This is a genomic window from Rhodoplanes tepidamans (assembly GCF_030813915.1).
Lineage (GTDB): Bacteria > Pseudomonadota > Alphaproteobacteria > Rhizobiales > Xanthobacteraceae > Rhodoplanes > Rhodoplanes tepidamans.
This window is the reverse complement of sequence record NZ_JAUSUJ010000022.1, coordinates 1-113,113: the sequence shown is the minus strand read 5'-3', so window position 1 is coordinate 113,113 and position 113,113 is coordinate 1. Positions and strand designations below refer to the sequence as shown.

The following is a 113,113-nucleotide window of genomic DNA, read 5'->3' as shown; positions in this document are numbered from 1 at the left end:
CGCTGTTCGCCCGGACTGGTCCGGCGGCCCGGTAGCGTCGTCCGGCGGCCCGGCCAGCAGCCCGGCGGGCGCCGCAGGGCGGCGGAACCGGCCGCGCGGCGGCGGCGTTCGCCCGGTGGAGCCGCGCCGGGGCGCGCCGACCGGAGACCGTGATGAGCCAGCAGCAGCCCGCCCAGAAGCAGGACCGCCAGCCCGGCCGCGAGGCCGAGATGACGCCGCGGCCCGACTACGCGCCGCTGTTCCCGGGCGTCGGCCGGCTCGAAGGCCGGGTGGCGCTGATCTCCGGCGGCGACAGCGGCATCGGCCGCGCCGTGGCGGTCGCCATGGCCAACGAGGGGGCCGACGTCGCCATCGCCTATCTGGACGAGCACGAGGACGCCGCCGAGACGGCGCGCGCCGTCGAGGCCGAGGGGCGGCGCTGCCTCACGATCGCGGGCGACATCGGCGATCCGGGCTTCTGCCGCCATGCGGTGGAAAAGACCGTGCAGGAGCTCGGCCGGCTCGACATCCTGGTCAACAACGCGGCCGAGCAGCACGAGATCGAGGACTTCGCCGCGATCGATCCGGTCCAGATCGAGCGCACCTTCCGCACCAACATCTTCGGCATGTTCTTCCTCACCAAGGAGGCGCTGAAGCATCTCGGCGAGGGCGCCGCGATCGTCAACACCACCTCGGTGACGGCCTACAAGGGCCACAAGACGCTGATCGACTACGCCGCGACCAAGGGCGCCATCGTGTCCTTCACGCGTTCGATGGCGCAGGCGCTCGCCGAGAAGCAGATCCGCGTCAACGCGGTGGCGCCGGGGCCGATCTGGACGCCACTGATCCCGGCGTCGTTCGAGCCCGAGAAGGTGGCGAAGCACGGCGGCTCGGTGCCGCTCGGCCGTGTCGGCCAGCCCAACGAGGTGGCGAGCTGCTACGTGTTCCTGGCGAGCCGGGACGCCGGCTACATCACCGGCCAGGTGATCCACCCCAACGGCGGCACGCCGGTCGAGTCGTGAGGGTCGTCCGCGGCCCGTCTCCGTCGCCTGACCGGGGCCGGTTAAGGCGCCGTTGAGCACGATCGGGATTAGGCGTGACGTCGTAGCTCCGTGCGGCCGCGTGTGGAAACGCCCGGACACGAAGGCGAAACAATCTCCGGCACCGCCCGGCCGGAGCGCCGGCCCGCCGTCGCGGCGTCTCCGGGGCTGCGGTCATTAACCGTGCCTTCAGACGTGCACGATGTACTGGCGACGGGTGGACGTCGCGGGTTTGCGTAAACGGGCATGGTAAGCGTTCCGTCACTGATCGACGAGCTGGAGCGGACGCTGAGCAGCGGCTCGAGCGTGCAGCGTGCCGACATCCTGCGTCGCGTCAGCGACCTGTTCCTGATGAACGTCGAGTCCTACACCGAGGACCATGTCGCGGTGTTCGACGACGTGATGTGCCACCTGATCGACACGATCGAGCGCAGCGCGCTGATCCGGCTGTCGAAGCAGCTCGCGCCGTCGCCCAGCGCGCCGATCCGGACCGTCCATCGGCTCGCCGAGGACGACGACATCGAGATCGCCCGGCCGCTGCTCGAGCGCTCGAAGATCCTCTCCGACGAGTTCCTGATCGAGCTCGCCCGCACCAAGAGCCAGGCGCATCTCGCCGCCATCGCGGGCCGCGAGAGCCTGACCGAGCGGGTCACCGACGTGCTGGTCGAGCACGGCGACGATGAGGTCACGCTCAAGGTCACGGGCAATCACGGCGCCCGCTTCTCGCGGCCGGGCTTCATGAAGGTCGCCGAGAAGGCGCAGTCCGACGGGCGCCTCGCCGAGCTGTTCGTCGCCCGCGCCGACATTCCGCCCGACGTCTTCCAGCACCTGCTGCGCAAGGCGACCGAGGTGGTGAAGAACCGGCTCCTCAAGAACGCCGATTCCGAGATGCGGGTGCGCATCACCCGCACCCTCGCCGACATCGCCACCGAGGTGGCGCGCGAGCGCGCCCAGCTCGACAAGGACACGAGCTACTCGCCCGGCACCGTGCTGCATCTCGACGCCGAGAAGCTGAAGTCCAAGATCGGCGATCTCGCCCGCGCCGGCAAGCGCACCGAGACCATCGAGGCGCTGGCGGCGCTCAGCAAGCTGCCGGTGCCGACCGTCAAGAACGTGATGCGCCAGGGCGCCACCGACGGGCTGCTGATCCTGTGCAAGTCGGTCGCGCTCGGCTGGCCGGACGTGAAGCGCGTGCTGGCGACGGTCGGCAACATCGAGAGCGAGGCCGAGACCCGCAAGGCGTTCGAGCGCTACGTCGCCCTCACCGCCGAGACGGCCAACCGGGTGCTGCGCTTCGTCAAGTCGTGCAAGGCGATCTCCAAGGCCGACTTCCAGCGCATGCTGTGACGCCGCATGCGGCGGCCGAGCAGGCCTGTGGTAGAAGGAGCGGCCCGGCGGCCGCCTCCGGCCGGCCAGACGTGTCGACCCTTCCGCTGCCATGACGCTCTATTTCGCCTACGGATCCAACATGAGCCGCGCGCTGATGCGGCGGCGCTGCCCCACCGCGCAGGAGATCGGGCGGGCCGTCCTGCCCGGCGTCCGCCTGCTGATCAACGACGACGGCTACGCCACCCTGGTGCCGGCCGCCGGCGGCCGCATCGAGGGCGTCCTGTGGCGCCTCGCGCCGCGCGACCGCGCCGCCCTGAACGCCTACGAGCGCACCGATGTCGGCCTCTACCGCGCCGTCGCCATGACGGTGCGGGCGGCGGGCGGCCGTCACTGCCGCGCGCTCGTCTACGTCGCGCGCTCGCGCCGCGCCGGACGGCCACGGCCCGGCTACATGGCGCTGGTGGTGGGGGCGGCCCGCGAGGTCGGCCTGCCGGAGCCCTATGTGGCGGCGCTCGCCCGCATCGCCCCGACGGGCTTCACCGGCGCGCGGCCGCGCGAGATCGGGGAGATCGCGTGAGCGGCGCGGCGACCGTCGTCCGGCTCCTGCTGGTGCGCGGCCGCGTCCAGGGCGTCGGCTATCGCGGCTGGGCCGAGGGCGAGGCGACCCGCCGCGGCCTGGAGGGCTGGGTGCGCAACCGGGTCGGCGGCGCGGTCGAGATCCTGGTCGCCGGGCCGCCGGGGCTGGTCGACGACTTCGTCGCCGCCTGCCGGCGCGGTCCGTTCCGGGCCCGCGTCGACGACATCGCCGTCGATGCGGCGAGCCCCCGCTGGCTCGAGCAGCGCCGCCCGGGCGAGCTGTTCTCGGTGCTGTCGACGATGTGAGATCGGCCGTCAGTCGCCGAAATCGCGCGCCGGCGCGGACATCTCGGGCGGCGCGCCGGGCAGGGGGCGGACCGGGCCGAACACCGTCTCGAATTCGGCCTTCAGCAGCGTGTCGACCTCCGGCATCTCGACCAGATGGCCGAGGTCCCACAGGCTGGTGACGCCGTAGCGCGGATCGGCGATGCCGCACGGCACGATGCCGCCGAAATGCGATAGGTCGGGGTCGACGTTGAGGCTGATGCCGTGCAGGCTCACCCAGCGCTTCAGCCGCACCCCGATGGCGGCGATCTTGTCCTCGCGGCCGTCGCCGCGCTCCGGCCGCGCCACCCAGACGCCGACCCGGCCGTCGCGGGTCTCGCCGCGGATGTTGAGGCGGGCGAGGGTGCCGACGATCCACGCCTCCAGCGACGCCACGAACCAGCGCACGTCGGGCTTCCGCCGGCGCAGATCGAGCATCACATAGGCCACCCGCTGCCCCGGCCCGTGATAGGTGAACTGGCCGCCGCGCCCGGCCGGATACACCGGGAAGCGGCTGTCCAGCAGGTCGGCGGCCCGCGCGCTGGTGCCGGCCGTGTAGAGCGGCGGATGCTCCAGTAGCCAGACCAGCTCGGGCGCCGTGCCGGCCGCGATGGCGGCGACCCGCGCCTCCATGGCGGCGAGCGCGGCGGGATAGTCGACCGGCGCATCGGAGATGCGCCATTCGACCGGCGCGAGCGCCGCGGCGGCGACGGCAGGCGCGTCGGCGGGGGGATCGGTGACGGGGGCCGCGGGGAGGGCGATGTTAATCACCTGCTAACCATACCTGTGGTGTTGTCTGCGCCGGGGAAGGCGCAGGGGGATTTTTCGCGGTGGCCACGCTCGACACGGTCTCGCTCGATATCGCGGTGGTTCTGGGGTCGACCGTGATGCCGGTCCACCAGGTGCTGCGGCTCGGCCGCGGCGCCATCATCGAGCTGGACAGCAAGGAGAACGACTCCGTCAAGATCCTGGTCAACAACCACCCCGTCGCCGAGGGCGCCGTGGTGGTCTCGGGCAGCCGGATCGGGGTCGAGGTCCGCCGCATGCTGCCGCGCGCGCCCGAGTACAGATAGGCCGCCCAGTCCGTCCCCGCGACGGATCGCCCGCGACCTCGGTCGCGGCGCATCTCGCCCCTTCAGGACAGCCACGCCCGATCCAACGCTCGCCTCCGCGCGCGACGTCCCCGCGCGCGACGTCGGAGGCATGCGTCCGACGACCGGCGCGATGTCGGTCGGGCCCTGCGGGGCAAGCTCTGATCTCTTCGATTGTTCAGAAGCTTCTCTCGCCCTGTTGAAGCCGGCCATGAAGCCGGCGGCGAGGAATGGTGCGGTCGAGAGGACTCGAACCTCCACGGGTCGCCCCACTAGCACCTCAAGCTAGCGCGTCTACCAGTTCCGCCACGACCGCATCAGGAAGTATCAATGCCGGCCGGTGACGGCGCGGGCATCGAGGCGACGGCGAGGGTGTAACAAATCGATGATGCCGGGACAAGACCGGCGAACCCCCGAAAAACGGGAATTCACGGCTGCGATGCGGGCCGGCGGCGGGCCGGATCCGGGGCCGGCGGAGAATCGCCCGGCCGCGCCGGCCGGGCGATTCGATGGAGGTCCGGCGCGGGCGTCCGGTCCGGCTTCGGTCGGGCGGGCCTCAGCCGCGGCGGCCGCCGCTGCGGCCGGCCCAGCGGGCGCGGCCGCTGGCCTTGTGGGCATGGCGGGAGCGTCCGCCGCCATGGGCGAAGCGCAGGCCGTGCTCGCTGCCGCCCCAGCTGATGTGGACGTGGCCAGCGCGGCCGTAGTCGGTGGTGTAGCCGCCGGCCCAGCCCTGCAGCATCCGGTAGATGCAGCCCGGATTGCCGCGCATGTCGATGGCGCGGCCCGAGGCGTGCAGCGACATCCGTCCGGTGCCGGCGACCCGGGTGTGGCGCACGCCGCTGATCACCCGCGCCCCGCAGGCCGCCGAGATCTCAGCCGCCTTCTGGGCGAGCGGGGCGACGATGCCGCCCAGGCGCGGCGTCCGCGCCCCGTCGGCGCGGTGGACCGCCGGGGCCGGCATCCCCTCGAAGCCGGGTGCCGTCTGGATCTCGGGTCCGGTCGAGCCGTTCGGCGCGACCGCCGGCGCATAGGCGTAGGCCTGCATCGCCCGGGCGCGGGCGAAGGCGCGCCGCTCGGCCCGCGTCGCCGCCTGGTGCGTCCGCGCGCGGACGTGGCGGTGTGCCCTGTGGCGGGTCGCCTTGGCGGCATGGCGGCCGGCCGCAGGGTGGCGGGCGTCGTGGGCATGGGAGGAATGGGCGTGGACCGAATGGCTGCGCGCCTTATGGGGACGGGCCATGGCGGCGGCCGGCAGCGCGACGACGACGGCGGCGACGAGCGCGGTACTCCAGAACTTCGTCATTCAGGGCCTCGATGATGGGCGTAGCGGCGGCTCCGCGCCGGCCGCCGACGGCCCGCGCAGGCGCGGCGTCGCAGCGGCGATGGTCTCGGCGGAGAGCTGGGCCGGTCGGCACCAAGTCGAACGTTGTTGTTGATGCCGACCATGGGATTCGTCGGTCAGCATTGGCGAGACGAGCGAACGGTCATCGGCTCGGCGACGACGTGGCTCGGCGCAGAGTTCTGACTCCGGGCACGTTCGTTTCTTGACCAGAATCCGACGATTCTGCGTTCTGCGGTCACGTCCTGTTAAAAATTGTTTCCATGTAGAAGAAGGAGTTTCACGTAACGGTCGAATAACTCGAAAAGTCGAGCGAAGCGCGCGAGCGCCGCGCGCCCGCACCGGCCCGCGGCGGGATCCGTCGGCCGGACATGGAAATGGCCGGGATCCGGCCCGGCCATTCGAGGGTGTCGTCGCAACCGGCGCCCGGCGCCGCGTGGCTCACGGAATCCCGGAGCGCGGCAGGCTCGAGGTGGAGAACGGCCAGCGGCCGAGCAGGCCGCGCACCGTGCCGGTCGGCTCCGCCGCGGCCGGGACCGGGGTCGGAGCCGTGGGGGCGAGCGAGACCGGGGCGGCGGCCGGCGCGGTCGCCGGGGCCCGCGGGGTCGGCTGCGGCTTCAGCGCGGCGACGCGCGGGCCGGCCGGCGGACGCGCCTCGCCGGGGCCGAACACCGGCACGGGCGGCAGCAGCGCGGCATGGCCGGCGGTGCCGAGCACCGGGCTCGCCGGCGCGAAGTCCTGGTCGTGGCCGAAGCTGCCCATGCTCGGGACCGGCAGGACGGACGGCTCGGTCGCGGCGCGGCCGGCCGCCCCGTCGTCGGTCCCGCGCGGCCACACCGGCACGGGCGGCAGCGGCACGGCGCCGCCACGCGTCCGGAAGCTGCGCACGCGCGAGCGGGCCAGGACGGGCGACGGGCCGAGCGCGTCGATCACGCCGATGCTCTGCGGGTCGTAGGTCGGCAGGATCGGGTCGGCGAGCAGCATCTCGATGGTGAAGCGCGGCGACGGCCAGGAGCCGCCGTTGCGGCCGGCGCTCGCCGTGCGGCGTCCCATCCACTGCTCGGGCGTGGTCGCGGTCTTGGGCAGGTCGGGGCTCGCCGGCACCACGTGGACGATCCTGTAGCCGCGCGCCTTCAGCTCCTTGAGCAGGCCGGGCAGGGCCAGCACGGTCGCCGGCTGGATGTCGTGCAGCAGGAGCACGCCGCGGCCGCGCGCCTCGATGCGCTCGAGCGCCCGCTTCATCACCTCGTTCGCCGGGATGCGCTTCCAGTCGTCGGCCGGGAAGTCGGCGCTCCAGGTCATCAGGCCGCGCGAGATGAGCGCCTGCTCGACCTCGTCGCGCCGCAGCAGGCCGGGGATGCGGAAGAACGGCGCCACCGCGGCGCGATCGCCCAGCGCGCCGCCGGCATTGGCGATACCGCCCTCGATCTCCGCCTCGGCCTGGCCGATCGGCATCTTGTGGAAGGTGAGGGGATGGCTGTTGCTGTGCGTGCCGATCGTGTGCCCCTCGGCCTGCATGCGGCGCACGATGCTCGGATAGGCATGCGCCATCTTGCCGACGAGGAAGTACGTCACCTTCACGCATTCCGACGCCAGGATGTCGAGGACCCGGTTCGAGTAAGGCGGGATCGGCCCGTCGTCGAACGTGATCACCACCTCCTTCGGCTCGAGCGGCAGCGACTCGCGATACTGCATCACGCCGATGCGGGGATGCTCCATCGGATCGACCACGAGGGTGCGGCTGGTGCCGAGCGCGTCCGGATTGCCCGGGCACCGGGCTGCCGGTGCAGCCGCGGGGCCGGCGGCGTGTGCCGGCACGATGCCGGCCGCCGCCAGGAGCGACAGCACAACCGAGGATGCGATCAATGACGGACCACCAGCGCGCAACCGGCGCATGACCTGCCCCTTCCCCCGATCACTCGGACTACAAACGTTTTTTTCCCACAGCCACGTGGGATTGGGTACCGGCGAAACGGTAAGATATCGTGTACGGATGATGAAATCGTGGCCGTGTGCCTTTGCTGCATCAGGGCGGCGCGCTGGCCGTCCGGAGCCGCGGCGGGACCACGTGGACGACCCGGAACCCGCGTGATTTCAACGCTCTGAGGAAGGCCGGCAGCATCTGGACGGTCTGCAGCCGCGGATCGTGGAAGAGCAGAATTCCCCCCCGCGAGGAGTCCAGCCGCGCCATCACCAGGTCGAGCTGCTGGCCCGGAGTCATGTCGTTCCAGTCGCTCGCCCACAGGTCGGCGCCGAACACGACGATGCCGCGCTGCTGCAGCCGGTCGAGCAGGGCGGGCGTCGTGGCGAAGCCGGGGAAGCGGAAGAACGGCGTCGTCGGCCGCTCGCCGGCGCGGCCGTGGAGAACGCTCTCCACGGCGGCGAAGCCGTGGTCGATCTCGCGCTCGGCGGCCGCCGGCGTCATGCGGTCGAGCAGCGGATGCCCGAACGTGTGGTGGGCCACCGTGTGGCCCTCGGCGGCGATGCGGCGGGTGAGGGCGGGGTGCGCCAGCGCGTGCTTGCCGAGCACGAAGAAGCTCGCCCGCACGCATTCGCGTCGGAGCGCGTCGAGCACCGCGTCGGTGCGCCCGGGACGCGGCCCGTCGTCGAAGGTGAGCACCACCTCCATGTCGGCGAGCGGCAACGTCGTGGGGAAATGCTTGCGGCCGACCCGCGGCGTCTCGGCCGGATCGACGGTCAGGACGCGGGCGGTGCCGAGCGCATCGGCGCGGCCCGGGCAGGCGGCCCCGGCCGGCGCGGCGGGCTCCGCTCGCGACGGAGTGGCCGCGACCGCCAGAAGCAGGGCCGCGAGGAGCATCGAGGTGTGGCGAATCAAGCGTTTCTCCCGGCTCCCGGCTCCCGGCGCACCCGGCGGCGACGGCGCCAGGGCGGAGCGACCCGCGGCGCGGCAGCGGATCGCCGCACCGTCATACTGGCGTCGCGGGGGATTTGCCACCTCTCGACCCCGCGCGTAAAAGCCGAACGGGTCGCCCCTCCGACGAGCGTGCGGCTCAATCGCGAGAATCGTGATGCTGGACCAGCCCGAGACGACCACCGAGGCGGGGGCCGCCGCGCTGCGCGACGAGGACGGCGCGCTGCGCGCCGACTTCGTCGCGCGGGTGAGCGATGCCGTCGAGGCGGCGGAGGCCGACACGCTGCGCCGGCTGGTCGGCGATCTGCACGAGGCGGACGTCGGCGACCTCCTGGAGGCGCTCGATCCGGAGCTGCGGCCGCGGCTGATCGCCCTGATGGGCGCTGATTTCGATTTCACCGCGCTGGTCGAGGTCGACGACACGGTCCGCGAGGAGATTCTCGACGAGCTGCCGCCGCAGGCCGTCGCCGAGGGCGTCCGGGATCTCGATTCCGACGACGCCGTCTACATCCTCGAGGACCTGCCGAAGGACGAGCAGGACGAGATCCTCGAGCAGCTTCCCTCGCTCGACCGCCGCGCCCTGGAGCGCAGCCTGCAGTTCCCGGAAAATTCCGCCGGGCGCAGGATGCAGTCCGAATACGTCGCGGTGCCGCCGTCCTGGACGGTCGGACACACGATCGACTATCTGCGCGACGACGAGGAGCTGCCCGAGCGCTTCTTCGAGATCCACGTGGTCGACGGCGACTACAAGCTGCTCGGCACGGTCGCGCTCGACATGCTCCTGCGCACCCGCCGGCCGAACCGCATCTCCGAGCTGATGGACGCCGGCCGCCGCCGCGTCCGCGCCACCGACGACCTGGAGGAGGTGGCGCGCCTGTTCGAGCGCTACAACCTGATCGCGGCGCCGGTCGTCGACGACGAGGACCGGCTGGTCGGCGTGGTCACGGTCGACGACGTCGTCGACGTGATCGAGGAGGAGGCCGAGAAGGACATCAAGGCGCTCGGCGGCGTCGGCGGCGACGAGGAGCTGTCCGACTCGGTGTGGACGATCGCGCGCGGCCGCTTCAACTGGCTGCTCGTCAATCTCGCCACCGCCTTCCTGGCCTCGTCCGTGCTCGGCCTGTTCGAGGGCGAGCTGCAGAAGATGGTGGCGCTCGCCGTGCTCGCCCCGATCGTCGCCAGCCAGGGCGGCAACGCCGCGACCCAGACCATGACGGTGGCGGTGCGGGCGCTGGCGACCCGCGAGCTGCACGACGGCAACGCCATGCGGATCGTGCTGCGCGAACTCCTGGTCGGCGTGGTCAACGGCCTCGCCTTCGCGGTGATCACCGGGGTCGCGGCGGCGGCGTGGTTCAGGACCGCCGATCTCGGCATCGTGATCGGGCTGGCGATGATCTGCAACCTGGTGGCGGCGGCGCTCGGCGGCATACTCGTTCCGCTCGTCGTCGACCGCTTCAGGCTCGATCCGGCGGTGTCGTCCGGCGTCTTCGTCACCACCATCACGGACGTGGTCGGTTTTTTCGCGTTTCTCGGCATCGCGAGCCTGTGGTTCGGGCTGCACTGAAGGAGGATCCGGCCGGTCCTTTTCAGATAACGCCGCACGAACACCACCGAAGCGGGCTATGCTGACCAAGTTTTAACTCGCCGTCTGCTAGCAAGACGAGTCGTAAAGACCGCCGAAGGTGGCTTCATGGGTCCCGCTGACAACAGCGGACGGAATGGATCGACGGGTTCGGATCAGCGCTCCGCGGATGCGCCGCGCGCAACGGCGCCGCGTGCCTGGTCGCGGGCCGCCCGGCCGGTGTCGAGTTCGCTTCTGGCGCTGTCGGCGGCGCTCGCCTGCGGCCTCGTCTCGGTGGCGGCCGTGCTCTATCTCGTCGTGCGGCCGGACGAGACCGTGGCGATCGAGCGGACGCGGGCGAGCGTCACCCGGGCCTTCGCCGAGTTCCGCACCGTGTTCGGCGACGCGGCGCTGCGCCGTGCCCACGCGATCGCCGCCGCCGGCGCCTCTGACGTCATCCCGGTCGACGTCGAGCAGCACCTGGCACCGACCGGTCTGCCGCGATTCCGCCACCGCTGGGCCTATCTGATCCGCCGCGACGGCACCCTCGCGGCGGCGTTCCCGCCCGACACGCGGCAGGTTCCGGCGCCTCTCGTTTCGATCATCGAAACATTCCGCACCGACCCGGCGGCGGGCCGCACGCGCTCGCGCGCCGAGGCCGCTCTCGTCGACCGCGCCGTCCCGGTCCACACCGAGATCGTGCTGATCGAGCAGCAGCCCGCCGTCGCGGCGCTGGCGCCGGTCGGCGGGGCTTCGGTGGGCAGCGCGGCCCTGACCCTGGTGCTGGCGACGGCGCTAGACCAGACGATCGTCGCCGAGGTCGGCGAGACCGCGGGGGTGCCGAACCTGCGCTTCGAGACCGATCCCGGCCAGACGCGGGGGCCCACCCATTCGCAGACGGATTCGCGCGGCCGCATCGTCGGCTGGTTCGGCTGGGACCCGCCCGCGGAGGCGCACGGTCCGAGCTGGCTGTGGCTGCTGCCGGTGCTCGGCGGGCTGGCGTTCCTGGGCTTCGCCGGCCTGTCGCTGCATCAGATCCGCCGCGCCGCCGGCGGGCTCGAGCAGATCGAGGTCGAGCTGCGCCGGATCGCCCAGGAGGACCCGCTCACCGGGATGCCGAACCGGCGCAAGATCATCGCCGCCCTCGGCGCCGCCCTGAAGGCGCGCAAGCCCGACGAGAGCGTCGCCTTCGTCTGCCTCGACCTCGACGCCTTCAAGGAGGTCAACGAGGTGCTCGGCCACGACATCGGCGACCGGCTGATCGCCGAGGCCTCCGAGCGGCTGCGCGCCGCCCTGCCGGAGGCGGCCGAGATCGGCCGCATCGACGGCGACGAGTTCGCCGTGGTGATGACGGTGCGCAACGGCGCCGCCGCGGTCGAGGCCGCCGACACCTGCGCCCGCCGGCTCGCCGTGCCGTTCGACATCCGCGACCAGACCATCCACGTGACGGCGAGCGTCGGGCTCACGCTGGCGCCGCGCGACGGCGAGAGCGCCCACGAGCTGATCCGCCGCGCCGACCTCGCGGCGCGCTCCGCCAAGAAGGCCGGCCGCGGCCGCATCCTCGCCTTCCACCACGGGCTCGAGGACGAGATCAACGAGCGCCGCTTCATCGAGCAGGAGCTCCGCCATGCCCTCGCCGACGGCGTCCTGTCGGTGTTCTACCAGCCGATCGTCGCCGGCGACGGCCTGCGCATGGTGGGGGCCGAGGCGCTGGTGCGCTGGAAGCATCCGGTGCGCGGCAACATCCCGCCGAGCGTCTTCGTCGCCGTCGCCGAGCAGGCCGGTCTGATGATCGAGCTCGGCGAGTTCGTGCTGCGGCGGGCGCTCGCCGACGCGCGCGACTGGCCGGAGCTGTTCATCGCCATCAACCTGTCGCCCATCCAGGTGCGCGACCGCGGCCTGGTGCGCACCGTCGCCGGGGCGCTCGGCGATTCCGGCATCGAGCCGTCCCGGGTGGTGCTGGAGATCACCGAGGGCGTCCTCATCGACAATCCCGAGGAGGCCAAGCAGCGCCTCAAGGAGCTGCGCGGGCTCGGCGTCAAGATCGCCCTCGACGACTTCGGCTCCGGCTATTCCAGCCTCAGCTATCTGCGCCGGCTGCCCATCGACAAGCTCAAGATCGACAAGGAGTTCGTCTCGCCGCTCGGGCGCTCCGCCAATGGCGGCGTGATCCTGCAGGCGATCGTGGCGCTCGGCCGCGCCCTCGGCCTCTCGGTGCTGGCCGAAGGCGTCGAGACCGAGGAGCAGCGTCTGCTCCTGCGCCTCGCCGGCTGCGACGAGATGCAGGGCTATCTGTTCGCCCGCCCGATGCCGGCCTCGGCCTTCCTGGACGTGACCCGCCGCGGCATCGTGCTGGCCGGACCGCCCGCGGCGGACGACGGCGAGGACTTCGTCAACGGCGTCGATCCGTGAGGTGAGCCGGCCGGACGGTCGGGCTTTCCCGGAAGGCGCTTGCGTCGCGGCGGCGATCCGCTCACCCTCGCGCGCCGGCCGTCCAGACCGGCACCGTCCTCCGGGCGCTGCACGAGGTCGTGCAGGCCGCACGACCAGGAGGCGGGACAAATTTTTCGGGGAGAGACGCATGCAGGTGGTGGAGGCGAACGGCGCCCGGATTCCGGCCATCGGGCTCGGGACCATGACGCTCAAGGGCGACACGTGCGTCGAGATCGTGTCGGCCGCGCTCGGGCTCGGCTACCGCCATCTCGACACGGCGCAGATGTACGGCAACGAGGCCGAGGTGGGGCAGGGCCTGAAGGCCTCCGGCATTCCGCGCGCGGACGTCTTCCTCACCACCAAGGTCTGGCACAGCAATCTGGCGCCTGCGGACGTCGAGCGCACCTTCGACGAGAGCCTGCGGAAGCTCGACCTGCCGTTCGTCGATCTGCTGTTGATCCACTGGCCGAACGCCGCCGTGCCGCTCGCCGACACGGTCGGCGCGCTGTGCCGGGTGGCGGCCGACGGGCGCGCCCGCCACGTCGGCGTCGCCAACTTCACCGCTGCCATGGTCGAGGAGGCGGTTCGGCTCGCGACCGTGCCGCTGGTGACGAACCAGATCGAGGTGCACCCCTATATCGACCAGCGGCGGCTGATCGAGACCTGCCGGCGGCACGGGCTGTCGGTGACGGCCTATTGCCCGCTCGCCCGCGGCGGCGTGCCGTCCGACCCGGTGCTGCAGCGCATCGGCGCCGCCCACCGCAAGACCGCCTCCCAGGTGGCGCTGCGCTGGCTGGTGCAGCAGGGGCTGGTCGCCATCCCGCGCACCGGCAACGTCGCCCGGCTGCCGGAGAACCTCGCGGTGTTCGACTTCACCTTGACGGACGAGGAGATGGGCGAGATCGCCGCGCTGCGCCGTCCGGACGGCCGCCTCGTCAGCCCGCCGCACGCGCCGCGCTGGGACACCTGATCCGAACCGGTAACCATTGGCGGTTACACTCGTGTCGGACCGGTGTGTCCCGAGGGGGCGCGCGAAGAGAGAACGGCATGGACTACGTCACCGCCAACGGCGCCACCATTCCGGCGATCGGCCTCGGCACCTGGGGTCTCAAGGGGCGCAGCTGCGCCCGCACGGTCGAGCAGGCCCTGCGGGCCGGCTACAAGCTGGTCGACACCGCCGAGGTCTACGAGAACGAGCGCGAGGTCGGCGACGGCATCCGCGGGTCCGGCCTGCGCCGGTCCGAGGTGTTCGTCACCACCAAGATCTGGCCTGATCATCTCGCCCCGCACGAGCTCGAGCGGGCCACCAAGGCGAGCCTGGCGCGGCTGCGCCTGTCCGAGGTCGACCTCCTGCTGATCCACTGGCCGAATCCGCGCATCCCGCTCTCCGAGACGATCGGGGCGCTGTGCAAGATGAAGAAGGTCGGCTTCGCCCGGCATGTCGGCGTGTCCAACTTCACGGTGGCGCTGCTCGACGAGGCCGTGAAGCACGCCACCGAGCCGCTGGTCGTCAATCAGATCGAATGGCACCCGCATCTCGACCAGACCAAGGTCGTCGAGGCCTGCCGGCGCCACGGCATGGCGGTGACGGCGTTCAGCCCGATGGCGCGCGGCGCGGTGTTCTCCGAGCAGGTGATGCGCGCGGTCGCGGCGGCCCACGGCAAGAGCCCGGCCCAGGTGAGCCTGCGCTTCATCGTCCAGGAGGGCGGCGTCCCGATCCCCCGGGCGGCGCGGCTCGATCTGCTCACCGAGAACCTCGAGATCTTCGATTTCGTCCTGAGCGACGCCGAGATGGCGGCGATCCGCGGCCTCGCCCGGCCGGGCGGCCGCATCGTCGACTGGAGCGGGGCACCCAAGTGGGACTGACCGGTTGACAAGGCGGGCCGCCGGGTCGATCGAAGAGGCCGGATCAGACGGGTGACCGCGTGAGACCGAAACACGGAACCGGGCCGGCGCGCCGGCCGGGCCGGAGCCGCCGGACGACGGCGGCCCGGGACGAATGGCGGATGCGACTGGCGGTCGGCGACCGCCGGACCGTGGGGGCCGCCGATGCTGTGGCCGACGAGCTCGCGGCGGAGCCGGTCCGCTCCGGCGAGCTGGTGATTCTCCTGTTCGATCTCGACCGCGGCGTGCGCATGCGGGCCGCCGACGCGCTGGAGAAGGCCTCGGCGCTCGCGCCCGAGCTGCTGCGCGATCACGAGCAGCGGCTGATCGTCTGTGCCGAGGACGCCGCCGATCCCGAGCTGAAATGGCATCTCGCCCGCATGCTGCCGCGGCTGGCGCTGGAGCCGCACGACCGCGCTGCCGCCCTCGACATCGTCCATGGCTGGCTCGCCGACGACAGCGTCGTCGTCCGGGTCGAGGCACTCGATGCCTTCGCGGCGCTGGCGGCCGGCGACCCGGCGCTCGCCGCGGAGGTGCAGCGCCGCCTCGACGAGGCGCTCGCCTCCGGCCGGCCGGCCGAGAAGGCGCGGGCCCGCCAGATTCTGCGCACCCGGACCGCGCCTGCGCCGGCCGGACACGGGCAGGGCGGACACGGGCAGGGCGGGCGGGACCGCACCGGACGGACCCGTGCCGGGCGCGTCCCCGCCGAGCCGGCGGCGGCCCGATGACCCGGCGCGACGAGACCGCCCTGGTCCTGTTCTCCGGCGGCCAGGACTCGACCGTCTGCCTCGCCTGGGCGCTGTCGCGCTTCTCCCGTGTCGAGACGGTGGGCTTCGCCTACGGCCAGCGCCACGCCGTCGAGCTGCAGGTGCGGCCGCGGGTGCGGCTGAAGATGGCCGCCCTCGACGCCGGCTGGGGCGAACGGCTCGGGCCCGACCATCTGGTCCCGCTCGACGGGCTCGGCGCCGTCTCGGAAACCGCGCTCACCCGCAACGTGGCGATCGAGGTCGCCGAGGACGGGCTGCCGACCACCTTCGTGCCGGGCCGTAACCTCGTCTTCCTCACCTTCGCGGGCGCACTGGCCTACCGACGCGGCGCCCGCCACCTCGTCGCCGGCATGTGCGAGACCGATTACTCGGGCTATCCGGACTGCCGCGACGACACCATCAAGGCGATGCAGCTCGCCCTCAATCTCGGCATGCAGCGCCGCTTCGTGGTCCACACGCCGCTGATGTGGATCGACAAGGCCGAGACCTTCGCGCTCGCCGACGAGCTCGGCGGGGCGGCGTTCGTGGAGCTGCTTCTCGAAGAGACCCACACCTGCTATGTGGGCGACCGCTCGGTCCGCCACCCCTGGGGCTATGGCTGCGGCGCGTGCCCGGCCTGCCGGCTGCGGGCCGAGGGGTTCTCGACATGGAAGTCTCGCCGCTGATGTTTACCCCCGATCTTCGCCGCCGCACGGAAGGCCTCGTTTTCCTTGCGCTTTTCACTCTGACGATTCCGCTCGCCAACTGGCTGATCCAGCATGCCGGCACGACCTGCGTGCCGAACGGCCCGTGCCTCGTCCCGGTGCTGCCGGGCCTCGCGGCGCCGTCGGGCGTGCTGATGGTCGGCGTCGCCCTGGTGCTGCGCGACCTCGTCCAGCGCCGGCTCGGCGTGCTGGCCTCGGCCGTCGCCGTGCTGATCGGCGCGCTGCTGTCCGCCGTCCTGGCGCCGCCCGCCCTGGTGATCGCCTCGGCCGCCGCCTTCCTGGTCTCCGAGATGGCGGATCTCGCCGTCTACACGCCGCTGGCGCGCCGCCGCATGGTGACGGCCGTGATCGCCTCCGGGACCGTCGGCCTGGTGGTCGACTCGCTGCTGTTCCTGTGGCTCGCCTTCGGCTCGCTCGACTTCCTGGCCGGCCAGGTGGTCGGCAAGGCCTGGATGGTGCTGCTGTCGATCCCGTTCGTGGTGTGGCTGCGCCGGCGCGACGAGCGCCTGGGGCTCGTGGCGGCCTAGGTCCCTCGGCCGTCATTCCGGGGCGCGCCGCAGGCGCGAACCCGGAATCCAGCGGCGGGCTCGATGTTCGTGTCTGGATTCCGGGTTCGCCGCTGCGCGGCGCCCCGGAATGACCCCCAACGAGGTGGAAAACCCCATGTCCGCGGCGCTCTACGATCTCCTCGAGAAGGTGACCACCGCCACCGTCACCACGATGCTGCTCAAGAAGGGAATCCGGCGCTGCTGGATGGCCGGGCCGAAGCCGCTGGTGGCGGGCGGCGCGCGCCTCGTCGGCCCCGCCTTCACGCTGCGCTTCGTGCCGGCGCGCGAGGATCTGGCGACCCCGGAGAGCTGGTCGAAGCCGATCTCGACCCGCGGCGCCATCGAGGCGATGCCGGAGAACTGCATCGTCGTCGCCGACGCCATGGGCATCACCTCGGCCGGCATCTTCGGCGACATCCTGTGTGCCCGGATGAAGAAGCGGAACGTCACGGCGCTGGTGACGGACGGCGTGATGCGGGACCGCGCCGGCGTGCTGGCGAGCGGCCTGCCGGTGTGGTGCGCCGGCGTCGCCGCGCCGGCCTCGGTCAACGGCCTCACCTTCGTCAACTGGCAGGAGCCGATCGGCTGCGGCGGCGTCGCGATCTTCCCGGACGACGTGATCGTCGCCGACGAGGACGGCGCCGTGGTGATCCCCAAGGACCTCGTCGAGTTCGTCGCCCACGAGGGCGCCGAGCACGAGCTCTACGAGAGCTGGGTCTTCACCGAAGTGGAGCGCGGCGTGCCGCTGCCCGGCCTCTATCCGCCCGACGACGAGGCCAAGGCCCGCTACGCCGCCTGGCGGCAGAGCCGGGGCTGAGCCGGGGCGGCGTCGAAGGCCCGGAGCGGATCGGGCCACGCACGGGGCAGGGGAGCCGCGCCATGTTCTTTCCGCTGTCCAAGCTGCTCGGCTTCTTCGCGCTGCCGTCCAATGTCGTGGTGGTGCTCGGCCTCCTCGGCGTCGCGCTGCTGGCGACCCGCTGGCGGTGCGCCGGGGCGCGGCTCGCCGCGGCGAGCCTGGTGCTGGTCGCGCTGCTCGGCTGGTCGCCGCTCGGCAACGCGCTGCTGATCCCGCTGGAGGAGCGCTTCCCGGCGGTCGAGCCGGACGGCGCGATCGCCGGGATCGTCGTGCTCGGCGGCAGCATCACGCCCGAGGTGTCGGGGGCCCGCAGCTCCGTCATGCTCAACGAGGCCGCCGAGCGGCTCACCGCCGCGGCCGTGCTGGCGCGGCAGTATCCGGACGCGAAGATCGTCCATTCGGGCGGCGACGCCGCCTTCCTGCTGCCGGAGGGCAACGAGTCGGTCGTCGCGCTGCGCCTGCTCGCCGATCTCGGCGTGGCGCGCGAGCGGCTGATCGCCGAGGACCGCTCCCGCAACACGGTCGAGAACGCGGTGTTCTCCAAGGCGATCGCGCGGCCGCAGCCGGGCGAGCGCTGGCTGCTCGTCACCTCGGCCTATCACATGCCGCGCGCCGTCGGCGTCTTCCGCGCGGCGGGCTTTCCGGTGGTGCCGTATCCGGTCGACTTCCGCACCCGCGGGCCACAGGACGCGCTGCGGCCGTTCCCGTCGATCGGCGACGGCCTTCGCCGCACCGACACGGCCGTGCGCGAATGGGTCGGCCTCTTGGTCTACCGGCTGACCGGTCGCACCGATGCGCTGTTCCCGGCGCCGGCCGGCCGCTGAGCGGGGTCAGTCCGGCTCGTCGCGCAGCGCGCGCAGGGAATCCGAGGCGTACTGGCGATGCCAGACGACCAGGACCACGGCGACCGTCGCGGCGATCAGCACCCAGGGGCCGACGAACCAGCCCAGATAGGCGAGGGCGAAGAACAGGGCGCGCTGGCCGCGGTTGAAATGCAGGCCGGCGGAGCGGAACAGCCGCGTGGTGCGGCGGATGTGGCGCTCGGCCTCCTCGCTGCCCTGCTCGGCGGCCGGCGGCGTCGCCCCCAGCATGATCGCCACGTAGTTGAACAGCCGGTACGACCACGCGAACTTGTAGAAGGTGTAGACGAAGATCACCACCAGCCCGACCGCCTTCGCCTCCCACAGCTCGCGTGCCGTCGGCAGCGACAGCGGCAGGGTCGAGAGCACCGAGACCACCTGGTCGGTCGAGCGCACCAGCGTCAGCGCGGCGCCGATGGCGAGCAGCGAGGTCGATGCGAAGAAGGCGGCGCCGTTCTGCAGCGCCGCCATGATCTGGGCGTCGACGATGCGCGACTCGCGCCGCAGCATCCGGCGCATCCAGATCGCCCGGATCTCGTCCATCTGGGAGTTGAGGGCGCCGCGGCCGAACCGGGTCCATTCCATCGTGATGGCGTAGCTCGCCCAGGCGACGACGAAGATGCCGATCGCGACGAGGTCGAGCGGATCGAACGACAGCATTGCCAAACCCCTTGCGCCGGCCAGAATGCCGCCCCGAGTCGGTCCGGACACCGTCGCCCCGTCGGCGGCGGTGCGGTGCCGGCCGAAGGAGAACGACATGTCGCAGACCATCACGAAGCACGTTGCCGATCTGGTAGCCGAGGCCGAGCGGGAGATCGAGACCCTGCCGGTCGATGGGGCGATCGGCCTGCACGGCGACCCCGGCGTGATCTTCGTCGATCTGCGCGATATCCGCGAGCTCGACCGCGAGGGCCGGGTGCCGGGCGCCTTCCACTGCCCGCGCGGCATGCTGGAGTTCTGGATCGACCCGGCGAGCCCGTACCACAAGCCGGTCTTCGCCCAGGACAAGAAGTACGTGTTCTTCTGCGCCGCCGGTGCCCGCTCGGCGCTCGCCACCCTGACCGCCAAGCGCATGGGCCTCGCCCCGGTCGCCCATGTGGGCGGCGGCTTCGGCGCCTGGAAGAAGGCCGGCGGCCCGATCGAGATCAAGGTGTAGGTCCGTCATTCCGTCATTCCGGGTGGGGGGCGGGCCCCCCGTTCCCCCGTCTCCGCAGGACCGCCATCCCGGAACGGGCGTGCCGCGCGGCCGCGCCGCGGCGTAGAACCGCGCCGTGACCGGCGGCGATGGGCCCCGGACGGGAGCTGGACGACATGAAGGTTCGCGACATGGCGCTGGCGGCGCTCGCGAACGTGATCTGGGGTTTCACCTACGTCGCGTATCCGATCGCCCTGGAGAGCTTCACGGCCTCGCAGATGGCGGTGCTGCGCTTCCTGCTCGCCTGCCTGCCGGTGGTGTTCGTGTCGCGGCCGGCGCCGTGGCGGACCATCCTGGCGGTCGGCGCGACGCTGCTCACCGGCCAGTTCCTGCTCCTGTTCTTCGCGCTCGCCGCTGGGCTGCCGCCCGGCCTCGCCTCGGTGACGACCCAGATGCACGCCTTCTTCGCCGTGCTGATCGCCGCCGTGGTGCTGCGCGAGTATCCGACCCGCCGGCAGGGGATCGGCCTCGTCGTCGCCTTCACGGGCCTGGTGCTGATCGGCCTGACCGTCGGGGCCGACCTGCCGCCGGTGGCGCTCGCCCTGGCGATGCTCGCCGCGATGAGCTGGGCGACCGGCTCGATCCTGCTGCGCAAGACGCCGCGCGGCGTCGCCATGGGCCCGCTGATGGTGTGGTGCAGCCTGGTGCCGCCGATCCCGGCCTATGCGGCCTCGCTGCTGCTCGACCACGACGCCTCGCTGGTCGCCGCCGTGACGCATGCCTCGATCGGCAGCCTCGTCGCCGTGGTGTTTCTCGGCACGCTGGCGACGACGCTCGCCTTCGGCATCTGGGGGCACCTGATGCAGCGCTATCCCAGCGCCGCGGTCGCGCCCTTCGCGCTGCTGTCGCCGTGCACCGGCGTGGTCGCGGTGGCGCTGATCTTCGGCGAGAGGTTCGGGCCGCTGCGCGCCGCCGGCATGGCCTGCATCCTGGCCGGGCTCGTCATCGTCGTGCTGCCGTGGCCGCAGCTGGTCGCCCGCGTGCTGGCGGCCGTGCGGCGAGAGCCCGCTTGCCGGCCGCCGCCGTCCTGATCATCCTGGCCCGGCACGCCGGCGCGTCTGCGGGCGTGACAGGAGAGTCGAATGACCCTGCATCTCGTGATCGGCAACAAGAACTACTCGTCGTGGTCGTTCCGTCCGTGGATCGCCATGACGGTCGCCGGCATCCCGTTCGAGGAGACCGTGGTGCCGCTCGACGATCCCGACTTCAAGGCGACGGTCGGGGCCCATTCCGGCACCGGCAAGGTGCCGGTGCTGATCGACGGCGACGTGCGGGTGTGGGAATCGCTCGCCATCATCGAGTACGTGGCCGACAAGTGCCCGGAGGCGAAGCTGTGGCCGGCCGACCGGGTGGCCCGGGCCCAGGCCCGCGCCGTGGCGACCGAGATGCATGCCGGCTTCGCGGCGCTGCGCAAGGCGCTGCCGATGAACATGTCGCGCCCGCCGCAGCCGACGGCGCTCGGCGACGAGGTGAAGCACGACGTCGCCCGCATCGAGGCGATCTGGCGCGACTGCCGCAAGCGCTTCGGCGCGGGCGGGCCGTTCCTGTTCGGCGCCTTCGGGGCGGCGGACGCCATGTACGCGCCGGTGGTCTCGCGCTTCTTCACCTACGCGGTTCCTGTCGGACCGGAGGCGCGGGCCTACATGGATGCGGTGGCGGCGCTGCCCGCCTGGATCGCCTGGCGCGACGCGGCGCTGCGCGAGCCGTGGGTGCATCCGAGTGCCGAGCTCGACTGGCCGGCGGTGCCGCGCCTCTCGGCGCCGCGCCTGTCAGCCTGACGCGCCGACGGGCGGGCGACGCGAGTCCCGGCCCGGCGCGTCTCCCGGCGCGGGGCGCGGGAAGAGCGGGCGGACCAGGAGACTCGCGAGCATAAAAAAAATGGAGAGCCCGGCACGGTGCCGGACCCTCCATCAGGGCGCCGTCTGTGCAACGGCGGCCCGCTGCGCAGGCACGGACGGGGCCGCGCTCACTTGTCTCCGCGCAGCGTATCCTTCGCCCCGCCCACGGCGTTCTGCACCTTGCCGGACGCCTTGTCGGCCTTGCCTTCCGCCTCGAGCTTCTTGTCGCCGGTCAGCTTTCCGGCGCCTTCCTTCACGGAGCCCTTGGCCTGATCCACCGAGCCTTCGATACGGTCCTTGTCCATCGTAGTCCTCCTGTTTCCGGGGACAACGATGGACCGTGCGACGGGTTCCGACGAACCCGTCTCCCGGGTCGCGGTACCGCCGAGGTCAGCCGACGGCGCCGTCGCGCTTCAGAACCTCCGCCTCGGCCTGGTCGAGATCCATGTCGTCCCAGCCGGTGATCATGGTGCGGAGCTGCTCCCCCACGGTGTGGCCGGTCGTGATCACGTAGACGTGCACGATCAGGAACGCGATCATCACGAAGGCTGCGGCGGTGTGGAGCGTGGCGATCGCCTCCAGCCCGGCGGTGGACCACGGCTTCTGATGCCAGAGATCGTAGGTGAGCAGCAGCAGGCCGCTCACCCAGATGATCGGGAACAGCACCAGCTTCAGCATCAGATAGGTCAGGGCCTGCAGGGGATTGTGCTTGCGGCGCCGGGTCTTGCGGAACGGGTGCGGCTCGCCCCGGAAGATCCCGAGGGCGTAGAACCGCAGGATCGGGCCGAGCCCCTGCAGGGTGGGCAGGTAGTGCCGCCACTGGCCGGTGGTGAGATGCCAGAAGACGGCGAACAGCCACAGCAGCACCAGAGCGAGCGCGGCGGCGACATGGATCGTCAGCATGTCGCCGTATCGGACCAGGCGGTGCACGCCGTGCAGGCCGAGGCCGGACCCGATCAGCACCACGATCAGGGCCGCCTGGCTCCAGTGCCAGAAGCGCTCGAAGCGCGTGAAGACCTTCACCCGCATGACGGTCATGTCGGCGTCTCCCTGCGGCGGAACCGGTACACGAGGCGCATCAGCGCGTGGCCGACCACGCCGGCGGCGACCAGCCCGATCAGCCCGATCCCGAGGACGTCCACCCAGCGGGCGCTGTCGCGCCCCGGCATGTAGAAGCCGGCGAGCCTGGCGAGGCGGCCGTCGGTGCGATGGCACTCGCCGCACTTCACCGCCTTCGCGCTCGGCGCCACCATGTGGGTCTGGGGCCAGTACATCACGGTCTCGACGAAGTCGAACTTGCCCGACCACGGCAGGCCCATCGCCGCCATGCCGGCCGAGATCGACTTGTCCCAGTTGAAGCCGCGCCAGTAGGCGGCGTCGGTCGGACCGAACACGTGCAGATAGACGAAGTGTTTCTGCACGCTGTCGTAGGGCTGCTTGCCGGTCATCACCTTGAACGGCCAGATCCGCGACTTCGGGTCGCCGGGCGTCCCCGAGATCGGGTTGATCGGCACCGGCTGCCTGGCCGGATCGAACACGCGCTCGGCGTTCTGGTAGATGATCTCGCCGTCGAACCAGAAGTATTGCGGCGTCACGTTCTCGGCCAGCACGTAGTCGCCCTTGATCGACTCGTAGACCGGCCGGCCCTTCTCGTCGCGGATCTGGAACGGCTTGCCGTCGCGCAGGCGGCCGGAGGTCGACCAGTCCCACCGCATCTTGGTCGGCACGCCGCCGCGCGCGAAGGCGGGCACGTGGCAGGTCTGGCAGGCGAGCTTCTCGACATGGGTGTTGAGCGTCACGTCGGTCAGGTTCCACCCCTTGTGGGGGCGCAGGCCGTGGCAGGACTCGCAGGTGGCGACGTCGCGCCGCTGCCCCGGCCGGGGCAGGCCCTTCGAATCGATGGCGTGGACGTCGTAGCGGCTCCCGGCCCACACGTGCTTCTGGGTGACGTGACAGGCCGTGCAGGCGAAGTTCGGTCCCTTGGCGTCCATGTGGACGTCGAGCTCGCGGTCCGGCGCGAGCAGGGAGGAGTCGAGCGAGCCGTGCTTGACGCCGTCGCCTCCGCCGCCGTGGAAGTGACACGCACCGCAGTTCTCGCGCCCCGGCAGGCCGACGCTGCGGGCCGCCTGCGAGAGGTTCGGCACCGCGCCGATCTGCCGGTCGCCCTGCATGACCGGCGTGTAGGGCGGATGTCCGGCACCGGTCGGGTTCTTCCAGTAGGTCGCCGACCGGTCGTGGCAGATCAGGCAGTCGACGTTCTCCGCCTTGGCGAAGTCGAAGGTCGCGTCCTTCCAGCCGTAGCCGGCGTGGCAGCTCGTGCAGCGCGGCTCGTTGGACGTGACGCTGGCGCAGAAGTCGTTGATGACGTTCTTCTTGCCGAGGCGCTGCCCGGTGCGGGAGTTGGTGTAGTCCCAGCTCCAGTGCAGGGTCCCCATCACCTGCCTGGCCGCCTCGGTGTGGCAGCCGAGACAGGCCTTGGTGACCTCCGGCCCGGACTTGAAGTCCTGCTTCAGGACCTCGAACTTGCCGTGGTCGGCGGTGCCGCCGGCGGGCTTCGAGGCCACCTGGCCGTGGACGTACGGGCCCTTGGGCGGAACCTGCGCGCGGGCCGGGTGATCACTCGAGAAGGCGAGGGTGGCGGCGGTCAGGACCGAGATGAGAACGGGTCCGAGCCGCGTCGGGATGGCAGCCGTCACGTCGGTCTCCTCTCGACGAGGATGGAGACCGTGAGCGTGCCTCAGTTGCACATATCAGAAATGATGCAAATCAACCGGCCGTCGCTTTGCGTCGCGCTGTGCGCAACGCGCGTGCCGCGGCCCGTCGCAGACGAAACGACGGGGCCGGCGGAAGCCGGCCCCGTCCCCGTGCCGACGCGGTTGGTCCCGGTCGTCCCGGGCGGCCGGGGTCAGGCCGGCAGCACCGCGACGATGTGCATGGTGTTCGGATCGACGATGACGATCTGGTCGCCCACCATGAAGTACTCGTAGGCGCGCCAGGCCGGATAGATCTCGACCACGGTCGACGGCACGCGGGCGAGCCGCACCGAGCGCGGCACCGCGGTGCCGATCGAGAGCGAGAAGTTCACGTTGTTGACGCGCGGCGCATTGCCCTCCTTGACGATGGTCTGGCGGATGCGGGTGCGCTGCTCGGTGGTCAGGTCGGCCGACTTGGCGGAGCCGCGCTGATCGGAGCCCCGCTGGTCCTGGCCGGTGCGGGTGCGGTCCTGGTCGGACCGGCCGCGCTCGGTCTCGGAGGTCCGGCCGCGTTCGTCGCCGGTGCCGGACCGCTCGGACGCGCCGCGCTGGTCGGAGCCGCCGGAGCGGCGATCCGGCGAGGTCGTCGGCGCGCCGGCCCCTTCGCGCGCGCTCGGGCTCTGCGCGCCGGAGCCGCCGGACTGCGACGCACCCGTGCCCTGGCCGGTGGTCTCGCGACCGCTGCCGCCGTGCATGGCGCCGCCCGGCGCGCCGCCGGAGGGGCCGCCCATGGTCGATCCGGGGCCGGCGGAGCCGCCGGAGCCGCTCATGCCGGCGCCGCCGGAGGCGCCACCGCCGCCCTGCGCGACCGCGAGGCTGGTGCCCGCGACGAGGGCGGAAATGCCGGTTGCAATCAACAGTCGATTCGTCTTCATCGAGCCTTCCTCCAGATGGTGCTTGTGACCCCATGCCGTCGGGTGCACCCGACGAACGGCGAACGCCGCGCCGGTGAGGGGGTTCCTGGGCGCCGGAGTCGGGGCGAAGCCCATCGTCCACAGGAAAGCCGCATTGGCCCGGCCTTTGACGGCTCGGGGGAATGCGACGGGGGTCGAGCCCGGCGCGCGAATCCGGTCTGATAATCAGGATGCTATGAAAAACCGCGGATGTGATTCGCGGTGGCCGATGTCTCGGCGCACAGGAGGTCCAATGCTTCGTCTGCTTGCCGTTCTCGTCATCGCTCCCGCCGTCCTGGCGTCGTCCGCCGCGCTGGCGCAGAAGCCGTCGTTTCCGCTGCCGGTTCCGACCCGCGGGACGGACGAGGACCAGAAGGCCTGCCAACGCGACGCCACCACGCTGTGCAAGCCCTATCTGGGCGACGACATGGCGGTGCTCAGCTGCTTCCAGGCGCAGCGCCAGAAGCTGAGCGTGCCGTGCCGCAAGGTGCTCGAGAAGTACGGTCAGTGATCCGACGACGCTGACGACGCGCGGCGGCTGCGCCGCGCTCTCTCTCCCGCCGAAGCCCGCCGTCCGCTCAGCCGATCGACAGCACCACGTTGCCGGCGACCCGGCCGCTCTCGACGGCCTCGTGCGCGGCCGCCACCTCGGCGAGCGGCATCACGGCCGCGATGTTGTGGACGAGCCGCCCCGCCGCGAGCGCCCCGGCGATCGTCGCCAGCGCCGTGGCGCGTTCCTCCGCGGTCAGCTCGTAGACGAAGACGAACTTCAGCGCGATCTGGCCGGTGAGGAAGAAATAGAGCGGGACCGGCCCCTCCGCGCCGCCGGTCCCGTAGACCACCACGAGCCCCCGCGGCCGCAGCACCTGCGGCAGCAGCGCCGTGTTGGCGGCGATGTCGAGCTCGATCACGGCGTCGACGCCGGCGCCGTCGGTGAGCTCCTTCACGCGCGCCCCGACGTCCTCGCGCCGATAGTCGATCACGTGGTCGGCCCCGGCCGCACGGGCGAGCGCCGCCTTCTCGGGCGAGCTGACCGTGGTGATCACCACGGCGCCGCGCATCCTGGCGAGCTGGATGGCGTAGTGCGAGACCGCACCGGCGCCGCCGCTGATCAGCAGCGTCGATCCGGCCCACGCCTGCGCGGTCTCGATCACGTGGGCCGCCGTCATGAGCGGGATGCCGAGGCAGGCGCCGATCTCGAAGCTCGCCGAATCGGGCAGGGGCACGGCCATCTCGCCGGGCAGCGTCACGGCCTCCGCGCAGGTGCCGAAGGCGCGCTTCCACTGGGCGTTCCAGGTCCACACCCGCTCGCCGAGGCGCGATGCCGGCACGCCGGGTCCGACCGCGTCGATCGTGCCGGCGCCGTCGCTGTGCGGGATCACGCGCGGAAACGCGATCTTGCGGGTGCGGCCGGCGCGGGCCTTCACGTCGGACGGATTGACGCCGGAGGTGGCGAGCCGCACCCGCACCTCGCCGGGGCCGGGCTCCGGGTCCGGCATCTCGCCGACGGTCAGCACCTCGCGGGCGGGACCGTTTCGTTCGTACCAGGCGGCGCGCATCGTGATCTCTCCTTCGGGCGGCCGTCCTGCGCCGGAACCGGCGCTGCGGCAGCCGATTTGTCTCCGCGCATCATCCAGGAGGGCTCCATGCCGCACAACGACATCCAGGCGCACATGGATGTGGTCGGGGCCGACGACCTGCCGGTCGGCACGGTCGACCGCGTCGACGGCGACCATATCAAGCTCGCCCGCACCGGCCCGGAGGCGGGCGGCTGCCACCACCTGATTCCGCTCGCCTGGGTCGAGGAGGTGGACGGCAAGGTCCACCTCAGCCTCGTCTCCGACGACGCCATGGCACAGTGGGAGCCCGCCGACCTCTGACGCGAGGCGGCCGGACGGAACAGGCCGAGGCATGCCGGCCGGGCGGGAGCGCGGCCGGCGCGTCGGCGCCGCGCGTGGTCGGCGCGTGCGGTGCGCCTGTCGGCCAGGGCCTGCGGCTCACCGGCCGGTCAGGCGATCCCACTGCTCGCGGACCTTGACCATGGTGGAGTCCGTCGATTCCTTGACGACCTCCCAGTTCACGAAGGGTCGGTCGCTGGGCGCGATCGTGCTGTCGCGCAGGAAGGCGCCACCGACCGCGACCGCGAAACCCAACACGAACGCAAACACGACACGCATGCCACCATCTCCCCTGGGCGTTCCGGCAGCCCTGGGTAGAGCCGCATTGGTACGGATCGAAGGCAGAATTTTCTGCGCGCCGGGGAGTTCCGCTGCGCAAGCAGTGCCATTATAGCTGCTCTGCACGGCCGGCGATTGTCGCAAGCTCTACCCCGAGGGTATAAGCCGCGGCACGCTAGGGCCGGTGTAGGGGAGTCAACATGGCCGTCGAGCGCACCTTTTCCATCATCAAGCCGGATGCCACCGCCCGCAATCTGACGGGCGCGATCAATGCGATGATCGAGCAGTCCGGCCTCCGTATCGTCGCCCAGAAGCGGGTCCGCATTACCCGCGAGCAGGCGCAGACGTTTTACGCCGTCCACCGCGAACGTCCGTTTTTCGGCGAGCTGGTGGATTTCATGATCTCCGGCCCGGTGGTCGTCCAGGTGCTCGAAGGCGACAACGCCATCGCGCGCTATCGCGAGCTGATGGGCGCCACCGACCCGTCCAAGGCGGCCGAGGGGACCATCCGCAAGGCGCACGCGAAGTCGATCGGCGAGAATTCGGTGCACGGCTCGGACGCCCCCGAGACCGCGGCGATCGAGATCGCCCAGTTCTTCTCCGGCAACGAGATCGTCGGCTGACGCTCGGAGCCGGCCGGCGGGGCTGAATGTCGCGCTATGGTTGTGGCTTAAGGAAGATATGGTGAACAGGTGCGGACCGGCGGAGCCCGCCGGCCGCCAGCGAGGCTGACCATGATCGCGGCTGACTATCTCAATCCGGCCTGGTGGAGCGCCATGATGCAGAGCGGGGCGGCCGAGATGGCCCATCCCGCCTTCTGGGTGGCGGTCGGGAAGATCATCTGGATCAACATCCTGCTCTCGGGCGACAACGCCGTGGTGATCGCCATGGCGTGCCGCAGCCTGCCGCCGAAGCAGCGCTTCTGGGGCATGATCCTGGGCGCCGGCGTCGCGGTCGGGCTGCGCATCGTGTTCACGGTCATCATCGCCTCGCTGATGACGATGCCGTACCTGAAGATCGCCGGCGGGCTGGCGCTGTTCTACATCGCCTGCAAGCTGCTGGTGCCCGACGAATCGCATGGCGAGGTGGAGGCGGCCGACCATCTGTGGCGCGCCGTCCGCATGGTCGCCATCGCCGACATCGTGATGAGCCTCGACAACGTCATCGCGATCGCGGCCGCCGCCGGCGGCAGCCTGCTCCTGCTGATCTTCGGCCTCGCCGTGTCGGTGCCGCTGATCATCGCCGGCGCCGCTCTGATCATGGGCCTGCTCGACCGCTTCCCGATCCTCATCTGGGCCGGTGCGGCGCTGCTCGGCTGGATCACCGGCGAGGTGCTGGCGACCGATCCGGCCGTCGAGCCGCTGCTGGTCGGCCGGTTCGGTCCGGAGGGCGCCCACCAGGTCGAGCTCGCCGCCGCGGCGGTCTGCGCCGTGCTGGTGCTGGTGGTGGGCGGCCTGTGGCGACGGTCCAAGCTGGCCCGGGCCGCCGACGTGGCCAAGCACGAGGCTTGAGTCTCGCTCCCTTGGTCCCGGCACATGGCCGCCGGGACCCGCATCGAAACCAAGGCGGCCCCGGATTCCGGGGCCGCCTTTTCTTGGTCGGTCGCGTCCTCTCCCCGCGCGGGTCGCGCGATCGCGCGACGAGAGGGTGGATCGCCGCGTCGCGGCGAGACGGGTGAGGGGGGCCGCCGCAGCAGGCTCCGCGTCCGCGGCCGCCGCCTCTCCCGCCCTCGCTGTGCGAGGGCCCCCTCTCCCGCGAGGGGAGAGGGGGCGGCCGTGGCGGCTCGCCGGAGACTCACGCCTCCTCCACCCCGCGCAGCCGCAGCACCAGCTTGACGATCTCCATCACGACGAGGAGCGTCGCCCCGACCGCGGTCGCCACCAGCCAGTCGCCGAGGCCGAGCGACACGGTCTGGAAGGCCGCCTGCATGAACGGCGCGTAGATCACCAGGATCTGGGCGAGGAGCGACAGCGCGACCGCGCCGATGAGCCAGAGGTTGTCGAACAGCCCGACGAACGCGCTGCGGTGCCCGGAGCGGCTGTTGAAGACGTTGAACAGCTGGAACATCATCAGCGTCGTGAACGCCATGGTGCGGGCATAGGCCTCGTCGGCCGGGTTCGGCGCCGCCTCGCGGGCGAACAGCGTGATCATGCCGCCCGGGTAGTAGGCGTCCAGCACGGCGAGCGTGCCGACCATCATGACGGCGCCGACGCCGGCGATGCGCACCCAGTCCGCCGTGCCGATCACGCCGGCACCGCGCCGGCGCGGCTTGCGGCTCATCACGTCGGCGTCCTTGGGATCGACGCCGAGCGCCAGCGCGGGTGGCCCGTCTGTGATCAGGTTGATCCACAGGAGCTGGGCGGCGAGCAGCGGCAGGAACAGGCCGTGGCTGGTCGAGGCGAGCCCGAGGAGACCGGCGAACATCACCCCGGCGAACATGGTGAGGAGCTCGCCCGCGTTCGAGGACAGCAGGTAGATCAGGTACTTGCGGATGTTGTCGAAGATTCCGCGGCCTTCCTCGATGGCCTTGACGATGCTCGCGAAGTTGTCGTCGGTGAGGACCATGTCGGCCGCCTCCTTGGAGACGTCCGTGCCGGTGATGCCCATCGCCACGCCGATATTGGCGGTCTTCAGGGCGGGGGCGTCGTTGATGCCGTCGCCCGTCATCGCGACGATGTGGCCGCGCCGCTGCAGCGCCTCGACGATGCGCAGCTTGTGGTCGGGGTCGACGCGGGCGAACACCCGCACGGCCTCGACGATGCGGTCGAGTTCGGCGTCGCTCGTCCGCCGCAGTTCGGCGCCGGTGACGACCCGGGTGCCGGGCTCGACGATGGCGAGTTCGCGGGCGATCGCCTCGGCGGTCGCCGGGTGGTCGCCCGTGATCATCACGGTGCGGATGTGGGCCCGCCTGGCGGTCGCCACCGCGTCCTTGGCCTCGGCGCGCGGCGGGTCGATCATGCCGACGAGGCCGACGAGAACGAGATCGTCCTCGATGTCCTCGGGCAACTCGACGTCGCCCGTCGTCCCGGCCGCGATGGCGGCCGGGTCCAGCCCGAGCGTCTCGGCCCGGATGGTGCGGGTGGCGACGGCGAGCGTGCGCAGCGCCTGCGCGGCGAGCGCGTCGTTGCGCTCGGCCACGGCGGCGCGGCCGGCGTCGTCCAGCGCCACGCTGCGGCGGCCGTCGAAGATCTCGCGGCAGCGCGGCAGCAGCACCTCGGGGGCGCCCTTGACGCACAGGGTCAGCTCGCCGGGCCGGGCGCGGTCGGCGTGCAGGGTGGCGTGGCGCTTGCGCTCCGAGGTGAAGGGGATCTCGGCGATGCGCGGCATCGCCGCGAGCGCCGCCTCGGTCAGTCCCGCCTTGCGGGCCGCGACCACCAGGGCGCCCTCGGTCGGGTCGCCCTGCACCAGCCAGCGTCCCTCGCGCGACGCGAGCGTCGCGTCGTTGACCAGCGCGGCGGCCTGCAGGGTTCGCACCACCGCCTCCTGGACGTCCGGCCGGCTCGCCAGCGGCTCGCCGGCCACCGTGAACTCGCCCTCCGGCACGTAGCCGCTGCCGGAGACGTCGACCACGGCGTCGCCGGCCAGCACGGTGCGCACCGTCATCTCGTTGCGGGTCAGCGTGCCGGTCTTGTCGCTGCAGATCACCGTGGCGGCGCCGAGGGTCTCGACCGCCGGGAGCTTGCGGACGATCGCGTTGCTCTGCGCCATCCGGCGCACGCCGAGGCTGAGCCCGACCGTGACGATCGCCGGCAGCGCCTCGGGAATCGCCGCGACCGCGAGGGCGACGGCGAACAGGAACAGGCCCAGGATGGCGTCGAGATCGGTGACCGGGTTCTTCAGCAGGCCGGTCGCGAAGACCACGCCGCAGATCACCAGCATGATGATGGAGAGCCGCTTGCCGGTGCGGTCGAGCTCCTTCTGCAGCGGCGTCGCCTGCTTCTCGGCGCCTTCGATCAGCTCGGCGATCTTGCCGACCTCGGTGCCCATGCCGGTCGCCACCACGATGGCGCGGCCGCGCCCGTAGGTGGCCGTGGTGCCGGCATAGAGCATGTTCCGGCGGTCGCCGAGCCCGACATCGTGGTCGATCGCGGCGGCGTCCTTGACCACCGGCACGCTCTCGCCGGTGAGGGCCGCCTCGTCGGTGCGCAGGTTGGCGTCCTCGATCACCCGCGCGTCGGCCGGGATGCGGTCGCCGGCCTCCACCAGCAGCACGTCGCCCGGGACGATGTCGTGCGCCGGGATGCGCTGGCGCTCGCCGTCGCGCACCACGGTCGATTCGGGCGCCGCGAGCGCCATCAGGGCGCGCACCGACTTCTCGGCGCGCGCCTCCTGGACGAAGCCCAGCAGCGCGTTGAGCAGCACGATCGCCATGATGACGATCGCCTCGTAGGGCAGGGCCGACTCGCGGGGCTCCTGCAGCAGCCATTCGAGGCCGGAGATCACCGTGGCGACCAGCAGGATGATCACCAGGAAGTCCTGGAACTGCTCGGCGAGGCGCCGCCACCACGGCGTCTCGGGCGCCGACTTCAGGCGGTTCTCGCCGTATTCGGCGATGCGGCGCTCGGCCTCGGCGCGCGTCAGCCCGCGGGCAGCGTCGGACCCGAGGCCGGCGACGACGGCGGCGACGGGCAGCCGGTGCGGCGGCGCGACGGCGGCGCCGGCGGCGGGCGCGGAACCGGGCAGGGGTGATCCGCCCCGGTCGGACGCGGATGCGGGCGCGGCGGGAGCGGGATAGGGCTTGTTCATTGCAGCAGCTTTCGAATGCCCGGGCACGGCGTCCGGCAGGGGCCGGGCGCCGGAGCGAACGGGCGACAATGGAGCGTCTCTGGTCACGGCGGCACTCGCTGGCCGTGCGGAGGGGCAGCCGGCGACCGCCGGGGCGGTCGCCCCGGATCAGAGCCCGAGCCAGCGGGCCGTGTCGTCGATGTCGGCCAGCACCGAGGCCGTCGCGGCGGCCAGCGCGAAGGCGCCGGCGATGTCGCGAAGGGTCGGCTGGTCGGCCTGTCGCTGCGGTCCGGCGATGCGGTCGGCGACCGCCAGCGCCGCGGCGAACACGACGGAGAGCAGGGCGAAGCAGGACATCACGACGGTGGGGGGCATCAGCCACGCGAACAGCGCGAGCGGCACCGTGACGGCCGCCGACAGGACGGCGAGCAGCAGCGCCAGACGCGGCATTCGAAGGGCCGGCTTGTGCCAGCCCGGTGCCGTCTTCACAGGAGCCATCGGAGTCTCCGGGACCCGGCCATGCTCCCGCTCTTTCCGAGGTCGATCGCGCATCCGACGGCCGGAGAAAGCAAAACACGGCCCCGGGGAAACGCGAAGACTATGGCTCGAGTTCTGTTCATTTTGCGAGGATTGGAACTCGGGGGCACAACACCATACCGCGCCCCTGCGACATCCTGTAGCCGTGCACCTGGGGGGGTATTTCTACGGTGGCGGGCCGCCCCCGCGGTACTGCTGTAAAGTCCCCTTTACGCCCGCCATTCGCGGCCGAGGCGAACTCGCGGCCGGACTTTGATGCGCTGCAGCAAGATCATCTCACGCGTAAAGATCGGACTACACATGCGTTTTTGAAGTACATCCGCCTCGGGCTATGTCTATTTCAACTTGCGTCTGTCGCCGATCTGTCGTTATCTGGTTGAGGCAATCGGTTTTTGGCCGTTCCGGCCGCGCAGCGTTGAACGACGCCAACGTTTCGGATCTCCCCAAAATCCAGGTTGTTACGCGGGGTGCAAGCGATTGCATCGTGGCCACCACGCGTCCATCGCGACGTCAGACTTTGATCAGGAGACCGACGATGCAAAAAGGCACCGTCAAATGGTTCAACCCCACGAAGGGCTATGGGTTCATCCGGCCGTCGACCGGCGAGAAGGACGTCTTCGTCCACATCTCGGCAGTCGAGCGGGCCGGTCTCAGCACCCTGAATGAAGGTCAGGTGATCGAGTACGAGCTCGTCACCAACCGCGGCAAGACCTCCGCGGAGAACCTCAAGGTCGCGTAAGCGGCCCGGCCGGCTTCGCCCGGCTTGCGGGTGCGTCCCGTAGCCCCCGGTTCACCCCGGGGGTTTTTTCTTGCCTGCGAGTCGTCGTCCGCACGTCCTGCCCGCGCGCGTCCCCGGGCCGCTCACGCCGGCCGCGGCCCCACCAGCTCCGGGTAGTCGGGGAACCAGCGCGCCGCCATCCGCCCGACATAGCCGCGCAGATTGTCGTGGCGCTCCGCCGCGGTGCGCAGCGGCGTGATGAACTGCGGGCACAGCGCTCCCGCCATGAAGGCGAACACGGTGGCGTCGACCGCGGTCGGCTCGTCCCCCATGAAGAACGGCTTGGTGCCGAGATAGTCGGCGACCGCGTCGATCGAGCGGGTGCCGAGCCGCAGCAACTCGTCGGCCGAATGGCGCGACAGGCCCTGGGCATGCAGGTCGCGCCGGACGCTGCGGCGGACGAAGGCGATCACCAGCGGTCGCATCGGGGCCGGCACGGCGGCGAAGAACTGGCGGGGCCCGCGGTCGAAATTGGCGTCGTCGACCCAGCGGGCGTGGACGAAGGCCCAGTACAGGTGCTCCTCGATCATCTTCTCGAACGCCCAGGCGACGGCGCGCTCGGGGTCGGAGAGGGACCGGTCGAGGGCGAGCCCGTACTTGGTCTCGAGGTGCCAGCGGATGAAGGTCGAATCGGCGATCACGGCGCCGTCGTCGTCGATGTAGGGCAACTTGCCCTTCGGTGCCTTGCGCAGATTGCCGGGCGCGGTGCGGTAGGGCACCGCCGCCATCTTCAGCAGCGTCTCCGCCTTGGTGACGAACGGGCTCGGGTCGGGCAGCCCGAAGGCGGGGCCGAAGCCGTACAGCGTGATCATGGAATTCCTCGGGGGATCGACGACACGGTGCCATCTTGCCGGTCGTCGTGGCGGCCCTGTGACGGCCGGCGCCGGCCGTCACACCGTCGGAGCAACGATCGCGCCGTCGGGAGCCGCGGCGCCGGCGATGCGGCAGCGGCCGGCCTCGACCGTGATCCGGCCCTCGGCGAGCCAGCGCAGCGCCAGCGGGTAGATGCGGTGCTCGACCGCCAGCACCCGGGCCGCCAGGGTCGCCTCGGTGTCGTCGTCGCCGATCGGCACGGCGCCCTGCACGATGATCGGTCCCGAGTCCATCTCCGGCACCACCAGATGGACGGTGGCGCCGTGCAGCCGCACCCCGGCGGCGAGCGCCCGGGCGTGGGTGTCGAGCCCCTTGAACGACGGCAGCAGGGCCGGGTGGACATTGATCATCCGCCCCTCCCAGCGCCCGACGAACCACGGCGTCAGCAGCCGCATGAAGCCGGCGAGGCACAGAATGGCGATGCTGTGCTCCTGGAGCACCGTGTCCAGAGCCCGCTCGAAGGCCTCGCGATCCTTGCCGAAATCCTTGTGGTCGACGACCTTGGTCGGGATCCCCGCGGCGGCCGCGCGCACGAGCCCGGCGGCGTCCGGCCGGTTGGAGACGACGAGGGCGATCTCGGCCGGGAAGGCGGGGTCGGCGGCCGCCTCGATCAGCGCCGCCATGTTGGAGCCGCGCCCCGAGATCAGGATCGCCACCTTGGCGCGTGCGCTGGCCATGGCTCGCAGCGTCCCGGCTCAGGCGTCGAGCGCGAGGCGGCCCGTATAGGTCACCCGTGGCGCCCCGGGGCTCGCCTCCACCACGGCGCCGATGCGGGCGACCCGCTCGCCGGCCCGGGTCAGCGCCGCGGCGACCGCGTCCGCCTCGTCGGGGGCCGCCACCGCGATCATGCCGATGCCGCAGTTGAAGGTCCGCAGCATCTCCAGCGGCGCGACGCCGCCGGCCGCGGCGAGCCAGCCGAACACCGGCGGCACCGGCACGGCGTCGAGGTCGATGCGGGCGCCGAACGCCTTGCCGAGCACGCGCGGGATGTTGTCCGGGAAGCCGCCGCCGGTGATGTGGGCGAAGGCCTTGACGGCGCGGGTCTCGCGCATCGCCGACAGGCAGCCGGCGACGTAGATGCGGGTCGGCGCGAGCAGCGCCTCGGCGAGCGACCGGGCCGGATCGAACGGGGCGGGGGCGTCCCAGCCGAGTCCCGAGCCGGCGACGATCCGGCGCACCAGCGAGTAGCCGTTCGAATGCACGCCCGAGGAGGCGAGGCCGAGCAGCACGTCGCCGGCCGCCACCGGCCGCGGCAGCAGGCCGCCGCGCTCGGCGGCGCCGACCGCGAAGCCGGCGAGGTCGTAGTCGTCGCCCTGGTAGACGCCCGGCATCTCGGCGGTCTCGCCGCCGATCAGGGCGCAGCCGGCCTGGCGGCAGCCCTCGGCGATGCCGCCGACGATGACCGCGGCGCGCTCCGGGTCGAGCCGGCCGCAGGCGAAATAATCGAGGAAGAAGAGGGGCTCGGCCCCCTGCACCACGAGGTCGTTGACCGACATGGCGACGAGGTCGATGCCGATCGTGGCGTGGCGGCCGCTCTCGATGGCGATCTTCACCTTGGTGCCGACCCCGTCGGTGGCCGCCACCAGGACCGGGTCCTTGAAGCCGGCCGGCTTGAGGTCGAACACCGCCCCGAAGCCGCCGATCTCGGCGTCGGCGCCGGCCCGGCGGGTCGCGCGGACGAGCGGCTTGATGAGGTCGACCAGACGGTTGCCCGCGTCGATGTCGACGCCGGCGTCGGCATAGGTCAGGCCCGGTCGGCTGGTTTCGCTCATGAGGTCGGCCCTCGAAGGTCCGGTGCGTCGAAGATGCGGGGTCCTACGTGGGAATCGGGCCTAGCGCAACGATGCCGATCACAATAAGAAGCCTTGGTCCGCCAAAAGAATAATTCGTGGCGTTTCAGCGTTCCGGACCGGTTGCCGGGTCCGCGTGAGCCGGGGTCGATCGTGAATCTTCCCAATCTGGTCACCAATCTTCCCAACATCGTAACCATTGTACGAATCTTGCTCGTGCCGGTGCTGGTGTGGGCGATCGCGGCCGGCGAGATGCAGCTCGCCTTTCTCCTGTTCGTCGCCGCCGGGGTGTCGGATGCGGTCGACGGGTTCCTGGCCAAGCGGTTCGGCCTGACCACCGACTTCGGCGCCCATCTCGATCCGCTCGCCGACAAGATGCTGATCGTCGCGATCTTCGTCGGGCTCGGCTGGTTCGGACGAATCCCGCTCTGGCTGGTGATCCTCGTCGTGTCGCGCGACATCATGATCGTCGGGGCCGTCACCCTCACCATGCTGCTCGGCAAGCCGATCCGCGTGCGGCCGCTGTGGATTTCGAAGCTCAACACCGTGGTCCAGATCGTCTTCGCCTCGCTGGTGCTCGCCGCGCTCGGCTTCGACTTCGACGCCGAGCCGGTGCAGTCGATCACCATGTATCTGGTGGCGGCGACGACGCTCCTGTCGATCGGCGCCTACACGCGCGAATGGGTCCGCCACCTCGCCGCCGAAAGCGAGCCCGGCTGATGGCGGGCCGCCCCACCGATCCGGGGCAGCTGGCGCTGAGCCTCGAGCATCCGGCGCGATTCTCCCGCGACGACTTCCTGGCGAGCCCGTCCAACGCCGCGGCGCTGGAGATGGTCGACCGCTGGCCCGACTGGCCGGCCCGGGCCCTGGTGCTGGCCGGGCCGGAAGGGGCCGGCAAGAGCCATCTCGCCGCCGTCTGGGCGGAGCGCGCCGGCGCCCGCATCCTGCCGGCCGCCGCCCTCGGCGAGGCCGGAGGTCCGGACGCGCTCGCGGCCGGCGCCCTGGTGCTGGAGGACGTGCGGTCGGGCGTCGACGAGGTGGCGCTCTTCCATCTCCTCAACCTGGCGCGCGATCAGGGCACCTGGCTGCTCCTCACGGTCGCGGCGCCGCCGGCCGGCTGGACGCTGCGGCTGCCCGACCTCCACTCGCGGCTGCGCGCCATGCCGGTCGTCCAGGTGGCGCCGCCCGACGCGGCGCTGCTGCGCGCCGTGCTGGTCAAGCTGTTCGCCGACCGCCAGCTCGCCGTCGACGAAGGGCTGCTGACCTGGCTGGAGCGGCGGATCGAGCGCTCCTTCGCGGCCGCCCGCGCCGCCGTGGCGACGCTCGACCGCGAGGGTCTGCGGCGGCAGCGGCCGGTCACCCGGGCGCTCGCCGTGGCGGTCCTCGGCCGCGCCGGCGAGGACGACCCGGAGGAGGGCGATCCGGCGGGCGACGACCCGGAGGACGACCCCGGCGCGCCGCCCGGCCCGGCCCGCGCCGGCCCGCCCGCGGCCTGACCCGGCCAGCGGCGAAATCACGCGGTCGCCGCCGGGCCGCCCGGGTCTGGCGTTACGCTCTGCGGACCCGCATAGTCGTCGACCCGGCCCGCAGCACGATACCGTCCGGTGGCCGCCGGGATTTCGAGCCGAGCACCATGGTCGACCAGCAAGACATCGATCCGACGACGGAAACCCACGTTCCGGGGATCGCCCCGGTGGCGCCGAAGCCCGTCAAGCCGAAGAAGCCGCACGACCCGACCCGCTACATCAACCGCGAGCTGTCCTGGCTGCAGTTCAACCGGCGGGTCCTGGAGGAGTCGGCCAATCCGAACCACCCGCTGCTGGAGAAGGTGCGGTTCCTGTCGATCTCGGCCAACAACCTGGACGAGTTCTTCATGGTCCGGGTCGCCGGCCTCAAGGGGCAGGTGCGCGAGGGCATCGCCACCAAGAGCCCGGACGGCCTGACGCCGAGCGAGCAGCTGACCCGCATCAACGAGTCCGTGAAGGAGCTCGGCGAGGAGCAGCAGCGGCTGTGGCGCGAGCTCAAGACCGAGCTGGCGACCCAGAAGATCGTCTTCGTCGAGGGCAACGAGCTGAAGAAGGCCGAGCGGGCCTGGCTCGAGGACCACTTCCTCAAGCACATCTTCCCGGTGCTCACGCCGCTCGCCATCGACCCGGCGCATCCGTTCCCGTTCATCCCCAATTTCGGCTTCTCGCTCGCCCTCCAGCTGTCGCGCAGCCGCGACGGCCGCGCCATGAACGCGCTGATCCGGGTGCCGCCCAAGATCGAGCGGTTCATCCGGCTTTCGGGCGGCGAGGAGGGCGGCGGCGTCCGGCTGATCACGGTCGAGCACGCCATCACGCTGTTCATCCCGCGGCTGTTCCCCGGCTACGCGCTCAAGGGGCAGGCCGGCTTCCGGGTGCTGCGCGACTCCGAGGTGGAGATCGAGGAGGAGGCCGAGGACCTCGTCCTGCTCTACGAGACCGCGCTGAAGCGGCGGCGGCGCGGGTCGGTGATCCGGCTCGAGCTCGACGCGGCGGCGCCGCCCGAGCTGCAGCGCTTCGTCCAGCGCGCGCTGGCGGTCGCCGACGACGAGGTGTTCCTCGTCGACGGCGTGCTCGCGCTGTCGGAGCTCTCCCAGCTCACCGCGCTCGACCGGCCCGACCTCGAATTCGTCCCCTACAATCCGCGCTTTCCCGAGCGCATCCGCGATCATGCGGGCGACTGCTTCGCGGCGATCCGGCAGAAGGACCTGGTCGTCCACCACCCCTACGAATCGTTCGACGTCGTCGTCCAGTTCCTGGAGCAGGCGGCGCGCGACCCCGACGTCGTCGCCATCAAGCAGACGCTCTACCGCACCTCCAAGAACTCGCCGATCGTCAAGGCGCTGGCCGAGGCGGCCGAGCTCGGCAAGTCGGTGACGGCGGTGGTCGAGCTCAAGGCGCGCTTCGACGAGGAGGCCAACATCCGCTGGGCCCGCGACCTGGAGCGCGCCGGCGCCCAGGTGGTCTACGGCTTCATCGAGCTGAAGACCCACGCCAAGCTGTCGCTGGTCATCCGGCGCGAGAACGGCTCGCCGGTCTCCTATGTCCACACCGGCACCGGCAACTACCACCCGGTGACGGCGCGCATCTACACCGACCTGTCCTACTTCACGGCCGACCCGGCGGTCGCCCGCGACGTCGCCCGGGTGTTCAACTTCATCACGGGCTACGCCGAGCCGGCCGGGCTGGAGCGGCTCGCGGTGTCGCCGATCGACCTGCGCGAGCGGATGATCCAGCACATCCGCGAGGAGACCGACAACGCCCGCGCCGGCAAGCCGGCGGCGATCTGGATGAAGATGAACTCGCTGGTCGATCCCGGCATCATCGACGCGCTCTACGACGCCTCGCAGGCCGGCGTGCCGGTCGACCTCGTGGTGCGCGGCATCTGCTGCCTGCGGCCCGGCGTGCCGGGGCTCTCGGACACCATCCGGGTCAAGTCGATCATCGGCCGGTTCCTGGAGCACGGCCGCATCTACTGCTTCGGCAACGGCCAGGCGCTGCCGAACCCGAAGGCGCACGTCTACATCTCCTCGGCCGACATGATGCCGCGCAATCTCGACCGCCGCGTCGAGGTGCTGTGCCCGATCCTCAATCCGACCGTGCACGAGCAGGTGCTCGACCAGATCATGATCGCCAACCTCAAGGACAACGAGCAGAGCTGGACGCTCTTGCCGGACGGCAGCTCGACGCGTATCAAGGCCGCCACCGGCGAAGAGCCCTTCAACGCGCACAAGTACTTCATGACGAATCCCAGTCTCTCCGGCCGCGGAAAGTCCGTGAAGGAGTCGTCCCCGCGCAGTTTCACCCGGCGGGGAGACCGTGCTTAAGCGCAGCCCGACGGCCGCCGCGGCCGCCCCCGGCCGGCTCGACGTCGGGCCGCCCGTGGCGGTCGTCGACATCGGCTCCAATTCGATCCGCCTCGTCGTCTACGAAGGGCTCAGCCGCAGCCCGACGCCGGTGTTCAACGAGAAGGTCCTGGCCGGGCTCGGCCGCGAGGTCCTCTCCACCGGCCTGCTCGCCGCCGACGCGGTGGCGCGCGCCATCGAGGCGCTGAGGCGGTTTCGGGTCCTGTGCGACGTCATGGGCGTCGAACGGCTGTGGGTGATCGCCACGGCCGCGTGCCGGGAGGCCAGGAACGGGCCGGACTTCATCCGCGAGGCGCAGGCGATCTGCGGCACCCGCATCGACGTCCTCTCCGGCAAGCGCGAGGCGACGCTGTCGGCGCTCGGCGTCGTGTCCGGCGTCTACAAGCCGGACGGCATCGTCGGCGACCTCGGCGGCGGCTCGCTCGAGCTCGTCGACGTCAAGGGCACGCGCCTCAAGGGCGGCGCCTCGCTGCCGCTCGGCGGCCTCGCCCTGCAGGACCTCTCGGCCCGCTCGCTCAAGAAGGCCGACAAGATCGTCGACCAGGCGCTGCGCGACGTGAAGTTCCTCAAGGCCGGCAGCGGCCGCGCCTTCTACGCGGTCGGCGGCACCTGGCGCGCGCTCACCCGCCTGCACATGCGCCAGACCGGGTATCCGCTGCACGTGATGCAGAACTACGTGATCCCGGCCCGCGAGGCGCTGGAGTTCGTCCGGCTGGTCCGCCGCGTCAACGCCGACACGCTGTCGCAGATCGAGTCGGTCAACGAGTTCCGCCGGCCGCTGCTCGCCTATGCGGCCGTGGTGCTGGAGCACATCATCCGCACCGCCCGGCCGCGCGAGATCGTCGTGTCGGCCGCGGGCGTGCGCGAAGGGCTCCTCTACTCGGCGCTCGGCGAGCGCGAGCGCCGCAAGGACCCGCTGCTCGCCGCCGCCATGGAGCTCAACGTGCTGCGCTCGCGCTCGCCGGCGCACGCGCTGGAGCTGGTCGACTGGACCGACCGCTTCATGGCGTCGACCGGCATCGACGAGACCGCCGACGAGAAGCGGCTGCGCCACGCCGCCTGCCTGCTCGGCGACATCGGCTGGCGCGCCCATCCGGACTATCGCGGCGAGCAGTCGCTCAACGTGATCTCGCACGCCAACTTCCTCGGCGTCGACCATCCCGGCCGCACCTTCGTGGCGCTCGCCGTCTACTTCCGCCATGCCGGGCTGTTCGAGGGCGAGCTGTCGCCCGGCGTGCGCGAGCTGGTCACGGCCCGGATGATCGACCGGGCCCGGGTGCTCGGCGGTGCCATGCGGGTCGCCTACCTGATCTCGGCCGCCATGCCGGGCATCCTGCCGTCGGTTCCGATGGTGGTGCGGCGCGGCCAGCTCCAGCTCGTGCTGCGCGAGGCGCATGCGGCGCTCGGCGGCGAGCGCATCGCCAACCGCCTGCGCCAGCTCGCCCGCCTGATCGGCCGCGAGCCCCTGATGGTGACGGGCTGAGCGATTTCCGGTCGCGATGACTCGGCCGCGAGCCGCTTGTCCCCGCGACGGCGGGGACCAGGCCGTGCGGCGTGTGGCTCCAGGGTCCCGCTTGCGCGGAACCGCGCGGAGCATGCGGTTTCAGGTGAAACCGATCCGGCGGCGGTGAAGCCGCAGCTTGGAATCGCTCGAAATCATCGCGTTTGAAACGCGATGACCCATAAGCTAAGCCGATCGGGCCGGGTCATGACGACGACCGGCCCGCCGGCCGACGCGGTGTGCCGCGGGCCGACCGAGGTGACGTGAGACAGGCGATGCCGCCCCCGACCGCCGATCTCGCCCTGGTCTTTGCCTCCGAGCGCGGCCGCCTCGAACGGCTGATCCGGCGCATCATCGGCGACCCGCACCTCGCCGAGGATCTGGTCCAGGAGGCCTTCCTCAAGGTGTCGCGGGCGGCCGCCGGCACCGCGGTCGAGGACCATCGCGGCTACCTGGTCCGGACGGCCCGCAATCTCGCGCTCGACCACCGTCGCCGCCTCGAGGTGATGCGACCGGCCGAGGACAGCGATGCCGCGTTCCGGGCATTGCCCGACGCAGCGCCGAACCCCGAGGCCGTGTTGGCCGACCGGCAGGCGCTCGCCGCCGCCATGGCGGCGCTCGCGCGGCTGCCGCCGCGCACCCGTCGGGCCTTCGAGATGCACCGGCTCGACGGTCGCACCATGGCCGAGATCGGCCGTGAGCTCGGGATCTCGGTGTCGCTCGTCTGCCGGCTCGTCCATGAGGCCTACACGGCCGTGCGCGACGAGCTGCGCCGCGCCGACCTGCTGCCGGGCGCTCCTGAAAATTCGGCGGACTGAAACGTCCGTGGTGGTGTAATCCGGATGCGCCGTGGGGGCGGCGCGCGCGGGCGGGACACGCCCGGCGCAGAGGGGATGCGCGGGGGAATGAGCGGCACGGATCGCGACGACCTGTGGAGCGAGGCCCTCTCGCTCCGGATGCGCCTGCACGAGCGTCCGGACGACGCTGCGCTGCGGGCCGAGGTTTCGCGTTGGTGCGCGCGGAGCCCCGCCCACCGGGCCGCCTTCGCCGAAGCCGAGACGGTCTGGCGCGTCACCGGCGGCGTGCCGCGCGTGTCGGCCGAAGCGCCGGCCGCGCCGACGCTTCGGACCGCCGGGTCGGCCCGGGTGCCGGTGCTGACGCGGCGACGGCTCGTCGCCGGCCTCGGGCTCGCCGCGGCCGCCGGGATCGCCGCGGTCGCGGCGCCGGACCTGATCCTGCGGGCCCGGGCCGACATCCTCACCGGCACCGGCGAGGTGCGCCGCACGACCCTGCCGGACGGCAGCGTCGCGACGCTCGGACCCGACACTGCCGTCGCGCTCGCCTTCGCGCCCGGCACCCGGCAGATCGATCTGCTGGCCGGCATGGCCTATGTCGAGGTGGCGCCCGACCGGCCGGTGCCGCTCCGGGCCCTCTGCGGGCCGATGGCCGTGACGGCGGTCGGCACCGCCTTCGAGATCGCGAACGATGCCGGCTGGCTGACCGCCGCGGCCGACTCCGGCCGGATCGCGGTCCGTTTCGAGGGCGGCGCGGCGCCCGTCGAGGCGACGCTCGAGGCCGGCGACTGGCTCGCCTTCGGCGACGGCGACGGCGTCGCGCGGAACGCGACCGAGAGCGGCGTGCGCGAGCCCGGGCTGCGGGCGGCCTGGCGCGACCGCGTCGTCGTCGCCGAGCGCGAGCCGGTCGCCGCCGTCGTCGCCCGCATCGCCCGCTGGCACCCCGGCCGGGTGATCGTCGCGCCCGGCTTCGGCGACCGCCGGGTCAGTGGCCTGTTCGACCTGCGCGACCCCCGCCGGGCCCTGGAGGGCGTCGTCGCGCCCTTCGACGGCCATGTCCGCGATCTGTCACCCTGGCTGACCGTCGTCTCCAAAATTTGAATCCCTCCAATCGAAGCCGCAGCCGTGAAAACCGACCGGCCTCGCTCGTCCTGTCGAGATGGGGCGCGGCGTGGGGACGCCGCGAGGACAGCGATCGGGGCAGGGGAATGCGCAGGGGAACGCGTCGGCGTCGGACCGTGATGTTGAAGGCCGTCCTCGCCGCCGGGCTGGCGGCCGCGCCGCTCGCCGGCGCGGGGGCGGTCCGGGCCCAGGCCGTGGAGGAAGCGACCTCGTTCGCGGTGCCGGCCGGGCCGCTGTCGTCGGCGCTGGTCGCCTTCGGGCGGCAGAGCGGGCTGCAGGTCAGCTACGCCCCGGAGATCGCCACCGGCAAGGCGAGCCGCGGCGTCGCCGGCCCGCTGTCGCCGGATGGCGCACTGGAGCGCTTGCTGGCCGGCACCGGGCTGCTGTGGCGCTGGGCGAACGACACCACCATCACGGTCTACGACCCGACCTCGGCCGCCATGACGGCGAATGCGCAAGGCACGGTTCCGCTCGACGAGATCCAGGTCACCGGGACCGGCACCAAGTCGGGCGAGACCGCCTGGGGGCCGGTGGAGGGCTACGTCGCGACCCGCAGCGCCGCCGGCTCGAAGTCCGACACGCCGATCGTCGAGGTGCCGCAGTCGGTGTCGGTCGTCACCCGCGACCAGATGCGCGACCGCGCCGTGCAGACCGTCACCGAGGCGCTGCAGTACACGCCGGGCGTCCTCACGATGGCGGGCGGCAAGGACCCGCGCTTCGACGTGATCTACCTGCGCGGCTTCAACACGCAGGGCTCCGGCGGCTATCGCGACGGCATGCGCGAGTTCGCCGATGCCAACTACTTCAGCTCCTGGCGGACCGAGCCGTATGGGCTCGAGCGCATCGACGTGATGCGCGGCCCCGGCTCGGTGCTCTACGGCCAGACCGGCCCGGGCGGCGTGATCGACAAGATCAGCAAGCGCCCCACCGTCGAGCGCTTCGCCGAGATCGTCGGGACGTTCGGGAACTTCGATCTCTTCCAGGGCGCCTTCGACGTCGGCGGCGCCGCCGATCCGGAAGGCAAGTACCAGTTTCGCCTGACCGGCCTCGCCCGCGACAGCGACGCCCAGATCGCTCACTTCTCGCAGTTCGTGCCGGACGACCGTCTCTACGTCGCGCCCGCCTTCACCTGGCAGCCGACCGCCGACACCAAGTGGACGCTCCTCACCGAATATCAGCACGACAAGATCGGCAACGCGTTCCCGGTGTCTCGCCTGCGCACTTCGGGGACGACCGTCACGGCCGTCACCGCGTTGCCGCTCTATCTCGGCGATCCGAACTGGAACAAGTTCGACCAGGAGCAGTATCGCGTCGCCTCTCTGTTCGAGCACCGCTTCAACGACGTGCTCACCGTGAAGCAGAACATGGCGTTCACGTCGATCACGCTCGACTATCGTTACCTCACCGGGGCGGTCTACAACAACGGGACCACGGCGGCGCGGGTCGCCCGCCAGTCGGAAGACAAGGCCGACACCTATACGCTCGACAATCAGGCGCACGTGAAGTTCGCCACCGGGCCGGTGTCGCACGCCGTGCTGGTCGGGTTCGATTACCAGATGCTCGGTCTCGACACGGTCTTCAAAGGCGGCGGCAGCTACCCGCTGAATGTCGCCGACCCGGTCTACGGCATCGCGGTGCAGCCGGTGACCACCGTCCTGACCAGCACCGATCAGAATCTGCGCCAGGCCGGCCTCTACGCCCAGGACCAGATCAGGCTGGACAAATGGCTGCTCACCCTCGGCGTACGGCACGACAGTGCCGAGCTCGAGAGCGCCAACCGCGTCACCAACGCCACCACCACGGCGAGCGACACCGCGACCACCAAGCGGGTCGGGCTCACCTATCTGTTCGACAACGGCGTCGCGCCCTATGCGAGCTGGGCGACCTCGTTCCTGCCCACCACCGGCACCGACTACTCCGGCGATCCGTTCAAGCCGACCACCGGCCGGCAGTACGAGATCGGCGTCAAGTGGCAGCCGCCCGGCAGCCGGACGCTGGTGACGTTCGCGGCCTTCGACATCGTCCAGCAGAACGTGCTGACGGCCGATCCGGTGCACACGAACTACAATGTCCAGACCGGCGAGGTGTCGTCGCGCGGCCTGGAATTCCAGGCGACGACCACGCCGCTCGCCGGGTTCGACGTCGTCCTCTCGGCCTCAATTCAGGACGTCGAGGTGACCGGGAGCAACAAGGCCGGCGAGCTCGGCAACGTCCCGGTGCTGATCCCGGAGCAGCAGGCGGCCGCCTGGGCCAAGTACACGATCCAGTCGGGCGTGCTGGCCGGCCTCGGCGTCGGCGCCGGCGTCCGCTACGTCGGCCCGACCTGGGCCGACTACACCAACACGATCCGGAACGACGCCCAGACGGTCGTCGACGCGGCCCTCTCCTACGACTGGAAGGGGGCGCGGTTCGCCCTCAACGTGACCAACCTGTTCGACCGCGAGCAGGCGATCTGCACCACCTCGGGCGGTTGCCAGTGGATCAGCCCGCGCACCGTCGTCGGCTCGGTCCGCTACCGGTGGTGACGGCCGCCGTCCGGCGAGGCACGCGGCTGCGGCCGTGGCTGGTACGGCTGCATCGCTGGGTGGGGCTCGCCGTCGCGCCGGTCCTGGTGGTGGCGGCACTCACCGGCAGCGCCATCGCGTTCCGCGAGGAGCTGGACGCATGGCTGAACCCGGAGCTGTTCGCGGCCTCGGCCGGCGGCGCGCCGCTGGCGCCGTCCGAGATCGTCGCCAAGGTCGAGGCGGCCGATCCGCGGGTGCGGGTGTTCCGCGTGCCGCTGCCGCACGAGCCGGGCGAGGCGATCGTGGTCGGCGTGCAGCCGCGGATCGACCCGGCGACCCGGCGGCCCTACGCGATCGACCATAATCAGGTCTTCGTCGATCCGGTCACGGGCGCCGTGCTGGGCCGGCGGCTGTTCGGCGCCTTCCGGCTCGACCGGGCGCATCTGATGCCGTTCCTGTATCAGCTCCACTTCAGCCTGATGGTGCCGGGCCGCTGGGGCATCTGGGTCCTGGGTGGCGTAGCGATCCTGTGGTTCCTCGACGCCTTCGTGGCGATCCTGCTGACGCTGCCGCGGACCGGCCCGCTGCTCGCGCAGTGGACCACGGCGTGGCGGATCAAGCGGCCCGCCGGGCCGTACCGGCGCAACCTCGACCTCCACCGCGCCGGCGGCCTGTGGCTGTGGGGCGTCCTGCTGATCGTCGCCTTCTCGGGGGCGGCCCTGAACCTGACGGCCGAGGTCGCCCGCCCGCTCGTCTCGGCCTTCTCCACCCTGACGCCGAGCGCCCGCGAAGCCGGTGCGTCGCGCCTGCGGCGGCCGCCGGCCGAGCCGAAGCTCTCCTTCGAGGACGCATTTGCGGCGGCGCTGCGCGTGATCGCCGAGCGGGGCTGGGCCATGGCGCCGCTCGACGCCACCTACATTCGGCCCTACGGCGTGTATTTCGTCAGCGTCGCCGTCCCCGGGCCCGGTCACGACGACGGGATCGGCCATCCGCACCTGTTCTTCGACGACCAGGACGGCACGCTCCTGCGCGCCGAGGTGCCGGGCGAGGGCTCCGCCGGCGACGTGTTTCTCGCTCTCCAGAATCCGTTGCACACCGGCCGCATCGCCGGCCTCGCCGGCCGCTTCGTCGTGTGCCTCGCCGGGATCGTGACGGCGATGCTCGCCGTCACGGGCGTGGTGATCTGGGCGATGAAGCGGCGCGCCCGACGCCTGCGCCGGGTCACCGCGGTGGTGGCGGCAGAGTAGAGGCGTCCGGCTCCGTCGCGAGCTGCGGGGCGGGCGGGCCCGCCGTCCAGCGCAGCGCCGAGGCGCCCGCAACCGCGACGCCCTCCGTGACGGCGAAGCGCAGCAGCCGCTGCGCGCCCGGAACGCGCGCGATTTCCTCGGACTCCCACACCACCTCGGCGCGGCCGGTCAGCATCAGCGTGTCGCCGGTCGCGTCGTCGACGAACAGGAGCCCGGCGGCCGGATCGCGCAGGATGTTGCCGACGGTGTTGAAGAACGCGTTGCCGACGTAGTCCGGGATCACCAGCACGCTGTGGCCGTCCTCCTGCCGCAGGGCGACGAAGCCCGGCCGGCCGCCGCGGTGGCTGACGTCGACGCCCTCGCGCGGATCGTCGCCGCCGGCCCCAGGCGAGGCGCTGGCGACGAAGAACGTGTCGGCCGAGCGCACCAGCGCCTCGGCCGCAGGCGACAGGATCGCGCCCTCGGGCCGCAGGCGCGGCGTCGCCCCCGGCGGCCGTCCGACATGGGTGACGGTGCGGGTCCGGATGTATTTCGGGCAGTTGCCGAAGCTCTGGTCGACGGCGATCGCGATCCGGTCGCCGTCGGCCGCCGCGATGCGTCCGTTCACCCGGTTGCGCCGGCGGGTCTCCGGCTGCAGGCCGAGGACGCCGACCGGCGCGCCGGGCACCAGCATCCCGTCCAGCGGATGTCCGGGCGGCAGCGCCGCCGCGGCCGTCAGGCACAGCGGATCGGGCGAACGGACGAAGCCGGGCGGCCCTTCCAGGATCGCGGCCCACGGGCGGCCTTGCCGGTCACGGGCGCCGACGATCAGGAACGGCAGGGTGGCGAAGAAGGCGCGGTGCTGGTCCGGCATCGCGTCGCGGATGCCGATGCGTCCGGCCCGCTCGGCGTGGTGCCGGACGCCGGCGCGCTCCTGCGCGGCGATCTCGCCGGCGTGCCATGGTGAGGTCGTGCGGGTCCAGCCGGGCGGCATGGGGGCCATGGTCAGGCCGCCCGCTCGGCCGGCGAGGCCGGCATCGGCACGAAGCCGGGCAGCGCCTCGACGCGCGACAGCCACGCCTCGATGCCGGGATAGGGGGCCAGTGCGACGCCGCCCTCCGGCGCGTGCGCCGTGTAGCTGTACAGTGCGAGGTCGGCGATGGTCGCGGCCCGGCCGACGAGGAAGCGCCGGGTGGCGAGATGCCGGTCGAGCACCCCGAACAGCCCGTGTGCGGTCGCGCGGGCGGCGTCGAGGTCGCCCTCCGCGCCGAAGCGGACGATGAGCCGCGCCCGGTTCGGTCCGGCGGCGAGGGGGCCGGCCGCGACCGACAGCCAGCGCTGGATCTCGGCGGCGGTCTCCGCATCGGCCGGGTACCAGGTGCCGGCGGCATCGTAGCGGCGCGCCAGATAGACCAGGATGGCGTTGCTGTCGGCGATGACGATGTCGCCGTCCTGCAGCACCGGAATCTGGCCGAACGGGTTCTTGGCGACGAACTCCGGGCGCCTGTGGGCGCCGGCGGCGAGGTCGACGTCGATCCGCTCCGCCGCGAGGCCGAGCAGCGACAGCAACAGCTCGACCCGGTGGGCGTGGCCGGAGAGCGGGTGGCGGTGGAGGACGAGACGCGGGGCGGGGGCGGTCATCGCGGGGGCTCCGGGCGGGAGGATCGGGTGACCCGAAGCTAGTTGTTGCCCTTCTCGAGGAGAATATACTCGATCGGAAACGGATCGTTGCAATCTTCGGAATGATCGATGGACCGGCTCGGCACCATGCGGGCGTTCGTGGCGGTCGCGGACGCCGCGGGATTCGCGGCGGCGGCGCGGCGGCTCGGGATGTCGGCGCCGGCCGTGACGCGGGCGATCGCGGACCTGGAGCAGGCGGTCGGCACGCGCCTGCTGCGCCGGACCACCCGGGTGGTCCGGCTCACCGAGGCGGGACATCGGTTCCTCGCCGACTGCCGGCGAATCCTGGCCGAGACGGACGAGGCCATGGCGCTCGCCGCCGGCAGCCAGGCGGAGCCGCGCGGCCGGGTGGTGGTGACGGCGCCGGCGATGTTCGGCCGCCGCCATGTCGCCCCGGTGATGCTGGCCGTGGCGGAGCGCTATCCGCGGCTCGCGCTGCAGACCGTGTTCGTCGACCGGGTGGTCGATCTCGTCGACGAGGGCGTCGACGTGGCGGTGCGCATCGCCCATCTCGGCGACTCGGCGCTCACCGCCGCCAGGGTGGGGGCGGTCCGTCGGGTGGTCTGCGCCGCGCCCGCCTATCTGGACCGGCACGGAGTGCCGGCGGCGCCACGCGATCTCGCGGCGCACGAGGCGATCGCCTTCTCGCACGCGGCGGCCGACGCCCTGTGGGCCTTCCCGGCGGGAGGGCGGACCATGACGGTGCGGCCGCGCACCCGGATGGTGGTCAACTCCGCCGAGATGGCGGTCGCGGCGGCGGCGGCCGGTCTCGGCCTCGCTCGCGTGCTCTCCTATCAGGCCGTCCACGAGGTGCGGGCCGGGCGGCTGCGCATCGTGCTCGCCGCGCACGAGCCCCCGCCCGTGCCGGTGCACGTCGTCCACGCCGACGGACGGCGCGCGGCCGCCAGGGTCAGGGCCGTGGTCGACCTCGCGGTCGAGCGGCTCCGGGCGGATGCGCCGAGCTGGATCGAGGTGTGAGGATCGGGGCGAGCGGCCGGCCCGGCGGCTCACATGGCGCGGACGCGCACCAGGAAATCGTCGACCCGCTGGGCGAGCTCGCCGGCCCGCTCCTGCAGCGCCTGCGAGCCGCCGAGGACGTGGGTCGAGGAGCGTCCCGTCTCCTCGGCCGCCTGCTTGACGCCGGAGATGTTGGCCGAGACCTCGCGGGTGGCGGCCGACTGCTCCTCGACGGCGCCCGAGATCGAGGTGTTCACCTCGCTGATGCGCGAGATGACGCGGGCGAACTCCTGGATGGTGGCGGCCGTGGTCTTGGTCGAATCCTGGATACCGCGGATCTGCTGCTCGATCTCCTCGGTCGCCTTGCCGGTCTGGCTGGCGAGCGTCTTGACCTCGGAGGCGACGACGCTGAAGCCCTTGCCGGCCTCGCCGGCGCGGGCCGCCTCGATGGTGGCGTTGAGGGCCAGCAGATTGGTCTGCGCGGCGATCTGGGCGATCATCTTGGTCACCTCGCCGACCTTGTCGGCGGCCTGCACCAGCTCGGTGACCAGCTTGTCGGACTTGTTCGCCTCCGCCACGGCGAAGTCGATCATCCGGGTCGCCTCGGTGAGCTGCCGGGCGATCTCGCCCGCCGAGGCGGAGAGCTCCTCGGAGGCGACCGCCATGGTGGTCGACTGGTTGGAGGTCTGCTCGGCCGCGGTGGCGAGCGACTGCGCCTCGTGCTTCATCTCGCCGGCCGACGCCGCGACGGTTCCGACCAGGGACTTGACGGTCTGCTCGAAGGAGGCGGCGAGTGCGGCGTTCTCGGCCTTGCGCTTCGACAGGTCGGTGGCGAACTTCACCACCTTGTAGACGCGGCCGTTCATGTCGAAGATCGGGTTGTAGGAGGCCTCGATCCACACCTCCCTGCCGCCCTTGCCGATGCGCCGGTACTGCCGCGCCTGGAACTCGCCGCGGTTGAGCGCCTCCCAGAACCGCCTGTACTCGGCCCCGGCGCGCTCCGCCGGATCGACGAACATGCCGTGGTGCTTGCCCTGAACCTCGGCGAGCGTGTAGCCGAGCACGGCCAGGAAGTTCTCGTTGGCCGTGATGATGGTGCCGTCGAGCTCGAACTCGATGACGGCCTGCGAGCGGCCGATGGCGTTCACCTTGCCGAGCAGGTCGGCGTATTCGAGCTTCGTCGCGGTGATGTCGGTGGCATACTTCACCACCTTGAACGGCTTGCCGCGCGCGTTCAGCACGGGATTGTAGGAGGCCTCGATCCACACCTCCCTGCCGCCCTTGCCGATCCGCTTGAACTGCGCCCGCTCGAACTCGCCGCGGTTCAGCTTCGTCCAGAACTCGCGGTAGGCCGCGCTCTCGGCGTATTGCGGCTCGACGAACATGCGGTGGTGCTTGCCGCGCACCTCGTCGAGCGTGTAGCCCATCGCGTCGAGGAAGTTCTTGTTCGCTGTCAGGATCGTGCCATCCATCGCGAATTCGATCACGGCCTGCGAGCGGTCGAGCGCGGCCAGGGTCGCGGCAGGCGAGTTCGAGGACAGGAAGCGGCGCATGTCAGGGTCTCGCGGCTGAGATGAGAAGCGAGCCCAAGGAGCTCGTCGCCGTAAGATGCGGGTACAAAATTACTAAACTTTGAAATTGATCTGCCAGAGCTCGAGACATGCCGAGTAATGTCGGCGCTCCGCCATCGTGTTCAACGAAGCCTTGCCTCGATCTTCGACTGTCCCTAGTTCGTTCGAGCTAGATCGTTTCTGATAACGTGACGCCGATCGGCGGTCGTGTCTGGTCGCAGCGCAGACGGATGCGCAGCGTTCGGCATTGCCCAGGGTCGGTCGGAGCCCGGCGGGGCTCACTCGCGGTCGAGCGCCACCACCCGGCCGCGCTCGACGGCGAGCGACAGCCGGCCGTGCTTGAGGGCCAGCGCCTTCTCGCCGAACAGCTCGCGGCGCCAGCCCTTGAGGGCCCGCACGTCGGCCTCGTCATCGGCCGCGATGTGCTCGAGGTCGTCGACCGTGGCGATCACCTTGGCGGCGACGCCGTGGCGCTCCGCCGTCATGCGCAGCAGGACCTTGAGCAGCTCGACGGTGGCGCTGCCGTTGGCCAGCGGCCGGCTGCGCTCGATCGGCGGCAGCGTCTTGGGGTCGCGGGCGAGCCCCGCCTTGATCGCGTCGAGGATGTCCTGGCCCCAACGCGAGCGCTCGAAGCCCTTGGGCAGCGAGCGCAGCGAGGCGAGGCGCTCTGGCGTGGTCGGCGCCTGCACGGCGATCTCGCCGATCACGTCGTCCTTGAGGACGCGGCCCCGCGGCACGTCGCGCGACTGCGCCTCGCGCTCCCGCCAAGCGGCGACCTCGATCAGGATGGCGAGCTCCTTGGGCTTGCGCACCCGGCTCTTCAGCCGCTCCCAGGCGGTCTCCGGATCGGCCCGGTAGGTCGACGGCGAGGTGAGGATCTCCATCTCCTCGTCGACCCAGTTGGTGCGGCCGCGCCGGGCGAGGTCCTCCGAGAGGGCCAGATAGGCGTCGCGCAGATGGGTGACGTCGGACATCGCGTAGCAGATCTGGGCCGGCGTCAGCGGCCGCCGCGACCAGTCGGTGAAGCGGTGCGACTTGTCGAGCGTGTCGCCAGTGATTCGCTGCACCAGCTGGTCGTAGGAGATGGCGTCGCCGAAGCCCAGCACCATGGCGGCGACCTGGGTGTCGAAGATCGGCTGCGGGATCAGCGAGGCCTGGTGCCAGACGATCTCGATGTCCTGGCGGGCGGCGTGGAAGACCTTGAGAACGGCCTGGTTCGCCATCAGGGCGTAGAACGGGGCGAGGTCGATGCCCTCGGCGAGGGTGTCGATCACCACGGCCTCGTCGCGGCTCGCCATCTGGGCGACGCAGAGCAGCGGATAGTAGGTGCTCTCGCGCAGGAACTCGGTGTCGACCGTCACGAACGGATGGGCGGCCATGCGTTCGCAGACGGCGGCGAGCGCCTCGGTGGTGGTGATCGGTTCGACGGCCGGAAAATCGGCAGCCTCGCCGGAGGCGCGGACGGTTCGCGTACGCAACGGATCCTCGATCAGCATCGAACGGGGCGCCACGGGGGAGATGCGCCTCGCACGCCGAAAAGGCGATGAAACGGATGGGTCGACGGGCTGAGGTTCATGTGGTCCGAATCTTAGCGCGACGAACCGGCGAGGTCGAGCAGTGCACGCCCGACCGCTCGGAAAATCAAGGGTTTCGGCAGGCAGGCGGTATCGACGCCCGGTTCCGGTGCGGGTTTTCCACCTCCGGCGGGCCGCTCACGCCGCCATCGCGTGCTCGTAGATGTCCTCCTCCTGGGCATTGTGGATGCGCACCAGCGCCTCGATCGACTCGATCACCCGCTGGGCGTCGCGCACCAGGTAGCGGTCGACGTCCCCCGGCTCGAGGCCGTCGGCGAGTCGCCCCAGCATGCGGGCGAGATGCTGGATCTCGCGGTGCGCCCGGCTCATCGCCGAGAGGCCGTGGCCGTCGGCGAGGAAGCGGGTGAGCCGCGGATAGACCGAGGTCTCGTCGTCCCGCTCGTGGCTGACCACCTCCCGGGCGACCAGCCGGTCGGCCTCGCGGACCAGGCGGACGGCGTCGTCCGGCCCGGCGTCGTCGAGCGCGTCGGCGATCGCCCGCAGGCCGTCGAGGCTGCGCTCGAGGCGGGCGTGGTCCTCGCGCAGGTCCTGCGCCGCGGTCGACGACATCGTGCGCTGGCGGCGGCCGGCCGCCCGGCCGGGCCCGAGCGCCCGCAGCGCGTTGAGGATGACGGCGACGTCGATCGCCTCCTGCACCAGGGCGGCGGGGACCGGGTCGAGATGGCCGAAGGCGGCGGCCAGCATGGCGACGCCGGACAGCGCCATCCCGGCCACGATGCTCTGGACCGCGATCCGGCGGGCGCGGCGCGCCACCATCACGGCGCGCGACACGCGGTCGAGCCGGTCGACCAGGATCACCACGTCGGCGGCCGCCGAGGAGGCCGAGGCACCGCGAGCCCCCATGGCGATGCCGACCCCGGCGGCGGCGAGCGCGGGCGCGTCGTTGATGCCGTCGCCGACCATCAGGGTGGGGGCGAGGCGCTGCTCGGTCGCCACCGCGTCGACCTTGTCGGACGGGGTGCGGTCGGCCAGCACGGCGTCGAGGTCGAGCGCCGCCCCGATCGTCTCGGCGGCGTCGGCGCGGTCGCCGGTGACCATCATGATCCGGGCGATGCCGGCGGAGCGCAGCAGCTGGATCGCCCGCGGCGTCTCCTTGCGCAGCTCGTCGGCGAGCAGGAGCGCCCCGGCCGGGCGGCCGTCCACCATCACGAAGGCGGCGAGCGCCGACCGCCACGAGGCGCGGCGCAGCGCCCGCGTGGCCCAGTCGGGCATCCGGGCGCTGCCGAACGCCATCGCCGGGGCGCCGACCCGGACGGTGCAGCCGTCGACCCGGCCTTCGAGACCCGCCCCGAGGCTCTCGCGGACCTCGGCCGGCATGGTCAGGGCGAGACCGCGGGCCGTGGCGGCGGCGACGATGGCGCCGGCCACAACGTGGTGCGAGGCCTGCTCGAGCGAGGCGGCGAGGCGCAGCACCGCGTCGGCGCTCTCGCCCGGCGCGGTCTCGATCGCCACCAGCCGGGCGCCGCCGACCGTCAGGGTGCCGGTCTTGTCGAACATCACGGTGCGGATCGCGGCGAGCGCCTCCAGGGCGCCGCCGCCCTTGACCAGGATGCCGTGGCGGGCCGCCTGGGAGACGCCGGCGATGAAGGCGACCGGAGCGGCGAGGATCAGCGGGCAGGGGGTCGAGGCGACCAGCACGGCGAGCGCCCGGATCGGATCGCCCGACAGCGCCCAGGCGAGGCCGGCCAGCGCCAGCGTCGCCGGCAGGAGGAGCAGGGCGTAGCGGTCGGCGACCCGGATGAACGGCGCCTTGGCGGTCTGCGCCGCCGTGACCATGCGGACGATGCCCGCATAGGTGCTCTCGCCGGCCGTGGCGCCCGCCCGCATCTCGAACGTCTCGCCGACGTTCACGGTGCCGCTGCGGATCTCCTCGCCGGCGCGGCGGGTCACCGGCAGGGCCTCGCCCGTGAGGGCGGACTCGTCGATGACGGCGCCGGCGCTCGCCACCGTGCCGTCGACCGGGACGACCTCGCCGGCCCGCACCAGCACGAGGTCGCCGATCTCGACCGCCTCCACCGGCACGTCCTCGACCGTGTCGCCGCCGCGCCGGTGGGCGAGCCGCGGGGCGCGGTCGACCAGGGCGCGCAGGTCGCGCTCGGCCCGCGTCACCGCGATGTCCTCCAGCACGTTGCCGCCCGTGTACATGATGGCGACCACCACGCCGGCGAGCGGCTCGCCGAACGCCAGGGCGGCGCTCATCGACACGAAGGCGACGGCGTCGACCCCCATGCGGCCGGCGAGCAGGGCGCGGACGATGGAGACCGCCAGCGCGACGACCACCGGCACGGTGCCGGCCGTCCACGACCAGTGCGCGACGGCCGGCGCGCCGGCCGCCCAGGCGGCGAGGCCGGCGACGAGGCCGGCCACGGCCGTCGCGACCAGTCCATAGCGTTCGATCGCCTCGCGCATCGCATCCCCGCGGTGGCCGGAGGGCCGTCGCGACTCCGCTAGCATCGCCTGGAAGTCTTTGGAAGTACGGTATTTTCCGGTATCGTGCCGCGACTGCGAGGCATTCGCGTCAATCGCGTCACGGGGCCGGCCCGCGGCTCGGGGCGCCGTGCTCAGCCGCGGCGAGGCAGCGCGCCACCACGGCCCTGACCTCCTTGAGATCGAGTGGCTTGCGCAGGCTCGCCTCGGCCCCGAGCTCGACCGCCATCTTGAGGTAGTCGGGCGCCGGGAAGCCCGGCAGGGTCGCGCGCTCGCCCGAGATCGCCACCACGGGCAGGGCGGGGGCTTGCCGCTTCAGGGCCCGCAGGGTCTCGAAGCCGTCCATGTCGGGCATGAAGACGTCGCAGATGACGAGGTCGACCCGGGTGGCGCCGACGGCCGCCAGGGCGTCGCGCCCGCTCGCCGCCGTGGCCACGGTGTGCCCGGCGGTCTCGAGCAGGAGGCTCAGCGTGACACGGACGAATTCGTCGTCGTCCACGACCAGGACATGGGCCATTGCGGATCGGGTCGCCGGGTCATAGCCGTCGTGCAGCGGGTGACGTTTCTATGATACACGGCGCAGTGTATACAGTACTCAAAAAAGAATCCGAACTTGTCGCGACAGGGTCGCGCAAATCCGTGCGTCCGCGATAAACACGCCCCATGAAACCCCTCGTCTCTCCCTTCACAGCGTCGCCGCCCGAGGACGGGCCCCGCCGGAGCCCGCCCCGCGCCGCCGCGCCGGTCGGCGACGTGCTGGCCGGCGGCCCGGCCCATGCCCGCGACGAGCTGCTGCGCCTGTGCATCGAGGCGGCGCCGGTGGGCATCGCCATGTTCGACCGCGCGATGGTGTGCCTCGCCGCCAGCCGGAGGTTCCAGGCGGATCACGGCGTCGCCGGCCGGGAGCTGGTCGGCCGCAACCACTACGAGGTCTTCCCGGACATTCCGCAGCGCTGGCGCGACGTCCATGCCCGCTGCCTCGCCGGTGCCAGCGAGCGCTGCGACGCCGACCGCTACGAGGCGCCGGGGCTTCCCCCCAAATGGATCCGCTGGGAGATCCGGCCTTGGTACGAGCCGGGCGGCACCATCGGCGGCATCGTGCTGTTCACCGAGGACATCTCCGACGCGGTGGCGCGCGAGACCGAGCTGCGGCGCTGGGCCGACACGTTCGAGAACGCCGCCTTCGGAATCACGGTGACCGACGCCACGACCAACACGATCGCCTTCGCCAATCCGGCCCGCGCCGCGATGGTCGGCCGCACCGTCGCCGAAGTCTGCGGCGCCCACGTCCTCGACGACTATCCGGAGCACGAGCGGGCGCGCGTCGCCGCGCTGCTCGCCGAAGCCGACCGCACCGGCCGGGTGATCTACGACACCGTCTTCCTGCGCCGCGACGGCTCGACCATGCCGGTCCAGCTCGACATCACCAGCGTGCGCAACGCCGACGACAGCGTCCGCTACCGCATCGCCACCGCCCTCGACATCACCGACCGGCAGCTCGCCGAGCAGGCCCGCCGGGAGAGCGAGGCGGAGGTGCGGCGCTACGGCGATCTGCTGCGCACCATGATCGACACGATGGCGGAAGCCGTCCTGATGATCGACGCCGAGGGCCGCACCCTGTTCGCCAACACGGCGTGCCGGGCGATGTTCGGCGATCGCGACGACATCGGCTCGCCCGAGTGGCAGAAGATCTACCAGCGGTTCCGGCCCGACGGCGTCACGCCCTATCCGGCGGAAGAGGCGCCGATCGAGCGCGCCCGCCGCGGCGAGAACTTCGACGACATCGAGATCATCTGCCGGCGCGTCAACGGCGAGAGCGACCTCCACATCGTCGCCAGCGGCCGCTCGATCCGCAGCGAGACCGGCCGTCACGAGGCAGCCGTGGTGGTCTATCGCGACGTCTCCGAGCTGTTCGAGAAGACGGTCGCGGCGCAGCGCAGCGCCGAGCTGTTCGAGAAGACCATCGCGTCGATCCCGGACGCCTTCCTGGTCACCGACGAGAACCGCAACTTCCTGCACCTCAACCCGGCCTGCAAGACGCTGCTCGGGATCGACGGGTCGCGCTCGCTCGACGAGTGGGAGCGGTCCTACGCGATCTTCCAGCCCGACGGCGCCACCGAGGTGCCGCACGACGAGCGGCCGCTGCGCCGGGTGCTGCGCGGCGAGCCGATCGACGCCAGCGAGCTGGTGCTGCGCGAGGTGGCGACCGGCCGCGATCTCGCCCTGTCGCTCACCGCCCGGCCGATCTACGACGGCGACGGCGTGGTGCGCGGCGCCGTGCTGCTCTACCACGACCTGTCGAAGTCGAAGCACATCGAGCGCCAGCTCCGGCAGGGCCAGAAGATGGACGCGATCGGCCAGCTCACCGGCGGCGTCGCGCACGACTTCAACAACATCCTGACCGCCATCACCTGCACGATCGAGATCCTCGCCAAGGGGGTGGCCGACCGGCCGCATCTCGCCACCATCGCCCGTATCATCGACCAGGCGGCACGGCGCGGCGCCGACCTCACCCGCCAGCTGCTCGCCTTCGCCCGCCGGCAGCCGCTCGACCCGCGGCCGACCGACATCAACGGCCTGATGTCCGACACGGCCCGTCTGCTGCGCCCGACGCTCGGCGAGCACATCGAACTCGCCACCGCGATGGCCGACGGGCTGTGGCCCGCCATGGTCGACGCCTCGCAGCTCTCGACCGCGGTGATCAACCTCGCCGTCAACGCCCGCGACGCCATGCCGGACGGCGGCAAGCTGACCATCGAGACGGCCAACGTCACCCTCGACGAGACCTATGCCGAGACCAACCCGGACGCGCGGCCCGGCGACTACGTGATGATCGCGGTCTCCGACAACGGCACCGGCATCCCGGCGGCGATCCGCGACAAGGTGTTCGAGCCGTTCTTCACCACCAAGGACGTCGGCCGTGGCACCGGCCTCGGCCTGAGCATGGTCTACGGCTTCATCCGCCAGTCGGGCGGCCACGTGAAGCTGTACAGCGAGGAGGGGCAGGGCACCTCGATCAAGCTCTACCTCCCGCGCATCGTCGAGAGCGAGGAGGGCGAAGAGGACGGCCCGGCGATCGACGCCATGACGGGCGGCGACGAGACCATCCTGGTGGTCGAGGACGACGACCTGGTGCGCCGCAACGTCATCACGCTGCTCGAAGACCTCGGCTACACGGCGTTCGCGGCGAGCAGCGGGCCGGAGGCGCTGAAGCTGCTCGACGACGGCAAGGAGTTCGAGCTCCTGTTCACCGACGTGATCATGCCGGGCGGCATGAACGGCCGCGAGCTCGCCGCCGAGGTGCTGCGCCGGCGGCCGTCCGTGAAGGTGCTCTACACGTCCGGCTACGCCGAGGACGCGATCGTCCACCACGGCCGGCTCGATCCCGACGTGACGCTGCTCAACAAGCCCTACCGCAAGGCCGACCTCGCCCGGAAGGTGCGCGAGGCGCTGGCCGGCCCCGGGGCGCCCGGCGCGGGCTCGCGCAAGCGCCGGCGGCGGACCACCCACGAGCCGCCGGGCGAGGGCGCGTAGCGGGGTCTCGAAATCCGGTTCCGGTCGTTCCGGGGCCGGCCGAACGACGGCGCCCGGACTCCATCACCCCTGTCTTTCCGCACCGATCGCGACCGGACATGGAGCCCGGAGCAGCCGCGTCACGGGCAGCCCCTCATGCGCCGGCGAGCGGGGTCCGCGCGACGATGTAGGGGCCGTTGGGGTTGGTGCCGAAGACGCGTTCGTCGACGATCTCGAAGCCGGCATCCCGGATGGTCTGGCGCAGCGCGGCCCTGGTCAGTGCGTTGACGGGCGGGAACAGGCCGATCGTGCGCAGGGCGAGGAACAGGCCGCGCAGCTTGAATCCCATGTCGGCGAAGCACCAGGTCTTGGTGATCAACAGGCCGCCGGGCTTCAGATGGGCGTGGATCCGCGCGAGCGTGCCGGGCAGATCTCCGACCAGATGCAGGACCTGGAAGGCGCAGATCGCGTCGAACGGGCCGCCGTCGAAGGCGTTCTGCGCATCGGCGAGGACGAAGCGCAGGTTGTCCGGCGCCGGCTTGGCGCCGGCGATGCGCAGCATCTCGGGCGAGAAGTCGGTCGCCGTCCACTCCGCCACGCCGGGGGCGAGGCGGATCGCGGTCGATCCCGAGCCGCAGCCGATCTCCAGCACGCGATCGGTCGGACGCACCCGCCCGGCGACGTCGGCCAGCATCGCCTCGTAGGCGGCCGGGTCCTTGACCGGCTTCGCCGCGTAGCGGGCGGCGATCCTGTTCCAGAATCTGACGTGTCGGGTCTCGGCCATCGCGGGTCTCTCCGGATCCAGGGTGCGAGATGCGGCGCTCAGAGATACGGCTCGACGATGGAGCGCAGGTCGACCCGAGCCCGCATCCGCGTGGCGAGCAGGTACATGCCGCCGAACTTGCGCTGCAGGAACAGCGTGTCCATCGGCGGGATGCGGAAGTACTCGCGGTCCTCGGCCATCGCCAGGCCGGCATCGCGCATCCGCATCGCGAGATCGCTGGCGCCGAAGTCGAAGGGCGCGTCCTGCCGCAGCGGCTCGAGCGACATCTCGAACATCGCGAGCATGGCGGCTTCGAGCCGCGCCGGCATGCCGCCCGCCAGGAAGCCGATCTGCAGCGCGGCGGCCCGGATGCCGTCGCGGTCGCGGGCGAGCCCGGCGCGCAGGAGGCGGCGCCAGAGGTCGACGAAATCCTCGGGGAAGGCACGGGTGGCGCCGAAGTCGAGAAGGATCACGCGGCCGGTCGCGGGCGCGTAGCGGTAGTTGGCGAAGTTCGGGTCCGTCTGCATCAGGCGGAACTCGAACAGCTCGCGGAACAGGAGGCCGATCAGCAGCGTCATCACCCGGTCGCGCTCGGCCTGCGGCGCGGTGGCGAGCTCTTCCACCGGCCGGCCCTCGACATAGCTCATCGCCAGCACGTTCGGCGTGGTCAGGTCGCCGTGCAGGGCGGGCACGTGGAACTCGCTCCGGCCCTCGATGAGCGTGCCGAAGCGCGCGAGGGCCCGCCCTTCGCGCTCGTAGTCGGCCTCCTCGTGCAGCTGCCGCCGGGCCTCGGCCAGCATGGGCGCGATGTCGACGCCGCGCGGCACCAGACCGGCGAGGCGCAGCAGCGCGGCGACGTTGCCGACGTCGGAATCGATGCTCTTGCGCACGCCCGGATACTGCACCTTGATCGCCAGATCGCGACCGTCCCGGGTCCGCGCGCGGTGGACCTGGCCGATCGAGGCGGCGGCGACCGGATGGGTCTCGAAGGTCTCGAACCGCCCCCGCCAGTCGGTGCCCCAGGCGTGGGTCAGCACGCGCTTGAGCTGCGCCCAGGGCATGTGATGCGCGTCGGCGCGCAGGCGGGCGAGGATCTGCGCCAGCTCCGGCGGCAGCATGTCGCCCGCGTCCATCGAGATCAGCTGGCCGACCTTCATGGCCGCCCCGCGCATCCGCGCCAGCTCGTCGGCGACCTTCATGGCGTTGGCGGGCGTGAGCAGCAGGTCTCCCATCCGCGGGCGCTCGCCGCGCGCGAGGTGCCGCGCCACCTCGCCGGCGACGTTGCCGGCGATCGACGAGGCGAGCCCGCCCAGCTTGGCGAGCCGCGACAGGCGCGAGCTCGGCACGGCCAGCGCCTTCCTCTCGAACGTCCGATGCGGCATCGGGGACTCCCTGCGGGGCGGCCGGGGCGGGGGCGAGCGCACGAGGCCTGGACCGGTCCCGCCTACGTGCGGCCGGTGGCCTCCGGTCGTCTGTGACGATGTCACCGCCGGCACGGCCGGCGGCGCGAGTGCGATCGCGGGACCGCCCCGGACCCTACAGCCCCCGCACCTTCGGCAGGAAGATGAAAGGCCAGGGCGACGGCATCGGACCGACCGGCACCTCGATCACGGTGGGGACGTCGCGGCGGGCGAAGCCGCGCTTCAGCGCGGCGTTCAGCTCCGCGGGCGTGCGGGCGCGCTCGGCGCTGGCGCCGAACGACTCGGCGAACTTCACGAAGTCCGGGTTGGCGAGGTCGCAGGCGATCAGCCGGTTCCCGTAGCTCTCCTCCTGGATGCGCCGGACATTGCCGAAGGCGCCGTCGGCGAACACCACGGCGACCAGCGGAATCCGGTGACGCATCGCGGTGGCGATCTCGTTCGCCGTGTACATGAAGCCGCCGTCGCCGTTGATCGACAGCACCGGCACGTCGCGCCGGGCGTCGGCGGCGCCGAGCGCCGTCGCATAGCCCCAGCCGAGATTGTCCTGGTAGCCGGGCGAGAGGAAGGTCCGCGGCGCGTAGACCGGCATGGCGAGGCGCGCCGCGAAGCCGATCTGGGTCACCTCGTCGACGAAGATGCCGTCGTCCGGAAGCGCCGCGCGGATGGCGTCGAGGAAGGCGAGCTGCGGCTGCAGCACCGAGAGCCTCTCGCGGAGCTTCGCCTGGCGCTCCTCCATCTCGGCACGGCGCGACGGGCGGGCGCGGTTCCGGGCCGGGACGAGGTCGATCAGCCGGCGCAGGATGGGGGCGGCGTCGCCGACCAGCGCCACGGCCGGGTCGGCGTGGCGGGTCGGCTCCTCCGGGTCGGCGTTGACGTGGACGACCTTCAGGTCGTCGTCGACGCCCCAGTCGCGGAGCTGGAAGAACAGCCGCGTGCCGACCGCCAGCACCACGTCGGCCTCGCGCCACAGCTCGTGGGCGAGCGGATGGGTGACGCTGAGCGGATCGCGGCTGGTGAGAACCCCGCGGCCGCGGCGGAAGCCGGAGGCGACGGGCGCCTGCAGCATGGCCGACAGGGCCGCGATCTCGTCGGCCGCGTCGAAGGCGCCGCCGCCGACGAAGATCACCGGGCTTTTGGCCGCGCCGAGCAGCTCTGCGGCGGCGCGCAGCGCGTCCTCGTCGAATGCGGGGGCCGGCGGCGGGTCCGGCGGTGCGACCGCGGGCAGGGCGGCCGCGCGGGCCCACACGTCCATGCCGCATTCGAGGATCGCCGGGCCCGGCCGGCCCGTCGCCATCGCCCGGATCGCCTGCGCCACCAGCGGCGCCGCCTGCTCCGGCGCCCGGATGCGTGCCGAAAAGTCCACCAGCCGCGCGACGATGCCGGCCTGGTCGCGGATCTCGTGCAGGTGGCTCCGGCCGAGGCCGATCTCGGCGTCGGGGATCTGGCCGACCAGGCCGAGAACCGGGGCGTTCATCGAATAGGCGGTGAGGATCGCGGCCGAGGCGTTGAGGAGGCCCGGCCCGGGCACCACGGCGAAGGCCTGCGGCCGGCCCGTCGCCAGCGCCGCCCCCAGCGCCATGTAGGCAGCGCCCTGCTCGTGGCGGGCGTGCAGGGTCCGGATACGCTCGGCGTTGCGCCAGAGAGAATCGAACAACGGGTCGTTGTGCACGCCCGGCAGGGCGTAGAGCGTGTCGATCCCGTGCGCCAGGAGCGCCGCGACGGCCGCGTCGGCCGTGGTCGTCAGGTCCATTGTCGCCTCGATGCTCGCGTCCGGGGGATGACGGCCGTATAGCCCACCGCCGCCATGCTGTCGCGCCGTGCGTCGGCTCCGGCCGACCCTGCCCGGGCGGCCGGCCGGCGGGCCGGAGGCCCGGATTCGGCAGGGCGGAGCAGGCCGGCCGCGTCTTGACAAGCCCGCGGCCCGCGTGCGCTTTTGCGGCCGAATTCACCGGGCCGGGCGCCTCGCGCCCGCCTTCTGCTTCGATGGACCGCCATGCATCGCTATCGGACTCACACCTGCGGCGCGCTCCGCGCGAGCGACGTCGGCGCCACGGCCCGCCTGTCGGGCTGGTGCCACCGCATTCGCGACCACGGCGGCGTGCTGTTCATCGATCTGCGCGACCATTACGGCCTCACCCAGGTGGTGGTGGACCCCGATTCGCCGGCCTTCCCGATCGCCGAGAAGGTGCGCTTCGAGTGGGTGATCCGGGTCGACGGGCTGGTGCGCAACCGCCCGGCCGGCACCGAGAACCCGGATCTGCCGACCGGGCAGGTCGAGGTCTATGCCCGCGAGATCGAGGTGCTCGGCCCCGCCGCCGAGCTGCCCATGCCGGTGTTCGGCGACCAGGAGTATCCGGAGGACATCCGGCTGCGCTATCGCTTCCTGGATCTGCGCCGCGAGCGCCTGCACAGGAACATCATGCTGCGCGGGCAGATCATCGACTCGCTGCGCCGGCGCATGAAGGAGCAGGGCTTCTTCGAGTTCCAGACGCCGATCCTGACCGCGTCGAGCCCCGAGGGCGCCCGCGACTTCCTCGTCCCGTCGCGCATCCATCCCGGCAAGTTCTACGCGCTGCCGCAGGCGCCGCAGCAGTTCAAGCAGCTCATCATGGTGTCGGGCTTCGATCGCTACTTCCAGATCGCGCCCTGCTTCCGCGACGAGGACGCCCGCGCCGACCGCTCGCCCGGCGAGTTCTACCAGCTCGACCTGGAGATGAGCTTCGTCACCCAGCAGGACGTGTTCGACGCGGTCGAGCCGGTGCTCCGCGGCGTCTTCGAGGAGTTCGGCAACGGCAAGCGGGTGACGCCGAAGTTCCCGCTGATCCCGTTCAGCGAGGCGATGCGCAAGTACGGCTCCGACAAGCCGGATCTGCGCAACCCGATCGAGATGGCCGACGTTTCCGAGCATTTCCGCGGCTCGGGCTTCAAGGTGTTCGCCGGCATCCTGGCGAACGATCCGGCCGCCCAGGTGTGGGCGATCCCGGCGCCCGGCGGCGGCAACCGCGCCTTCTGCGACCGCATGAACGACTGGGCCAAGGGCGAGGGCCAGCCGGGGCTGGGCTACATCTTCTGGCGCGAGAACGAGGAGGGCGGTGCCGGTCCGCTCGCCAAGAACATCGGCGTCGATCGCACGACCGGCATCCGTGACCAGCTCGGCCTGAAGGTCGGCGACGCGGTGTTCTTCGTCGCCGGCAAGCCGAAGGACTTCGCCAAGTTCGCCGGCCTCGCCCGCACCAAGGTCGGCGAGGACCTGAACCTGGTCGACAAGGACCAGTTCGCGCTGTGCTGGATCGTCGACTTCCCGATGTACGAGTGGAACGAGGAGGAGAAGAAGATCGACTTCTCCCACAACCCGTTCTCGATGCCGAACATGCCGGCCGACGAGTTCCTGGCGCTCGATCCGAACGACAGCGAGACAATCTTGGGCATGAAGGCGATCCAGTACGACATCGTCTGCAACGGCATCGAGCTGTCGTCGGGCGCCATCCGGAACCATCGCCGGGACGTGATGAAGAAGGCCTTCGCCATCGCCGGCTACGGCGAGGAGGTGCTGGAGGCGAAGTTCGGCGGCATGCTGCGGGCGCTGTCGCTCGGCGCGCCGCCGCACGGCGGCATCGCGCCGGGCGTCGATCGCATCGTGATGCTGCTCGCCGGCGAGGAGAACCTCCGCGAGGTGGTGCTCTTCCCGATGAACCAGCGGGCCGAGGACCTCCTGATGGGCGCCCCCTCCGAGGTGACGCCCAAGCAGCTCCGCGAGCTCCACATCCGGCTGAACCTGCCGCAGAAGTAGAGGGGCGTTTCCGACCCTCTCCCTCAGGGAGAGGGTCGGGCGCGAGCGACGCTCGCGCCCGGGGTGAGGGGTTACGGAGCCGCTGGAGGCCTCGGCACCCCCTCACCCGGTTCGCCTTCGGCGAACCGACCTCTCCCCGCCGGGGAGAGGTGAATCGGAGGACGGCGCGTCGTCCTGCGGTGTCGGGGTCGCTCCGACCAAGCACGTGCGACCCGCTCGCCCGAAAAAACTCTTGATCCCCAGGGGCCGGGTGCTTATCTGACCCTCATGCCGCCGACATTGGTCCGACCGACCGATCGGCGGCTTTCGCTTGTTCGGAGCCCGTCGCGGATCTCCGCATTCTGTTTCTCTTCACTCTCGAACCGGGGAGGACGACATGCGTCACGGCGCCCTCTTGCGATCCGGGATCGGCCTGGAGCGTCCAGGCGTGGCCCGGGATGTCGCGCAGCAGCAGATCTCGACCGCACCGGAGGCCGAGCCGCGTCGGATGGACGACGCGCGACTCGATCATTTCGTCGTGCGCAACGGGGTCCGCTGCGCCGGTGCGCACCTGATCATCGACATCCACGGCGGCGAGCGGCTGGACGAGATCGAGCACATCGAGCATACGCTGCGCCGCTGCGTCGACGCCGCCGGGGCGACGCTGCTGCACATCCATCTCCACCACTTCCAGCCGACCGGGGTGTCGGGCGTCGCCGTGCTGGCCGAGAGCCACATCTCGATCCACACTTGGCCGGAAGCCGGCTATGCCGCGCTCGACGTGTTCATGTGCGGCAATGCCGACCCCGACGCCTGCGTGCCGATCCTGCGCGAGGCCTTCGCGGCCCGCCGGGTGGCGGTGAGCGAGCTCCTGCGCGGGCAGGGGGTGTAGGCACCGTCATTCCGGGGCGCGCCGAAGGCGCGAACCCGGAATCCATCCCGGCAACGGGCCATCATCGTGTCGCTGGATTCCGGGTTCGCCGCTGCGCGGCGCCCCGGAATGACCGGGGGGCAACCATCATCATGTCCCAAAAGCCCTGGATTCCCGAGACCCTGTTCGACGACCTCGGCTTCCGCATGACCTATGCGGCCGAGCGGGTGCTCTACGAGGAGCGCACCGACCACCAGGACCTCGTGCTGTTCGAGCACCGGACCTTCGGCAAGATGCTGATGCTGGACGGCGCGACCCAGGTCACCACCCGCGACGAGTTCATCTACCACGAGATGATGAGCCACGTGCCGATCCTGGCCCACGGCCGGGCCCGCAGGGTCCTGATCGTCGGCGGCGGCGACTGCGGCATCGCCGAGGAGGTGCTGAAGCATCCGGGCGTCGAGCGGCTCGTCCAGGTCGAGATCGACGCCTCGGTGGTCGAGTTCTCGAAGACGCATTTCCCGGAGTTCACCGGGCCGGTGCTGTCCGACCCGCGCTTCGTCCTGGTCATCGCCGACGGCATGGACTTCGTCGCGACGACCGGGGAGCGCTTCGACGTGATCATCGTCGACTCGACCGACCCGCAGGGGCCGGGCGCCGTGCTGTTCACCCGCGACTTCTATGCCGGCTGCCGGCGCTGCCTGACGCCGGGCGGCGTGATGGTGACCCAGAACGGCGTGCCGTTCTTCCAGCCGGACGAGCTCCGGGCCTCGGTCGGCCATTTCCGGTCGCTGTTCGCCGAGGGGACCTGCTACGTCGCCGCCATCCCGACCTATGTGGGCGGCCACATGGCGATGGGCTTCGCCACCGACGACCGCGCCCTGCGGCAGACGCCGCCGGCCGAGCTGGAGCGCCGCTGGATCGCCGCCGGCCGTTTCGAGACGCGCTACTGGACCCCGGAGGTCCAGCCCGCCGCCTTCGCGCTGCCGCGCTTCATCGTCGATGTGATCGCCGACGTGATCGCCAAACGCTGAGGGCCGGCCGACGAGGCCGCGCCCTCCGGACCACCGGCGGCCGCCCGCGTCGCGCCACCCCGATTTCAAAAAAGCCACAAAGATCCGTAGGGAAGAGTCCGGGAACCCTGTGGAGGAATGGCGATGATCAAGACACTCGGTGCTGCCGCTCTCGTGGCGCTCACGCTGGCGCCGTCCGGCCCCGCGGCCGCGCAGGATGCGCTGTCCGGCGGCCTCCTGGGCGGCGCCGCGGGCGCCATCATCGGCGGCGCCGTGACGGGCCGGGCCGGCGGCGCGATCGCCGGCGGCATCATCGGCGGCGCGACCGGTGCGATCATCGGGGCCGAGGCGGAGCGCCGCCGCGGCGGTTTCTACTGGTACGAGGGCCGCTGCTACCAGGCGGTGCCGGGCGGCTACCAGCGCGTCCGCCGCGACTACTGCTACTGACCGGTCCCGGCCGGTCCTTCCTTACGAGGCAGACGAGGCGGGGCCGTCAGACCGGCCCCCGCCGCCGGCGCACGGGCACGGGCGGCGCCAGCACGGCGCCGGCGCGGGCCTGCACCTCGGCCGGCACGGCGTAGTCGCGGATCAGGGCGCGCACGTCCCGCAGCCCGCACGCCTCGCGCTGCACCATCAGCATCCACAGCGCATGGGCGGCCGCATCGACCAGGGCGGCCCGCTCTCGGCGCGGCTCCGCCGCGGTCGCGTCGTGCGCCGCCAGCGCCGCCAGCGCCTGCTCCAGCCCGCGTCCCAGCCGGCCGAGCGCCGAGGCCTTCTCGGCCATCAGCTCGTCGGCGAGCAGGTCGGTGGGCGTCTGGTCTCGCGGTGACTTCGGCATCCCTTCAGCCCTGCACGCCGTCGGTGGCGTCGATGTGGCGCCGGCCCGCGCCGGCGTCATGGACCCTCTCCCGGGGTCGCGACGTTAGCACGGAGGAGTCGACGGGACGAAGGAGCGCAGGATGGACGAGGCTGGCGGCTGGTTGTGGTTGCTGATGAACGTGGGCTTCGTCGTCGTCCTGGCGGCGGCGCTGATCTGGGGCACCATGCGCTGGCGGCGGCGCCGCACCGACGCCGCCGCCCGGGCGGAACGCGACCGGGCGACGCTGAAGTCCTATCGCGAGAGCGATCAGAACACCGCGAGGTAGCGCAGGAGCGACAGCACGCCGATGACGATCACGACGATGCGGGCGATCTGCTTCGCCCGCGCGTCGATCGGCAGCATGCCGATGAGATAAAGGACCAGGATGACGACCAGGAACGTGATGAGGATGCTGATCAGAAGTCCCATGGATGAACGACTCGCCTGAGGGGATGCCGCGGGGGCCGGCATCCCGAGGGGGTGGACGGCCCCGGACGGGCCGTGCTTCGCCGGCCGCACGGCCGGATCGCAGGCACAACGGGAGATCGGCCGGGTAAGTTCCCACCACGGTTCCGGCGGCGCCGCCGGGCAGGGACGCCGCCGCCGGCGCGCGGCGGAGCCGCCCGGCCTTCGCCGGCGGGCGGTCCGCACGGGTTCGCCCGGGTTGCCGCGGCGAAATACCGTCTGCTATAGCGACCTCGCGCGTCCGGGCGCCACTCTGCGCGACCGGTTCGCGGGCCCGCCCCGGAGAGCGGCCCGACCGGGCCGCCGCCCGCCGGCTTCCCGAGGAGCTTCCATGTCGGTCGACGCCGCGACGGTCCGTCGCATCGCTCATCTCGCCCGCATTGCCGTCGAGGACGACGAGGTCGAGCACCTCAAGGGCGAGCTCAACGCCATCCTGGCCTTCGTCGAGCAGCTCTCCGAGGTCGACGTCACCGGCGTCGAGCCGATGACCTCGGTCACGCCCATGACGATGAAGAAGCGCGAGGACGTCGTCACCGACGGCGAGATCCCGGATCTGGTGGTCAAGAACGCCCCGGCCAGCCAGGACCACTTCTTCCTGGTCCCCAAGGTGGTGGAGTGAGCGCCGTGACGAGCCCGACCACCTCGACCCCCACCGCGCTCTCCCTCGCCGAAGCCCGTGACGCGCTGAAGCGGCGCGAGCTCTCCGCCGTCGAGCTGACGCAGGCCCATCTCGAGGCGATCGAGCAGGCGCGCGTCCTCAACGCCTATGTGCTGGAGACGCCCGACAAGGCGCTCGCCATGGCGAAGGCCTCCGACGAGAGGCTCGCCCGGGGCGAGGGCGGCCCGCTCGAAGGCCTGCCGCTCGGCATCAAGGACATGTTCGCCACCGAGGGCGTGCGCACCACGGCCTGCGCGGCGATCCTGGAGAACTTCGTGCCGGTCTACGAGTCGACCGTGACGTCGCATCTCTGGCGCGACGGCGCCGTGATGCTCGGCAAGCTCAACAACGACGAGTTCGCCATGGGCTCGTCCAACGAGACGTCGCATTTCGGCCCGGTGGTCTCGCCGTGGCGGCGCGCCGGCTCGGAGGCGAAGATCGTCCCCGGCGGCTCCTCGGGCGGCTCGGCCTCGGCGGTCGCGGCCGGCCTCTGCCTCGGCGCCACCGGCACCGACACGGGCGGCTCGATCCGCCAGCCGGCGGCGTTCGCCGGCATCGTCGGCGTGAAGCCGACCTACGGGCGCTGCTCGCGCTGGGGCATCGTCGCCTTCGCCTCGTCGCTCGACCAGGCCGGTCCCTTCGCCCGCACCGTGAAGGACACCGCCATCCTGCTGCGCTCGATGGCCGGGCACGACCCGAAGGACACCACCTCGGTCGACCGGCCGGTGCCGGACTACGAGGCGGCGGTCGGCCGCTCGGTCAAGGGCATGAAGATCGGCATCCCGAAGGAGTACCGGGTCGCCGGCATGCCCGACGAGATCGAGGCGCTGTGGCGCAAGGGCGCCGAATGGCTGAAGGCGGCCGGCGCCGAGATCGTCGAGGTGTCCCTGCCGCACACCAAGTACGCGCTGCCCGCCTACTACATCGTGGCGCCGGCCGAAGCGTCGTCGAACCTCGCCCGCTACGACGGCGTCCGGTTCGGCGTGCGGGTGCCCGGCAACGACATCACCGCCATGTACGAGAAGACGCGGGCCGCCGGCTTCGGGCCGGAGGTGCGGCGCCGGATCATGATCGGCACCTACGTGCTCTCGGCCGGCTACTACGACGCTTATTATCTGCGGGCCCAGCAGGTCCGCACCCTCATCAAGAAGGACTTCGAGGACTGCTTCGCGGCAGGCGTGAGCGCGATCCTGACGCCGGCGACCCCGTCGGCCGCCTTCGGCATCGGCGAGAAGGTCTCGGGCGACCCGGTCGAGATGTACCTGAACGACATCTTCACCGTGACCGTGAACATGGCGGGCCTGCCCGGCATCGCCGTCCCGGGCGGGCTGGACGCGCAAGGACTGCCGCTCGGCCTGCAGCTCATCGGCCGGCCGTTCGACGAGGAGACGCTGTTCTCCCTCGCCGCCGTGATCGAGCAGGACGCCGGCCGGTTCACGCCGGCGCGGTGGTGGTGACGGAATTTGTAGGGCGGGTTAGGCGCGGAACGCGCCGTAACCCGCCACTCGTTGCCGGTCGCTCTCCAACGGTGGGTTACGCGCCTTCGGCGCTAACCCACCCTACGACTTCGCTTCGCGATAGAGGGCGCCGAGCGGGATCGCGAGGTCGAAGGCGAGCAGGATGATCTCGGCCTCGCGGCCGAGCAGCCGCTGCGGCTCGGCTGGAAACGCACCGGCCTCGTCGCGCCGGTACAGCCACGCCACCGGCTCGTCCTGCGACAGCACCAGATAATAGAGCAGGCTCGGCAGGCTGGTGTATTCGGTCAGCTTCTTTCCGCTGTCGACCAGCATGGTCGAGGGCGAGAGGACCTCGGCGATCAGCAGCGGACCGACCGCGGTCAGACCCTTGGGATCGTCGCTCTGCTGGTCGACGACGACGTCCGGATAGCGCACCGACCCGCCGACCCGGACCGCGAGCTCGGACATGGTGACGTGGTAGCGTCCCTCATCCAGGGCACCGAACAGTTGGAAGAAGAGCCGCCCCGCCACCTCGCGGTGCGCCTTGGATGCGCCCGTCATCAGCACGACACGGCCCTCGCTCAGCTCGCAGCGCTCGCCCTGCAGGTCGGGGTGGCGCAGGAATTCCTCGGGGGTGAGCGGGGGCAGGGTCCTGATGGTCATGGGCTCCTCTCGCGCGCCATCCTAGCAGAGGACGCGCGGGACGGGCAGGGGCGGCGAGGGGGCCAGTCGCGCCGGGAGCCGTGACGGTGGCCGAGCATGGCCGGTCGCGGCGCGCTTCGGCCCGGCCCCCACGCTCCGCTCATGCCCGCGGAAGCGGGCATCCGGGGCACCGTGCCGTGTCGCCCTGGGTCCCCGCGTACGCGGGGACGAGCGGAGCAGACGCTGCGACGCGCAGGCCATCCGATGGAGCGGACGGTCGGCTACTTCGCCTCGTGGACGACCTTGCCGCCCACCATGGTCATCACCGACGTGATGTCCTTGATCTCGGCGGCCGGCACCGTGAGGTAGTCGCGGTCGAGGACGACGAGGTCCGCGTACTTGCCGGGCGCGAGCGAGCCGAGGTTCGCCTCCTGGAACAGGAAGGCGGCGTTGGAGCGTGTGTGGGCGATCAGCGCCTCCTCGCGCGTGATGGTCTCCTTCAGCACCTTGCGGCCGCCGACCATCTCGCCCGTCACGGCCCAGTGCAGGGTGGTGAACGGGTTGGTCGGCGTCACCGCGGTGGCGTCGGAGCCGAGCCCCCAGGGGATCCCGCTGTCCTGCACGAGCCGCAGCGGCGGCATCGCATAGGCGCGGTCGCCGTGGGTCTTCAGCATCAGGGCGCCCTGGATGGTCGGCCGGCTGTGGAGCTGGACATACATGCCGAGCCGCTTCATCCGGGCGATGTCCTGCGGCTCGATCTGGTCGGCATGCGACATGGTCCAGCGCAGCCCCTTGATCGGCTTGACCCCGTTGATCGTCTCGATCTCGGTCAGGAACGCCTCGATGGTGCCCCGGAGCTGGGCGTGGACGTTGAGGTGCATGCCCTTGTCGGCGATCGCCTGGGCGATGCGGCGCCACTGCGCCATGGCCTCCGGCGTCGGCGAGGCGCCGCGCGCGAGCAGGTTGTCGTGCAGGGGGAAGTAGACGGTCTCGCCATAGCCGGTGTGGTCGAGCCAGTCGTCGCCCTGGAACGGCTTGAGGCCGGCGATGACGGCCAGCGCCTTGTCGACGCCCTCGGCCGAGGTCGGCTCCTGCCACAGATTGTAGAAGGCGCGCACCGTCATCTGCTTGCGCTCCCACACGGTGCGGAAGGTCTCGATGTGCCCGGCGTTGAAGCCGCGGCCGCCCATCTCCTGGTAGGCCGTGATGCCCATCCGGTTGAGGTCGCGCATCAGGGCGCGGGCGTTCGCGACGCCCCGCTCCCTGGCGACCTCGCCCAGCCGGCCGAGCGTCCAGGCGACGGCGCCGCCGCCGTTGAAGACGCCGGTCGGCTGGCCGCTCGTGTCCTTCTCGATCCGGCCGTTGCGCGGGTCGGGCGTCTCCGCCGTCACGCCGAGCGCCTTCAGGGCGGCCGAGTTGGCGTAGATGCGGAAGTAGATGACCTGGAGGACGACCGGGTTGTCGGGCGCCGCCGCGTCGAGCTCGGCTTTGGTGAAGCCGCCGGGCTGATCGGTGAACTGCTCCTCCGACCAGCCGCCGAGCGACAGCACCAGCTCGCCCGGCTTCGACGCCTTCGCCTTGGCGGCGATCATGGCCAGGGCCTCCTGGCGCGACGTGATCCCGTCGAGCCGCACCTCGCGGTCCCAGTACTCGGCCGCCCGCATGAAGTGGGCGTGGTTGTCGATCAGGCCCGGGACGACGGTCTTGCCGGCGAGGTCGATCACCCGCGTCTGCGGCGTCTTCAGCGCCTCGATGTCGGCAAGGCTGCCGGCGGCGACGACGCGCTCGCCGGTGATCGCCAGGGCCGGCACCACGCTGAAGCGGTCGTCGACCGTGACGATCTTGCCGTTGACCAGGAGGGTGTCGGCTCCGCGGGCTGCGGCGGCGGGGGTGGCCGTGGCGGGGCCGGGGGCGGTCGTCTGGGCGACGGCCGGGCCGGCGAGCGCGGCGGCGCCGGCCAGCAGGCCGGCGGCGAGCACACGGGGGGCGTGACGGGTCTGCATGCGGGGGGTCCTCCACGTTGTCGACTTCTTGATTGGCGAGGACGATAGCGCGGCACGCCGGAGCCCGGCAACGGCGGCCGGTGTGCCTCGGCCGGGCGGGCATCACCGCACGGCTGCATCGCAGCAAGGCTGCTCCGGTCGCCGGAGCCTTGAAGGCACCGCCGACACTCTGTAACCGGTTGGCGATCGTTTCCGTGCCGCCCGTCGGGGCGCCGGAACGGCCGGGAGTGGCCCGGCCAGACACGACGAGGCGGACATGAACGCACCGGTGAGGACGACGAAGCTGATCAAGGGCGCGACCGGCGACTTCGAGGTGATCGTCGGCATGGAGGTCCATGCCCAGGTGACCTCGAACGCCAAGCTGTTCTCCGGCGCCTCGGCCGCCTTCGGGGGCGCGCCGAACTCCCACGTCTCGCTGGTCGACGCGGCAATGCCCGGCATGCTGCCGGTGATCAACGAGGAGTGCGTCCGCCAGGCGATCCGCACCGGCCTCGGCCTCAAGGCGAGGATCAATCTCAGGTCGGTCTTCGACCGGAAGAACTATTTCTACCCGGACCTGCCGCAGGGCTACCAGATCAGCCAGTACAAGTCGCCGATCGTCGGCGAGGGCGAGGTCGTGGTCGACATGCCGGACGGCGAGACGGTGCGGGTCGGCATCGAGCGGCTGCACCTCGAGCAGGACGCCGGCAAGTCGCTGCACGACCAGCACCCGACCATGTCGTTCGTCGACCTCAACCGCTCCGGCGTCGCCCTGATGGAGATCGTCTCGCGGCCCGACATCCGCTCGGCCGAGGAGGCCAAGGCCTTCGTCGCCAAGCTGCGCACCATCATGCGCTATCTCGGCACCTGCGACGGCAACATGGAGGAGGGGAGCCTGCGGGCCGACGTCAACGTCTCGGTGCGGCGCCCCGGCGAGCCGCTCGGCACCCGCTGCGAGATCAAGAACGTCAACTCGCTGCGCTTCATCGGCCAGGCCATCGAGGTCGAGGCCCGCCGCCAGATCGGCATCATCGAGGACGGCGGCTCCATCGAGCAGGAGACCCGGCTGTTCGACCCGGCGCGCGGCGAGACCCGGTCGATGCGCAACAAGGAGGAGGCGCACGACTATCGGTACTTTCCCGATCCCGACCTGCTGCCGCTGGAGTTCGACCAGGCCTATGTCGACGCGCTGGCGGCGGCGCTGCCCGAGCTGCCCGACCAGAAGAAGGCCCGCTTCATGGCGGACTACGGCCTGTCGGCCTACGACGCCGACGTCCTGGTGAGCGAGCGCGAGAGCGCCGCCTTCTTCGAGAGCGTGGTGGAGGCCGGCGCCGGGAAGCGGCGCGATCCGAAGATCGCCGCCAATTGGGTGATCAACGAGCTCGCCGGCCGCCTCAACAAGGAGGGCCACGGCATCGCGGAGTCGCCGGTGTCGGCCGCGCAGCTCGGCGCCGTGCTCGACCTGATCGCCGACGGCACCATCTCGGGGAAGATCGCCAAGGACCTGTTCGAGATCGTGTGGAGCGAGGGCGGCGATCCCCGGGCGATCGTCGAGGCGCGCGGCATGAAGCAGGTCACCGACACCGGTGCCATCGCGGCCGCGGTCGACGAGGTGATCGCCAGGAACCCCGACAAGGCGGCGCAGGCGAAGGAGAAGCCGGCGATGGTCGGCTGGTTCGTCGGCCAGGTGATGAAGGCCTCGGGCGGCAAGGCGAACCCGCAGGCCGTCAACGCGTTGCTCAAGGCGAAGCTCGGCCTCGACTAGGCCGAGACGCAGCGCTCGTTTGCCGCCGCGCCTGCGCGGCGGCGCGTCTGCTCCGGGGCGCGCCGACGGCGGCGCCGACGGCCGCGCCGATGCGGCCGACCGCGATCGTCGCGGCGTCCGCTGGCCTCCGCGTCCTCTTCTCTCCACCTCCGTGCCGCCGTCTCGCCATCGCGTCGCCGCCTCGTCGCGACGATCGCGCGCGTCGCCGCACATCGTCCGGAGCGTCGCAGCGATCGTCCATGCTGGTCGCGAGGCGCGTCGCGAGGCGCGTTCAGACGGTCGGCCGGCGGCCGGATCGAGGTGCCGGAAGCGCCTCTGCGACAGGCCTTCCGGCGCCTCCTCGAATCAGTCGCTGCTCGATTCGAGTGGAGTGACGCGTCGCGCCGCGTTCGCGAAGGCGAGTCCGCGGAGGAAATCCGCAGAATTTTTTGCCGGCGTGAACGAACCGTTAGCGCGCCGTCTCTGGACCTCTCGGCGCATGCCGTGAGCAGCACGACCGCGCGCTGGACGGATCCGGACGACATGCAAGAAACCAACGTTTCATCGGCACATCTCGCGACGACGATGCGCGGCGCGACGGCGCGCGCGACGCGTGCCGGCTCGCGCCGCGAGGCCTCGCGTGCGTCGCGGAAGATCGATGCGGGCGCGCGCCGATCGTCGCCGACGACGCGGAACGACAAGCGGGGCCGCTGATTTTTCCGTTGTGCTGTAGTAATCGAAGTGTAGTGCCCTCGATTCGCGTGGGCACGTTTCTGATAGCCATCCCACCACGGCTAGGAGGGCAGCATGCCGAAGAAAGCGACGACCGCGAAGCCGGCCGCCAAGAAGACGGCGACCGCGAAGAAGACCACGACCGCCAAGAAGACGACGACGAAGGCGGCGGCGAAGCCGGCGGCGAAGAAGACCACGGCGAAGAAGACCACCACGGCCGCGAAGAAGCCGGCCGCCAAGAAGGCGCCCGCGAAGAAGAAGTGAGGAGCGGCCTCTCGGAGCCGACCGCTCCGGGCAAGCCGTGGACTTCGTCGGGGACCGGCGACAGCGGCGCGATCGACCTTCGAACCCGGAGCTTGCTTCGCTCCGAAGCGCCGATCTCGAACCGCGGCCGGTCACGAACGACGAAAAAGAGGGCGTCGGCGAGACCGAGCAGAAGCCCCACCGAGCCCCGCCGCACCGGCCGGGCGAACGAGTGGAGAGCGCGCGGGTCTCGCCCTGCTTCTCGGGCGGCACACGCCGCCGGGCAGCGCGACCATCGGACCTCTCGCCGACGCCCCCCTTCATGTGCGACGGCCCGCAGGCCTCGAGGCCTTCGCCGGGTGACACCGGGACCGCTTCTCACCCGGATCGCCATCGCCGCTTCGATGCGGCATCCAGAGGGCACGCCTCCCCGGTGTGCGCTCATTCGGTTGCGCTCCTCCTGCCGGCGCTTCCGTCGTCGCCGGCCGCTGCCGCGCCGGTCCGTCGCGCCGCCGGCGCGTCCCGAGACACACGGATCCCCGGCCGGCCGGACGTCCGCCCGCCGCTTCGTCTGTCCTGAACTCCTGGTGCACCGCCGCCCGCCGTCGGCTGGCGCTCCTCGCTTCGGCGAGCTGTTCGCGCCGCCGACGCCGCGACGGCTCGTGCCGGGAGCGGGTGCCGCGGCTCAGCCCTTCAGGCAGCCGCGCATGAAGGTCCGGTAGGCCTCGCGGCCTTTCACGTCCTTCGCCTTCTTCTCGTCCTTCCACTTCGCGGCGCAGTCCTTCATGCGCTGCTGCTGGGCCGAGACCTTCTTTTCCGCGGCCGGCTTCGCCTCCGTCGCGGGCTTCGTCTCCTGCGCCGCCGCCGGCACGGCGGCGACCAGGAGGACCGCGGCGGCGACTGCCGCCGCCCAGGACGTCGTCACCGAAGATCTGTTCGAAGACCTGCGCATGGTGTCCTCTCCCCTGTGAGCGGAGAGACGAGGATACGCTTCGCTCCGTCGGCGCGCCATCGGTCGAACGTCCGGCACATGATCGGCTCGCCGCAGCAGAACCGTGTCGCCTGGGAAGAACTGTCGGTGGTCGGCGCACACCGTCTTGCGAAGCGCGCGGCGAGTCGACATCTCGTGCCTTGGCCCGATCCGGCGACAGGAGTGAGCAATGGCCCGCACCCCCGACAAGACTTCCGGCACCCGCGGCGCGGCGCGTCCGCGCAAGACGACGCCCAGGCGCGCGGTCGACGCAGCGCCCGCCCGGCAGGGGCGGGCCGCGCCGAAGGCCGCGGACCGGAAGAGCCGGGCCGCCGGCGCGCCGCGCGGGACGAAGCCGGCCGGGAGGGCGTCCGCCAAGCCTGCGAAGACTCCGGCGAAGAAGCCGGTGGCGACCACCGCAGCCAAGCGCACCGGCCGCACCGTCGAGCGCGCCAGCCGCACCGGCAAGGCGCGCACCGCCGGACGGCCGGCGCCGATCGAGCTGTTCTACTGGTCGACGCCGAACGGCTGGAAGATCTCCATCATGCTGGAGGAGTGCCGGCTGCCCTATGTGGTGCGGCCGATCAACATCGGCACCGGCGAGCAGTTCGATCCGGCGTTCCTCGCCGTCGCGCCCAACAACCGCATCCCGGCGATCGTCGATCCGGACGGGCCGGGCGGCAAGCCGATCTCCATCTTCGAGTCCGGTGCCATCCTGCAGTATCTCGGCCGCAAGACCGGCAAGCTCTATCCGGCGAACGAGCGCGCGCGGGTCGAGGTCGACCAGTGGCTGATGTGGCAGATGGGCGGGCTCGGCCCGATGGCGGGTCAGGCGCATCACTTCCGCATCTACGCGCCGGAGCAGGTGCCCTACGCGATCAAGCGCTACACCGACGAGTGCAATCGCCTCTACGGGGTGATGAACCGGCGGCTCGCCGACCGCGAGTTCCTGGCCGGCAAGTACTCGATCGCGGACATCGCCTGCATCGGCTGGGCGAGCCGGCACGAGCGGCAGGCGCAGGACCTCGCCGACTTCCCGCACCTGAAGCGCTGGCTCGGCACCATGCTGGCACGGCCGGCGGTGGCGCGCGGCATGGCGCTGGCGGCGGAGTCGGCGAACAGCGTCGACATGAAGGATCCGGCCGTGCAGGCGCTGCTGTTCGGCCAGCGGGCCCGCTGATCGCGACGGCTCGCCACCGGTCGCCGCCGCGCTCCGGCGCGGCGGCGACCGCCGCCTGCCGTCGGCACCTTTGCCGGTCGCGCCCGGCGGTGTCGTGCGAAACCCTTTTTCGCGCGGCTTTCCGGCGTGGTGAACCAGGCCTTGCGCCGCGTGGTTACCGGGTTGTCGACGATTTTTCGAAAGTGCAGCAACGACGCGGGTTTCCGCGCTGTCGGGCCGGGCTTTCCGGGATCGCGGCGCGGTTCCGTTAAGGGCCGATTCATCGCACCTTTTAAGTGCGTTTTCAGACGCCTCCCGGAAGATCGGGGTGTTCGGACGGCAATGCTCCGGACGCTTCGACGAAACCAACGGCCGGCATCGGCCACGGCCTGGGGAGGCCAGACATGGGACGGTACGACGCAGCGGCGATGGACACGGCGGCCCTCGGCGAGGCCACCACCAACGCGGACATGTTCTTCCAGCTCGGCATGATGTACTCGACCGGCTCGAGCGTGGAGGCCGACTACGTGTCGGCCCACAAGTGGTTCAATCTCGCCGCCATGAACGGCAACAGCGACGCGATCCGGCTGCGCCGTGAGATCGCCGAGCTGATGTCCGAGGCCGAGATCGCCTCCGCTCAGCGCGCCGCCCGCGCCTGGCTCGGCCGCTGAGGCGGGAAGGGCGGCGAGCCGGCCTGGCGGCCGGCCACCGGTCCGGCCGGCGGCGACGCCGATGCGACCGGTTCGCGGCTTGACCCGCCCCGCCTAACCGCATACGAAAACCCCACTGGAGCTGTGGCCGAGTGGCTGAAGGCGGCGGTTTGCTAAACCGTTATACGGCCTTAAAGCCGTATCGAGGGTTCGAATCCCTCCGGCTCCGCCAGCCCTCAAATCCCTGAAAGATCGACTGGATCGCCGCTCGCAGGCCCCGCCTCGCGGGCCGTGCGCGCCCGTCCCGCGGGCCGGGCTGGGCGCTCGTCCGCGCGACGGCTCGGGCCGCCCGGGACCGGGGGAGATTCGGCCGGGCGCCTCGGTGCGGCCGGCGCGCGACCGCCTACGGCCGGGCGGTGCCGGTCGGGTCGAGCCCCGGAAGGCTGTGCAGGAGCACATAGGCCGCGACCGTCAGCACCAGCGCCGCCAGGATGCGATTCAGGGCCGCCTTGTGGCCGGACAGGCGAACGGCGAGCAGCATGCCGAGCACCCCGCCGACCAGGCCGCCGGCGACGAGCTCGGCGGCGATCATCCAGTCCACCTGCCCGGCGCGCGCATAGGTCAGCGCCGTCGCGAGCCCGAAGGTGCCGACCGCCAGCAGCGACGAGCCGACCGCCCCGATGGTGGACATGCCGGTGGCGAGGAGCAGCGCCGGCACCGCGAGGAAGCCGCCGCCGATCCCGAAGAAGCCGGAGGCGAGCCCCGTCACGGCTCCGGCCGCCGCCGTCGCCAGCCCCGACCGGAGATCGACGGGGCGGAGCGCGCCCGCGGTCGCGGGACGCCGCCGCAGCATCGCGACGCCGACGCCCGCCATCGCCAGGCCGAACAGGAACAGCAGCCGTCGCCCGTCCACCAGGAGACCCAGGCTCGAGCCGAGCAGCGCGCCCGCCGTGCCGACCAGCGCGAAAACGACGGCGTGCGGCCAGCGCACATGGCCGCGCCGCGCATGCAAGGCGAGATTTGCATAGGCGTTGATCGACACCGCCAGCGCGCCGGTGCCGATCGCGACGTGCGGGCTCTCGATCCCGACCAGATAGAGCAGCAGCGGCGTGGCGAGCACCGAGCCGCCGCCGCCGACGAGGCCGAGCACGAAGCCGACGATTCCGCCGGCCCCGAGGGCGGGAAGCAGCGACGGGTCCGTCACGGCACTGTGCCCGCACGGAGGTGGTGCGCGACCGGACGTCGCCGCGGCGCCCGGACCGTCAAGAGGAGACTCCGCGGCCGGCCGGGCGGACGACGACCCGGGCGCCGTCCGGCAACCGGCCGTAGAGGTCGATGACGTCCTGGTTCATCATCCGGATGCAGCCGGACGACACCGCCTCGCCGATCGACCACGGCTCGTTGGTGCCGTGGATGCGGTAGAGCGTGTCCTTGCCGTTCCTGAACAGGTAGAGGGCGCGGGCGCCGAGCGGATTCTCGGCGCCGCCGTCCATGCCGCCGGCCCATCTGGCGTACTTCGCCGGCTCGCGCGCGATCATGTCCGGCGTCGGGGTCCAGCGCGGCCATCGGCGCTTGTGGGCGACCGTCGCGGTGCCCGAGAAGGCGAGCCCCTCGCGGCCGACCCCGACGCCGTAGCGCAGCGCCTTGCCGCCCTCCTGGACCAGATAGAGGAAGCGGTTCTCCGGATCGACCACCACGGTGCCGGGCGGCTCGCCGGTCGGGTCGTCGACCAGACGGCGCATGTAGCGCGGCTTCAGCGCGTCGGGCTCCACGGCCGGCACGACGAACGGCTCGGTCGTGACGGCGGCGTAGCGTCGGGCGTCGGGGGACGGCGATGCGGCCGCCGGCGCGACGGGCGGCGCCGCCGCCGTGGTCTGGCAGGCCGCGAGAGCGAGACCGGCCAGAACGACGAAGAGGGGGCCCGCCGTGCGACGGCGCGGCGGACAGACGGGGGTCATGCGGATGCTCACTGCGCGGCCTGCCGGCGGCGTGCCTCGGCGAAGGCCTGCTTGAAGCCCTTGTAGTCGAGGGTCGAGGTGCGGAACGGGCCGATCAGATAGGAGGGCGTCCCCTGCAGGCCGATGGCCTGTGCCTGGGCGGCGTTGCGGCGGAGCAGGGCCGTGATCCGGTCCGCGTTCTTGTCGTGGTCGGCCTGCAGCCGGGCGAGATCGACGCCCGACGCCTGCACCGCCTCGCGCATCGTCTCCTCGGGGATCCGCCGCCCGGGGATCGCCATCAGGGCGTGGTGGACGAGCGCGTAGCGGTCCTGATAGGCGGCGGCGAGGGCCAGCCGCGCCCCGAACACCGAGGCTTCGGTGAGGATCGGCCAGTCCTTCAGGACCAGCCGGATCTTGCCGTCCTCCGCGACGGCGCGGTCGAGATCGGGCGCGGCCTTCTTGCAGAAGGGGCAGTTGTAGTCGAAGAACGCCACCGCGGTGACGTCGCCCTTCGGGTTGCCGAAGGTCGGCGCCTCGGGATCGCGCAGGATCGCCTCGGTATCGATCCCCTGCGCCGCGGCCCGGCGGGACAGTCCCGGCGCCGCCGCGGTCAGAGCCGCGCCGGCGGCGAGCAGAATCAGGTCTCTGCGTCTCATGAACGTCTCCGATCCGGTTGGGTGAGGGTGGGTCACGCGCCGGCCGCGGCGAGGCGGCGGGCGATCTCGTCGGCCGTGATCGGGCCGATCAGCCGCGAGCCCGGGATCTCCCGGCCGGCGGCGTCGAGCAGGAAGAGGGTCGGCGGGCCGACGACGGCGAAGCGGGCCATCAGCGCCCGGGTGTCGTCGCCGTAGGTCGTCACGTCGGCGGCGATCACCGGCAGCCGCGCGAGGCGGGCGCGGATCGCCGGCTCCGACAGCACCGCCTCGTTCGACCGGCAGACCGTGCACCAGTCGGCCGTGAAGGCGACCAGCACGGGCCCGCCCGTATGGGCCGCCACGGCACGATCGAACGCGGCGAGCGACGCGACCCGCGTCGGCGCCGGCGCCTCACGGGTGGTCGCATGGTCCGACATCAGGAAGGCGAGCGGCCGCAGCGGATCGTTGGCGCCGCCGGCGGCGCCGACCAGAAGCAGGACCCCGTAGGTCGCCGCGGCGAGCCCGGCGGCCTTGCCGAGCCGGCCTCGCCATTCGCTCGCGGGACCGAGGCGATCGAAGCCGCCGAGGAAGACGCCGGCCGCGAGCGCGAGCACGCCCCACACGGCGAGCGCGGCCGGGCCCGGCAGGATCCGGGTCAGCAGCGAGGCGGCGACCGCGAGGAACACGACGCCGAAGATCTGCTTCACCCGCGCGAGCCATGGCCCGGAGCGCGGCAGCACGCGGGCCCCGAAGGTGCCGACCGCGACCAGCGGCAGCCCCATGCCGAGGCCGAGCATGAACAGCGCCGCCGCGCCCTTGCCGGCCTCGCCGGTCTGCGCGGCGTAGAGCATCGCGGCGGCGAGCGGCGGGGTCACGCACGGGCCGACCACGAGGGCCGAGGCGAAGCCGAGCAGCGCCGCCCCGGTGATCGATCCGCCGCCGCCCCGCGCCCCGCCGAGCCGCGCCGCGAGCCCGGCGGGCAGCGCGATGTCGAACAGGCCGAACATCGACAGCGCGAGGGCGACGAGCGCCGCCGCCATCAGCCCGAGCGCCCAGGGCGTCTGCAGGGCCGCCTGGAGATTGGCACCCGACCAGCCGGCGGCGAGGCCGAGCAGTCCGTAGGCGGCCGCCATCGCGATCACGTAGCTCGCCGACAGCACGAAGCCGCGCCGCGGCGACAGCGTCTCGCCGGAGCGCACCAGCATGCCCGACAGGATCGGGATCATCGGGAACACGCACGGGGTCAGCGCGAGCAGGACGCCGAACAGCAGGAAGGCGGCGAGCATCGGTCCCCAGCCGCCGGCCAGGAGGCCGGCCGTGGCATCCGGCTCCGGTGCGAGCGACGGCGTCGACGCCGACGCCGGTCCCTGTGCGTCCGCCGCGGCGCCGCCCGGCGCGACCGCCACGCGGGTGCCGTCGACCATGCGGGACGGCGGATCGCTCACCGCGAGGGTCGCGAGGTCGATCACCTTGGCGACGGGCGGGTAGCAGATGCCCCGCTCGGCACAGCCCTGATAGGAGACGCGCAGCCGGCCGGCGGCCGGCGCATCGGCGAGGCGGGCCTCGACGGCGTCGTGATAGATCTCGACGAGGCCGAAGTTCGGGTCGTCCTTCTCGGTCCCGGCCGGCAGCGCGAGCGGCAGGGCGCGGCCGTCGAGAACCGCCTGCATCCCGTCGCGGTAGAGATAGTGGCCGGGCGCCGCGGCGATGCGGATCGCCAGGACTCCGTCGGGAGCCCGGCGGGCCGCGAGCGTGAAGACCTCGTCGGCCGGCGGCGGCAGCGGCTCGGCGGTCGCGGCCGGTGCGAGGAGGCCCAGGAGGGCGACGACGATGCCGGCCAGACAGCCGATCAGCCGGGCGGGAACCCGGCAGGACGATCCTCTCATGGCGTGACGTCTCCCCGATCCGTGACGCCGAGGAGGTCGATGGCTCACCTTAAGCCAGCCTTAAGGTGGACCTAGAAGGTCCGGGCGGCCGCACCGGCGGCCGGGCGTGCCCGGCGGAGGGCAGGGAGGTCGCATGCGCATCCTCGTGGTCGAGGACGATCCGGTGCTGTCGGACGGCCTGAAGGTCGGCCTCGGCCTGTCGGGGGCGACCATCGATCGCGTCGCGACCTGCACCGACGCGCGCGCCGCGCTCGCGGCGGCGCGGTTCGACGCCGTGGTGCTCGACGTGATGCTGCCGGACGGCTCCGGCCTCGACGTGCTCGCCGACGTGCGGCGGCGCGGCGACGCGACCCCGGTGCTGCTGCTCACCGCCCTCGACGAGACGTCCGACCGCATCGCCGGCCTCGACGCCGGGGCCGACGACTATCTCGGCAAGCCGTTCGATCTCGACGAGCTCGCGGCGCGCCTGCGCGCGATCGTGCGCCGGCGCGACGGACGCGCGAGCCCGGTGCTGGAGGCGGCCGGCGTCGTGCTCGATCCCGCCACCCAGGTCGCCACCGTCGCGGGCGAGGCGGTGCCGCTGTCGCGCCGCGAATTCGCGGTGCTGTCGGCCCTGATGGAGCGACCCGGCGTTATCCGCTCGAAGAGCGAGATCGAGGACCGCCTGTACGGCTGGGACGAGGAGGTGGAGAGCAACGCCGTCGAGGTCCACATCCACAACCTGCGCACCAAGATCGGCCGCGCCGCGATCGAGACCGTGCGGGGCATCGGCTATCGCATGCGCGGCCAGCCGTGATCCCGGTCCGGCCATGACCTCGCTGAAGCGCCGCCTGTTCGTTCTCCTGCTCGCCGCCACCGGCGTCATCTGGCTGTCCGCCATCGCCTGGATCTCGCTCGGCAGCCGCGCCGAGCTCGAGCGCGTGCTCGACACCCGGCTGCAGGAGGCGGCCCGGATGGTCCACTCGCTTGCCGGCTCGGCCATGACGTCGACGGCGAGCGCCGCCGTCGACGCGACCGGCTACGCGCGTCAGCTCTCCTGCCAGATCTGGTCGCTGGACGGACGGCTGGTCGGCCGCTCCTCGGGGGCGCCGGACGGCCGGCTGGCCGCCGACCAGGACGGCTTTTCGGACCGGGAGGTGAACGGCGAGACGTGGCGGGTCTACACCATCGTCGACCGCGACAAGGGCGTGCGCGTCGCGGTCGGCGATCGCCTCGGCCTGCGCGACCGGCTGGTGCGCGACCTCGTCGCCGGGATGCTGGCGCCGATCCTGCTGGTGGTGCCGCTGCTCGGGGTGCTGATCTGGGCCGGCCTCGGCCGCGGCCTGCGGCCGCTCGAAGCGCTGGCCGGCGAGATCGCGGCGCGCGACGGCGAGGACATGCGGCCGGTGCCGACGGAGGGGGCGCCGCGCGAGGTGCGGCCGCTGCTCTCGGCGCTCAACGGCCTGTTCGGCAAGGTCGAGGCGGCGCGCCGCCACGAGCGCGACGTGACCGCCTTCGCGGCGCACGAGCTGCGCACCCCGCTCGCCGGGCTGAAGACGCAGGCCCAGGTCGCGCTGGCGGCGCCCGACGCCGCGACCCGCGACGGGGCGCTGCGCCAGATCCTGGTGTCGGTCGACCGCACGACGCGGCTGACCCGCCAGCTCCTGGCGCTCGCCCGCCTCGAGGCGATGGGCGCCGCCCGCCCGGAGGGCACGATCGATGCCGGGGCGGTGCTGCGCGACGTCGTCGCCTCGCTCCCGCTGCCGGCCGGCACCACCGTCACGGTCGATCCGGCGCTCGACGGGCTGCGCGTCCCGGCCGAGCGCGAGATGCTGCATCTGGTGCTGCGCAATCTGCACGAGAACGCCGTCGAGCACATGCCGGCCGGCGGCCGCATCGCCTGGGCGCCGCTGCCCGGCGGGCTCGGTCTCGCCGTGGAGGACGAGGGGCCCGGCATTCCCGACGAGGAGCTCGCGCTCGTCACCCGGCGGTTCTGGCGCGGCCGCCACCGGAGCGCCTCCGGCACCGGACTCGGGCTGACCATCGCCGAGATGGCCGCCCGCCGGCTCGGCGCCCGTCTCGGCTTCGCCAACCGCAGCGACCGCAGCGGCCTGCGGTGCGCCCTGGCGTGGAGCTGAGGGGCGGACCGGGGCGCGTCCGGCTGCGGCTCGCTGTGGTGATGGTTCGCCCGCACCTCGTTCGGAGCGCGTCTCGTCGGAGGCGGTGACGCCGCGTCCGCGGCCGTGCACGTCCGGGCACGCGGCGGCCTCGGCGCAGTTCGCTTTCGTACCGAGCTTGGGGCGCCTCGTCGTCGTGACGCAGGAACGGCGGCGTGCGCGAACCCGTTTCCTCGACGCCGGGCGATGTTCGTCCGGCGTCCGTCCGGCCCGAAGCGCGAACAAGCCGGTCCGGAGCGGCGGCTCCGAGGGTGCGAGCCCCACGGCCGCGCGTCGCATCCGTGTTCGCGTTCCGCCGTCCGCGGCCGTCGCCCGATGCCGGTCCGTCCGGCCGGTCGACCGGGCACGGGCCGACGAAGCCATGCGATCGCCGATCCAGCGTCTCCGATCCGGTATCGCCGATTCACGACCACGCATTCCAACATCGAAGAGGAACGACATGAGGGCGATCACTCTTTTTGCGTCCGCCGCACTCGCATCGACGGCCCTGGTGCCGCTCCCCGCCACTGCGCAGACGGCGCGGCAGCCGGGTGCGCAGGCCCAGGGGCAGCAGGCGCGATCGATTCCGGCGGCCGAGTTCGTGCAGCGCGCGGCCGTGAGCAATCTGTTCGAGATCCAGTCGAGCCGGCTCGCCGACACCAAGGCTCGGAACGAGCAGGTCCGGCAGTTCGCCCAGCGGATGATCGAGGAGCACGGCCAGGCCGGCCAGCGCCTGCGCTCCGCCGCGCAGAACCAGAGCATCCCGGACGCGCTCGACCAGCAGCACACCCAGATGATCCAGGAGCTGCAGAACGCCAGCGGCTCCGGCTTCGACCGCCGCTATGTCGACATGCAGGTGAAGGCGCACGAGCAGGCGGTGTCGCTGTACGAGTCCTTCGTCCGCGGCGGCGAGGAAGGCCAGCTCCAGCAGTTCGCCAGGCAGACGCTTCCGACCCTGCGGGACCATCTCCAGTCGGCGCGGCAGATCGAGCAGGGGATCGCGCGTCAGCAGGTCGGATCCGCACAGCAGGGCCAGGGGCCGCAGGGACAGGGTCGGCAGGCCGAGGGTCAGCAACGGCAGGCCCGGACCGGCGCCGACCAGGCCGGTGCCGATCAGGGTGACCAGGCGGATCCGTCGCGGATCGTGGTGCGGCAGCCGCCGCCGCGCGTGCAGATCGACCAGGGATCGCCGCGGGTCACGGTCGATCAGCGACAGCCGCGGGTCACGGTCGATCAGCGACAGCCCGAGATCGTGGTGCGCCAGCTGCCGCCGACCATCACGGTCGACCAGCCGCAGCCCGAGATCGTCGTCCGGATGCCGCAGCCGGACGTGAACGTGGCCATGCAGCCGCCGCGCGTCGAGGTCGACCAGCCGCAGCCGCAGGTCCGGGTCGCCAGGCCCGACCAGCAGCAGCAGGCCCAGGTGGACGTCGAGCGCGGCCGGCCGGACGTCACCGTGAGGCGGGCGGACGATCCGAACGTGCAGATCGCCAACGAGAGCCGCCGTCCGAACGTGCGCTTCGAGCGCACCGGCGAGCCGAAGGTCGTCTATCGGGAGGCCGACGGCCAGCCGCGCGTCTTCTACGAGGAGCAGCAGGCGGGTGACCGGAGCGGCCAGCAGGGCCGGCAGCAGGCCGGTCGGGAGCAGACGCAGCAGCAACGCCAAGCCCAAGCCCGGCAGCAGGCCCAGCAGGACGACCGGCAGCCCCAGGCTCGACAGTCGCCCGCCGGGCAGCAGGCGCAGCAGCAGTCCGCGGCCGGCAACCGGCCCACCGACGAGGAGCGGCGCAAGGCCCGCGCCCGCCTCGGCGGGGCGGAGGCAGAGACGACCGGCAGCGCCGGCCAGCCGACCCGCACCATGATGGTCGAAACGATCACGGATCTCGACGTGTACAATGCCCGCGGCGAGCGGCTCGGCGACATCCAGGCCGTCGTCGCCGACCGCGACAACCGGCGCCATGTCGTCATCGCCTCGGGTGGGTTCCTCGGCTTCGGCGAGGACCAGGTCGTGTTTCCGCTGGAGCGGTTCCGGTTGCGGGGCGATCGGCTGACGATCCAGGGCGTGAGCGACGACGACATCGACGCCATGGCCGATTACCGCAACGCCAACACGAACTACCGCGCTCTGTCGGCGAACACGCGCCTCGAGGTGCCGATCTCGCAGTAGGCAATCGCGTCGTGCGACGCCGTCGACCGGCGACAGGAGGGCCGCCCCACCGGGCGGCCCTTTTTCGAGCACTGCGCGATGGCGCGTTCGAGCACCGCGCGATGGCGCCGCTCCCGCGTCCGTCGGGGTCCCGTCCGTGACGACCGCCGTTCCCGGGAACGGCCCGGAAGTGGCGGTTTTGCTTGACGATGCTCTGGCGGTGCGGTTCCTGCGCAGCGGCCGGCGTCGGATGTCCGGCCTCAGACATCGCCGAGGCACCCTCCGCATGGCCCGCTCCGCAGACGACGTGTTTCGCCGCGCCGTGGAAGCCCTGCAGGCGGGCAGGGCCGTGGATGCGGAACGCGCCTTCCGCAGGGTGCTCGACGTCAGCCCCCGGCATCCCGGCGCCTTGAACCTTCTCACGGTCCTTCTGATGCGCCTCGCGCGCTGGGCCGAAGCCGAGCGTTTCGCCCGCCGCGCCGCGCGGGAGACGCCGAATTCGGACGTCACGCTCTACAATCTCGGCCTGATCCTGCGCGAGCTGAAGCGGCCCCAGGAGGCGCTGGAGCAGCTCGGCCGCGCGCTGGCGCTGAACCCGCGGGTGACCGAGACCCGGACCGTGCGGGCCGGCGTGCTGCGCGGGCTCGGACGGCTCGACGAGGCGCTCGCCGATCTCGACGCGGCGCTGGCGATCGATCCGGCCTGCGTCGACGCCCATCTGGGTCGCGGGGCGGTGCTCGGGCAACTCGGCCGCCACGAGGAGGCGCTCGCCGCCTGCGACCGGGCCGCGTCGCTGAAGCCCGATCTGGCCGAGGCGTGGGTCGCTCGCGGCCAGATCCTGCGCCTGCAGAAGCGCCACGAGGAGGCGCTCGCCGCCTTCGCGCGGGCGCTGAGCCTGCGGCCGGATCTGCCCGACGCGCTGCAGGGGCAGGGGGCCACCCTGGCGGCGCTCGGCCGTTTCGCCGAGGCGCTCGCCGCCTACGACCAGGTGCTGGCCCGCAGCCCGGATCTGGCCGAGGCCTGGGTGGGGCTCGGCGACGTGTTCTTCCTGCAGGCCCGGCACGAGCGCGCCGTGGTGGCCTACGACCGCGCGCTGGCCCTGGACGCCGCGCTGGCACGCGCCTGGCTGCACCGGGCGAAAGCGCTGCTCGTCCTGAACCGGCTGGACGAGGCGGAGGCCGCCTGCGCCCGGGCGGCCGCCGTCGGTCCGACCGCCGAGACGTGGCGGCTCGCCGCCGAAATCGCTTTCGCGCTGAAGCGATACGACTATTCCCTCGAGTACTACGACAAGGCCCTGGCGACCGATCCCGCGCTCGACTACGGGCCCGGCGGGCGCCTGCACGCCAAGCTGCAGCTGTGCGACTGGAGCAATCTCGACGGCGAGGTCGCCCAGGTCCTGGCGCAGGTGCACGACGACCGTCCGGTGGTGCAGCCCTTCGTGGCCCTGTTCCTGCCGTTCTCGCAGGCCGACCAGCTCCGCTGCGCCCGCAGCTTCGTGGCCGGCCTGGAGGTGCCGCGGCTGCCCGAGGTGGATGTCGGGACGCGGCGGCACGAGCGCATCCGCCTCGCCTATCTCTCGGCCGACCTGCGCGATCATCCGACCGCCCATCTGACCGCCGGGCTCTTCGAGCATCACGACACGTCGCGGTTCGAGACCACGGCGATCGTCTGGGGTGATCGCTCCGGCTCGGCGATCGCCCGGCGCATCGACGCGGCGTTCGATCATGTGGTCGACATCGGCGCGATGAGCGACGCGGAGGCCGCCGACCTCGTACGGGCCCGCGAGATCGACATCCTGATCGATCTGATGGGGCTCACCAAGAACTGCCGGTTCCCGATCCTGGCGCGGCGGCCGGCTCCCGTGCAGGTCGCGTATCTCGGCTACCCCGGGACGCTCGGGTCCGATTGCGTCGACTACGTCCTCGCCGACGGCGTGGTGGTGCCGCAGCACCTGGAGGCCGCCTATGTGGAGCGGGTGGTGCGGCTGCCGCACGCCTATCAGGTCAACGACGACCGCCGCGCCATCGCCGAGCGGACACCGACCCGCGCCGACTGCGGGCTGCCCGACGGCGCCTTCGTGTTCTGCTGCTTCAACAACAGCTTCAAGATCCAGCCGGCGGTATTCGACGTGTGGATGCGGCTGCTCGCGCAGGTCGACGGCAGCGTGCTCTGGCTGCTCGAGGAGAATCGCTTCGCCTCGGCGAATCTGCGGGCCTAGGCGAAGCGTCGCGGCATCGATCCCGCCCGTCTGGTGTTCGCCCCGCGGGCGCCGCTCGCCGAGCACCTCGCCCGCCACCGGCAGGCGGACCTGTTCCTCGACACGCTACCCTACAACGCCCACACGACGGCGAGCGATGCACTGTGGAGCGGCCTGCCGATCGTCACCTGCGAGGGCGCGACCTTTCCCAGCCGGGTCTGCGCGAGCCTGCTGCGGGCCGTCGGGCTGCCCGAACTGGTGACCGGCTCCCTCGCCGACTACGAGGCCGCCGCCCTGGCGTTCGCCCGGGATCCCGAGCGCCTCGCCGCGCTGAAATCCCAGTTGGCGCAGAATCGCGACTCCGCGCCGCTGTTCGACACCGCGGGCTTCACCCGCGACTTCGAGGCGGCCCTGCTGGACATGTGGGACCGGCGGCAGTCCGCTGAAAGCTCGGCGGAATTTCGCATGCAGCGGTAATTCTTTCGCGCCTTCCGCCGGCTCGGAGGCCCCTCCGCAGAGGCTCCGGAGGTCGGCGGACGGCGAATCCGGACGTCGCCGCGCAAGGCTCGATTCGAACCGTTCCAGCCTCTGGACCGCCGCCGGTCGCCACCGTGGCACCTCTGCAGCGCGATCGTCGCGACGGTTTCAGGGCAGCCGCCCAACTCATTGCGTTCAAATACTTATTCGGCGTCCTCTAGCCGGTCCGGGTGCCTCCCGATTTCGTGTCGTTTGGGCAACACCCCTCCGGATTCAGAGGCTTAGAGGTGGTTTCGGGCCGGTTCTTTATTGCCTGCGAGGGGCCGTCAGCTAATCTGACCTCGCGACGCAGGGGGGCATTCCCGGGGTCGCCCCGTCTAGAGTTCCTGACTGCTTTCGGTGACACGACACGGCAGGAACGCTGGGTGGATCGGGGATTAAGGGGACCTTCCAGGGTGCATGCACCCGCCGGAGACGGAACCCTCCCAAGGCAAACGAATGGAGGTTTCAGATGAAGATGGTGAAAAGCCTTCTCCTCGGCTCCGCGGCAGGTCTCGTGGCAGTTGCAGGGGCCCAGGCGGCCGATCTTCCCGTCAAGGCCAAGCCGGTCGAGTACGTGAAGGTCTGCTCGCTGTACGGCGCTGGGTTCTACTACATCCCGGGCACCGACACCTGCATCAAGATCGGCGGCTATGTCCGCGCGCAGTACTACTACAATGCGGGCGGCGACAACGCCGGCACCGGCGCGCTGACCGGCACCGCCGTGGGTGAGCAGAGCCGTTCGAGCCCGAACGACGCGACGCTCCGCACCCGCGCCGTCATGACGATGGACACCCGCACTCAGACCGAGTGGGGCACGCTCCGTACGTACATGCTGCTCGGCTTCACGCAGGACAACATCGGCTCGTCGTCGCTGTACGCGACCCGCGGCTTCATCCAGTTCGCCGGGTTCACGTTCGGTAAGGCTCAGTCGTTCTACGACCTCTTCTCGAGCCCGGCCGTGTCGTACTTCGCGTGGGCGAACTCGGACACCGGCGACGCCGGCGTCAACCTCGCCGCCTACACGGCGCAGCTCGGCAACGGCGTGTCGGCCACGATCTCGGCCGAAAACCCGCGCCGCACCGGCGTGTTCAACGCCAGCACGACCGCGACCAACGCGATCACGCTCGGCGCCAACCTGAGCAACGACAACACGACCGTGCGGTGGCCGGACGTGGTGGCCAACATCCGCGTCGATCAGGCCTGGGGCTCCTTCCAGGTCATGGGCGCGATCCACGACGCCTCTGCCGCCTACAACTTCCTGACCGGCATCCCGACGACGGCGGCCGGTGACGGCGAGGACAAGGTCGGCTTCGCGGTCGGCGTCGGCGCTCGCGTCAAGACCGACTTCATCTCGCGCGGTGACAGCTTCCAGTTCCAGGTGAACTACACCGAAGGCGCGATGCGGTATGCCATCTACACCCCGACGGGGACTGGCAGCCCGCTGCGCTTCGGCGGCGAGGGCGTGGGCGTCGGCTTCTTCTCCGACGGCATCTACACCAACGGCGGCAGCGTCGACCTGACGAAGGTGTTCGGCATCAACGCGTCGTACGAGCACGTGTGGACCCCGGCCCTGAAGACCTCGGTCTACGGCGGCTACTTCGACATCGACTACGGCGATGCCGGCGCGTCGGCGCTCTGCGGCTACCTGCAGAACACCTCGACGGCGTTCCGCATCACCAGCACTCAGTGCGATCCGGACTTCTCGTTCTGGCAGCTCGGCTCGCGCACCCAGTGGAACATCCGCCCCGACTTCTACATGGGCGTGGACGTCCTCTACACCAAGCTGAACACCGCGTTCGGCGACTCGACCGGCGCCACCCCGCAGCTCGGCTCGCAGGCTCCGCGCACCGGTTACATCTTCGACGACCAGGACATCCTGTCCGTCACGTTCCGTGTCCATCGCGACATCGTTCCGTGATCGGCTGACTGTCTGACCCTTCTCGGGTCGAAGCCCCCGGCGGTCTCCGCCGGGGGCTTTTTTTGTGCTGAGGGTTGGCCAGGCGGGCACGGCGGCGTTCGGCGCGTGTCGTCGTCCTCTTCGTTCGCGAGCGGCTTCGAGCTCCGGTCATTCCGGGGCGCGCCGAAAGCGCAAACCCGGAATCCAGTCCAGAACGCTGAGCTTGCCGCTGGATTCCGGGTTCGCCGCTGCGCGTCGCCCCGGAATGACGATGAGGAACTGAATCAGCCCGCGTGCGCCGCCGCGCACCGCTCCACGAACGCCGCGATGCGGGCGATGACGTCGTCGCCGGCGAGGTCGGGCGCGTGGCCCTGGCGCGGCACCTCGACCGCTTCGAGGCCGGGGTGGTGCTCGCGCATCGCCTCCACGGTCGCCTCCGACAGCAGATCCGACAGGCCGCCGCGGATCACCATCACCGGGACACGGCCGAGGGCGTCGAACTGCGGCCACATGTCCGGCAGCGGCTTCGACAGGTCGAAGGCGGCGAGCGCGCGGGCGATCGCCTGGTCGTAGGTCGGCACCAGATGGCCGTTCTCCTGCCGCCAGGTCCGATGCGCCATGGCGAGCCAGTCCTCGTCGGTCCAGTCCGGGAACTCCCCGGCGAACTTTTCGCGCAGCGCCGCGGCCCCCTCGGCGAAGCCGGACGGCGACCCGGCACGGCCCACATAGGTCTTGATCCGGGTGATGCCGGCCGGCTCGATCACCGGACCGATGTCGTTGAGCACGGCGCCGACGATGGCGGTCGGCCGCACCGCGGCCATCGCCATGGTGATCAGGCCGCCGCGCGAGGTGCCGACCAGCACGGCCGGCATCGCCTCGCAGGCGGTCATCACCGTGAGGGCGTCGTCGAGCTCGACCGGGATCGCGTAATGGTCGGGGTTCGGGTCGTAGGCCGAGAGGCCGCGGCCGCGATAGTCGAGGGCGAGCACCCGGCGCGGATGCGCCGGATCGTTCGCCAGCGCACAGGCGAGCGGATGGAAGTCGGCGGCCGTGCGGGTCAGCCCCGGCAGGCAGACCACCGGCGGGCCGGGCAGGGTGCGGTCGCCGTACTCGCGCAGATGCAGCCTGAGCCCGTCCGTGGCGGTGACGAAATGGCTCCGGTACCCGTCGTCGGTCATGGTCGTCCTCGCTTGCCGGCTCGGTCGGCGAACGACGTTCGCCAGGACATGGGGTGGGGCGGACGACCCGAGCCCGGTCGTCAGTCCGGCCGAATCGTGATGCCGCGCGGCGGCTCCCCGCGGCGCCGCGTCTCCCACATCTCCCGGTACGCCGCCTCCATGTGGCGGCGGTGGCGGTCCGGATCGAAGGGCGGAAGATGCGGCCGTTCCGCCACGAGCCGGTCGCGCGTCGCCCGCAGCGTGGCGGGGTCGTTCGCCAGCGCGACCGCGCGCGCCTCGTACGCGGCGAGCGTCGGGGCGACGAGGTCGGTGCATCCGACGGCCGTGAGGAGACTCGCGGCGACCCGCGACGGGAAGGCGCGTCCCGGACACGTCACCATCGGCAGCCCCGACCACAGCGCGTCGCAGGCGGTGGTGTGGGCGCCGACCGGCGCGGTGTCGAGGAACAGGTCGGCGAGCGCGTGGCGGGCGAGATGCGCCGCCGGGTCGACGCGCTCGGCGAAGACGAGGCGGGCCGGATCGATGCCGCGCGCCGCCGCCTCGCGACGCAGATTCGGCGCCACGGCGGGCGTGTCGGCGAGCAGCCACAGCACGCTCGCCGGCACCGCGGCGAGGATTCGCATCCACGCGTCGAACACCGGCCGGGTGATCTTGTAGCTGTTGTTGAAGCTGCAGAAGACGACGCCGTCGTCGGGCAGGCCGGCGTCGCGCCGGGACGGCGGCGCCGGCAGCGCGGTCGCGTCGGGCCGATAGGCCGCATAGTAGCCGGGCAGGCGGACGAGCGCCTCGCTGTAGTGCGGCTCGCAGCCCTCCGGCAGGATCACGTCGTCCGCGATCAGCCAGTCGACGAAGCCGGCTCCGATCGTGCCCGGATAGCCGAGATAGTTGACCTGGACGGGCGCCGGCCGCCGCGCCAGGATCCCGAGCCGTCCGCCGCGGGCGTGGCCGTTGAGATCGACCAGGATGTCGATCTCGCGGGCGCGCAGCAGGTCGGCGGCCGCTTCGTCCGACAGGCCCTGCAGGTCGATCAGCGCGTCGACGGCGGCGACGATCCGCCGGCGCTCCGGGCCGCCGTCGTCGGGGCCGGTCGACACGGCCAGCACCTCGAAGGCGCTGCGGTCGTGCTGCTCGAGCAGCCCGGCGATCAGCGGCACGGTGGGATGGCGGCGATAGTCGGCGGACATGTAGGCGACGCGCAGCCGCGCCCGCTCCGGCGCCGCGAACGCCGCCGTGCCCTCCGGCACCGTCGCCGCAGCGCGCGGGATCGTCATGGCGATCAGCGTCTCGGCGCAGGCGCGGTGCAGGGCCGGATCGTCGGAGCCGGCGATGAAGATGAAGGGCTGCACGATCGATCGCTTCAGCCGCAGCTCGTCGCGCACGGCCGCCATGGCCGTCTCGGCGGCGGCGAAGTCGCACACCGACATCGCCGCCCAGGCGAGGGGACCGGCGATCTGCGGGTGGTTCGGGTCGACCGCCTTGGCGCGCCGGTACGACTCGAACGCCACGTCGAAGCGCCGCAGGTCGCTCGCCACGTGGCCGCGATTGGCGAACGCGAGAGCGTTCCTCGGATGCGCGGCGACCACCCGGTCGAGCGCGGCGAGCGCCTCCTCGAGGCGGCCCAGCGCGCGCAGCGCGTTGGCGCGGTTGGTCGCCGGCAGCGGCTGGCCCGGCGCGATCGCGAGCGATCTGTCGAAGGCGGCGATCGCCTCGGCGAAGCGGCCGCGGGCGTTCAGGAGGTTGCCGCGATTGTAGTGGGCGTCGGCGAAGCCGGGATCGGCCGTGATGGCGCGGTCGTAGCTGTCGAGCGCCTCGTCGGGCCGGTTCAGCGTCGCCAGGCAGTGACCGCGATGCGACCAGGCGATCGCATAGGCCGGATCGGCCTTCACCGCGGCGTCGTAGGCGGCGAGCGCCTCGTCGGCTCGGCCGGCGCGCAGGAGCGCGTAGCCGAGATTGGTGCGGACCTCGGCCGAGCCCGGATGGGCGCGGGCGCAGCGCGTCAGCAGCCGGATCGCCTCGTCGAGGTCGTCGCGGCCGGCCGCGATGATGGCGAGATACTGGAGCGCGCCGGGATGGCTCTTGTCGGCGTCGAGCACGCGGCGGTAGAGCCGCTCGGCCTCGCCGGCCGCGCCACGCTGATGCAGCCCGACCGCCTGCGCGAAGAGATCCGCCGTCCGTTCCGCCTTCTTGCCCATCACGCCCTCTCGGCGCCGGGCGGCGGGCTGAGGCCGCGCCGGTGCCCGGCCGCACCGGCCCGGAACTGTGCGCAGAAAACGACGGGCGTCAATCCGGGCGGCATCCCGGCGCCGCGCGCGCCGGGGAGCGGCTTCGCGACCGGCTCAGTTCACGCTGCCGCCGCGCTTGAGGTCGGCCTCGATCAGGAGCCTGCTGCCGCCGCCGAAGCGGATGCGGTAGGCCTGCACGTTCTCCATGATGCGCTGGACGTAGTTGCGCGTCTCCGAGAACGGGATGCGCTCGACCCAGTCGACCGCGTCGACGCCGGGGTCGCGCGGGTCGCCGAAGCGCTCGATCCATTCCTTCACCCGGCCGCGGCCGGCATTGTAGGCCGCGAAGGCGAGGATGTAGGAGCCGTTGTAGGCCTCGATGTTGCCGCCGAGCTCGGCGGCGCCCATCTGCACGTTGTAGACCTTGTCGTGCAGCAGCCGCTTCTGGTCGAACGGCACGCCGTGCTTCTTGGCGATGTAGCGGCCGGCCGCCGGCGTCACCTGCATCAGCCCGAGCGCGTTGGCGGTCGACACGGTCTTCGGGTTGAAGGCGCTCTCCTGGCGGGCGATGGCGTAGACGATCGCCGGCTCGACCTCCGGGCCGATCGGCGAGTAGCGCGGCAGGCCGATGGTCGGGAAGGCGGCGTGGTCGAGCGGCAGGCCGTTGCCGAGCGCGGTCTTGCCGATCAGCAGCACGGCGCGGGCGTCGTCGTGCCTGGCGGCGATCTCGGCCATCGCGGTCAGCGCGGCGACGTCGGTCGTCCGGTCGGCGAGGTCGGCGACGAACGGGATCACGAGGTCGCGCTCGTCGATGGCGTAGAGGATCTCCACGGCGCGCACCACCTCGAGCCGGGCGACGGCGGCGCGCTTGTCGGCCGACAGGCTGACCGGCGGGCGCAGCGCGATCTCGCCGAGGCCGAGGCGGCCGCGGGCGAGCTGGCCGTAATAGGCCGTGCTCCAGCGCGCCGCCTGCTCGTAATGGGCCCGCGCCTCGCTGCGCCGGCCGGCGGCCTCGGCGGCGCGGCCGAGCCAGTAGCCGGCGCGCGACAGCGAGATCGGGTTCTGCACCCCGGTCGCCGGAATGCGGGCGAAGTGCTTCGCGGCGGTCGCCGGATCGCCGAGGAAACGCAGCGCGATCCAACCGGCCATGAACTCGTGCTCGACTTGGTAGTTCTCCTTCTCGGGCGGCGTCGCGTCGCGGCACACCAGATAGGCCGACCTGTGGTCGCCGAGCTCGATCAGCTTGCGGGCCATCAGGCGCCGCTCGATCCACCATTCGTCGGCGTCGTGGGCGTCGTCGAGCCGGCGCGGGACGGCGAGCATGATGCGAGCCGCCTCCTGATACTGCTCGGCGCGGCGCAGCCACTGGATGCGGCTGAAGGCGAGGCCGACGTCGTTGCGGGCGCCGAGCGCGTCGAGCTGCGCCTTGGCGTTGCCCGCCTTCTGGTTGACGGCGTGACGGGCCTTGGCGATCGCGGGCTCCGCGCCGCCGAGCCGGTTCGCGGCCCGCAGCGCGATCTCGTAGTCGCCGGCGTCGTAGAGCCGCCGGTCCATCCGGGCCTTGTCGTCGGCCCGCGTGACCATGCCCGGGAAGGTCTCCTGGATCTCGTCTTCGAGGTCGCGGCCGAACGAGTCGGTGCGCCACACCGCGCGAACGTAGTTGGCGGCGCCGGCGCGATCGCCGGAGGCGAGCAGGGCGCGGGCGAGGGCGAGCTTGCCGCGGGTGCCGAGCGGCTCCCGCCCGGAGAAGAAGGCCCTGACCGCCGCCGGGTCGGCCTTCTCGGTCCACATCATGTTCTCGGCGCGCCGGCGCAGCATGCCGATGCTCGGCCAGGTCGGATTGGCCTCGACGAAGGCGGCGTAGCGGCGGAAGCTGGCGCCGTTGTCGCTCGCGCGCAGCAGCGCCCATTCGGCGAGCTTGCGGGCCAGCGGATCCGAGATGCTCTGCTGGACGTCGGTGGAGTCGCCCGGCCGGCCGCGGCGGGCGAGATTGATGGCCTGCTTGACGGCGGAGAGATCGGCGCTCGAGGTGGTCCGGCTCGGCGCATAGGCGAGCGGCTCGCTCGCGCTCGGGGCGGGCGTGTAGGACACCGGCGTCGCGGCGGAGGTCGAGGCCGTCGTCTCGGCCCCGTGCAGCGCCATCGGGGCGCTCGGGTCCGCCGAGGCGGAGCGGCTGGGCGGCGCCAGCGGGCGGGGCGGTGCTCCCGGTCCCTTGGCGGCGGATCCCTTGGCGGCCGGCTTGGCGCTCGCCTGGGCCTTGGGCGGGGACTTGGCATTGGCCTTCTTGGTGTCCGCCGTCTTCGAGTCGGGCTTCTTGCCGTCGGCCGCCTTGGCGCCGGTCTTCTTGGGATCCGGCTTGGCGGCGGAGGCGCTCTTCTCCGCCGGCTTCGGCATGGCCGTCTTTGCCGCCGACGTCTTCGCTGCGGAGGGCTTCGCCGCGGAAGGCTTGGCCGCGGAAGGCTTGGCCGCGGAAGGCTTGGCCGCGGAGGGCTTGGCTGCGGAGGGCTTGGCGTTCGTCGGCTTGGTCGCGGCCTTGTCGGACGTGGCCTTGTCGGCCGCCGGGGCGGCGAGGGCAGGCGCGAGCCCGATCACGGCGGTGCCGATCAGCGCGGCGAGCGCGAGGCCCGACACGGTCTGCCGAAAGCTCTGCAGCCGGAAACGTAGATTGCCAGCGACCACGGTCCATCCCCCCTGGTCAGCACCAGACCCGCCCCCGGCGACCTTCCGGCCGCTCTCGTTAACAAATCTCTAATCCGGTCCGAACATGGCCATGTTTCGGCGCAATCGCGGCGCGAGCATGGAGCGGGCGCACGCCCGCGGTGCCGCCCGGCGGACCGCCCGCCGGGCGCGGGCGCCGCTGCGATCAGGGCTTTCATCGTCCGATCCGACCCGATAACAATGCGTCTTCGTCGCCGCGCCGATCCGGGGCGAAGCCGCGACGCAGGAGTGATTTCAAATGGCCGCCAAGAGCAATTTCAGAGGTTCCTTCACGGCCCTGGTGACGCCGTTCAAGAACGGCTCGATCGACGAGGCGGCCTTCCGGGCGCTGGTCGACTGGCAGATCGCCGAAGGTACCAACGGCCTCGTGCCGGTCGGCACCACGGGCGAGAGCCCGACGCTGTCTCACGACGAGCATCACCGCGTCGTCGAGTGGTGCATCGACCAGGCCAAGGGCAGGGTGCCGGTGATCGCCGGCGCCGGCTCGAACTCGACGGCCGAGGCGATCGCGCTGTCGCAGCACGCCGAGAAGGCCGGCGCGGCGGGCGTCCTCGTCGTCACGCCCTACTACAACAAGCCCACCCAGGAGGGCCTGTACCAGCACTTCAAGGCCGTCAACGACGCGATCGGAATCCCGATCATCATCTACAACATCCCGGCCCGCTCGGTGATCGACATGTCGGTCGACACCATGAAGCGCCTGTTCGAGCTGCCGAACATCGCCGGCGTGAAGGACGCCACCGCCAACGTGCTGCGCGTCTCGCAGCAGCGCGCCGTGGTCGGCGAAGACTTCAACCAGCTCTCCGGCGAGGACGGCACCGCGCTCGGCTTCATGGCGCATGGCGGCCACGGCTGCATCTCGGTGACCTCGAACGTCGCGCCGCGGCTGTGCGCCGAGTTCCAGGGCGCCTGCCTGAAGGGCGACTACGCCACCGCGCTCGCCCTGCAGGACAAGCTGCTGCCGCTGCACCAGGCGCTGTTCCTGGAGACCAATCCGTCGCCCATCAAGTATGCGGTCTCGGTGCTCGGCCGGTGCGCCGACACGGTGCGGCTGCCGATGGTGCCGTGCTCGGAGAAGACCAAGCAGGCGGTGCGCGACGCCATGGTGCATGCCGGGCTGATCAACTAGCCGGGCCGGAACACCACCCGGTTCCGGCCGTTGCCGGGGGCACGCTTTACCACCATATCCGGCGGAGCCCCCGACCCATGCCGATCCTCGAGGAGTTCAAGACGTTCGCCGTGCGCGGCAACGTCGTCGACCTGGCGGTCGGCGTCGTCATCGGAGCCGCCTTCGGCAACATCGTCCAGTCGCTGGTCGCCGACGTGTTCATGCCGCTGATCGGCGCCGTGACGGGTGGGCTCGACTTCTCGAACCACTTCCTGCCGCTCTCCCCGAAGGTCACGGCGGACACGCTCGTCGAGGCGAAAAAACAAGGCGCTGTATTGGCATGGGGTAGCTTTCTGACGCTCTGCATCAACTTCGTGATCGTCGCCTGGGTGCTCTTCCTGGTGGTCAAGGCGATGAACAGGCTGCGCCAAGAGGTGCCGGCGAAGCCGCCGACGCCGCCGCGTCAGGAGGAGCTCCTGACCGAGATCCGCGACCTGCTGAGAATGCAGCAGGGCGCGCGCCCGTGAACCGAGACCATGGCTGACGACAAGGACAGGGAGAAGGCGCGCAAGGTCGTTGCGGACAACCGCAAGGCGCGCTTCCACTACGAAATCGGCGAGACCTTCGAGGCCGGCATCGCGCTGCTCGGATCGGAGGTGAAGTCGTTGCGCCAAGGCCGCGCGACGATTGCAGAATCCTATGCCGAAGCGAAGGGCGGGGAGATCTGGCTCGTGAACGCCAACATCCCCGAATACGGGCAGGCCGGCCCGTTCTTCCAGCACGAGCCGAAGCGGCGCCGCAAGCTGCTGCTGCACAAGCGGCAGATCGCCAAGCTGGCCCAGGGCACCGAGCGCGAGGGCATGACCATCGTGCCGCTGCGCATGTATTTCAACGACCGTGGCCGCGCCAAGATCGAGCTGGCGCTCGGCCGCGGCAAGAAGCTCCACGACAAGCGCGAGACCGAGAAGCAGCGCGACTGGAACCGCGAGAAGGGCCGGCTGCTGCGCGCCAGCGTGAAGGGGTGAACCCGGCGGCCGGCGGAATGAAGTCCGATGGAATGAAACCGGATTCGTATCGTCGCGTCAGCGAGCCGCGGCCCCGTCGACATGGGCCCGCACGGCCGAGAACACCGCCCGGAACATCGCCGGCGTGAGCACGCCCGTGTTCGTGTTGTAGCGGGAGCAGTGATAGCTGTCGAAGACGGTCAGGGGGCGCTGCGGCCAGGTCGACGAGGTGCCGTGGGAGCCGGCGTGAACCGCGCCGTGGCCGAACGGGCGGGCGGACTTCTTCCAGCCGAGCGTGCCCATCAGGGTGTCGTGGGCGATGCGGCCGAGCGCCACGATGGCGGCGAGCTTCGGCATCTCGGCCATGGTCGCGACGAGGAACGGCCGGCAGGTGGCGATCTCCGGCCCGGTCGGCTTGTTCTCCGGCGGCACGCAGCGCACCGCGTTGGTGATGCGGGCGTCGATCAGGGTCAGCCCGTCGTCCGGGCGTGCCGCGTAAGTGCCGGTGGCGAAGCCGAACTCCGTCAGGGTGGCGTAGAGCAGGTCGCCGGCATAGTCGCCGGTGAACGGCCGCCCGGTGCGGTTGGCGCCCTGCAGGCCGGGGGCGAGGCCGACGATCAGCAGGCGCGCCTCGACCGGACCGAAGGACGGCACCGGCGCGTTCTCCCAGTCGGGCCGCTTGGCCCGCCAGGTCTCGCGGAACTCGACCAGACGGGGGCAGCGCGGGCAGTCGCGGTCCGGCTCCGCCGGCCCGACCTCCAGCGCCGAGCCGAGCGCATGCTCGGCCCGTCGGGACGCGGCGACGGACGGCCGGGGCACGATCGGACCGTCAGTCTTCGTCGAACGTGTCGCCGTTGGCCGGCGCCGGGGCCGGTGTCGACGATCGCGGCGTGGTGCCGCGGGTGAGGAACTGCGGCGTGTGCCGCGGCTCCCGGGCCGCCCGCTCGGCACGCTCGCCGGGGTCGCGGCCGATCTTCGGCTGCAACTCGACGATGTCGAGGAACACGTCGGCCTGCCGGCGCAGCTCGTCCGCCACCATGGGCGGCTGGGTCGAGATGGTCGACACCACGGTGACCCGGACGCCGCGCCGCTGCACGGCCTCGACCAGCGACCGGAAGTCGCCATCGCCGGAGAACAGCACCATGTGGTCGATGTTGCCGGCGATCTCCATGGCATCGACCGCGAGCTCGATGTCCATGTTGCCCTTCACCTTGCGCCGGCCGGTCTGGTCGACGAACTCCTTGGTGGCCTTGGTCACCACCGTGTAGCCGTTGTAGTCGAGCCAGTCGATCAGGGGGCGAATCGACGAATATTCCTGATCCTCTACGACAGCCGTGTAATAGAACGCGCGCAGAAGATAGCCTCGGCCCTGGAACTCGCGCAGTAATCGCTTGTAATCGATGTCAAATCCAAGCGACTTCGCAGTCGCGTACAGATTTGCTCCATCGATGAACAGAGCGATTTTTTCGCTTGGCACTGCCATGGGTCTCTCGTTATTTGGTATCTTAGTATAGGGGATACGGGCCGTGAATGGCCGCGGATCCGGACTCGCTGCGTCGACACCTTATGTACGGACAGTTCGGATGGGGCGCGACCCAAATTGGTCGTCACGGGCTTGCCACGCAGAAGCAAGGGCTGCATCCAAATTCCGCGTCAGTCAATCACATATCCGTTCTGCGTTCTTTGTTCTACTCAATTCACGACAGAAATACCTCATAAAAAATTGCAATCCTGGCCTGTCGACCGTTGCACTTTCGGGCGCGGGCGGTTACGAGAGAGCCAAACCCCACAGGAATTCGATCCAGGAGTCCGCCCTCGCATGGCACGCGTCACCGTCGAAGACTGCATCGACAAGGTCAGCAACCGGTTCGAGCTCGTTCTCCTGGCCGGGCATCGCGCCCGCATGATCTCCTCCGGCGCCCAGATCACGGTCGATCGCGACAACGACAAGAACCCCGTCGTCGCGCTCCGTGAGATCGCCGACGAGACGATCTCGCCCGAGGACCTCAAGGAAGAGCTGGTCCACTCGCTGCAGAAGTATGTCGAGGTGGACGAGCCGGAGCCCGAGGCGATCCCGCTGATCGGCGCCGGCGGCGAGGGTGTCGACGCCGACGACACCGAGGTCGTGCTGGAGCGGATGACCGAGGAGGAGCTCCTCAAGGGGCTCGAGGGTCTGGCGCCCCCCGAGGAGCGGCCGGAGCCGGTCGAGACCGACGACGAGGAGTGAGCCCGCGGGCTCGCGGCCGGGCGCCCGCACGGCGCACGGCCTGTTGATCGATTGCGAACCGGCGGCGCCTTCGGCCCGCCGGTTTTTCGTTGTCGGGTCGGCCGGGTCGGGTCGGCCGGGTCGGGTCGGTCGTCGAGCCGTCGCGGCTTTTTGCGTCACGGCGTTGTTGTTGCGGTAGGAACTCGGCGCCATGTTATCGTGAACGGCGGTTCGCGCCGGCCGCCGTCACGGATCCGTCGTCACGGATGCGTCGAGCGCCCGTCATCCCCGCGTCATCGACATGCCGCGGGCCGTGACGGGAGCGTGACGGGGACGGGCGACAGGCGCGAATCGCAAGCCACGGGCCGGCCGGACCGGCCGGTCGGGCCTTGTGTCGGTCGAGGAGGTGAAGGGTGGGTCCCCCGGTGACGAAGCTGCCGCGGATGCAGATTCAGGCGCCGCTCCAGGCGCCGCGCGGCCCCGCGCCGTCCGGGACTCCGGCCGAGCCGCCGCCGGCACCGGCCAAGCGGATGATGCGCCAGTACGAGCTGGTCGAGCGGGTCCGCAAGTACAACCCGAACACCAACGAGGACCTGCTCAACCGCGCCTATGTCTACGCCATGAAGGCGCATGGCGAGCAGAAGCGCGCCTCCGGCGACCCGTACTTCTCGCACCCGCTCGAGGTCGCGGCGATCCTCACCGACCTCAAGCTCGACGACGCGACGATCGTCGCGGCGCTGCTGCACGACACCATCGAGGACACCGACGCCACCCGCACCGACATCGACGACATCTTCGGGGCGGACATCGGCCACCTGGTCGAAGGCCTGACCAAGCTCAAGAGACTCGAGCTCGTCTCGCGCGAGGCCAAGCAGGCCGAGAACCTGCGCAAGCTCCTCCTCGCCATCGCCGAGGACGTGCGGGTGCTGCTGGTCAAGCTCGCCGACCGGCTGCACAACATGCGCACCCTCGTCTACATGCCGGTCGAGAAGCGCGGCCGCATCGCCGAGGAGACGATCGACATCTATGCGCCGCTCGCCGGCCGCATGGGCATGCACGAGATGCGCAGCGAGCTCGAGGACCTGGCGTTCCGCGAGCTGCATCCCGACGCCTTCAAGGTGATCGACGCGCGGCTCGAGCGCCTCGCCGCCCGCAACAGCGACCTGATCGCCGAGATCGAGCAGCAGCTGACCTCCAAGCTCGCGGCGCGCGGCATCAAGGCGACCGTGTTCGGCCGCCGCAAGCACGCCTATTCGGTGTGGCGCAAGATGGAGCGCAAGGCGCTCGGCTTCGAGCAGCTCTCCGACATCTACGCCTTCCGGGCGATCGTCGCGACGCTCGCCGACTGCTACCAGGCGCTCGGCGTCGTCCACACCACCTGGCCGGTCGTGCCGGGCCGCTTCAAGGACTACATCTCGACCCCGAAGCAGAACGACTACCGCTCGATCCACACCACCGTGATCGGGCCGCGCAACCAGCGCGTCGAGCTGCAGATCCGCACCCACGAGATGGACGAGATCGCCGAGTACGGCATCGCCGCGCACGCCCTCTACAAGGACGATCTCGGCTCGCCCTCGGAGACGCTGACCCGCGAATCGAACGCCTATGCATGGCTGCGCCGCACCATCGAGCTCCTGGCGGTCGGCTCCAATCCGGAGGAGTTCCTCGAGCACACCAAGCTCGAGCTGTTCCACGACCAGGTGTTCTGCTTCACCCCCAAGGGCAAGCTGATCGCGCTGCCGCGCGCCGCGACCCCGATCGACTTCGCCTATGCGGTCCACACCGACGTCGGCAACCGGGCGGTCGGCTGCAAGATCAACGGCAAGATCGCGCCCCTGATCTCCGAGCTGCACAACGGCGACGAGGTGGAGATCCTCACCGCGCGCGGCCCCAACGCGCTGCCGGCGGCGTGGGAGTCGGTGGTCGTCACCGGCAAGGCGCGGGCCGCCATCCGGCGCGCCACCAGGGTCGCGGTGCGCAACCAGTATGCCGAGCTCGGCAAGCGCATCGTCGAGCGCCTGTGCCAGCGCGCCAAGCGCGAATACTCCAACGAGAAGCTCGCCGGGGCGCTGCCGCGGCTCGCCCGCGCCACCATCGAGGACGTGTTCGCCGCGGTCGGCCGCAGCGAGATCAAGGCGTCCGACGTCGTCCGCGCCATGTATCCGGACTACAAGGAGGAGCGCGCGACCGCGGTGCCCAAGCCGGACAAGAGCTGGTTCGGGCTGAAGACCGGCCAGGCCGTCAAGTTCAAGGTGCCGGGCGCCCCCGAGGACGCCATCCCGATCCGCGGCATCAACCGCGACCTGCCGGTGCGCTTCGCCCCCAACGGCGGCGCCGTGCCGGGCGACCGCATCGTCGGCATCATGACGCCGGGCGAGGGGATCACCATCTACCCGATCCAGTCGCCGGCGCTGACCGCGTTCGAGGAGCAGCCCGAGCGCTGGCTCGACGTGCGCTGGGACATCGACGAGAAGAGCCCGCAGCGCTTCCCGGCCCGCATCGCCGTGCAGTCGGTCAACGAGCCCGGCTCGCTCGCCCAGGTCGCCCAGGTGATCGCCGACCACGACGGCAACATCGACAATCTGAAGATGAGCCGGTCGTCGCCGGACTTCAGCGAGCTCACCATCGATCTCGAGGTCTACGACCTCAAGCACCTCACCGCGATCATCGCCCAGCTCCGCGCCAAGACCGTGGTGGCCAAGGCGGACCGCGTGGTGGGGTAGGGCGGCGCCCGGCGCGCCTCTTACCTCTCCCCGCGTGCGGGGAGAAGGCGCGCGGGCGCCGTGCCGGGTACACCTTGAGTCCGCGAAAGATCTGCGGCACACCGGCGGCCCGGCCGGTGTCGGCCGGAGTCCGGAGTTCAGACGCGTGACGTCCCTTCCTCCCCTTCGCCTCGGCGTCAACATCGACCATGTCGCGACCCTGCGGAACGCCCGCGGCGGACGCCATCCCGATCCGCTGCGCGGCGCCGAGATCGCCGTCGCGGCCGGGGCGGACGGCATCACGGCGCATCTGCGCGAGGACCGCCGCCACATCCGCGACGACGACATGGCGCGGCTGAAGAGCCACCTGACGGTGCCGCTCAACATGGAGATGGCGGCGACGCCCGAGATGGTGGAGATCGCCCTGAAGCTGAAGCCGCACGCCGCCTGCCTGGTGCCGGAGCGCCGCGAGGAGCGCACCACCGAGGGCGGCCTCGACGCCGCCGGCCAGGTCGACGAGCTGGGGCCACGGGTGAAGGCGCTCGCGGCCGGCGGGATCCGGGTGTCGCTGTTCGTCGCGCCCGATCCGGTCCAGTTCGACGCCGCCGTGGCGGTCGGCGCCCCGGTGGTCGAGCTGCACACCGGCACCTGGTGCGAGGCCGTGGCGGCCGGCGACCGCATCCTCGCTAGGGCCGAGTTCGAGCGCATCGTCCGTGCCGCCCGCGAAGCGAAGGCGCGCGGGCTCGAGGTTCATGCCGGCCACGGGCTCGACCCGATGACGGCCGAGGCGATCGCGGCGCTGCCCGAGGTGGTCGAGCTCAACATCGGCCACTGGCTGGTCGCCGAGGCGGTGTTCGACGGCCTCGCCGGAGCGATCCGCCGCATGCGGGCCGCCATGCAACGCGGCCGTGCGGCGGCCGGACGGTGAGGATGACGGCGTGAGCCGGCACGGAGGCACGAGCGCGTGATCATCGGCATCGGCACCGACCTGTGCGACATCCGCCGCATCGAGAGGACGCTCGAACGGCACGGCGACCGCTTCGTCGAGCGCTGCTTCACCCCGGTCGAGCGGGCGCTGGCCGAGCGGCGCAAGAACCGCGCCGAGACCTACGCCAAGCGGTTCGCCGCCAAGGAGGCCTGCGCCAAGGCGCTCGGCACCGGGTTCCGCCGGGGCGTGTTCTTCCGCGATCTCGGCGTGGTCAACCTGCCGTCCGGCAAGCCGACCCTGCGGCTCACCGGCGGGGCCGCCGAACGGCTCGCCGCCATCACGCCGGCCGGCTGTGACGTCCAGATCGACCTCGCGCTGACCGACGAGTACCCGCTCGCCCAGGCCTTCGTGGTGATCTCGGCGGTACCGCGATCCGGCGGGGGAGAGCGCGGCGCGTGAATTGCACGCCGGGCGCCGAGCCGCTAGAACCAGGACGCAACCGCGCCGATTTCATCGTCGCCCGGGTCGCCCCGGGACCGGGACCTGGCCGCCGGGGTGCCCGCCGGCCGGTCGAACGCCGACCGGGTCTTCGCCGACCGGCCTATCGCCGACGGGTTCATCGCCGAACGTCGACTGTCCTGGTCCGGCCCTCGTGGCCTGCCGTCGCGGCAAAGGACGAGTGCAGGCGAACAACGAGAGGCCTATGAGCGTGTACGACAGCCAAGAGAAGCCGCAGGAAAAGAAGAAGGAAGGTGGGCTTCTCGAGACCGCCCGCGTCATCTTTCACGCCCTCATCATCGCGCTCGTCATCCGCACGTTCCTGTTCCAGCCGTTCAACATCCCGTCCGGCTCGATGATGGCGACGCTGCTGATCGGCGACTACCTGTTCGTCTCGAAATACTCCTACGGCTACAGCCGCTACTCCTTCCCGCTGTCGCTGCCGCTGTTCGACGGCCGCATCATGGGGTCGGAGCCGGCGCGCGGCGACGTGGTGGTGTTCCGCCTGCCCAAGGACGACTCGACCGACTACATCAAGCGGGTGATCGGCCTGCCCGGCGACCGCATCCAGATGGTCGGCGGCCTCCTGCACATCAACGGCCAGCCGGTGAAGCGCGAGCGCGTCGCCGACTATGTCGACGAGGAGGGCGGCCGCACCGTGCGGGTGCGGCGCTGGAAGGAGACCCTGCCGAACGGCGTCTCCTACGAGACCCTCGACCTGCAGGACAACGGCTTCCTCGACAACACCCCGGTCTACGAGGTGCCGCCCGGCCACTTCTTCATGATGGGCGACAACCGCGACAACTCGACCGACAGCCGGGTGCTGAGCCAGGTCGGCTACGTGCCGCTCGACAACATCATCGGCCGGGCCCAGGTGATCTTCTTCTCGGTGGGCGATGGCGTGCCGGCCTGGCACGTCTGGAGCTGGCCTTGGACGGTGCGATGGGGCCGGCTGCTGACACTGGTCAGATGAGCGCGCGGACCAAGACCGGCCGGCGCGAGCTCGAAGAGCGCATCGCCTATACGTTCTCCGACAAGACGCTGCTGGAGACGGCGCTGACCCACATCTCGGCGATGTCGGGCAAGAGCCGCACCGGCAGCTACCAGCGCCTCGAGTTCCTCGGCGACCACGTCCTCGGCCTCGTCGTCTCCGACATGCTCTACCGCGCCTTCCCGAAGGCCGAGGAGGGCGAGCTGTCGCGCCGGCTCGCCGACCTCGTCCGGCGCGAGACCTGTGCCGACGTCGCTCGCGCCCTCGATCTCGGCCCGGCCATCAAGCTCGGCGTCTCCGAGGCGAATGCCGGCGGGCGCCGCCGCACCGCGATCCTGGCCGACGTGTGCGAGGCCGTGATCGGCGCCGTGTTCGTCGACGGCGGCTACCCGGCCGCCGTCGCCATGATCGAGGCGCTGTGGGGCGAGCGCATGCGCAAGCCCAAGCGGCCGCTGCGCGACTCCAAGACCATCCTGCAGGAATGGGCGCAGGGGCGGGGGCTGCCGACCCCGAACTACCGCGAGGTCGAGCGCACCGGCCCGCATCACGATCCCGAGTTCCGGGTCGTCGTCGAGCTGCCCGACCTGCCCTCCGCCGAGGGCGTCGGCCGCTCCAAGCGCGCCGCCGAGCAGGCCGCCGCCTCCGCCTTCCTGGTCCGCGAGGGGGTGCAGAGCGCCCCCGCCGAGGCCTGATCCGGCCGGTTCCGGCCGGTTCGTCCCGACTGTTTCGTTCCGACTGTCCCGATTGCGAGCCCCGATGAGCGACACCGAGATCCCGTCCACGCCCGCCGCGCCGCCGAAGGGCACCCGGTGCGGCTTCGTCGCCGTGATCGGCGCGCCGAACGTCGGGAAGTCGACGCTCGTCAACGCGCTGGTCGGCAGCAAGGTGACGATCGTCAGCCCCAAGGTGCAGACCACCCGCACGCTGGTGCGCGGCATCACCATCGTCGACGCCGCGCAGCTGATCTTCGTCGACACGCCCGGCATCTTCCTGCCGCGCCGCCGGCTGGAGCGGGCGATGGTCACCACCGCCTGGTCGGGCGCCCACGATGCCGACCTCGCCGTGCTGGTGGTCGACGCCAAGCGCGGCCTCGACGAGGAGACGTCGGCGATCGTCGAGAAGCTGAAGGAGGTGCGCCAGCCGAAGACGCTGGTGCTCAACAAGGTCGATCTGGTCGCCAAGCCCGCCCTGCTGGCGCTGGCGCAGGCCGCCAACGAGCGCGTGCCCTTCACGGACACGTTCATGATCTCGGCGATGAGCGGCAACGGTGTGCCGGATCTCGCCCAGAGGCTCGCCGCGCAGGTGCCGGAGGGGCCGTGGCTCTATCCCGAGGACCAGATGTCGGACGCGCCGATGCGCAGCCTCGCGGCCGAGATCACGCGCGAAAAGCTGTTCCTCAAGCTGCACCAGGAGCTGCCCTATCGCTCGACGGTCGAGACCGACCAGTGGATCGAGCAGCCCGACGGCTCGGTGCGCATCGAGCAGACCATCTTCGTCGAGCGCGAGAGCCAGCGGAAGATCGTGCTCGGCAAGGGCGGCCACACCATCAAGTCGATCGGCTCCGACGCGCGGGCGGAGCTCGCCAAGCTGATCGACCAGAAGGTCCACCTGTTCCTGTTCGTGAAGGTGCGCGAGAACTGGTCGGACGACCCCGAGCGCTATCGCGAGATGGGTCTGGAGTTTCCGAAGGGGTAGGCGGCGGCGCAGCCGCTGTTGCCCGCATGAAGCGCCAGCGGAATGCGGGGCGGGGGGCGGATCCCGCATTCCGCTGCGCTGGATGCAGGCTGCGAAGACGCGGTCCACCGAGCCGCTTCCGCCCCGTCGAATCCCGGTCTAAACCTTCCCCATGCAGTGGTCCGAGGAAGGCATCGTGCTCGGGGTGCGGCGGCACGGCGAGACGAGCGCCATCGTCGAGCTGATGACGCGCGAGCGCGGCCGCCATCTCGGGCTGGTGCGGGGCGGGGCGGGGCCGCGCCTGCAGGCGGTGCTGCAGCCCGGCAACCGGGTCGCCGCGACCTGGCGGGCGCGGCTCGACGAGCATCTCGGCAACTACGCGGTGGAAGGGGTGCGGCTGCGCGCCGGCGCGCTGCTCGCCCGGCCGCACGCCCTCTACGGCGTCGTCCATCTCGCCGCGCTGACCCGCCTGCTGCCGGAGCGCGACCCGCACCCGATCGTCCACGACGCCCTGGAGCTGATCCTCGACCGCATCGCCGAGCCGGCGCTGGCGGGTGCGCTGGTGGTGCGCTTCGAGCTGCAGCTTCTCGCCGAGCTCGGCTTCGGCCTCGATCTCGACCGCTGCGCCGTCAGTGGGGCGGATGTCGACCTCGTCTACGTCTCGCCGAAGTCCGGCCGGGCGGTGTCGCGGAGCGTCGGCGCGCCCTGGCACGACCGGCTGCTGCCGCTGCCGGGCTTTCTCGCCGAGGACCACGACGAGGCCTCCGGCGACGAGCTCGCCGACGCCTTCCGGATGACCGGCTTCTTTCTCGCCCGCCATGTCTTCGAGCCGCGCGGCGTGCCCCTGCCGGACGCCCGCGCGGCGTTCCTGGCAGCCGTGATGCGGGCCGGCGCGCCGGCGTGCTGCACTGCGAACGTCTAGCCAGCCTTTGCCCCAGACGTTTTGCGCTTTCCGCAAATACCGCCGAGTTGTTTTCGCGGCTGCGGCAGGAACGCTGCAATGCAGCGTCAAGAATATTTTACAAGACTGTGATACCTCTGGAAATGAGGCGCCGTTTGGCCATATCCTGGTCGAAAAAGCGGAGAGCCGAAGGAACAAACCCGGCCTCTCGAGTGTTGTCGGTGGGATAGAAACGTCAGAGGGTCACCATGAACGCATTCGTTCGACGTTTTGTCATGCACTACGGCATCTACCGCCGCTACCCGCTCGCGCGCGTCGACGCCCTGCGGAATGCATGGCGCATCGCCCGGGCGTAGCGCTCTGCCTGATTGAATTGCCGACGGCCGGGCGATGATCCCACCCGGCCGCGGCCGAGATCGAGGCCCGTCACGGCGAACCCCGTGGCGGGCCTCCTGCGTTCGATTGTCGTCCCGTTCGATGTCGTCCTGTGCGACGCCGTCCCGGCCGATCGGCCCCGCGGCGACTCCTCCCGCAAGGCAAAAGGGAAGCGGTGCCTGCCGCGCCGCTCAGGCGAGCCGATCATCCGAGACCAGACTCAGATCCCGTTCTCGAACTTGCCGCTGCGCGGGAAGCCCTTGGGCGGCAGGCGGCCGGCGTCGGCGCGGTTGCCGCGCCAGTCGGCGAGCTCCTTCAGGCTCAGCGTGAAGGTGCGGCCCGCCGAATCCGTCCAGGTGAGGCCCTCGGCGCCCACGAAGGTCTTCACGTCGGAAAGGCCGCCGTCCTTGTACTTCTGCAGCCGCACGCCGCGGCCGCGGTTCATCTCCGGCACCTGGTCGAGCGGGAAGACCAGGAGCTTGCGGTTCTCGCCGATCACCGCGACCTGGTCGCCCGTGACGGTCGCCACCACCCGCGCCTCGTCCGGCATCTCGACATTGAGCACCTGCTTGCCGCGCCGCGTGTTGGCGAGGCACTCGTCCTCGCCGACCACGAAGCCGTGGCCGCCGCGGCTCGCCACCAGGAACTTGCGGCCGCCGACGAAGGGGAAGACGGCGACGAGATCGGCCTCCTGCTCCATGTCGATGTAGAGGCGCACCGGCTCGCCGTGGCCGCGGCCGCCCGGCAGCTTGCCGGCCTCCAGCGTGTAGAAGCGGCCGTTGGTGGCGAGCACCGTCAGCTTCGACGTGGTCTCGGCCGGGAAGGCGAACTTGAGCTTGTCGTCGGACTTGAACTGCACCCCGGAGAGGTCGGTCACGGTGCCCTTGAGCGCCCGGATCCAGCCCTTCTCGGACACCACCACGGTGATCGGCTCGCGGATCACCATGGCCTCCTCGATCGCCGCCTCGTCGTGGGTCGGCGCCTCGGCGAAGCCGGTGCGGCGCTTGCCGAGCTTGGTCTTCGGCCCGAAGGTGGCGCGCACCTCCCGGATCTGCTCGGCGATCCTGGCCCACTGCTTGGCCTCGGACCCGACCAGGGCCTTCAGGTCGCGCTGCTCGGCGCGCAGCGCCTTGTCCTCGGAGCGGATCTCCATCTCCTCCAGCTTGCGCAGGTTGCGCAGCCGCATGTTGAGGATGGCGTCCGCCTGGATCTCGGTGAGATCGAAGGTCTTCATCAGGACGGGCTTGGGCTCGTCCTCGGTGCGGATGATCCGGATCACCTCGTCGAGGTTCAGATAGGCGACGAGATAGCCGCCCAGCACCTCGAGCCGGTGGGCGATCTGGTCGAGCCGGTGGTTCGCGCGCCGCAGCAGCACGTCGCGGCGGTGGTCGAGCCACTCGCGAAGCGCCTCGGCGAGGCCGATCACCCTGGGGATGCGGCCCTGCACCAGCACGTTCATGTTGAGCGGGATGCGCGACTCGAGGTCGGTCAGCTTGAACAGCGACTCCATCAGGAGCTCGGCGTCGACCGTCTTGGCCCGCGGCTCGATGACGAGGCGCACGTCCTCGGCCGATTCGTCGCGCACGTCGCCGACCAGAGGCAGCTTCTTCTCGTTGAGCAGATCGGCGATCCGCTCGACCAGCCGCGACTTCTGCACCAGCCACGGGATCTCGGTGATGACGATCTGCCAGGTGCCGCGGGCGCCGTCCTCCTTGTGCCAGCGGGCCCGCACCCGGAACGAGCCGCGGCCGGTCTCGTAGGCTTCGGCGATGGTGGCGCGGCTGTCGATGATCAGGCCGCCGGTCGGGAAGTCCGGGCCCGGCACGTATTTCAGCAGGGCCTTGGGCTTGGCGTCCGGGTGCTCGATCAGGTGCAGGGCGGCGTCGCACAGCTCGGCGACGTTGTGGGGCGGGATGGCGGTCGCCATGCCGACCGCGATGCCCTGGGCGCCGTTGGCGAGCAGGTTCGGGAAGGCGCCGGGCAGCACCACCGGCTCCTGCTCGGAGCCGTCATAGGTCGGGCGGAAGTCGACGGCGTTCTCGTCGAGCCCGTCGAGCATCAGCCGGGCGACCTCGGTGAGGCGCGACTCGGTGTATCGCATCGCGGCGGCGTTATCGCCGTCGATGTTGCCGAAATTGCCCTGGCCGTCGACCAGCGGGTAGCGGACCGAGAAATCCTGGGCGAGGCGCACCAGCGCGTCGTAGACGGCCTGGTCGCCGTGCGGGTGGTACTTGCCGATGACGTCGCCGACCACGCGGGCGCATTTCTTGAACGTCGCGCCGGGATCGAGGCGCAGCTCGCGCATCGCGTAGAGAAGGCGCCGGTGCACCGGCTTGAGGCCGTCGCGGGCGTCCGGCAGGGCGCGGTGCATGATGGTCGAGAGCGCGTAGGCGAGGTAGCGCTCCTCCAGCGCCTCGCGCAGGGCGACATCGTGCACGTCCGACGGATCGGAGGGAATCAGCGTCTTGGTCATGGGCCGATCGAATAGCCCGCGCGCCCGGCCCGAACAATATCGCGGCTCGTGCGTTGTCACGGTCGCGGTAACGGGCGGCCGGCCGATGAACCCCGGATGAACGATGTTTCCATAATGTTGCTGGGATTCTAGGCTGTTGTGCCGAACCGGCGGCCGCTGCCGCCGTCCGGCCCGCCCGGGCCGCCCGCCAGCCCCTGCGAGCACGGCACTGAAAGCACGGCACTGAAAGCACGGCACTGCAAGCACGGCCAAGAAGACCGACAAGTCGCGATTCCGGTGATCCGCGACACCAAACGGAGGACCCGCCGACGAGGGCGAACCCTGATTGAAGGCCTGACTTCGACGCGAAGCTTTCCCCGAGGCATGGACCGCCGCCGGCCGTCGTGTGGCCGGGCCCGTTTCGGGTGGTGCGGTCAGAGAGGAGATCGAGATGCGTGGATTGATCCTGGCTGCGGCCGTCGCCGCGGGTATCGGGCTGGCCGGCGTGGCGCCGGCGTCGGCTGCTCCGGTCGGCGGGGCGGCGGGTCTTCTGTCGGCCGCCGAGGTGCACGACGCCGTGGTCCAGGCGCAGTGGCACGGCGCCCGCCGCAGCCACTGGCGCTGGGGCAGCCGCGGCTACATCCACGGCCCCAACCGCAGCCACTGGCGCTGGGGCAGCCGCCCGCGCTGCCACTGGCGCGGCCGCAGCGTGTGGGGCCGCTGCTGAGCGTTCCGCGCCCCGACGTTCTTCTGCATGAAACGAGACCGGCCCGTTCGCGGGCCGGTCTTTGTTCGGATCGAGAAGCGCGGCCCTGAGCAACCGGGAACATAGGTTACAGATCTGACCTGGGACATGGGTGACACAATTCCCGTTTCGTTCAGGTCTGCTATTGCTGCGATTGTGGGGG

At 71.5% G+C, this 113,113-nt stretch carries 101 protein-coding genes, 2 tRNA genes and 1 pseudogene (1 of these 104 cut by a window edge); 63 read left to right on the top strand and 41 right to left on the bottom strand.

Annotated elements, in window-relative coordinates:
• From J2S22_RS23185 to J2S22_RS23165, 5 genes are all read left to right on the top strand, one after another.
• Window positions 1-35 carry the end of a hypothetical protein gene (locus J2S22_RS23185; protein ID WP_272778651.1) on the top strand. It extends 1,051 nt beyond the left edge of the window, so the window shows 35 of its 1,086 coding nt (coding positions 1,052-1,086); its start codon lies beyond the left edge, outside the window; its stop codon occupies window positions 33-35.
• A 117-nt stretch (window positions 36-152) separates the two neighbouring features.
• Complete coding sequence (locus J2S22_RS23180; RefSeq protein ID WP_272778650.1) at window positions 153-1,001, top strand: SDR family oxidoreductase; 849 nt, start codon at window positions 153-155, stop codon at window positions 999-1,001.
• Window positions 1,002-1,265: 264 nt separating this feature from the next.
• Window positions 1,266-2,366 carry a DUF2336 domain-containing protein gene (locus J2S22_RS23175; protein WP_272778649.1) on the top strand — a complete coding sequence of 367 codons (1,101 nt, stop codon included), beginning with the start codon at window positions 1,266-1,268 and terminating at the stop codon, window positions 2,364-2,366.
• A 91-nt stretch (window positions 2,367-2,457) separates the two neighbouring features.
• Window positions 2,458-2,925: a gamma-glutamylcyclotransferase family protein gene (locus J2S22_RS23170; RefSeq protein ID WP_272778648.1), complete on the top strand. Its 468-nt coding sequence runs from the start codon at window positions 2,458-2,460 to the stop codon at window positions 2,923-2,925.
• Window positions 2,922-3,230 (top strand): acylphosphatase, encoded by a 309-nt coding sequence (locus J2S22_RS23165; protein WP_272778647.1) that lies wholly within the window; start codon window positions 2,922-2,924, stop codon window positions 3,228-3,230. The genes J2S22_RS23170 and J2S22_RS23165 overlap by 4 nt, the downstream gene beginning before the upstream one ends.
• Window positions 3,231-3,239: 9 nt before the next feature.
• On the opposite strand, the gene lipB is transcribed toward J2S22_RS23165, so the two are convergent.
• Window positions 3,240-4,010: a lipoyl(octanoyl) transferase LipB gene (lipB, locus tag J2S22_RS23160; RefSeq protein WP_370878244.1), complete on the bottom strand. Its 771-nt coding sequence runs from the start codon at window positions 4,008-4,010 to the stop codon at window positions 3,240-3,242.
• Between the two features lie 68 nt (window positions 4,011-4,078).
• Here lipB and J2S22_RS23155 point away from each other — a divergent pair, with 68 nt between their 5' ends.
• Entirely contained in the window at window positions 4,079-4,321 is a 243-nt protein-coding gene (locus J2S22_RS23155) for a FliM/FliN family flagellar motor switch protein (protein WP_272778645.1), read from the top strand.
• Between the two features lie 249 nt (window positions 4,322-4,570).
• On the opposite strand, the gene J2S22_RS23150 is transcribed toward J2S22_RS23155, so the two are convergent.
• The 4 genes from J2S22_RS23150 to J2S22_RS23135 form a co-directional block, all read right to left on the bottom strand.
• Window positions 4,571-4,655 (bottom strand) — tRNA-Leu (locus J2S22_RS23150).
• Window positions 4,656-4,895: 240 nt separating this feature from the next.
• Complete coding sequence (locus J2S22_RS23145; RefSeq protein WP_272778644.1) at window positions 4,896-5,639, bottom strand: hypothetical protein; 744 nt, start codon at window positions 5,637-5,639, stop codon at window positions 4,896-4,898.
• 477 nt (window positions 5,640-6,116) lie between these two features.
• Window positions 6,117-7,541, bottom strand: coding sequence for a polysaccharide deacetylase family protein (locus J2S22_RS23140; RefSeq protein ID WP_284701689.1), 1,425 nt, complete (start codon window positions 7,539-7,541; stop codon window positions 6,117-6,119).
• A 160-nt stretch (window positions 7,542-7,701) separates the two neighbouring features.
• A complete protein-coding gene (locus tag J2S22_RS23135) occupies window positions 7,702-8,493 on the bottom strand; it encodes a polysaccharide deacetylase family protein (RefSeq protein ID WP_272778656.1) in 792 nt (263 codons plus the stop codon).
• A gap of 211 nt (window positions 8,494-8,704) precedes the next feature.
• Between J2S22_RS23135 and mgtE the strand changes: the two genes are divergently transcribed.
• From mgtE to J2S22_RS23090, 9 genes are all read left to right on the top strand, one after another.
• On the top strand, window positions 8,705-10,111 hold the full coding sequence (gene mgtE, locus J2S22_RS23130) for a magnesium transporter (RefSeq protein ID WP_272778643.1): 1,407 nt from the start codon (window positions 8,705-8,707) through the stop codon (window positions 10,109-10,111).
• Window positions 10,112-10,348: 237 nt separating this feature from the next.
• Window positions 10,349-12,520 carry a putative bifunctional diguanylate cyclase/phosphodiesterase gene (locus tag J2S22_RS23125; RefSeq protein WP_272778642.1) on the top strand — a complete coding sequence of 724 codons (2,172 nt, stop codon included), beginning with the start codon at window positions 10,349-10,351 and terminating at the stop codon, window positions 12,518-12,520.
• A gap of 169 nt (window positions 12,521-12,689) precedes the next feature.
• A complete protein-coding gene (locus J2S22_RS23120; RefSeq protein ID WP_272778641.1) occupies window positions 12,690-13,511 on the top strand; it encodes an aldo/keto reductase in 822 nt (273 codons plus the stop codon).
• A gap of 77 nt (window positions 13,512-13,588) precedes the next feature.
• Complete coding sequence (locus J2S22_RS23115) at window positions 13,589-14,407, top strand: aldo/keto reductase (protein ID WP_272778640.1); 819 nt, start codon at window positions 13,589-13,591, stop codon at window positions 14,405-14,407.
• A gap of 140 nt (window positions 14,408-14,547) precedes the next feature.
• The gene (locus tag J2S22_RS23110) at window positions 14,548-15,153 is read left to right on the top strand and encodes a hypothetical protein (RefSeq protein WP_272778639.1); all 606 of its coding nucleotides are present in this window, start codon (window positions 14,548-14,550) and stop codon (window positions 15,151-15,153) included.
• Entirely contained in the window at window positions 15,150-15,857 is a 708-nt protein-coding gene (gene queC / locus J2S22_RS23105; RefSeq protein ID WP_272778638.1) for a 7-cyano-7-deazaguanine synthase QueC, read from the top strand. Before J2S22_RS23110 ends, queC begins: the two co-directional genes overlap by 4 nt.
• Window positions 15,857-16,423: a VUT family protein gene (locus tag J2S22_RS23100; RefSeq protein ID WP_272778637.1), complete on the top strand. Its 567-nt coding sequence runs from the start codon at window positions 15,857-15,859 to the stop codon at window positions 16,421-16,423. The genes queC and J2S22_RS23100 overlap by 1 nt, the downstream gene beginning before the upstream one ends.
• A 136-nt stretch (window positions 16,424-16,559) precedes the next feature.
• The gene (locus J2S22_RS23095) at window positions 16,560-17,261 is read left to right on the top strand and encodes a ribonuclease activity regulator RraA (protein WP_272778636.1); all 702 of its coding nucleotides are present in this window, start codon (window positions 16,560-16,562) and stop codon (window positions 17,259-17,261) included.
• Window positions 17,262-17,323: 62 nt separating this feature from the next.
• Window positions 17,324-18,124 carry a YdcF family protein gene (locus J2S22_RS23090; protein ID WP_272778635.1) on the top strand — a complete coding sequence of 267 codons (801 nt, stop codon included), beginning with the start codon at window positions 17,324-17,326 and terminating at the stop codon, window positions 18,122-18,124.
• 6 nt (window positions 18,125-18,130) lie between these two features.
• Here the strand turns inward: J2S22_RS23090 and J2S22_RS23085 are convergent, their stop codons facing one another.
• Window positions 18,131-18,817: a DUF599 domain-containing protein gene (locus J2S22_RS23085; protein WP_272778655.1), complete on the bottom strand. Its 687-nt coding sequence runs from the start codon at window positions 18,815-18,817 to the stop codon at window positions 18,131-18,133.
• A 100-nt stretch (window positions 18,818-18,917) separates the two neighbouring features.
• Between J2S22_RS23085 and J2S22_RS23080 the strand changes: the two genes are divergently transcribed.
• The 3 genes from J2S22_RS23080 (at window position 18,918) to J2S22_RS23070 (ending at window position 21,133) form a co-directional block, all read left to right on the top strand.
• Window positions 18,918-19,316 (top strand): rhodanese-like domain-containing protein, encoded by a 399-nt coding sequence (locus J2S22_RS23080; RefSeq protein WP_272778634.1) that lies wholly within the window; start codon window positions 18,918-18,920, stop codon window positions 19,314-19,316.
• Between the two features lie 155 nt (window positions 19,317-19,471).
• On the top strand, window positions 19,472-20,386 hold the full coding sequence (locus J2S22_RS23075; protein WP_272778633.1) for an EamA family transporter: 915 nt from the start codon (window positions 19,472-19,474) through the stop codon (window positions 20,384-20,386).
• A 51-nt stretch (window positions 20,387-20,437) separates the two neighbouring features.
• A complete protein-coding gene (locus tag J2S22_RS23070) occupies window positions 20,438-21,133 on the top strand; it encodes a glutathione S-transferase family protein (protein ID WP_272778632.1) in 696 nt (231 codons plus the stop codon).
• A 188-nt stretch (window positions 21,134-21,321) separates the two neighbouring features.
• Here J2S22_RS23070 and J2S22_RS23065 read toward each other — a convergent pair whose 3' ends face one another.
• The 4 genes from J2S22_RS23065 to J2S22_RS23050 all read right to left on the bottom strand — a co-directional run bounded on the left by J2S22_RS23065 (window position 21,322) and on the right by J2S22_RS23050 (window position 24,821).
• Window positions 21,322-21,498, bottom strand: a complete 177-nt coding sequence (locus tag J2S22_RS23065) for a CsbD family protein (RefSeq protein WP_272778631.1) — start codon at window positions 21,496-21,498, stop codon at window positions 21,322-21,324.
• A gap of 85 nt (window positions 21,499-21,583) precedes the next feature.
• A complete protein-coding gene (locus tag J2S22_RS23060) occupies window positions 21,584-22,231 on the bottom strand; it encodes a cytochrome b/b6 domain-containing protein (protein ID WP_272778630.1) in 648 nt (215 codons plus the stop codon).
• Window positions 22,228-23,889: a tetrathionate reductase family octaheme c-type cytochrome gene (locus tag J2S22_RS23055; protein WP_272778629.1), complete on the bottom strand. Its 1,662-nt coding sequence runs from the start codon at window positions 23,887-23,889 to the stop codon at window positions 22,228-22,230. Before J2S22_RS23055 ends, J2S22_RS23060 begins: the two co-directional genes overlap by 4 nt.
• Window positions 23,890-24,098: 209 nt before the next feature.
• Entirely contained in the window at window positions 24,099-24,821 is a 723-nt protein-coding gene (locus tag J2S22_RS23050) for a DUF1236 domain-containing protein (RefSeq protein WP_272778628.1), read from the bottom strand.
• Window positions 24,822-25,092: 271 nt separating this feature from the next.
• Here J2S22_RS23050 and J2S22_RS23045 point away from each other — a divergent pair, with 271 nt between their 5' ends.
• Entirely contained in the window at window positions 25,093-25,350 is a 258-nt protein-coding gene (locus J2S22_RS23045) for a hypothetical protein (protein ID WP_272778627.1), read from the top strand.
• Window positions 25,351-25,417: 67 nt separating this feature from the next.
• On the opposite strand, the gene J2S22_RS23040 is transcribed toward J2S22_RS23045, so the two are convergent.
• Entirely contained in the window at window positions 25,418-26,398 is a 981-nt protein-coding gene (locus J2S22_RS23040) for an NADPH:quinone reductase (protein WP_272778626.1), read from the bottom strand.
• A gap of 87 nt (window positions 26,399-26,485) precedes the next feature.
• On the opposite strand from J2S22_RS23040, the gene J2S22_RS23035 reads away from it, so the two are divergent.
• Complete coding sequence (locus J2S22_RS23035) at window positions 26,486-26,719, top strand: DUF2171 domain-containing protein (protein ID WP_272778625.1); 234 nt, start codon at window positions 26,486-26,488, stop codon at window positions 26,717-26,719.
• A gap of 117 nt (window positions 26,720-26,836) precedes the next feature.
• On the opposite strand, the gene J2S22_RS23030 is transcribed toward J2S22_RS23035, so the two are convergent.
• Entirely contained in the window at window positions 26,837-27,016 is a 180-nt protein-coding gene (locus J2S22_RS23030; RefSeq protein ID WP_272778624.1) for a hypothetical protein, read from the bottom strand.
• Between the two features lie 200 nt (window positions 27,017-27,216).
• Here J2S22_RS23030 and ndk point away from each other — a divergent pair, with 200 nt between their 5' ends.
• Window positions 27,217-27,639 carry a nucleoside-diphosphate kinase gene (gene ndk, locus J2S22_RS23025; RefSeq protein WP_272778623.1) on the top strand — a complete coding sequence of 141 codons (423 nt, stop codon included), beginning with the start codon at window positions 27,217-27,219 and terminating at the stop codon, window positions 27,637-27,639.
• A 153-nt stretch (window positions 27,640-27,792) separates the two neighbouring features.
• Window positions 27,793-28,527, top strand: a complete 735-nt coding sequence (locus J2S22_RS23020; protein WP_272778654.1) for a TerC family protein — start codon at window positions 27,793-27,795, stop codon at window positions 28,525-28,527.
• 283 nt (window positions 28,528-28,810) lie between these two features.
• On the opposite strand, the gene J2S22_RS23015 is transcribed toward J2S22_RS23020, so the two are convergent.
• Window positions 28,811-31,762: a cation-translocating P-type ATPase gene (locus J2S22_RS23015; protein ID WP_272778622.1), complete on the bottom strand. Its 2,952-nt coding sequence runs from the start codon at window positions 31,760-31,762 to the stop codon at window positions 28,811-28,813.
• 147 nt (window positions 31,763-31,909) lie between these two features.
• Window positions 31,910-32,239 (bottom strand): hypothetical protein, encoded by a 330-nt coding sequence (locus tag J2S22_RS23010; protein WP_272778621.1) that lies wholly within the window; start codon window positions 32,237-32,239, stop codon window positions 31,910-31,912.
• Window positions 32,240-32,813: 574 nt separating this feature from the next.
• Here J2S22_RS23010 and J2S22_RS23005 point away from each other — a divergent pair.
• Window positions 32,814-33,017, top strand: coding sequence for a cold-shock protein (locus J2S22_RS23005; protein WP_272778620.1), 204 nt, complete (start codon window positions 32,814-32,816; stop codon window positions 33,015-33,017).
• Window positions 33,018-33,139: 122 nt separating this feature from the next.
• On the opposite strand, the gene J2S22_RS23000 is transcribed toward J2S22_RS23005, so the two are convergent.
• From J2S22_RS23000 to purM, 3 genes are all read right to left on the bottom strand, one after another.
• Window positions 33,140-33,868, bottom strand: coding sequence for a glutathione S-transferase family protein (locus J2S22_RS23000; RefSeq protein WP_272778619.1), 729 nt, complete (start codon window positions 33,866-33,868; stop codon window positions 33,140-33,142).
• 78 nt (window positions 33,869-33,946) lie between these two features.
• The gene (gene purN, locus J2S22_RS22995; RefSeq protein WP_272778618.1) at window positions 33,947-34,606 is read right to left on the bottom strand and encodes a phosphoribosylglycinamide formyltransferase; all 660 of its coding nucleotides are present in this window, start codon (window positions 34,604-34,606) and stop codon (window positions 33,947-33,949) included.
• Window positions 34,607-34,624: 18 nt separating this feature from the next.
• Window positions 34,625-35,701: a phosphoribosylformylglycinamidine cyclo-ligase gene (gene purM / locus J2S22_RS22990; RefSeq protein ID WP_272778617.1), complete on the bottom strand. Its 1,077-nt coding sequence runs from the start codon at window positions 35,699-35,701 to the stop codon at window positions 34,625-34,627.
• A gap of 171 nt (window positions 35,702-35,872) precedes the next feature.
• On the opposite strand from purM, the gene J2S22_RS22985 reads away from it, so the two are divergent.
• The 8 genes from J2S22_RS22985 (at window position 35,873) to J2S22_RS22950 (ending at window position 46,776) form a co-directional block, all read left to right on the top strand.
• A complete protein-coding gene (locus J2S22_RS22985; protein WP_272778616.1) occupies window positions 35,873-36,439 on the top strand; it encodes a CDP-alcohol phosphatidyltransferase family protein in 567 nt (188 codons plus the stop codon).
• The gene (locus J2S22_RS22980) at window positions 36,439-37,215 is read left to right on the top strand and encodes a P-loop NTPase family protein (protein WP_272778615.1); all 777 of its coding nucleotides are present in this window, start codon (window positions 36,439-36,441) and stop codon (window positions 37,213-37,215) included. Before J2S22_RS22985 ends, J2S22_RS22980 begins: the two co-directional genes overlap by 1 nt.
• Window positions 37,216-37,352: 137 nt before the next feature.
• Window positions 37,353-39,569: an RNA degradosome polyphosphate kinase gene (locus J2S22_RS22975; protein ID WP_272778614.1), complete on the top strand. Its 2,217-nt coding sequence runs from the start codon at window positions 37,353-37,355 to the stop codon at window positions 39,567-39,569.
• Window positions 39,562-41,091 (top strand): exopolyphosphatase, encoded by a 1,530-nt coding sequence (gene ppx / locus J2S22_RS22970; protein WP_272778613.1) that lies wholly within the window; start codon window positions 39,562-39,564, stop codon window positions 41,089-41,091. Before J2S22_RS22975 ends, ppx begins: the two co-directional genes overlap by 8 nt.
• A gap of 293 nt (window positions 41,092-41,384) precedes the next feature.
• Window positions 41,385-41,927, top strand: coding sequence for an RNA polymerase sigma factor (locus J2S22_RS22965; protein ID WP_272778612.1), 543 nt, complete (start codon window positions 41,385-41,387; stop codon window positions 41,925-41,927).
• A gap of 87 nt (window positions 41,928-42,014) precedes the next feature.
• Window positions 42,015-43,004: a FecR family protein gene (locus tag J2S22_RS22960; RefSeq protein WP_272778611.1), complete on the top strand. Its 990-nt coding sequence runs from the start codon at window positions 42,015-42,017 to the stop codon at window positions 43,002-43,004.
• Between the two features lie 140 nt (window positions 43,005-43,144).
• Window positions 43,145-45,550 (top strand): TonB-dependent siderophore receptor, encoded by a 2,406-nt coding sequence (locus J2S22_RS22955; RefSeq protein WP_272778610.1) that lies wholly within the window; start codon window positions 43,145-43,147, stop codon window positions 45,548-45,550.
• Window positions 45,547-46,776, top strand: a complete 1,230-nt coding sequence (locus J2S22_RS22950) for a PepSY-associated TM helix domain-containing protein (protein WP_272778609.1) — start codon at window positions 45,547-45,549, stop codon at window positions 46,774-46,776. The genes J2S22_RS22955 and J2S22_RS22950 overlap by 4 nt, the downstream gene beginning before the upstream one ends.
• On the opposite strand, the gene J2S22_RS22945 is transcribed toward J2S22_RS22950, so the two are convergent.
• Together J2S22_RS22945 and J2S22_RS22940 are read right to left on the bottom strand one after the other, a co-directional pair.
• Window positions 46,751-47,758 (bottom strand): pyridoxamine 5'-phosphate oxidase family protein, encoded by a 1,008-nt coding sequence (locus J2S22_RS22945; RefSeq protein WP_272778608.1) that lies wholly within the window; start codon window positions 47,756-47,758, stop codon window positions 46,751-46,753. The two genes, J2S22_RS22950 and J2S22_RS22945, sit on opposite strands and share 26 nt — an antisense overlap.
• A gap of 2 nt (window positions 47,759-47,760) precedes the next feature.
• Entirely contained in the window at window positions 47,761-48,396 is a 636-nt protein-coding gene (locus J2S22_RS22940; protein WP_272778607.1) for a glutathione S-transferase family protein, read from the bottom strand.
• A gap of 108 nt (window positions 48,397-48,504) precedes the next feature.
• On the opposite strand from J2S22_RS22940, the gene J2S22_RS22935 reads away from it, so the two are divergent.
• Window positions 48,505-49,413 (top strand): LysR substrate-binding domain-containing protein, encoded by a 909-nt coding sequence (locus tag J2S22_RS22935; protein WP_272778606.1) that lies wholly within the window; start codon window positions 48,505-48,507, stop codon window positions 49,411-49,413.
• A gap of 29 nt (window positions 49,414-49,442) precedes the next feature.
• Here the strand turns inward: J2S22_RS22935 and J2S22_RS22930 are convergent, their stop codons facing one another.
• The 4 genes from J2S22_RS22930 to J2S22_RS22915 form a co-directional block, all read right to left on the bottom strand.
• A complete protein-coding gene (locus J2S22_RS22930) occupies window positions 49,443-50,945 on the bottom strand; it encodes a methyl-accepting chemotaxis protein (RefSeq protein WP_272778605.1) in 1,503 nt (500 codons plus the stop codon).
• A 296-nt stretch (window positions 50,946-51,241) separates the two neighbouring features.
• Window positions 51,242-52,441, bottom strand: coding sequence for a ribonuclease D (gene rnd / locus J2S22_RS22925; RefSeq protein ID WP_272778604.1), 1,200 nt, complete (start codon window positions 52,439-52,441; stop codon window positions 51,242-51,244).
• A 234-nt stretch (window positions 52,442-52,675) separates the two neighbouring features.
• Window positions 52,676-54,967, bottom strand: coding sequence for a heavy metal translocating P-type ATPase (locus J2S22_RS22920; protein ID WP_272778603.1), 2,292 nt, complete (start codon window positions 54,965-54,967; stop codon window positions 52,676-52,678).
• 118 nt (window positions 54,968-55,085) lie between these two features.
• Complete coding sequence (locus J2S22_RS22915; protein WP_272778602.1) at window positions 55,086-55,502, bottom strand: response regulator; 417 nt, start codon at window positions 55,500-55,502, stop codon at window positions 55,086-55,088.
• A 146-nt stretch (window positions 55,503-55,648) separates the two neighbouring features.
• Between J2S22_RS22915 and J2S22_RS22910 the strand changes: the two genes are divergently transcribed.
• Complete coding sequence (locus J2S22_RS22910) at window positions 55,649-58,519, top strand: PAS domain S-box protein (protein WP_272778601.1); 2,871 nt, start codon at window positions 55,649-55,651, stop codon at window positions 58,517-58,519.
• Window positions 58,520-58,652: 133 nt separating this feature from the next.
• Here the strand turns inward: J2S22_RS22910 and J2S22_RS22905 are convergent, their stop codons facing one another.
• From J2S22_RS22905 to J2S22_RS22895, 3 genes are all read right to left on the bottom strand, one after another.
• Window positions 58,653-59,282, bottom strand: coding sequence for a class I SAM-dependent methyltransferase (locus J2S22_RS22905; protein ID WP_272778600.1), 630 nt, complete (start codon window positions 59,280-59,282; stop codon window positions 58,653-58,655).
• Between the two features lie 38 nt (window positions 59,283-59,320).
• On the bottom strand, window positions 59,321-60,643 hold the full coding sequence (locus J2S22_RS22900) for an ABC1 kinase family protein (RefSeq protein WP_272778599.1): 1,323 nt from the start codon (window positions 60,641-60,643) through the stop codon (window positions 59,321-59,323).
• 154 nt (window positions 60,644-60,797) lie between these two features.
• Window positions 60,798-62,432 (bottom strand): thiamine pyrophosphate-dependent enzyme, encoded by a 1,635-nt coding sequence (locus J2S22_RS22895; protein ID WP_272778598.1) that lies wholly within the window; start codon window positions 62,430-62,432, stop codon window positions 60,798-60,800.
• Between the two features lie 243 nt (window positions 62,433-62,675).
• Between J2S22_RS22895 and aspS the strand changes: the two genes are divergently transcribed.
• The 4 genes from aspS to J2S22_RS22875 all read left to right on the top strand — a co-directional run bounded on the left by aspS (window position 62,676) and on the right by J2S22_RS22875 (window position 66,782).
• Window positions 62,676-64,472 carry an aspartate--tRNA ligase gene (gene aspS / locus J2S22_RS22890; protein ID WP_272778597.1) on the top strand — a complete coding sequence of 599 codons (1,797 nt, stop codon included), beginning with the start codon at window positions 62,676-62,678 and terminating at the stop codon, window positions 64,470-64,472.
• A 427-nt stretch (window positions 64,473-64,899) separates the two neighbouring features.
• Window positions 64,900-65,343 carry an adenosylmethionine decarboxylase gene (gene speD, locus J2S22_RS22885; protein WP_370878243.1) on the top strand — a complete coding sequence of 148 codons (444 nt, stop codon included), beginning with the start codon at window positions 64,900-64,902 and terminating at the stop codon, window positions 65,341-65,343.
• A 131-nt stretch (window positions 65,344-65,474) separates the two neighbouring features.
• The gene (speE, locus tag J2S22_RS22880) at window positions 65,475-66,356 is read left to right on the top strand and encodes a polyamine aminopropyltransferase (protein ID WP_272778596.1); all 882 of its coding nucleotides are present in this window, start codon (window positions 65,475-65,477) and stop codon (window positions 66,354-66,356) included.
• A gap of 123 nt (window positions 66,357-66,479) precedes the next feature.
• The gene (locus tag J2S22_RS22875; protein WP_272778595.1) at window positions 66,480-66,782 is read left to right on the top strand and encodes a glycine zipper domain-containing protein; all 303 of its coding nucleotides are present in this window, start codon (window positions 66,480-66,482) and stop codon (window positions 66,780-66,782) included.
• Window positions 66,783-66,828: 46 nt separating this feature from the next.
• On the opposite strand, the gene J2S22_RS22870 is transcribed toward J2S22_RS22875, so the two are convergent.
• Window positions 66,829-67,173: a DUF6665 family protein gene (locus J2S22_RS22870; RefSeq protein WP_272778594.1), complete on the bottom strand. Its 345-nt coding sequence runs from the start codon at window positions 67,171-67,173 to the stop codon at window positions 66,829-66,831.
• A 121-nt stretch (window positions 67,174-67,294) separates the two neighbouring features.
• On the opposite strand from J2S22_RS22870, the gene J2S22_RS22865 reads away from it, so the two are divergent.
• Entirely contained in the window at window positions 67,295-67,480 is a 186-nt protein-coding gene (locus J2S22_RS22865; RefSeq protein WP_272778593.1) for a hypothetical protein, read from the top strand.
• Here J2S22_RS22865 and J2S22_RS22860 read toward each other — a convergent pair.
• Complete coding sequence (locus J2S22_RS22860; RefSeq protein ID WP_272778592.1) at window positions 67,462-67,623, bottom strand: Thivi_2564 family membrane protein; 162 nt, start codon at window positions 67,621-67,623, stop codon at window positions 67,462-67,464. The two genes, J2S22_RS22865 and J2S22_RS22860, sit on opposite strands and share 19 nt — an antisense overlap.
• A 367-nt stretch (window positions 67,624-67,990) precedes the next feature.
• Here J2S22_RS22860 and gatC point away from each other — a divergent pair, with 367 nt between their 5' ends.
• Both gatC and gatA read left to right on the top strand, forming a co-directional pair.
• Window positions 67,991-68,278, top strand: coding sequence for an Asp-tRNA(Asn)/Glu-tRNA(Gln) amidotransferase subunit GatC (gene gatC / locus J2S22_RS22855; RefSeq protein ID WP_272778591.1), 288 nt, complete (start codon window positions 67,991-67,993; stop codon window positions 68,276-68,278).
• 5 nt (window positions 68,279-68,283) lie between these two features.
• The gene (gene gatA, locus J2S22_RS22850; protein WP_272778590.1) at window positions 68,284-69,774 is read left to right on the top strand and encodes an Asp-tRNA(Asn)/Glu-tRNA(Gln) amidotransferase subunit GatA; all 1,491 of its coding nucleotides are present in this window, start codon (window positions 68,284-68,286) and stop codon (window positions 69,772-69,774) included.
• A 102-nt stretch (window positions 69,775-69,876) separates the two neighbouring features.
• On the opposite strand, the gene J2S22_RS22845 is transcribed toward gatA, so the two are convergent.
• On the bottom strand, window positions 69,877-70,437 hold the full coding sequence (locus J2S22_RS22845) for a Uma2 family endonuclease (protein ID WP_272778589.1): 561 nt from the start codon (window positions 70,435-70,437) through the stop codon (window positions 69,877-69,879).
• A gap of 260 nt (window positions 70,438-70,697) precedes the next feature.
• On the bottom strand, window positions 70,698-72,419 hold the full coding sequence (locus tag J2S22_RS22840) for an amidohydrolase (RefSeq protein ID WP_272840311.1): 1,722 nt from the start codon (window positions 72,417-72,419) through the stop codon (window positions 70,698-70,700).
• 256 nt (window positions 72,420-72,675) lie between these two features.
• On the opposite strand from J2S22_RS22840, the gene gatB reads away from it, so the two are divergent.
• The 3 genes from gatB (at window position 72,676) to J2S22_RS22825 (ending at window position 75,138) form a co-directional block, all read left to right on the top strand.
• Entirely contained in the window at window positions 72,676-74,163 is a 1,488-nt protein-coding gene (gatB, locus tag J2S22_RS22835) for an Asp-tRNA(Asn)/Glu-tRNA(Gln) amidotransferase subunit GatB (protein ID WP_272779532.1), read from the top strand.
• A gap of 483 nt (window positions 74,164-74,646) precedes the next feature.
• Entirely contained in the window at window positions 74,647-74,856 is a 210-nt protein-coding gene (locus J2S22_RS22830) for a hypothetical protein (protein ID WP_272779533.1), read from the top strand.
• 93 nt (window positions 74,857-74,949) lie between these two features.
• Window positions 74,950-75,138 carry a hypothetical protein gene (locus J2S22_RS22825; RefSeq protein ID WP_272779534.1) on the top strand — a complete coding sequence of 63 codons (189 nt, stop codon included), beginning with the start codon at window positions 74,950-74,952 and terminating at the stop codon, window positions 75,136-75,138.
• Window positions 75,139-75,802: 664 nt separating this feature from the next.
• On the opposite strand, the gene J2S22_RS22820 is transcribed toward J2S22_RS22825, so the two are convergent.
• Window positions 75,803-76,069, bottom strand: a complete 267-nt coding sequence (locus J2S22_RS22820; RefSeq protein ID WP_272779535.1) for a PsiF family protein — start codon at window positions 76,067-76,069, stop codon at window positions 75,803-75,805.
• Window positions 76,070-76,583: 514 nt separating this feature from the next.
• On the opposite strand from J2S22_RS22820, the gene J2S22_RS22815 reads away from it, so the two are divergent.
• The 3 genes from J2S22_RS22815 (at window position 76,584) to J2S22_RS22805 (ending at window position 78,128) form a co-directional block, all read left to right on the top strand.
• Window positions 76,584-77,267, top strand: coding sequence for a glutathione S-transferase family protein (locus J2S22_RS22815; RefSeq protein WP_272779563.1), 684 nt, complete (start codon window positions 76,584-76,586; stop codon window positions 77,265-77,267).
• Window positions 77,268-77,650: 383 nt separating this feature from the next.
• On the top strand, window positions 77,651-77,917 hold the full coding sequence (locus tag J2S22_RS22810) for an SEL1-like repeat protein (RefSeq protein ID WP_272779536.1): 267 nt from the start codon (window positions 77,651-77,653) through the stop codon (window positions 77,915-77,917).
• Window positions 77,918-78,034: 117 nt separating this feature from the next.
• Window positions 78,035-78,128, top strand: a tRNA-Ser gene (locus tag J2S22_RS22805).
• 171 nt (window positions 78,129-78,299) lie between these two features.
• Here the strand turns inward: J2S22_RS22805 and J2S22_RS22800 are convergent.
• Genes J2S22_RS22800 through dsbD form a run of 4 tightly spaced genes read right to left on the bottom strand, consistent with a single transcriptional unit; the run spans window position 78,300 to window position 82,354 of the window.
• Entirely contained in the window at window positions 78,300-79,100 is an 801-nt protein-coding gene (locus J2S22_RS22800) for a sulfite exporter TauE/SafE family protein (RefSeq protein WP_272779537.1), read from the bottom strand.
• Between the two features lie 58 nt (window positions 79,101-79,158).
• Window positions 79,159-79,854 carry a L,D-transpeptidase gene (locus J2S22_RS22795; protein WP_307155876.1) on the bottom strand — a complete coding sequence of 232 codons (696 nt, stop codon included), beginning with the start codon at window positions 79,852-79,854 and terminating at the stop codon, window positions 79,159-79,161.
• A gap of 8 nt (window positions 79,855-79,862) precedes the next feature.
• Window positions 79,863-80,489, bottom strand: coding sequence for a DsbA family protein (locus J2S22_RS22790; protein WP_272779538.1), 627 nt, complete (start codon window positions 80,487-80,489; stop codon window positions 79,863-79,865).
• A 32-nt stretch (window positions 80,490-80,521) separates the two neighbouring features.
• Entirely contained in the window at window positions 80,522-82,354 is a 1,833-nt protein-coding gene (dsbD, locus tag J2S22_RS22785; RefSeq protein ID WP_272779539.1) for a protein-disulfide reductase DsbD, read from the bottom strand.
• A gap of 133 nt (window positions 82,355-82,487) precedes the next feature.
• Here dsbD and J2S22_RS22780 point away from each other — a divergent pair, with 133 nt between their 5' ends.
• The 5 genes and pseudogenes from J2S22_RS22780 to J2S22_RS22760 all read left to right on the top strand — a co-directional run bounded on the left by J2S22_RS22780 (window position 82,488) and on the right by J2S22_RS22760 (window position 91,269).
• Complete coding sequence (locus J2S22_RS22780) at window positions 82,488-83,150, top strand: response regulator (protein WP_272779540.1); 663 nt, start codon at window positions 82,488-82,490, stop codon at window positions 83,148-83,150.
• 13 nt (window positions 83,151-83,163) lie between these two features.
• A complete protein-coding gene (locus J2S22_RS22775; protein ID WP_272779541.1) occupies window positions 83,164-84,471 on the top strand; it encodes an ATP-binding protein in 1,308 nt (435 codons plus the stop codon).
• 478 nt (window positions 84,472-84,949) lie between these two features.
• Window positions 84,950-86,656, top strand: a complete 1,707-nt coding sequence (locus J2S22_RS22770) for a DUF4142 domain-containing protein (RefSeq protein WP_272779542.1) — start codon at window positions 84,950-84,952, stop codon at window positions 86,654-86,656.
• 229 nt (window positions 86,657-86,885) lie between these two features.
• A pseudogene (locus tag J2S22_RS22765) lies at window positions 86,886-89,309 on the top strand (tetratricopeptide repeat protein).
• A 511-nt stretch (window positions 89,310-89,820) separates the two neighbouring features.
• On the top strand, window positions 89,821-91,269 hold the full coding sequence (locus tag J2S22_RS22760; RefSeq protein WP_272779543.1) for a porin: 1,449 nt from the start codon (window positions 89,821-89,823) through the stop codon (window positions 91,267-91,269).
• A 263-nt stretch (window positions 91,270-91,532) separates the two neighbouring features.
• Here the strand turns inward: J2S22_RS22760 and J2S22_RS22755 are convergent, their stop codons facing one another.
• The 3 genes from J2S22_RS22755 to J2S22_RS22745 all read right to left on the bottom strand — a co-directional run bounded on the left by J2S22_RS22755 (window position 91,533) and on the right by J2S22_RS22745 (window position 97,327).
• Window positions 91,533-92,426 (bottom strand): alpha/beta fold hydrolase, encoded by an 894-nt coding sequence (locus tag J2S22_RS22755; protein ID WP_272779544.1) that lies wholly within the window; start codon window positions 92,424-92,426, stop codon window positions 91,533-91,535.
• An 80-nt stretch (window positions 92,427-92,506) separates the two neighbouring features.
• Window positions 92,507-94,618 (bottom strand): tetratricopeptide repeat protein, encoded by a 2,112-nt coding sequence (locus J2S22_RS22750; RefSeq protein WP_272779545.1) that lies wholly within the window; start codon window positions 94,616-94,618, stop codon window positions 92,507-92,509.
• A 144-nt stretch (window positions 94,619-94,762) separates the two neighbouring features.
• Window positions 94,763-97,327, bottom strand: a complete 2,565-nt coding sequence (locus J2S22_RS22745; RefSeq protein ID WP_272779546.1) for a transglycosylase SLT domain-containing protein — start codon at window positions 97,325-97,327, stop codon at window positions 94,763-94,765.
• Between the two features lie 277 nt (window positions 97,328-97,604).
• Between J2S22_RS22745 and dapA the strand changes: the two genes are divergently transcribed.
• The 3 genes from dapA to smpB all read left to right on the top strand — a co-directional run bounded on the left by dapA (window position 97,605) and on the right by smpB (window position 99,499).
• The gene (gene dapA / locus J2S22_RS22740) at window positions 97,605-98,495 is read left to right on the top strand and encodes a 4-hydroxy-tetrahydrodipicolinate synthase (protein WP_272779547.1); all 891 of its coding nucleotides are present in this window, start codon (window positions 97,605-97,607) and stop codon (window positions 98,493-98,495) included.
• A gap of 77 nt (window positions 98,496-98,572) precedes the next feature.
• A complete protein-coding gene (gene mscL / locus J2S22_RS22735) occupies window positions 98,573-99,001 on the top strand; it encodes a large conductance mechanosensitive channel protein MscL (RefSeq protein WP_272779548.1) in 429 nt (142 codons plus the stop codon).
• A gap of 9 nt (window positions 99,002-99,010) precedes the next feature.
• Window positions 99,011-99,499, top strand: a complete 489-nt coding sequence (gene smpB / locus J2S22_RS22730; RefSeq protein WP_272779549.1) for an SsrA-binding protein SmpB — start codon at window positions 99,011-99,013, stop codon at window positions 99,497-99,499.
• A gap of 57 nt (window positions 99,500-99,556) precedes the next feature.
• Here the strand turns inward: smpB and J2S22_RS22725 are convergent, their stop codons facing one another.
• Entirely contained in the window at window positions 99,557-100,240 is a 684-nt protein-coding gene (locus J2S22_RS22725; protein ID WP_272779564.1) for a uracil-DNA glycosylase, read from the bottom strand.
• A gap of 67 nt (window positions 100,241-100,307) precedes the next feature.
• Window positions 100,308-100,961 carry a LabA-like NYN domain-containing protein gene (locus J2S22_RS22720; protein WP_272779550.1) on the bottom strand — a complete coding sequence of 218 codons (654 nt, stop codon included), beginning with the start codon at window positions 100,959-100,961 and terminating at the stop codon, window positions 100,308-100,310.
• Between the two features lie 336 nt (window positions 100,962-101,297).
• Between J2S22_RS22720 and rpoZ the strand changes: the two genes are divergently transcribed.
• The 8 genes from rpoZ to recO all read left to right on the top strand — a co-directional run bounded on the left by rpoZ (window position 101,298) and on the right by recO (window position 109,399).
• Window positions 101,298-101,705 carry a DNA-directed RNA polymerase subunit omega gene (rpoZ, locus tag J2S22_RS22715; RefSeq protein ID WP_272779551.1) on the top strand — a complete coding sequence of 136 codons (408 nt, stop codon included), beginning with the start codon at window positions 101,298-101,300 and terminating at the stop codon, window positions 101,703-101,705.
• A gap of 422 nt (window positions 101,706-102,127) precedes the next feature.
• A complete protein-coding gene (locus J2S22_RS22710; RefSeq protein WP_272779565.1) occupies window positions 102,128-104,407 on the top strand; it encodes a RelA/SpoT family protein in 2,280 nt (759 codons plus the stop codon).
• A gap of 145 nt (window positions 104,408-104,552) precedes the next feature.
• Entirely contained in the window at window positions 104,553-105,314 is a 762-nt protein-coding gene (locus J2S22_RS22705; protein WP_272779552.1) for a pyridoxine 5'-phosphate synthase, read from the top strand.
• A 36-nt stretch (window positions 105,315-105,350) separates the two neighbouring features.
• The gene (acpS, locus tag J2S22_RS22700) at window positions 105,351-105,773 is read left to right on the top strand and encodes a holo-ACP synthase (RefSeq protein ID WP_272779553.1); all 423 of its coding nucleotides are present in this window, start codon (window positions 105,351-105,353) and stop codon (window positions 105,771-105,773) included.
• A gap of 244 nt (window positions 105,774-106,017) precedes the next feature.
• A complete protein-coding gene (gene lepB / locus J2S22_RS22695) occupies window positions 106,018-106,785 on the top strand; it encodes a signal peptidase I (protein WP_272779554.1) in 768 nt (255 codons plus the stop codon).
• Entirely contained in the window at window positions 106,755-107,495 is a 741-nt protein-coding gene (rnc, locus tag J2S22_RS22690; RefSeq protein ID WP_370878242.1) for a ribonuclease III, read from the top strand. Before lepB ends, rnc begins: the two co-directional genes overlap by 31 nt.
• A gap of 64 nt (window positions 107,496-107,559) precedes the next feature.
• Window positions 107,560-108,498, top strand: a complete 939-nt coding sequence (gene era / locus J2S22_RS22685; protein WP_272779556.1) for a GTPase Era — start codon at window positions 107,560-107,562, stop codon at window positions 108,496-108,498.
• 151 nt (window positions 108,499-108,649) lie between these two features.
• Entirely contained in the window at window positions 108,650-109,399 is a 750-nt protein-coding gene (gene recO / locus J2S22_RS22680) for a DNA repair protein RecO (RefSeq protein ID WP_272779557.1), read from the top strand.
• 574 nt (window positions 109,400-109,973) lie between these two features.
• Here the strand turns inward: recO and parC are convergent.
• On the bottom strand, window positions 109,974-112,226 hold the full coding sequence (gene parC, locus J2S22_RS22675) for a DNA topoisomerase IV subunit A (protein ID WP_272779558.1): 2,253 nt from the start codon (window positions 112,224-112,226) through the stop codon (window positions 109,974-109,976).
• A 430-nt stretch (window positions 112,227-112,656) separates the two neighbouring features.
• Here parC and J2S22_RS22670 point away from each other — a divergent pair, with 430 nt between their 5' ends.
• On the top strand, window positions 112,657-112,932 hold the full coding sequence (locus tag J2S22_RS22670) for a hypothetical protein (protein ID WP_272779559.1): 276 nt from the start codon (window positions 112,657-112,659) through the stop codon (window positions 112,930-112,932).
• Window positions 112,933-113,113: the final 181 nt, after the last annotated feature.

Coding starts and splice junctions, on each gene's coding strand:
- J2S22_RS22870 (WP_272778594.1), bottom strand. CDS start 67,173: ATGCCGAAGTCACCGCGAGACCAGACGCCCACCGACCTGCTCGCCGAC.
- J2S22_RS23015 (WP_272778622.1), bottom strand. CDS start 31,762: ATGAACAAGCCCTATCCCGCTCCCGCCGCGCCCGCATCCGCGTCCGAC.
- J2S22_RS22915 (WP_272778602.1), bottom strand. CDS start 55,502: ATGGCCCATGTCCTGGTCGTGGACGACGACGAATTCGTCCGTGTCACG.
- J2S22_RS22910 (WP_272778601.1), top strand. CDS start 55,649: ATGAAACCCCTCGTCTCTCCCTTCACAGCGTCGCCGCCCGAGGACGGG.
- J2S22_RS22975 (WP_272778614.1), top strand. CDS start 37,353: ATGGTCGACCAGCAAGACATCGATCCGACGACGGAAACCCACGTTCCG.
- J2S22_RS23110 (WP_272778639.1), top strand. CDS start 14,548: ATGCGACTGGCGGTCGGCGACCGCCGGACCGTGGGGGCCGCCGATGCT.
- J2S22_RS22795 (WP_307155876.1), bottom strand. CDS start 79,854: ATGACCCCCGTCTGTCCGCCGCGCCGTCGCACGGCGGGCCCCCTCTTC.
- J2S22_RS23095 (WP_272778636.1), top strand. CDS start 16,560: ATGTCCGCGGCGCTCTACGATCTCCTCGAGAAGGTGACCACCGCCACC.
- J2S22_RS22940 (WP_272778607.1), bottom strand. CDS start 48,396: ATGACCGCCCCCGCCCCGCGTCTCGTCCTCCACCGCCACCCGCTCTCC.
- J2S22_RS22905 (WP_272778600.1), bottom strand. CDS start 59,282: ATGGCCGAGACCCGACACGTCAGATTCTGGAACAGGATCGCCGCCCGC.
- J2S22_RS22775 (WP_272779541.1), top strand. CDS start 83,164: ATGACCTCGCTGAAGCGCCGCCTGTTCGTTCTCCTGCTCGCCGCCACC.
- J2S22_RS22865 (WP_272778593.1), top strand. CDS start 67,295: ATGGACGAGGCTGGCGGCTGGTTGTGGTTGCTGATGAACGTGGGCTTC.
- J2S22_RS22895 (WP_272778598.1), bottom strand. CDS start 62,432: ATGGACCTGACGACCACGGCCGACGCGGCCGTCGCGGCGCTCCTGGCG.
- J2S22_RS23065 (WP_272778631.1), bottom strand. CDS start 21,498: ATGGACAAGGACCGTATCGAAGGCTCGGTGGATCAGGCCAAGGGCTCC.
- J2S22_RS23120 (WP_272778641.1), top strand. CDS start 12,690: ATGCAGGTGGTGGAGGCGAACGGCGCCCGGATTCCGGCCATCGGGCTC.
- J2S22_RS23040 (WP_272778626.1), bottom strand. CDS start 26,398: ATGCGCGCCGCCTGGTACGAACGAAACGGTCCCGCCCGCGAGGTGCTG.
- purM (WP_272778617.1), bottom strand. CDS start 35,701: ATGAGCGAAACCAGCCGACCGGGCCTGACCTATGCCGACGCCGGCGTC.
- J2S22_RS22980 (WP_272778615.1), top strand. CDS start 36,439: ATGGCGGGCCGCCCCACCGATCCGGGGCAGCTGGCGCTGAGCCTCGAG.
- J2S22_RS23050 (WP_272778628.1), bottom strand. CDS start 24,821: ATGAAGACGAATCGACTGTTGATTGCAACCGGCATTTCCGCCCTCGTC.
- J2S22_RS22810 (WP_272779536.1), top strand. CDS start 77,651: ATGGGACGGTACGACGCAGCGGCGATGGACACGGCGGCCCTCGGCGAG.
- J2S22_RS23000 (WP_272778619.1), bottom strand. CDS start 33,868: ATGATCACGCTGTACGGCTTCGGCCCCGCCTTCGGGCTGCCCGACCCG.
- mscL (WP_272779548.1), top strand. CDS start 98,573: ATGCCGATCCTCGAGGAGTTCAAGACGTTCGCCGTGCGCGGCAACGTC.
- J2S22_RS22720 (WP_272779550.1), bottom strand. CDS start 100,961: ATGGCAGTGCCAAGCGAAAAAATCGCTCTGTTCATCGATGGAGCAAAT.
- J2S22_RS22965 (WP_272778612.1), top strand. CDS start 41,385: ATGCCGCCCCCGACCGCCGATCTCGCCCTGGTCTTTGCCTCCGAGCGC.
- speE (WP_272778596.1), top strand. CDS start 65,475: ATGTCCCAAAAGCCCTGGATTCCCGAGACCCTGTTCGACGACCTCGGC.
- dapA (WP_272779547.1), top strand. CDS start 97,605: ATGGCCGCCAAGAGCAATTTCAGAGGTTCCTTCACGGCCCTGGTGACG.
- J2S22_RS22820 (WP_272779535.1), bottom strand. CDS start 76,069: ATGCGCAGGTCTTCGAACAGATCTTCGGTGACGACGTCCTGGGCGGCG.
- J2S22_RS22710 (WP_272779565.1), top strand. CDS start 102,128: ATGCAGATTCAGGCGCCGCTCCAGGCGCCGCGCGGCCCCGCGCCGTCC.
- J2S22_RS23170 (WP_272778648.1), top strand. CDS start 2,458: ATGACGCTCTATTTCGCCTACGGATCCAACATGAGCCGCGCGCTGATG.
- era (WP_272779556.1), top strand. CDS start 107,560: ATGAGCGACACCGAGATCCCGTCCACGCCCGCCGCGCCGCCGAAGGGC.
- gatC (WP_272778591.1), top strand. CDS start 67,991: ATGTCGGTCGACGCCGCGACGGTCCGTCGCATCGCTCATCTCGCCCGC.
- smpB (WP_272779549.1), top strand. CDS start 99,011: ATGGCTGACGACAAGGACAGGGAGAAGGCGCGCAAGGTCGTTGCGGAC.
- gatB (WP_272779532.1), top strand. CDS start 72,676: ATGAACGCACCGGTGAGGACGACGAAGCTGATCAAGGGCGCGACCGGC.
- J2S22_RS22920 (WP_272778603.1), bottom strand. CDS start 54,967: ATGCGCGAGGCGATCGAACGCTATGGACTGGTCGCGACGGCCGTGGCC.
- J2S22_RS23090 (WP_272778635.1), top strand. CDS start 17,324: ATGTTCTTTCCGCTGTCCAAGCTGCTCGGCTTCTTCGCGCTGCCGTCC.
- aspS (WP_272778597.1), top strand. CDS start 62,676: ATGCATCGCTATCGGACTCACACCTGCGGCGCGCTCCGCGCGAGCGAC.
- J2S22_RS22860 (WP_272778592.1), bottom strand. CDS start 67,623: ATGGGACTTCTGATCAGCATCCTCATCACGTTCCTGGTCGTCATCCTG.
- J2S22_RS23060 (WP_272778630.1), bottom strand. CDS start 22,231: ATGACCGTCATGCGGGTGAAGGTCTTCACGCGCTTCGAGCGCTTCTGG.
- J2S22_RS22875 (WP_272778595.1), top strand. CDS start 66,480: ATGATCAAGACACTCGGTGCTGCCGCTCTCGTGGCGCTCACGCTGGCG.
- J2S22_RS23080 (WP_272778634.1), top strand. CDS start 18,918: ATGTCGCAGACCATCACGAAGCACGTTGCCGATCTGGTAGCCGAGGCC.
- J2S22_RS23035 (WP_272778625.1), top strand. CDS start 26,486: ATGCCGCACAACGACATCCAGGCGCACATGGATGTGGTCGGGGCCGAC.
- purN (WP_272778618.1), bottom strand. CDS start 34,606: ATGGCCAGCGCACGCGCCAAGGTGGCGATCCTGATCTCGGGGCGCGGC.
- J2S22_RS23145 (WP_272778644.1), bottom strand. CDS start 5,639: ATGACGAAGTTCTGGAGTACCGCGCTCGTCGCCGCCGTCGTCGTCGCG.
- J2S22_RS23175 (WP_272778649.1), top strand. CDS start 1,266: ATGGTAAGCGTTCCGTCACTGATCGACGAGCTGGAGCGGACGCTGAGC.
- J2S22_RS22790 (WP_272779538.1), bottom strand. CDS start 80,489: ATGAGACGCAGAGACCTGATTCTGCTCGCCGCCGGCGCGGCTCTGACC.
- J2S22_RS22960 (WP_272778611.1), top strand. CDS start 42,015: ATGAGCGGCACGGATCGCGACGACCTGTGGAGCGAGGCCCTCTCGCTC.
- J2S22_RS22760 (WP_272779543.1), top strand. CDS start 89,821: ATGAAGATGGTGAAAAGCCTTCTCCTCGGCTCCGCGGCAGGTCTCGTG.
- J2S22_RS22935 (WP_272778606.1), top strand. CDS start 48,505: ATGGACCGGCTCGGCACCATGCGGGCGTTCGTGGCGGTCGCGGACGCC.
- J2S22_RS23100 (WP_272778637.1), top strand. CDS start 15,857: ATGTTTACCCCCGATCTTCGCCGCCGCACGGAAGGCCTCGTTTTCCTT.
- J2S22_RS23135 (WP_272778656.1), bottom strand. CDS start 8,493: ATGCTCCTCGCGGCCCTGCTTCTGGCGGTCGCGGCCACTCCGTCGCGA.
- J2S22_RS23180 (WP_272778650.1), top strand. CDS start 153: ATGAGCCAGCAGCAGCCCGCCCAGAAGCAGGACCGCCAGCCCGGCCGC.
- rpoZ (WP_272779551.1), top strand. CDS start 101,298: ATGGCACGCGTCACCGTCGAAGACTGCATCGACAAGGTCAGCAACCGG.
- parC (WP_272779558.1), bottom strand. CDS start 112,226: ATGACCAAGACGCTGATTCCCTCCGATCCGTCGGACGTGCACGATGTC.
- J2S22_RS22845 (WP_272778589.1), bottom strand. CDS start 70,437: ATGACCATCAGGACCCTGCCCCCGCTCACCCCCGAGGAATTCCTGCGC.
- J2S22_RS23070 (WP_272778632.1), top strand. CDS start 20,438: ATGACCCTGCATCTCGTGATCGGCAACAAGAACTACTCGTCGTGGTCG.
- mgtE (WP_272778643.1), top strand. CDS start 8,705: ATGCTGGACCAGCCCGAGACGACCACCGAGGCGGGGGCCGCCGCGCTG.
- rnc (WP_370878242.1), top strand. CDS start 106,755: ATGGGGCCGGCTGCTGACACTGGTCAGATGAGCGCGCGGACCAAGACC.
- J2S22_RS22945 (WP_272778608.1), bottom strand. CDS start 47,758: ATGGCCCCCATGCCGCCCGGCTGGACCCGCACGACCTCACCATGGCAC.
- J2S22_RS22770 (WP_272779542.1), top strand. CDS start 84,950: ATGAGGGCGATCACTCTTTTTGCGTCCGCCGCACTCGCATCGACGGCC.
- J2S22_RS23020 (WP_272778654.1), top strand. CDS start 27,793: ATGATGCAGAGCGGGGCGGCCGAGATGGCCCATCCCGCCTTCTGGGTG.
- J2S22_RS23010 (WP_272778621.1), bottom strand. CDS start 32,239: ATGGCTCCTGTGAAGACGGCACCGGGCTGGCACAAGCCGGCCCTTCGA.
- J2S22_RS22955 (WP_272778610.1), top strand. CDS start 43,145: ATGTTGAAGGCCGTCCTCGCCGCCGGGCTGGCGGCCGCGCCGCTCGCC.
- J2S22_RS23030 (WP_272778624.1), bottom strand. CDS start 27,016: ATGCGTGTCGTGTTTGCGTTCGTGTTGGGTTTCGCGGTCGCGGTCGGT.
- J2S22_RS22900 (WP_272778599.1), bottom strand. CDS start 60,643: ATGCCGCATCGGACGTTCGAGAGGAAGGCGCTGGCCGTGCCGAGCTCG.
- J2S22_RS22840 (WP_272840311.1), bottom strand. CDS start 72,419: ATGCAGACCCGTCACGCCCCCCGTGTGCTCGCCGCCGGCCTGCTGGCC.
- J2S22_RS22930 (WP_272778605.1), bottom strand. CDS start 50,945: ATGCGCCGCTTCCTGTCCTCGAACTCGCCTGCCGCGACCCTGGCCGCG.
- J2S22_RS22750 (WP_272779545.1), bottom strand. CDS start 94,618: ATGGGCAAGAAGGCGGAACGGACGGCGGATCTCTTCGCGCAGGCGGTC.
- J2S22_RS22780 (WP_272779540.1), top strand. CDS start 82,488: ATGCGCATCCTCGTGGTCGAGGACGATCCGGTGCTGTCGGACGGCCTG.
- J2S22_RS23075 (WP_272778633.1), top strand. CDS start 19,472: ATGAAGGTTCGCGACATGGCGCTGGCGGCGCTCGCGAACGTGATCTGG.
- dsbD (WP_272779539.1), bottom strand. CDS start 82,354: ATGAGAGGATCGTCCTGCCGGGTTCCCGCCCGGCTGATCGGCTGTCTG.
- J2S22_RS23045 (WP_272778627.1), top strand. CDS start 25,093: ATGCTTCGTCTGCTTGCCGTTCTCGTCATCGCTCCCGCCGTCCTGGCG.
- ndk (WP_272778623.1), top strand. CDS start 27,217: ATGGCCGTCGAGCGCACCTTTTCCATCATCAAGCCGGATGCCACCGCC.
- J2S22_RS22670 (WP_272779559.1), top strand. CDS start 112,657: ATGCGTGGATTGATCCTGGCTGCGGCCGTCGCCGCGGGTATCGGGCTG.
- lepB (WP_272779554.1), top strand. CDS start 106,018: ATGAGCGTGTACGACAGCCAAGAGAAGCCGCAGGAAAAGAAGAAGGAA.
- J2S22_RS22755 (WP_272779544.1), bottom strand. CDS start 92,426: ATGACCGACGACGGGTACCGGAGCCATTTCGTCACCGCCACGGACGGG.
- recO (WP_272779557.1), top strand. CDS start 108,650: ATGCAGTGGTCCGAGGAAGGCATCGTGCTCGGGGTGCGGCGGCACGGC.
- queC (WP_272778638.1), top strand. CDS start 15,150: ATGACCCGGCGCGACGAGACCGCCCTGGTCCTGTTCTCCGGCGGCCAG.
- J2S22_RS23005 (WP_272778620.1), top strand. CDS start 32,814: ATGCAAAAAGGCACCGTCAAATGGTTCAACCCCACGAAGGGCTATGGG.
- J2S22_RS23115 (WP_272778640.1), top strand. CDS start 13,589: ATGGACTACGTCACCGCCAACGGCGCCACCATTCCGGCGATCGGCCTC.
- J2S22_RS22825 (WP_272779534.1), top strand. CDS start 74,950: ATGCCGAAGAAAGCGACGACCGCGAAGCCGGCCGCCAAGAAGACGGCG.